Origin of the sequence: Butyricicoccus pullicaecorum (assembly GCF_002160355.1) — a bacterium.
Taxonomy (GTDB): Bacteria; Bacillota; Clostridia; order Oscillospirales; family Butyricicoccaceae; genus Butyricicoccus; species Butyricicoccus pullicaecorum.
In genome coordinates this window covers 230,687-343,226 of sequence record NZ_NFKK01000001.1, presented here as the reverse complement: position 1 = coordinate 343,226, position 112,540 = coordinate 230,687, and the positions used below count along the sequence as shown (strand labels likewise).

Sequence of the window (112,540 nt, the reverse complement as noted above, 5' to 3'; positions counted from 1 at the left end):
TTCCCAAAGTCAACAGGTTTCGACGATTTTTTGTAAGAAAAAGTCCCGACGCGCTGCGCCGGGACTCTCCCTTTATGTCTGCGTTTCCTTGAGGTGTTTGTAGCAATAATCAAAGATCTTCTTTCGTGTCACGATGCCAATGAACATATTTCGGTCATCGGTCACCGGCACAAAATTCTGGTTGGCTGCACGAGACAGCAAATCAAAGATCGTCGCGTTTGCATCGACCGCCTTATTATCACAGCGCCGCGGCAAATCACGCATTTGCAGCGACATAGTCTTCTTCTTGCCAATCAACTCACCGCACGAACAGATCATCCAGAGAAAATCACCTTCCGTTACCGTTCCAATGTATTCTCCATCTCGCGAGATCAGCGGAATCGCATGATAACCACTCGCCTGCAACTTGTCCAAGCCTTCCTTAATTCCCATATCCTCATATAAATAGGTCACTTCGCTCTTATGGGTCAAGAAAAACATAATATTCATGAAAGCACATCCTTAAAAACATCACAGTACAATTATGTTTACTTTATTTTACCAAATGGTATGATATCATTCAAGGCATGTGCTGGACAGTTTGCACAATGTTTACAATTAGGAATGATCTGTTTCTGTAGATTTATTCAGTTCTCGTAAAATTCGCGTAATCAGGCTCACGCGCTGGAACGGCGTGATGAAATACCAGCCCGCAGTGTACGGTTCCATGCGCTGTGCCAGCTGTACCGAAAGGTCGACCGCGAGATCTTCAGCCGCCTCGCGATCTAATCCCTCATAGCGGTTGATGACACCCTGCGAAATCTCAATGCCTGCGACCTCATTGTTCATATAGAGTGCATTGCGATGGCTGACAATCGGGATAACGCCGCCCAAAATATCGGCGTCCAATTCCTCATGTGCATGAATCAGGTTCTCAAATGCGCGGGATGTGAAGACCGGCTGGGTCAGGAAGCCAGCAACGCCTTGCTCTACCTTGCGCTTGGCCTTGCGCAGCTCGACCTCAAAATTAGCCGCATTGACATTGAGCGCACCAAATACACGGAACGGTGCCGTCACGCCCTGTTCACCGAGTTCCCGAATATAGCCTGCAAGCACAGCAGAATTGAACGAAAAGACACCCTTGACCTCATCGCGTTCGGCAGACGGAATGGGGTCGCCCGTCACAACCAGCACGTTGCGCACTTCCTCAGCCGACAAGCCGAGCAGCAGCGCCTTGGTCGCATTGATGTTGCGGTCACGGCAAGTCATGTGCGGGATGGGGTCGATATCCAATTCCCGGCGCAGCTTGGCAGCCAGCAGCGAACTATCCGCACGGGCACGGGCAATCGGACAGTCTGCAATCGTGACCGCGTCCACGCCTGCTTCCTTGAGTGCTTTGGCACCTGCCATAAACTTTTCCAGATTATCATCCGCCGGCGGGTCCAACTCGACTGCAATGACGCGCTTCTTGGCTGCAAACTTATCTGCCAGACGGTTTTTCACCTTGCGCGGCTTGACCTCAACCTGAGCCGCTGCCGGTTCGGGCTTGATCTCCTCCTCGTTGAGTGCTTCAGCCGTCAGGCGAATATGCTCGGGTGTGGTACCACAGCAGCCGCCGATAATCTTCGCGCCCGCCGCGACGATCTCAACCATACGCGATGCAAAGTATCCCGCACGGTTTTCAAAGAAGGTGCGTCCGTCCACAATGGTCGGATAACCGGCGTTTGGCATCACGCTGAGCATCGCCGGGTCGGCTGCCGGACGTTCCTTGCCAAACAAGTCGGCATTGGCGCGCGCCTGTGCGAGCAGATGATTGGGACCGGACACGCAGTTGAAGCCAGCCGCGTCGATCACCGGGCAGTTCGTCACACGCTCCAAAACTGCACGGGCAGACAGTCCTTGACGGGTAAAGCCATCGGGCGAGACCGCAAACGAAGCGATCAGAAAGGCATCCGGACATCTTGCCTTGATGTATGCCGCCAGTGCGTACAGGTCATCGTCGTCCGACCAGGTCTCAAACAGGAAATTCTTGGCACCCAGCGCCAGAAACTCATCTACAATCTGCTCATATTCGCCGTTCGGGTCGGTGATCGGTCCGATATCGGCAAAGACGAACGCACGGTAAGGCTCGGCAACCTTGGTTGCAATCTTCCAGCCCTGTCGGATGACCGTGCGCACCTCGTCAAATTTACATTCCAATGCGTGCGTATTAGCCGCAAAGGTATTGGTCTTGATTGCGCGTGCGCCCGACTCCAGATAGTTTTTATGTACCTCTGCCACCTTAGCCGGTGCATTACAGTTGGCGAGCTCACATTTTCCCGGATACTCGGGATGCACCGACCGAAAATAAGTGCCCATCGCACCATCAAACAGCAATGTTTTATGCTTCAGATATTCTCTCAGTTCCATGCTTTATCCCAGTACCTCCCTGCAAATATCCACCGATTCGCGCGCATCGCGTGCGTAGTAATCCGCGCCCATCTTGTGCGCATACTCCGGCGTCAGCACTGCGCCGCCGACCCAAATCTTACACGGATGACCGCTCGCACGCAGCGCCTTGATGGTCTCATCCATGTTGGCCAGCGTCGTAGTCATGAGTGCCGACAGACCGATCAGGTGCACATCCTCGCGGATGGCGGTCTCGACCACGGTCTCGATGGGTACGTCACGTCCCAGATCGATGACGCGATAGCCGTAGTTTTCTACAATGGTCTTGACGATATTCTTACCGATATCGTGAATATCTCCCTTTACCGTCGCAACGATGACCTTGCCCTTGGAAACCGTTCCGGTTCCCTTCTTGGCCATCTCGGTGCGGATGATCTCGAAGGCTTCCTGTGCTGCGCCTGCCGAGTTGATGAGCTGCGGCAGGAAGATTTCTCCGCGCTCAAAGCGTCCGCCGACCACGTCCAATGCCGGGATGAGCAGTTCATTGACAATATCCAGTTCCGACTTGCCCGACGCGAGCAGATTGACAGTCAGGCGGCGTGCTTCGTCCTTGAGTCCCTTCTCAACCGCACGCGGCAGCGTAGTCTGCTCCTCTTGGGAAGCGGTCGGCTGCACCGGTGCTGCCGGCTGACCGGAATATGCTGCAATGTATGCTTCGGCGTTCTTATCTCTGTTATACAGGACATTGAATGCACGGATGGTATCCATAATCGCCGGGGTATTGGGATTTACGATGGGCAGATCCAGACCATACGACAGCGCAAGCGTCAGGAAACTGGTGGTAATCAAGCTGCGATTTGGCAGACCAAACGAAATATTGGACACACCCAGTGTGCAGTGCAGACCCAGACGGTCACGTACCATCTGCATAGCTCTCAGGGTCTCGACCGCCTTGTCCTGCTCAGCCGATACGGTGAGCGTCAGGCAGTCGATGAACACGTCTTCCTTGGGAATGCCGTAGGACAGCGCTGCGTTTAAAATGCGTTCGGCAATGGCAAATCGCTCCTCAGCCGTTGCCGGGATGCCGTTCTGGTCCATTGCCAGACCGATGACTGCCGCACCGTACTTCTTGACGATGGGCAGTACACGTGCGAGTACTTCGGGTTCACCGTTGACCGAGTTGACAATCGCCTTACCGTTGACCACGCGCAGACCGGCTTCCAGCGCGTCCTGATTGGACGAGTCGATCTGAAGCGGCAGATCGGTGACCGACTGGATGGCCTTGACCACCTTAACCATCATGGACGGCTCATCCACACTCGGAAGACCGACGTTGACGTCCAGAATGTGTGCGCCTGCGTCGGCCTGCTCGACCGCCTGACCCAGAACATAGTCCATATCACCGTCGCGCAGTGCCTGCTGGAAACGCTTCTTGCCGGTCGGGTTGATGCGCTCACCGATGACACACACACCGTCTACGACCACGGTCTCGGTCGGAGTACATACCACCGTGCGGCGTACGACTTCCCGCTCGGCTGCGGTCTGTCCGTGGGTTGCCTGCACCAGCTCACGGATGCAATCGGGCGACGTACCGCAGCAACCACCCAGATACTGAACACCCAGCGCCGGGAATTTCGCCATCTCACGGGCAAAATCATCGGGCGTAATGCTGTACGCACCGGTTTCCGGGTCGGGCAGGCCTGCATTGGCCTTGACGATGAGAGGCAGAGCGGTCAAACGGCTCATTTCCTCCACGATGGGATAGAGCTCTACCGGACCAAGCGAACAGTTCACGCCCAGCGCATCCACGCCCAGGCCATCCAGCACAGCGCACATCGCGTCAACCGAACAGCCGGTGAAGGTGCGATGGTTAGGCTCGAAGGTCATGGTGACAAAGACCGGCTTGTCGCTGTTTTCCTTGGCTGCCAGCACACCGGCCTTGACCTCATACAGGTCGGTCATGGTCTCAAAGATGATGAGGTCGGCATCCTGTCCGGCTTCGATGATCTCACGGAAAATATCGTATGCTTCCTCAAAGGGCAGCGTGCCGTAAGGCTCGAGCAGACGACCAATCGGGCCGATATCGAGCGCGACGCGAGGACGATCTACGTCCGGGTGATCTGCACAGAAAGTATCCACTGCACGGCGAGCGCAGGCAACGCCTGCGCGAATGGCCTCGGTCGTATCCACGCCCTCGCGCGCCAGCTTTTCTCGATTCGCGCCAAAGGTGTTGGCATAAATAATCTGCGCACCTGCTTCGAGGTACGCCAGATGGGTACGGACAATGAGGTCGGGATTTTCCAGATTGAGCGTCTCAGGGGCGCGTCCGGTTTCCAGTCCGGCCTGCTGCAGCATGGTGCCCATTGCACCGTCCAAATAACAGAGTGTTCTTTGCATGTTCTTTATTCTCTCCCACAGGTTTTTCCAGCCTTGCGAAAGGCACAGGTCTCAAACATCGAGCAATACGCGCAGCCGCGGAATCGCTTGGTCTGCGGCTTGTTCGCCAGTCCAATGATCGCGGTCACCGACTTGCGTGGTGTCAATATATGTGTACTCGTCACGGTCAGTCCGATGCGGCGCGGCGCGTCCACCAGCCGGACGAAATCATCTTGCAATAAAATAGGCAGGTCGCCATAACCCGGACTGAAACGGTCGGTCAGGTAAACACCCTCACCAACCGCACTCTGGATTTCCCGCTCAGCTGCATCACAGACCGCCTCGATCGCCGCCGAACCACAGCAGTCCAGCACGACCGCGCGTGACATGTCACGCACCTGCGCTCTGCGAATGGCAAGTTCCAAGCCACCACCCAGCGTTGCGGCAAGCAGCACCACACGATCACTGTCAGCCAGCATATTCGGAATGTCCTGGCCGACAAAGGCCAGTTCAGGCGTGTGCGCCTCCCAGTCAATCGGCAGAATCCGATAGGTAAAGCGCGGCTCGGACACGCGCAGGGTCTCTGCCATACAGTCATCGATCAGCGCGTCGACCTCGGGCGGAATCTCACTGCCCGTCCAGCGCAGGTATTGCAAAACTTCTTTTCGATTAAAGGTCTCAAGATTCAGATTCATGTTTCTTCCGTTCCCTATGCTGTAATTTCCAGGTGATATGGCCAACGAGCAGGCCAAGCCCAATCATAATTGCGATGCCAGCCAGCCATAAAACCCAAACATGCGCACTGAGCCATTGCGAGATCTGGCTATCATAATACTTGTAAAAGTCCCAGTAAGTCGACTGCGCGGTCAGTGCGTGAACCTCTACAAACTGATCGGTTGCATGTTTTACCAACGTTTCCCCCAAACGCAAATCCTCTAAAACATAATTGGCCAATTCATAAAGAGCGTACGTTGGAAGAACAGAAAGCGTGGTCAACCACGTTGCACAAAATACCTTACGCTGACGCAGGGTTTCCCGTCCGGGTATCCAGATATTGACTGCGATATACCCACTGATAGACAGCGCCATCGCCAGCAAATATGGTGTACTGACCCAAAATCCATAAACACCACTTAACCAATATGGTACTACAACGATCAAAACGACCTCCGACAGCATGACCGCAATTTTATATTGTTTGCGTTTTCGCTCTTCGAGATACTTCCGGGTCTGCTCCCCGATTTCCGGGGTCTTGGGTCTGCGCTCGCCTGCCAGCAGCTCATCCACGGTCACACCGAGGTTTTCTGCAAGTGCAGGCAAGATCGTGATATCCGGCAGACCGTCACCAGTCTCCCACTTGGACACTGCCTTGTTGGTCAGTCCCAAGCGATCGGCCAATGCCTGTTGAGTCAGTCCGCTTTCCTTTCGTCTCTCTGCAATGAATGCACCGATTTTCCGGTTTTCCATAATGCTCCCTCCTTTGTGCTTTCAGCATAGCGTGCCGGGTGTCCACCGACAACCCACCGCCTGCTGTAATTCACTCCACGCAGCGTGGAATCTGCTGGAAGGTGTCAAAAATGTACTATTTTCTGCTATTCTCAGTCATTGCAGGTCAATCTTTACTTACAATCTTTGGATTCTTTTTGTGCTGTACTTTCCAGCTCAAAAAGGCTAGCAACATACCGAGCAGCACGGTCAAAATCCAAGCAACAACCAAAAGCAGTCGATAATACGTCGTAATCCAGTCCATGATCTGTGTCGTGCGCTGGTTAATCTCCCCCAATTCAAACGACCTTCCCGTCCATTCATACCAGTCTATTACAAGATCTTTGATAACCGCTTTCGGCGTGCTTCCGTCCGCAATCTGTCCGCGCATCCAGGAGGTATACAGCGCCACAAACGGCAGCCCTTTCATTCCAGCACCCCAAAGCGCACCAAACAGTACGCGTCGGCGCAGAGATTCTTTTCCGGGAAAATATACATGCACGCCGATGTATCCCGCAATCGAGACAATCAGCATCACCCAGTACAGCCATTCCGAAGTGCGCAAAAGGCCACCGCCTACACCAATGACTGCCACAGCCAAAAGTCCAACGATCTGCCGACGATGTGCACGGTCTTCGAGATACTTCCGGGTCTGCTCCCCGATTCCCGGGGTCTTGGGTCTGCGCTCACCTGCCAGCAGCTCATCGACGGTCACACCGAGGTTTTCTGCGAGTGCAGGCAAGATCGTGATATCCGGCAGACCGTCACCGGTCTCCCACTTGGACACTGCCTTGTTGGTCAGTCCCAATCGATCAGCCAATGCCTGTTGGGTCAGTCCGCTTTCCTTTCGCCTCTCTGCAATGAATGCACCGATTTTCCGGTTCTCCATAACGATCCCTCCTTTGTGCTTTCAGCATAGCGTGTCAGGTGTCCACGGACAACCCACCGTCTGCTGAAATTCACTCCACGCAGCGTGGAGCAGGCAGGATTGGAAACAAAAACGTCATTTCTGTCTGCGTTTTCGGAATTTTTTGTTTTGGTCAAGTGTGTTTGCACGTCCGGTATTTTGGTACAAAAGACCCGCGCTTACGCTACTTGACGTTACAAGTATATCATAAGCGCGGGCTGATTGACAGTTATTTCCTTATATTTTTCGCACACAGACCGGCGTCCTCACCGGGAAAACCAAGCCTTCATACAGTCCAGCACGGTGACGAGCTGATCTTCCGAGATGACATAGGGCACCATAGCGTACAGATAATTCAGAAACGGACGGCTGAACACGCCCCGTTCGCAGGCAAACTGCTGATATCCGCGCAGCGTCTCGGAATCATAAACTTCAATGCACACACATCCGCCCATAATGCGAATTTCACGGATACGCGGGTCAGAAAAGCCATCTAGTTCCCGTCTGGTAATGGCCTCAATACGTGCAATCTTGTCCATATAGTGCTCGGACTCAAACAGCTCGATAGACTTGAGCGCCACGCTGCACGCCAGTGCATTGCCCATAAAAGTCGGGCCGTGCATGAGGGCATGCGCGGGGTCATCGTCGTAAAACCCATCGTAAACCTTATGATTTGCGACCGTAACCGCATGGCCGATATAGCCGCCGGTCAGCGCCTTGCCCAACACCAGAATGTCCGGCAGTACCAGATCGGCAACAAAGCGATTGCCCGTGCGTCCAAAGCCGGTTGCAACCTCGTCGAAGATGAGCAGCACACCGTACTGATCGCACAGCGCACGGGCACGCTGCAAAAACGAGACATCATACATTCGCATGCCGCCTGCACCCTGCAAGAGCGGTTCGACGAGCACACAGTTGAGCTTATCATGATACTGCGCAAATGCCTGCTCCAGTGCCGCAATCTCGGTCGGGATATGCACGACATACGGACTTTTTCCGTAGGCATTCAGCACGAAGTGATAGTCCTCGTCATCACCTGCCTCCATGGTCTTGAAGGTGTCTCCATGGTAAGCATGCTCAAGTGCCAAAATCATCGTGCGCTGCTGCTCACCGCGATTGACGTAATATTGCAGCGCCATTTTGAGCGCGACCTCGACGGCTACGCTGCCCGAGTCCGAAAAAAAGCAGTAATCCAGATCTCCCGGCAAAAAGGACTGCAATTTATCCGACAGTTTGCGCACCGGCTCATGTGTCAAACCGCCCAGCATGACATGGGAGAACTTGCCCACCTGTTCTATGATGGCTTCATTCAGCGCCGGGTGTTTGTAGCCATGAATGACGCTCCACCACGAGGATACCGAGTCGATCATTTTGTGCTCTTTGGTATACAGATACACGCCCTCGGCATCCACGATTTCAAACGGTGCCGGCATGGTTTTCATCTGCTGATAGGGATACCAGATCATACGTCCGCCTCCTTGTACAGTGCTTCGAGCGTCTCTGCGTCCAGGTCGAGGTCGGTATCTCCCTGCCGGACGCAGGCCACGACCGGCACACCGGTGAGAAGTTCGCACATAGTTTTATTGTCCTTGTGCATGAGATTCCCCGGCTCAAACCGGTTGAACACGATGCCGCGCAGTGCAATTCCCTGTTCTTTCAGGTAGGCCGCAGTCAGTCCCACGGCGTTGATCGTACCCAGACCAGCATCTGCAACCAGCAGACAGTCCATCTTGCACGCATGAATCAGTTCGGGAAGCAGCAGGTGCTGGGTCTGATCAAAACGAATGGGACACAGAATACCGCCCGCACCTTCCATAGTCACAAAATCGTACGCCGTGCACAGGCTGTGTAAATCTTGGGTGACGCGCGACAACTCGACCGGGTTTCCCTCGATCTGTGCAGCCAGATGCGGAGAGACTGCATGCTCGTACACATAAGGACACATGGTCGTGAGCGGCTGCTCGATACCCGATATGGTCTTGACGTGCAGCGCATCACCCGGTATCAGATTGCCCTGCGCATCCCGCTCGTTTCCGCTCATTGCCGCCTTAAAATAAGCCGCTTTCCTGCCGTGTTCGCGCAATTTTTTGACGATCAGGCCGGTCACATAGGTCTTTCCGACGTCCGTACCGGTTCCGATGACAAACAACGTCTTAGCCATGACAGCGCTTCACCTCGTATCCAAGCTCCTGCAGCATACGGCGGTCGGTCTCGACCGTAATTCCCGCTGTGGTCAGCATGTCGCCCGAAATGGCCGCGTTTGCACCAGACAGGAAGCATGCTCTGCCCTTGTCGGGCAGTAGGCCACGTCCACCGGCTAGCCGGATGGAGGCGTCGGGCAACAGAAAGCGATAAACCGCCACAATGCGACGCACCTCGTCCTCGGTCAGCGGCGTGCAGTGCTCAAGCGGCGTGCCCGAGATGGGATTGAGTACATTGATCGGCACGCTGTGAATGTCTAGCTCCCGCAGGGTCAGCGCCATATCAATGCGATCTTCTACGGTCTCGCCCAGTCCCATGATGCCGCCGCTGCACACAGTCAGACCGGCAGCCTGCGCCGCACGGATGGCCGCAATCTTGTCGTCATAGGTGTGCGTAGTGCAGATGTTGGGAAAATTCCGACGCGAGGTTTCCAGATTGTTGTGCACACGGGTCACGCCTGCGTCCCGCAGTCTCTCGTACTGCTTCTGATCGAGCAGACCGAACGACACGCAGACCGAAATGCCGGTCTCCGCGCGAATCTGCCGTACTGCTTCGCACATCGCCTCGACTTCATCATCGCTTAGCCGTTTGCCTGACGTGACGATGGAATAACGCAGCACGCCCTGCGCGTCATTTTTCTTGGCTTCGGCTGTGATTTCCTCCGCCGAAAGCAGCGGATACACGGCAGCTCCCGTATGATTGTGCGCCGACTGCGCGCAGAATTTGCAGTTTTCCGAACACTTTCCGCTCTTCCCGTTGATGATCGTGCATAGGTCAAAGGCGTCCTGACAAAATGCGCGACGGATACGGTCGGCAGCTGCGCACAGCGGCTCGAGCGGCTGGTGATACAGTTCCAGTGCCTGCTCACGGGTGATTTTTTCCCCACTGAGCACGCGCTCGCACAGGTTTTCTATCTCTGTCATGTCTCGCTTACTCCCTTTCTATGCCAATCCACGGCCGCAGTCTCTTTGCCAGAATTGCCCCTAGGATACACAGGACGATATCACCGGGCACGACCAGCAAAAAGCAGTACAGAAACAGCGGCCACAAACCAATCGGTGTGCCAAGATAAAAATTACTGATGAGGCCGTAATAGACCATGCCGAACAGATACACAATCGCAAGTCCGGCAAAATTCGCAGCCAACAGGCGTTTATAACTCGGATGATCGCTCTTGCCTGCAATAACTCCGGTCACGTATGCACCGACCGCAAAGCCAATGAGGTAGCCAAAACTGGGCTGGAAAATGTAGCCCGGGCCGCCGCCGCTCGCGAAGATGGGCAGTCCCATAAGTCCCAGAATGATATAAATGCACACCGCCGTGCAGCCGCGCTTGGCACCGAGCAGCAGTCCGGCTAGCATGGTAAACAGCGTTTGCAGGGTGAACGGTATCACCGGAACCGGAATCTTAATGAATGCACCGGCGGCGATGAGTGCGACAAACAGTGCGCACAGGGTTAAATCTTTGGTCTTTGTCACAGTCACGGGTTAAACTCCTTCCGATCGCACGCGGATGCTGATTTCACCCGAGGTCAGGCAGTCGATACGGCCATCCGCGTACTGAACATGCAGACGACACTCTCTGTCCACGTCCAGCACATGCGCCGGGTATGCCTGTCCGCCCTGCATGACCCAGATGTCCCGTCCGATGACCAGACTGCGGGCACGATAGCGCGCGGCATAGTCGCTCACGTCACGATTTTTATAATCTGCCATGAAATGATTCAAAAATGCGGCTGCAATGCGGTTTTTTCCATCGTTCTGCGCGGTCTCAAACACCGAACCGGCAATTTTTTGCAGTTCCTCCGGAAATCCGTCCTTGGGTGCATAGACGTTGATGCCTACACCGAGTACCGCATAATCCAGACAGCCATCTTCCAGTCCTAAAGCAGCCTCGGTTAGGATGCCGCACACCTTTTTGTCCCCGATAAAGATATCGTTGACCCATTTGATCTGCGCCTGTTCGCTAGATACTTCCTCAATCGCCTCGCATACGGCGACTGCCGCCATGGTGGTCAGCTTGACCGCCTCCTGTGGCTGACAGTGCGGCGGACGCAGCAGCAGGCTGAGATAAACGCCGGTCTGTGAGGGAGAAAAGAACGTCCTCCCAATGCGTCCGCGTCCCTGTGTCTGACAGGCGGACACCACGGTCACACCCTCGGGCGCACCGGCTGCCGCCCGCTCGCGCACAGCTGTGTTGGTGGAATCGACCTCGGGCAAGACGGTCAGCTGGATTTCGGCACAGTCATCGGTCAAATATTTTGCAATGCCCTGAGCAGACAGCACATCGGTTGTCTGCGACAGGCAATATCCCCGATTGCGCACGGCATCAATCGGATAACCCTCAGCACGCAAGCTGTTGACTGCCTTCCACACCGCTGCACGCGAGATCGACAGCCGCTCTGCGATATCTTCCCCGGAAAAATAAGTACCCTGATTGCTCTCAAACAGGGCGATCAGTTGTTCTCTGGTTGCCACAGCATGCACCTCCTAACTGCTTCATCATACCATGCCGCTCTTTCATTGTAAACCTTTAATTTTTAATAGGTTTACAATTGTCCGATAAAAATTCCCCAAGTCCGATAGGGCTTGGGGAAAGTCAATCAGTCAATGCCAAAAAATCGCTTGCCGTTTTCCAGCGTCACACGTGCCGCTTCCTCGAGTGTAATTCCCTTGATCTCGGCGATGGTCTCAGCCATCCGGTGCACATAGAGCGACGAATTGCGCTTGCCGCGATAGGGTTCGGGTGCCATATAGGGCGCGTCGGTCTCGATCATCAGACGCTCCATCGGAATCACTTCGATGGCTTCGCGTGCCTTCTTGGAGTTTTTGAAGGTAATCACGCCGGTAAATGAGATCATGCAGCCCAGTGCCAGCAGTTGTTTGGCAAATTCTGCCGAACCGGAATAGCAATGAAAGACGCTCCGAACATTGGGATACTGCTCCACAATGGTCAGGCTGTCCAGATGTGCCTCACGGTCGTGAATGATGACCGGCAGATCGCAGCGTCCGGCCATGCGCATCTGTGCGCGGAAGACTTCCTGCTGACGGCGGCGCTCACCCGGGTCTTTGCACCAGTAGTAATCCAGGCCGATCTCACCGATGGCCTTGACCTTGGGATGCTTTGCCATCTCCTCGATCTCTTTGAGACCGCCCGCGATCTGTTCGTCAGATACGCCCTCAATATTTTCCGGGTGATAACCGACTGCCGCGTACACGAACGGATAGCGCTCGGCGTAGGCAATCGCCTTGCGGCTGGTTTCCGGGTCACAGCCGGGATTGAGAATCAGCTGTACGCCGTTTTCGGGCATGGACGCGAGCAGCGCGTCGCGATCCTCGTCAAACCGACCGTCGTCATAGTGTGCGTGTGTATCAAATACCTGTAACATCATACCTCCCGCTCAAATACGAGGTCAATCTCCTTGATACCGCCGTTGCTGGTAAACTTGCTGGGTACAAATCCGACAAACCGCCATCCTTTCGCCGCGTAAGATGCAATAATTTTCCGGTGTTCCTGACTGCTGTTATCCATAAAAAATCCACCGCCGGTATAAATCGTCTCATAAGCATATTCGTACAAGTGTATGACCTCCTTTTGTCTGCAAAAATAACACAAGAGCGCAGAGTCTCCCCCGCGCCCTTGCCACAATCATTTCAAAATCAGCACAGCTTTGCGCCAGCTGGTACAGCGTCATCCAGCATCACCAGATGCAGCTCTTCCGTGCCGTCTTCCTTCTCACGGACAGCCGACAGGATCATACCGTTCGAAGCCTGACCCATCATCTTGCGCGGCGGCAGATTGGTGCAGGCAACCAGGGTCTTGCCCACGAGGTCTTCTGCCTTGTAGTACTTTGCAATACCGGACAGAATCTGGCGGGTCTCACCGCTGCCGTCGTTCAGCTGGAACTTGAGCAGCTTCTCGCTCTTGGGCACGTTCTCGCACGCGAGTACCTTGCAGACGGTCATCTCAACCTTTGCAAACTCGTCGATGGTGATGCAGCCCTCGGGCACTTCGACCTTCTTGCTCTTCTTCTCTTCCTTCTTGGAAGCCTTGTCCTGCTTCTTATCAGCCTTCTTGTCGGCAGAAGCGTCCTCGCCGACGATCTCTGCCAGTTTCTTTGCGATGTCGATACGACCGAACAGAATCTCAGCCTTGCCAACGCTCTGACCAACCGGCATACCGCCAAAGGCAGACAGCGACTCGATGCCCTTGTCCTCAACGTTCAGCTGCGCAAAGATCTTGTCCGCAGTCTCAGGCAGGTAAGGACGCAGCATAGTTGCAGCGAAGCGGATGGACTCGAGCAGGTTGTACAGAACAGTACCCAGACGTGCCTGCTTGGTCTCGTCCTTGGCCAGAGCCCAGGGCATGGTCTCGTCGATATACTTGTTGGAGCGGCGCAGCAGCGCAAAGATCTCGTCAATGGCGTCTGCGACGTGCAGATCCTTCATTCTGGCTTCTACCTTAGCCGACAGTTCCAGAGCCATTGCCTTGAGTTCCTCGTCGACCGGCTCAGCCGCACACGGCTCCATGATCTTGCCGTCAAAGTACTTCTGATCCATCGCAATGGTGCGGTTGACCAGATTGCCCAGAACGTTTGCCAGATCGGAGTTGATGCGCTCCATCATCATCTCATAGGTCAGCACGCCGTCGTTTGCAAACGGAATCTCATGCAGAACGTAGTAGCGCACAGCGTCTACGCCGAAATACTTGACCAGATCATCAGCATAGATGACGTTGCCTGCGGACTTGGACATCTTGCCGTCGCCGACCAGCAGCCACGGATGACCAAAGACCTGCTTGGGCAGCTCTTCCCCCAGTGCCATCAGGAAGATCGGCCAGTAAATGGTATGGAAACGGATGATGTCCTTACCGATGAGGTGTACATCAGCCGGCCAGAACTTCTTGTAGTGCTCGTCGTGGTTTCCGTCAGGGTCCCAGCCGCAGAAGGTGATATAGTTGGTCAGTGCGTCCAGCCAAACGTAAACAACGTGCTTGTCGTCAAAGGTAACCGGTACGCCCCAGTTGAAGGAGGTACGGGAAACGCACAGATCCTGCAAACCGGGCTTTAAGAAGTTGTTGACCATCTCGTTCTTACGCGACTCGGGCTGGATAAAGTCAGGATGGGTCTCGATATACTCCATCAGGCGGTCAGCGTACTTGCTCATACGGAAGAAGTATGCTTCCTCCTCTGCGTCGACGACCGGGCGGCCGCAGTCCGGGCACTTGCCGTCAACTAGCTGGCTCTCGGTCCAGAACGACTCGCAGGGCGTGCAGTACTTGCCCTTGTACGAACCCTTATAGATATCACCCTGATCGTACAGCTTCTTGAAGATCTTCTGTACCTTCTCGACGTGCATCGGATCGGTGGTACGCACGAAGCGATCATAGGTGGTGTTCATCAGATCCCAGATTTCCTTGATCTGACCTGCCACGTTGTCGACGTACTGCTGAGGCGTAATGCCTGCAGCCTCGGCCTTTTCCTGAATCTTCTGGCCATGCTCATCGGTACCGGTCTGGAAGTAAACGTCGTAACCGGTCATGCGCTTGTAGCGCGCAATGGCATCGGCCAGGACGATCTCATAGGTGTTGCCGATATGCGGCTTGGCAGACGTATAGGCAATGGCGGTCGAGATATAGTAAGGTTTCTTTTCCATTCTCTCTCATTCCTCCTAAATTCATTCAGTCTATCTTATATCATACCGGAATTTACCGCTGCAATCAATAGAATGGGCGCAAATTCCTCAAAAATACAGGCAGAAAAACCGCCGCTCGCAGTGCACAGAAGCGCAGAGCAAGCGACGGTCGCGGTTTATTCTTGTTTTTGTTCCGGAATGCTCTCGGACTGCTGGTTTTCACCGCCGTCCGGGTGCTCCAGATACCAGAAATACATGAGCAGGGCGCTGAGCAGATAGCCCCAGTAAAACAGGGTGCCGATGCCCATGGTCCACATGCCCACCAGCTGCCAGCCGAAGAAGCTGACGACCAGTACGATCAGATGCAGGTTATGTCCCTTGAACGCACGCGCCGCCTGACGGGTGGCCTGCCATGCACCCAGCGATCGGTCACGCATGATCATCGGATAGGCGATAAAGTAGCGCAGAATGCGTGCCAGGAACGGGATCATAATGACCAGATACAGGCCGCTCATCTGCAAAATCAGCTGGTACAGCTTTTCAGCGTTCTCCAAAATCGCCGGGTCGCGCAGCAGCATGAAATAGCAGTATCCAGCGGTTGCCGCAATCGGAATAATCATCCAGAGCACAATATGGACAAAGATGCACAGTCCCAGTTTGACGCTGCGCAGATAGTTTTCTACACCGGCCAGACCGTCAAATACGCACAGGAGCGGCGGACGCTCGCCAGTCAGCACGCGCATGAGAAAGCCCATAAGACCGTACACAAGCGGCATGATGAGCAAGACCACAGCGGCGACAAACAGCACAATGGGAAACAGCAGCTGTCCGGTCGAATAGATATAGGTCTGAATCGGGCCGGCAATCAGGATAATCGGCAGAACACAGATCAGAACGGCTTCCATGACCGGCAGCAGACAGCGCATGACACGCTGTTTTGCCACGATCTTGGCACGGCGCCGGATACTGACCCGGTTTGTGTGGGGTTGTTTTTGCTGCAAATTGAATTTCTTCCTTTCTGATGATCAGCTTTCCGGATCGGACGTACTCGAGGACGAACCGCTGCTGCTGGACGAAGATCCAGACGAGGAACTGCTCGAGCTGTCGGACGACGAAGAAGAATTCGTTGTGCTGGAGCTGCTGGCGGGTTCGCTTGTCGCCTCCGGGCCGACCAGGACAATCTTATCGCGCTTGCGATAGCTCGAACGGTTTGCAACTTCCTTGGTCGTCTCACCGTTCACCGTCACGTACTTATAGGTGATGGTCTTATAGCCGGTTACCGCACTCTGCTGCACTTCGGTCTCGCCCGGTTTGAGCGAAGAATCGGTCTTTTTGATGGTTTCCGGGGTCAGAGTCTCCAAAATCTCGGTTTCCAGACGGACGGTCTTGTCATCCACCTTGGTACCCATGATCGTGACCTTCATCTGACTGCCCTCACGCACGGTAATGAGCTTGATGGGATAATCGGTATTGTTTTTGAACTTAAAGTCCAGACTGCCGTAGCTGACCGTTGCATCCTCTCCAAGTGGTGTGTAAGAAACGGTCATCGAGTGGTTGGTGCGCTCGGTTACTTCCAGATCGGCGCGCAGCACGGCCATATACAGGGTCGAAGACGGCTGACATACACCGCCGCCGACCTCGTCGATCAACTGGCCGTTGGAATATGCGCCTGCTGCCTTGAATCCGCGCTCAGGAGTACGCTGACCAACGACTCCGTTGTAAGAAAACTCCTCGCCGGGATTCAAAATCGTGCCGTTCATATACTTAGCCGCCAGCGTGACGTTGTTGGTACGATCGACATTGCTGGTATTCAGGCTGGTAGAAGCCGACGCAAGTACGTCACGGAACAGCACACGGTCGAGCACTTCCTTGGTGACCTTAGCCGGCGTGACCGTGACCGGAATGGTATAGGTCGCCTCGGTGCCATCTCCAATGATCTCGCGTGCCTTATCAGCATCCATCTCGATGCCGTTCTTCTCCGGGATGATGGTCTTGCCGTCGCTCTTATCTACGATCGCGTTGGTCGGCTCGCAGTCGACCTGCGTCTTGAGTTCATCCACATCCAGCGGTTCAGGATCGGTCAGCTGGGTCTCTACCTCGTAAGGCGTGAAATCCATGGTCTCAATCTTGGTCTTGACCTCATCGCGCACCTTGTCGCGGTCAAAGCTAACCCCCGGCTTGGGCATGGTCAAAATCAGATTGGTGCCGGAAAGCTCCCAAGTTGCACCGGTCGGTTCGGTCAGCGCTTCGGATGCAATCTCATCCAGTCGCTGGTCAAGCGCGGCATCATCGACCGTAATCACCAGCTCGGCCGTCTTGCCGCCGAACAGTGCGCCGAATGCACCTGCAACGCGCTCACCCACACCGCCGGTATGACCGATATCGTACGCCGCCTGCGCGCTCGCTGCGGCATCCAGTCCGGTCGTGACGTCCTGAATGGCGATGGGATACTCGGTGTCATAGATCTTGACCTGAATGCTGCCGGTTTCAACCACCGGTCCAACCTCGGTCTGAATCTTATTCTGTGCCTCGGCCACGCTCAGTCCCCCAACTTCAACCGTGCCCGCTGTGACACCGCGGAAAACCGTATCTGTGGCGTATGTATAGCCCAGAGCCGTTCCCGCACCTGCGACCAGCAGCAGCAAAATAACAAGCGCTGCCGCTCTGCCGTGTCTCTTTTTCTTCTTTTTCGGTTTACGTCCGGCATTGTCCCGCGCGTCATAGTCCTCGGGTACATGATGACCGTACACGCGCGGCTGTTCTTCCCGATTCGGTGTTATCGTGCGCGAAGCGCTGCCGCCCTTACGGCTCTTGCCAGTCTTTGCCGGTTTGTGCTTTTTCTTGGAACGACTGTACCGCTCACTTTTTCCCCCGTGTGCAGTATTTTGTCGTACCTCGATCTTCTGTGTCTCCTGCGGCATTGCCGGCTGATGCGCCGGACGCCAAACCTGGTCGCCGTCCGCCTCAACAGTCGTCTGCGGACGTACGGGCGCGGGCTGATCGTCCATAGCTGCATACTCCCGCAGGATATCATCGACAGAGATATTCTTATTTTGTTCGCCCATCGTGGTCTCCTCTCCCCTGTCTGCCTCGGTTACTTCTCAATACAACAGACAATTTTATTCTATGCCAAATCCATGCCGATTACAATAACCAATCGGTCATCATTTCGACAAAAAGCAAGGGGACGCGCAGCGCCCCCTGTAAACTCATTCACAAAAAACGTGTCTTTCCCCTTCGGAAGTCCGGCGCTCGAAACCCCAGCCGATGCTTCCTCTTTTTTTACACGTTGAATCGGAACAGAACGACGTCGCCGTCCTGCATGACGTACTCCTTACCCTCCGAGCGTACCAGGCCCTTTTCACGAGCCGCAGCCAGCGAGCCGCATGCCATCAGGTCATCGTAAGATACAACCTCGGCACGAATGAAGCCGCGCTCAAAGTCGGTATGAATCTTACCGGCTGCCTGCGGTGCCTTGGTGCCCTTGGTGATCGTCCATGCGCGAACTTCCTGCTCGCCTGCGGTCAGATAGCTCATCAGACCCAGCAGATCGTAGCAGACACGGATCAGACGATCCAGACCGGACTCGGTCAGACCCAGATCGGACAGGAACATTTCCTTTTCTTCGGGCTCGAGGCTGGTGATATCCTCTTCGAGCTTGGCACAGATGGGCAGTACCATTGCGCCTTCCTCTTCTGCAATCTTCTGTACGGCTGCCAGACGGGCGTTCTCGGTCTGGTCGCCGGTGAAGCCGCCCTCGTCCATGTTGGCCGCATAGATGACCTTCTTTGCGGTCAGCAGGTCGGACTCTGCCATCACGCGCTGTACATCCTCGTCATCTGCAAGGCCGGGGAAGGTGCGGGCGGTCTTGCCCTCTTCCAAATGTGCCTTGAGCTTTTCCAAAATGTCAACATCAACCAGCAGCTTCTTATCTGCCTTGGCAGACTTGCGCACGCGCTCCAGGCGGCGGTCAATGTGCTCCATGTCGGACAGAATCAGCTCAAGGTTAATGGTCTCGATATCACGTGCCGGATCAACCGAACCGTCTACGTGCACAATGTTGTCGTTGTCAAAGCAGCGTACGACATGGACAATCGCGTCTACCTCACGGATGTGAGACAGGAACTTATTGCCCAGGCCCTCGCCCTTGGACGCGCCGCGCACCAGACCGGCAATGTCCACGAACTCAACAACCGCCGGGGTGGTCTTCTTGGCGTGGTACAGATCGGTCAGCGGCTGGAGACGGTAGTCGGGTACGGCAACCATGCCCACGTTGGGGTCGATGGTGCAGAACGGATAGTTCGCGCTCTCCGCGCCTGCGTTGGTGATGGCGTTGAACAGGGTCGATTTGCCGACGTTCGGCAGGCCCACGATGCCTAACTTCATAAATATCTTCCTCCGAAAACGGTTTTTTCTCTAAATGAGATTATAACAGGCCGGACGGCAAAATGCAACGCCGTTCGCCCCAGTATATCCGGTTTTTAACCGCCGAATGCTGCACTGATCTGCGGCGAAAGCATGGTATAACCGGTTTTGACGATCATCAGACCGAGCACGACGAAGATCAGGCCGCGCACGACCTTACCGCCGCCCTTGAGCGCCATATTAGCACCCACCTGATAACCGCAGATGGCGCAGATCAGCGCCGGGATGCCCACGGCGAAGAGCACCTGTCCGTGAATGAGGTAGACGACGAGCGCGGCAATGTTGGACGCGAAGTTTACCACCTTGGCGCTGCCCGACGAGGACAGGAGCGGGATACCGAGCACCGCGGTAAAGGCCAAAATCAGGAAGGTGCCGGTGCCCGGACCGACCAGTCCGTCGTATCCGCCGATAAGCAGGCCGATGAGGAAGGACTGCACCGCAATCTTTCCGCTGAACGGTGCAAGTTCTGTCTGATTGTCCGCACCCAAATCCCGTCGGAAGACCATGAACACGGCAACACACGGCAGGATAATGAGCATCATCTTGTTGAGCAGGTCGTCCGAAATGAACATCTGAATCTGGGTGCCGATGGGCGAGCCGATCAGTGCACCGATTGCCGCAATCAGGCTGATTTTCAGATGCACCTGACCGGACTTCAAAAATCGAAGCAGCGAAGACAGCGTGCCGAAGCTGGCTGCAAATTTATTGGTCGCTGCCGCGACGTGCGGCGGCAGTACCATCATATAGGCAGGCAGGGTGATGAGTCCGCCGCCGCCCGCGACCGAGTCCACAATCGCCCCCAAAAAGACCAGCGGCAATGCCACCAGCCAGATATGGGCATATTGTGCGATAAATTCTGTCATATTCTATCTTTTCCCCTACTTTGTTTTGATTACAGCAGACGCGCACAGGTCGGTGTCCATCCCTGTGCGGTCAAATTCCCTTTCAGTTCCCACAGCATCTGTTCGGGCAGGTCTTCCCGTCCGCGGATGAGCTGTCCGCCGCTTGCGACGTAGTGCACCGCCTGTGCACTCAATGTCACGGTCAGCGCACCGGTCTCCCGCTCGTATGCGCTCACCACTGCTTCATGCACAGTTGGACGCTCAAAGCGTTCGCGCTGTCCCTTTTGAGTCTGCTTTGCAATTTCATCGGCAAGCTGCGCGCTGAGTGCCTTGGCCTCTCCCGTGAGCTTTGCCGCGTCCCGACTGTTGACCGCCTGCATCCAAGCCGTCAGCACGGCGCAGGCCTGCGCGGTAATGACCGCCGTGTCAGCCTCCAGTTCAACCGCTGGCGGCAGCGTTTTGTGTGTGCATGAAGCCTCGATTTCCTCGGGTGTCGGTTCGGGCGGTGCGGCAAAGACCGTGCGGGCGCAGCCGCGCACCACCTGACGCACGACCAGTGCAATCACCAGAATCGTGACCACGCCTGCGGCAAGCAATGTGGTTTCCATGCGCCTCTCCCCTTTCCTTGACTTGGAAAAAAACGCGCGGCACTTACGCCGCGCGTTTGCTCAAAATCCGATTATCCGCGGTACAGCTGCTTGCGGATGGGCAGGACTTCCCAGCCCATGCCTTCCATCACTGCTGCAACTTCCTTGGTTGCCTCACCGCTCCAGCCGTAGGAACCGTAAGCCAGACCAACACGGTTCTTGGGCTTGAGACCCTTGAGGTAGGTCAGGAATGCTGCGACCGTGGGCATCATGGTGTTGTTGAGGGTAGACGCACCGATGCAGATGGTCTTTGCCTCGACAATGTCTCCCATAACAGCCGAATAGTGCTCATCGGCCAGGCAGTGTACATGTACCTGCTTGCCTTCTGCCTCGAACTCGGCGCAGATCTTACGAGTCATCTCAGCGGTCGAACCCCACATGGAGTCGTAAACCATAACCACCTTGTTCGGGTCGGTCTCGTTCTTCGCCCACTTTGCATAGCTCTCAACCATCTTGCCGATGTAAGTACGCAGCATGACACCGTGCGACGGGCAAACCAGCTCGATATCCAGCGCGGACGCTGCCTTGAGCAGATTGGTAACCTGCATACCGAAGGGCAGAACAATATTGCCGTAGTAATCCACAGCGCGCTCCATCAGGCGCTCCTCGCCCAGCTCGTCGTCATAGTTGACCGGCGGGCAGATGTGCTGACCGAATGCATCGTTCGAGAACAGAATCTTCTCCTCTGCCAGGTAGGTCAGCATGGAATCCGGCCAGTGTACCATCGGCGCCGGGATGAAGTGGAAGGTGTAAGAGCCGGTATTCAGGGTCTCGCCCATCTTCACGACATGGCAGGCGCCTTCCCAACCGTAGTATGCCTTGAGGCCCTTCTGTGCACCGGCGGTGCAGTAAACCTCAAGATTCGGGCAGCGCTCCAGGAGTGCCGGGAAGGAGCCCGAATGATCGGGCTCGATATGGTTCTGGATCAGAATATCCAGCGACTCTACCGGACAAATCTCCTCGATATTACGGAAGAATTCCTCGGTGAACGCAGCCTTTACATTGTCCACCAGGATCTTCTTATCGCCGTCCAGAATCAGATAGCAGTTATAGGTCGCGCCAAACGGGGTTGCATAACCGTGGAAAATACGCACCTCCGGGTCACGCGCACCTACCGCGTAAATATTGTCACGGATCTTAATCGCAGACATGTTTTTCGCTCCTTCTTTATTCTATCTTATCTGACAGACAGCTTAGCACAAAGTTCTCACTCTGTCTGTTGGATTTCTAATAAAAGTCAAGAACTTTTCTTATTCTTCGTTCTTACCACAGCACTTCTTGTACTTCAGACCGCTGCCGCACGGGCAGGGATCGTTGCGGCCAACCTTGGCCTCTGCGCGGTGCGGAGTCGGCTTGACTTCGCTGCCGTCATCTGCACCCTGTGCGCTGGTCTCGTGTGCAACCTGCTCGCGCTTGGGCTCTTCCTGACGGCGAATCTGTGCCAGGAAGATCATGCGGACGGTATCCTCACGGATGGCATCGATCATGGCATCGAACATATCGAATCCCTCGCGCTTGTACTCGATAACCGGGTCATGCTGACCGTAAGCACGCAGGCCGATACCGTTACGCAGTTCGGTCATCGCGTCGATGTGCTCCATCCACTTGGAGTCTACATTGCGCAGCAGAATGACGCGCTCGAGCTCACGCATGATGGCAGAACCGACGTTCTCTTCCTTCTCCTTGTATGCCTTGTGCGCCAGATCCTTGAGCTCGTTGACCAGACCCTCTGCATGCAGATCGTCCAGCTCTTCGTCGGTGTAGGTGAAGTCCTCGGGACCGATGAAGATGCCCTGGAAGCGGTGACGCAGGGTATCGATCATCTCCTGGGTGATGACCTGATGCTCACCAACGGCTGCATGGACAGCGTTCTCGATGGTGGTATCGATCATGGACAGGATATTGCCGCTGACATCCTCACCCGACAGTACCTTCAGGCGCTGCGAGTAGATGGTTTCACGCTGGGTGTTCATAACGTCGTCGTACTCGAGGACGTGCTTACGGATGGAGAAGTTACGACCCTCGATCTTCTTCTGTGCGTTCTCAATCGCACCGGACAGGATCTTCTGGTCGATGGGCTCGTCGTCTGCGATGCCCAGATTTTCCATCATTTTCTGGATGCGCTCGGAACCGAACAGACGCATCAGGTCGTCTTCCATCGAGATATAGAACGAAGACTCACCCGGGTCGCCTTGACGACCGGCACGACCGCGCAGCTGGTTGTCGATTCGACGGGACTCGTGGCGCTCGGTGCCCAGGATATACAGACCGCCGGCAGCGCGAACGATCTCTGCATCCTTCTTGACCTGTACGCCGTACTCTTCCAGCAGCTCATTGTAGCGAGCACGTGCTGCCAGGATCTCCTCGTCATCGGTATCCGCGTAGCCGGTTGCCTCGACGAGCAGCTCCTCAGAGTAACCTTCCTTCTTCATGGTTGCGACAGCCATCTGCTCATCGTTGCCGCCCAGCTTAATATCGGTACCACGGCCAGCCATGTTGGTTGCGATGGTAACCGCATAGGGCTTACCAGCCTGCGCAACGATCTCTGCCTCCTGCTCGTGGTACTTCGCGTTCAGGACGGTGTGCTTGATGCCGCGCTTCTTGAGCATGGACGAGAGCATCTCGGACTTCTCGATGGAAACCGTACCAACCAGAATCGGCTGACCCTTGGCATGGCACTCCTCAATGCGGCGAATGGTCGCCAGCATCTTGCCGCGCTCGTTCTTGTAAACCGCATCCGGGTTGTCCTTACGGATAACCGGACGGTTGGTCGGAACTTCGATAACGTCCAGCTTGTAGATGGAGCGGAACTCCTCTTCCTCGGTCAGCGCAGTACCGGTCATACCGGACAGCTTGCCGTACAGACGGAAGAAGTTCTGGAAGGTGATGGTTGCCAGAGTCTTGGACTCGTTCTGAACCTTTACGCCTTCCTTTGCCTCGATGGCCTGATGCAGACCCTCGTTATAGCGGCGGCCGAACATCAGACGGCCGGTGAACTCGTCGACAATGATGATCTGACCGTCACGAACAACGTAGTCGACATCGCGCTGCATAACACCACGCGCCTTGATGGCCTGATTGATGTGGTGCATGAGGGTGGTATTCTCGGGATCGGACAGGTTGTCGATGTGGAAGTACTGCTCTGCGCGCTGCTGGCCCTTCGGGGTCAGAGTTGCGGTGCGTGCCTTCTCATCGATGATGTAGTCTGCATCGATATCGTCCTGCTCTTCCTTTGCGTCGACTTCCTTGACGCGCAGAGCGGACAGGGTCTGTGCGAAGCGGTCAGCCAGCTGGTACATCGCGGTCGACTCCTCGCCCTGACCGGAAATAATCAGCGGGGTACGCGCCTCATCGATCAGAATGGAGTCCACCTCATCGACGATGGCGAATGCATGGCCGCGCTGTACGCGCTGGTTCATATAAATGGCCATGTTGTCGCGCAGGTAGTCGAAACCAAACTCGTTGTTGGTACCGTAGGTGATGTCAGCCTCGTACATCGCCTTACGATCCTGCGGTGCAACCGCATGGATAACCAGACCGGTCGACAGACCGAGGTAACGGTATACCTTGCCCATCCACTCGGAGTCACGCTTTGCCAGATAGTCGTTGACCGTGACGATGTGTACGCCCTTGCCGGTCAGCGCGTTGAGGTATGCCGGGAGGGTTGCCATCAGGGTCTTACCTTCACCGGTCTTCATCTCCGCGATACGACCCTGATGCAGCACGATGCCGCCGATGACCTGTACGCGGTAGTGACGCATGCCCAGTACGCGGTCGGATGCCTCGCGCATGGTTGCGAATGCTTCGGGCAGCAGCTTGTCCAGGTCTTCGCCGTTCTGATAGCGCTCCTTGAACTCCGCGGTCTTGCCGCGCAGCTGCTCGTCTGTCAGCTTACGATACTCATCCTCGAGCGCCATGACCTTATCCGCGATCGGATAGATCTTCTTCAGCTCATGGCTCGAGTGGGTACCGAAAATCTTTTCAAGTAATCCTGCCATATAATAAAGCCTTCCTTTATTCCACGCCGCGATCGAAACCGCAGCGTAATAGTTGTTCCATTAGAATACGCCATTTTGTATTATACCACAGATATTCCCGAACTGAAAAGGTGTAAACGTCCAATTTTATACCGTTCAGAAAAAAAGAATGTGGTATAACAACCTAAACGCAGTTATTATACCACATAAAAACCTAGATTAAAAAGAACTTTTTGTAAATTTGGCGGTAATTTTCATCCCATTCAGCGCACGATGAGATATCCGGTGTAAGCGATATAAATCATGACCATGGTGATGCCGGCTGCGCGGGGCAGTGTGCCGCGGCGGGCGATAAACCAGAAGACCAGAGACACGACCGTGAGCAGCGCTGCGTCAAAGACTGCGGTCGGTGCAACGGTGATCGGGTTGAGAAGCGCCGAGATACCCAGAATGCCCAGAATGTTAAACAGGTTGGAGCCGATGACGTTGCCCATTGCGATTTCGTTTTCCCCGCGGCGTGCTGCAACGATCGAAGTGACCAGCTCAGGCAGAGACGTACCGATCGCCACGATGGTCAGACCGATCAGACTCTCACTCCAGCCGAATGCGCGTGCCAGTTCGGTTGCACCGTTGACCGACAGCTGACCACCGATGACGATGCATGCGATACCGCCCACAATGCCTACGGCAAGCAGCCAGCCCGGACGGTGTTCCTCTGCATTGTTCTCGGTCGGTACACTCGTTCCGCGGATCTGCCATACCAGCATACCTGCAAACAAAACAAGCAGGATGATCGACTCAAAACGGGTGATATTGTTGCCGAACATCAGCATAACCGTCAAAATAATGGCTGCAAGCGCCGAGCACGGCCAGTCACGCCGCAGCAGTGTGCGGTCTGCAGCCAGCGGACACAAAATCGCGCTTACACCTGCAACGACCAGCAGGTTAAAGATGTTCGATCCGACGACGTTGCCGACGGCAATTTCGTTTGCGCCGTCCAGCGCTGCGGTCACACTGACTGCAAGTTCGGGGGCTGACGTGCCGAAGGCCACGATGGTCAGGCCGATAATCAGCGGTGACACGCCCAGACGGCGTGCCAGACCGGACGCGCCCGAGACGAACCAGTCTGCACCCTTGACGAGCAGAGCGAAACCAGCGACGAGACAGATGACAGCTAAGATTGGTGACATAAATTACGACTCCTTTCCGGCGTGTGCAACAAAAAAAGACTTTCATTGCACACCAAAAACACATGCAATAAAAGTCTTGCTGCTTACGGGACGATACGGATCGCGCTGTGCGATCGTACTGACGACATCGTTCCACGCCATGCGTGAGCTACTCCCTTTTATGTAATGTTTATAATAAACCCTTTGAAAGACCTTGTCAAGTGTATGCAGAAAAATTCTTTACAGCGCGCCCTCCGGTATATTATAATAACAGATAAGTGAAAAGATATTATATCGTAAAGGAGCACGAAAGATGCTGCAATTTGAAGAATACAAGGTAAAACTGCACAACCTTGAACCGGCGATCGAGGAACTGCGCGGCAACCTGGGTCTCGAGCAGGCGGCGCGCGAGGTAGACGAGCTGGAAATGAAGTCGGCGCAGCCCGGTTTCTGGGATGACCCGGAGGCTTCGCAGAAGGTCGTCTCCCGTATGGGTTCGCTCAAGGAAAAGATCGAGACCTTCAACCGCATGTACGCACAGTGGGAAGACCTCATCACCCTGTGTGAGCTGGCCATCGAGTCCGAAGACGAGTCCATGCTCGAGGAGCTTGAGACCGGTTTTGCCGAGCTCGAAGAGAGCATCAGCCGTCAGAAGCTGCAGACCCTGCTGACCGGCGAGTACGACAAGAACAACGCACTGGTATCCTTCCACGCAGGTGCAGGCGGCACCGAGGCGCAGGACTGGTGCTCCATGCTCTATCGTATGTACACCCGCTGGGCAGAGCGTCACGGCTTTACCTACAAGATCATGGACTATCAGGACGGTGAAGAAGCCGGCCTCAAGTCCGCCGATATCCTCATCGAGGGCGAGAACGCTTACGGCTACCTCAAGGGTGAGTCCGGTGTTCATCGTCTGGTTCGTATCTCCCCGTTCGATTCCTCCGGCCGCCGTCACACTTCGTTCTCGGCTGTCGAGGTCATCCCGGAGATCGCAGACGACTCGCAGGACGTCGAGATCAACCCCGCCGACATCGAGATGCAGGTATTCCGTTCGTCCGGTGCAGGCGGTCAGCACATCAACAAGACCTCGTCTGCGGTTCGACTCATCCATAAGCCGACCGGCATCGTTGTTGCCTGCCAGACCGAGCGTTCGCAGTTCCAGAACAAGGACAACTGTATGAAGATGCTGCGTTCCAAGCTGGTCGAGATCAAGGAGCGCGAGCACCTGGACAAGATCTCGGACATCAAGGGCGACCAGAAGAAAATCGAATGGGGCAGCCAGATTCGTTCCTACGTCTTCATGCCCTACACCCTCGCCAAGGACACCCGTACCGCGTTCGAGTCCTCCAACATCAACGCAGTGATGGACGGCGACATCGACGGCTTTATCAACGCTTACCTGACCGCTGCCGCAACCGGCAACTGGGCAAGCAAGGTATAATCTGTATATTCTGCATCCCTCTGTGCACACTAGCGCACGGAGGGATTTTTTATGTCCAAAAAATACCGATTTCTATGTACCGGTGCGCTGGCCGGTCTGGCCAACGGTCTGTTTGGCGCAGGCGGCGGTCTGTTTCTCGTTCCCCTGCTCACCCGCTGGTGCGGACTGCCCGAGCGCAGCTCCTTTGCGACCTCGGTCGCCGTCATCTTCCCCCTGTCCATCCTGTCGGTCATCGTCTATTATCTGAACGGCGCACTTCCCGTCACCGACGCACTTCCCTATCTGGTCGGCGGTGCAGCCGGTGGTCTGATTGCCGGTCGAATTTTCAAAAACGTCCGCATGGTCTGGCTGCGCCGCGCCTTCGGTGCACTCATCCTGTACGGCGGCATTCGTGCGGTGCTGCTGTTATGACAAACATCCTGTTTGCCGTCGCGATTGGCCTTGCGACCGGTATTCTATCCGGCTTCGGTATCGGCGGCGGCTCTTTACTCATGCTATGGCTGACCTGTGTGATGGGTGTCAGCCAGCGCGATGCAGCAGGCATGAATCTGCTGTACTTTTTGGCCTGCGCGCCGCCCGCGCTCATCAGTCACTGGAAAAACCGACTGATTGACAAAAAAGCCGCTCTGTTTTGCATTCTATCCGGCATTCCTCTGTCTATTTTGGGCTGTGTTCTGGCCGCACAGCTCGACCTGTCCCTAATCCGCCGTGGGTTCGGTGTTCTGCTCCTATGGATTGGTGTACGTGAGCTGTTTACCAAGAGCGACAAAACAACCAAAGAGCGCAAAAAAAGATCCTGAAACCGTTGGTTTCAGGATCTCTGTATTTCTGATTACTCCAGAATTGCACCCTTGTCTGCCGAGGAGACCATACGCGAATAGCGGTACAGCCAACCAGACTTGATGTTGGGCTCTCTGGGAATCCACTTAGCACGGCGTGCAGCCAGCTCCTCATCGGAAACAGCCAGATGAACACGGCTGTTCGGGATATCGATCTCAACCGTATCGCCTTCCTGGATGAGTGCGATGTTGCCGCCAGCAGCAGCCTCGGGCGAAACGTGGCCGATGGATGCACCGCGCGACGCACCAGAGAAACGACCGTCGGTGATGAGTGCAACATCCTTGTCCAGCTTCATGCCAGCCAGTGCCGAGGTCGGGTTGAGCATCTCACGCATACCCGGGCCGCCCTTGGGGCCTTCGTAGCGGATGATGACAACGTCACCCTTGTTGATCTTGCCTGCATAGATGGATGCGATGGCATCGTCCTCGGAATCAAATACGCGAGCCGGGCCGGAATGCACCATCATTTCAGGTGCAACTGCCGAACGCTTGACAACGCAGCCATTTTCTGCGATGTTGCCCCACAGAACGGCAATACCGCCGGTCTCGGAGTACGGGTTATCAATCGGACGGATGACCTCAGGATTCTTATTGGTCACGCCTTCCAGATTCTCGCCAACCGTCTTGCCGGTCGCAGTCAGCAGCGACAGGTCGAGCAGATCGCGACGGGTCAGCTCGTGCATAACAGCCGGGATGCCGCCTGCCATGTACAGCTCTTCGATGTGGTGCGGGCCTGCCGGTGCCAGATGGCACAGGTTGGGCACCTTGGACGACAGCTCGTTGAGCAGTTCCAGATTGACGTCAACGCCAGCTTCGTGCGCGATTGCCAGCAGGTGCAGAACGGTATTGGTCGAGCAGCCGAGCGCCATCTCACAGGTCAGCGCGTTGCGGAATGCCTTCGGGGTCAGGATATCGCGGGGCTTGATGTCCTTTTCAAGCAGCTCCATGATCTTCATACCGGCATGCTTTGCCAGATGGATACGTGCTGCATGGACAGCCGGAATGGTGCCGTTGCCCGGCAGTGCCATACCGATGGCCTCGGACAGGCAGTTCATCGAGTTTGCGGTGTACATACCCGAGCAAGAACCGCAGCCCGGGCACGAGCCGCACTCGCACTCCATGAGCTGTTCCTCAGTAACCAGACCGGCCTTGTATGCGCCGACGGTCTCGAAGGTCTTGGACAGCGAGATCTCCTCACCGCCGAAATGACCTGCCAGCATGGGGCCGCCCGATACCAGAATGGACGGGATATTCAGACGAGCCGCTGCCATGAGCATGCCGGGCACGATCTTGTCACAGTTGGGGATGAGCACCAGTGCGTCCATCTGGTGTGCCTGTGCCAGCGTCTCAACCGAGTCCGCGATCAGTTCACGGGACGGCAGCGAGTACTTCATGCCGATGTGACCCATTGCAATGCCGTCGCATACGCCGATCGCCGGAACGACAACCGGCGTGCCGCCTGCCATGGATACGCCAGCCTTGACAGCGTCTGCAATCTTATCGAGGTTAATATGGCCGGGGATGATCTCGGAATAAGCCGAGACAACGCCGATGATCGGGCGGTTCATCTCCTCATCGGTCATACCGCAGGCACGCAGCAGCGAGCGGTTAGGCATACGCGCAGCGCCCGCGGTGATATTATCACTTCTCTTAGACAAAGGGATTCCCTCCTTTAAGTTTATACGGAAAAGGGGGACGGGCGGCACAGCCGTCCGTCCCCCGGTGCACGATCTATGAAAATTACTTCTTCATCCAGCTCATCATGCCGCGCAGCTTCTTGCCGGTCTCCTCGAGCAGGGTCTCTGCCTCGAGCTGACGGGTTGCCAGGAACTTCGCACGGCCGCCGGCCTTGTTCTCCTGAATCCACTCGGAAGCAAAGGTACCATCCTGGATCTCGCGCAGGATCTTCTTCATCTCCTTGCGGGTCTCCTCGGTGATGATGCGCTTACCGGTGCGGTAATCGCCGTACTCAGCGGTATCGGAGATCGAGTAACGCATCTTAGCGAAGCCGCCCTCGTTGATCAGGTCAACGATCAGCTTCATCTCGTGGATGCACTCGAAGTATGCGTTCTCCGGAGCGTAACCAGCCTCAACCAGGGTCTCGAAGCCAGCCTTCATCAGCTCGCATACGCCGCCGCACAGAACAGCCTGCTCACCGAACAGGTCGGTCTCGGTCTCGGTGCGGAAGGTAGACTCCAGGATGCCGGCACGGCCGCCGCCGATTGCTGCCGCATAAGCCAGAGCGATATCCATTGCCTTGCCGGTTGCGTCCTGATGTACACATACCAGATCCGGAATACCCTTACCCTCAACGTAGGTACGGCGTACGGTGTGACCCGGAGCCTTGGGTGCGATCATGATAACGTCAACGTCCGCCGGCGGGATGATCTGCTTGAAGTGGATGTTGAAGCCATGTGCAAATGCCAGTGCGTTGCCCGGCTTGAGGTTGGGCTCTACAACTTCCTTGTAGATGTCAGCCTGCTTCTCATCGGGAACCAGCATCATGATGATATCGCCCTCGGCAGCTGCCTCTGCGGGGGTCTTAACGGTCAGACCAGCAGCCTCAGCCTTAGCGATGTGCTTGGAGCCCGGACGCAGACCAACAACGACCTTAACGCCAGAGTCGTTCAGGTTCATTGCATGTGCATGACCCTGAGAACCGAAGCCCAGAATGGCAACGGTCTTGCCGTCGAGTACGGACAGATTGCAGTCTGCATCATAATACATCTTTACCATGGTTGTTTCCTCCTAAAGTCCATTTATAGGTGAATAAATTGATTGCGTTATCGGATCATCGCGGTGACGCCCGAACGGCACATCTCGATGACATCAAAATTGGAAATGACGTCCAGAAAGGCGTCAATGCGGCTGGGCACTTCGGTCAGCTCGACGATCATCGCGTTGCCGACTGCCTCAACGACATTTGCGTTATAGACCTCAGCCACTTCGCGAATGGCATCACGGCTCAGGCCGTCCGGCGTGGACAGCTTGACGAAGACCAGCTCCTTACAGTAGCTGTCTTCTTCCCAGAGCTGCTCGACCCAGAGTACCTCATAGAGCTTGGACACCTGCTTCATGACCTGCTCGAGGATCTTCTCGTCGCCTGCGACGATGATCGACATACGCGAGATCGACGGGTCGGTCGTCGCGGATACAGTCAGCGAATCGATGTTGAAGGCACGGCGGCCAAACAGGCTGGCGACACGCGCCAGAACGCCCGCATGGTTCTTTACCAGAACCGAAACGATATATTTCTGCATGTTCTCGCCTCCTTAGTCCGCCACGATATTGCGAATGTCATCGCCTGCCGCGATCATGGGCAGGACGCGCTCGTCACGGTCGATGACACAGTCGATGATGGTCGGGCCGTTGTGCGCGAGTGCCTTGGTCAGTGCCTCATGCAGCTCGGCCGGTGTCGTGCATCGGAAGCCCTGTGCACCAAACGCCTCGGCCAGCTTGACGTAATCGGTCTTGCGCTCGAGCGTGGTTGACGAGTAGCGCTTCTCGTAGAACATGGTCTGCCACTGGCGTACCATGCCGAGTACCTGATTGTTCATAATTACCGTGACAACGGGCAGATTATAGGTAACCGTTGTGCACAGCTCGTTGAGGTTCATGTGGAAGGAGCCGTCGCCCGTGATGTGGATGACCGGCTTATCCGGGCAAGCGATCTTTGCGCCGATTGCCGCGCCATAGCCAAAGCCCATGGTGCCCAAACCACCGGACGAGATGAACTGGCGGGAGTGACGGCGGCCGCAGTACTGCGCTGCCCACATCTGATGCTGACCGACGTCGGTTGCGATGATGAGATCGTCACCGCCCAGCTCTGCACACATCTTAACGATCTGGTGCGGATGCAGGCAATCGTCGGCATCCTTGGGCTTGTAATCCAGATTCTTGACCCAGTCGGCAATCTGTGCGCGCCATGCGTCGTGCTTGGTCTCCTTGACGTAGGGCAGAACGCCCGACAGGAAGGTACGTGCATCGGTGACCAGATAATCGTCTGCCGGCATGTTCTTGTTAATCTCCGCCGCATCGATGTCGATGTGGATGATGCGTGCATCGGGTGCAAAGCGGTTGGTGTTGGTTGCAACGCGATCGGAGAAGCGTGCGCCGATGGACAGCAGCAGGTCTGCGCGGTCAACTGCCCAGCCGGCCGATACCTTACCGTGCATACCGATCATGCCCAGATAAAGCGGATCGTCCGCCGGTACACAGCCCATGCTCATCATGGTGCCGGTTGCCGGGATGTCTGCCTTGTGCATCAGAGCGACCAGCTCCTCGCATGCGTGCGAGGATACGATGCCGCCGCCATAGTAGATGACCGGGCACTGTGCCGCGTTGATCTCTTCTGCGATGCGCTTGAAGTCTTCCTCGGACACGTCGTAAGTCTCCTCGATGTCCTGCACCGGCTTGTTCTCAAACTCGCACATAGCCGCCGTGACATCCTTGGGAATATCGATCAGAACCGGACCGGGACGACCGCTTTGCGCAATGCGGAAGGCTTCGCGCACGGTGTCTGCCAGATCTTCGACGTGGTTGACCACGAAGTTATGCTTTGTGATGGGCATGGTAATGCCGGCAATATAAACTTCCTGGAAGGAGTCTTTGCCGATGAGCGGTACGCCGACGTTGCCGGTGATCGCGACCATGGGCACAGAATCCATGTAAGCAGTTGCAATGCCGGTGACCAGATTGGTTGCACCCGGGCCCGAAGTTGCCAGGACGACACCGGTCTTGCCCGTTGCGCGGGCATATCCATCGGCCGCATGCGACGCGCCCTGTTCGTGCGCGGTCAGCACATGGCGAATGCGGTCACTATATTGGTAGAGCGCGTCGTAAATATTCAGGACAGCGCCTCCCGGATAGCCGAAAATCGTGTCAACACCCTGTTCGATCAGGGTCTCGCACAAAATCTGTGATCCATTCAGTCTCATTTGCCGTCTTACCTTTCTTTTGGATATAAAAACAGGGTCTTTGCCTCTTTTGCAAGAGACAAAGACCCAAAACTTGGCTCTCTGCGGTACCACTCTGCTTGCCGTCCAAAGTGGGACGACCTCTCGTTGCATACGGCAAGGTACGCCGTATACAGAGCCGGTTAACGGTGGCCTGCCGTCTCAAATTACTACCCGAAATTGGGATTCACCGGAGCCGCTCGCGGGCGAGTGTTCGCGCACCTTCCCTCTGTCGCCTTGCACCGACCGGCGACTCTCTGAAAGAGATCGGGGGTTACTGTCCCGTTCATTGCGTTTGTCTGTTTGTGTTCCGTTGTACCCATTATAGAATTCTTTCACACTTTTGTCAACGAAAATCTTCCGACAATATGCATAATTTTCTGATACACTGGACACAATAAATCAGAAAATGCAGACAAAAAAAGGAGGCATTCCCTGCCATGACTGTTTCTCTCGTGCGCACACTTATCCTTTACGTCGCGGTCATCTGCGCCATGCGGCTGATGGGAAAACGGCAGATCGGAGAGCTGGAGCCGTCCGATTTGGTGATCACGATTTTGATATCCGAACTTGCTGCCATTCCCATGCAGGATCTGGGCGTCCCCTTAACCGCCGGACTGGTGCCCATCGTCACCCTGATTTCCATTGAAATCATCGTCTCCTTTCTGTGCCTCAAAAGCCGTCGTCTGCGCCGTCTGGTCAATGGCCGTGCAGCCGTGCTCATCTATAACGGCAAGGTGGACGAGCGCAAGCTGCACGATCTGCGCATCACCACCGACGAGATCGTGGAAGCGCTGCGGCAGAACAATATCCAGACAGTCGCCGACGTCAAGTACGGCATTTTAGAGCCCAATGGTCAGCTGTCCTACGTGCTCAAACCGTCCGCCCAGCCGGTCACCGCAGAGCTGCTCGGCCTGTCTCCCAGCGAAACCGGTGCACCTTTTCTGGTCATCACCGACGGCAAACCGGTACTCGGCAATCTGCGCCGCTTAAACGTCAGTCTGTCCGAACTGGAGCACCGGGTCAAAAAATCAGGTGCCAAGCGCATGGAAGATATCTTCCTGATGACTTTGGATGACTGCGGAAACCAATACATTCAGCGCAAGGAGGGCTTATGAAACGTCTGATTGCTGCATGCACCCTGCTTTTTTTGCTCAGCGTGAGCTGTTTTGCCGAATACCAGGCGGTCGCCCGTACCACCGACACACTGGCCGCCGCAGTCGATGGACAGACCGATCCCGCGGTGCTGACCGAATGCTTTGACGCATGGGCCGATCACAAACCGCTGCTCGCCTCACTCATCCGTCACAACGAGATCGACCAGATTGAAAACCTTTACCGCCGTGCCATTCAGGCGGCAAACAACAGAGACCTCAATGAGACCCGTTTGCAGGTTGCAGAACTGACCGGCATGCTGCGCCATCTGCCCGAACTCGAGTACCCTTCCCTGCACAACGTCTTTTAACGATTTTGGAAGAATGGTACAATTTTCTCTTCCATATTTTGTTGCATCCGCCGTTTCCTTTTGATTCCGAATGTGGTATACTCTTTTTAAAGGATATTCATTCTCATTTATTATATAGGAGGTGCATCCATGGATCGCGCAATTCTCGATCAATTCGATTACGGTCTCTACCTGGCTTCAGCCGCTGCTGACGGCAAGTTTTATGGCTGTATTGTCAACTCTTTGTCACAAATCACCTCGTCTACCCCGGAAAAGTTCTCTCTTTCCCTGAGTCAGTCCAGCGCAACCAAGAAGGCCATCGACAAGGCCGGTGTGCTCTCTATCACGCTGGTCGGTGCTTCTTGCCCGGACAATATTCTCAACGAATTCGGTTACAAATCCGGTCGTGCAATCGATAAGTTTTCTAAATTCGATACGCTGACCGATGCACAGGGTTCCCCCTACCTCAAGGAAGGCATGGTTGCACGGATTTCCTTCCGTGTCCTCGACCAGCTGGATGCCGGCTCGCACACGCTGTACATGCTGGAAGTCATCGACGCCGAAGCGTTCTCGACCGATCCTGTTATGACGGTACGTGCATGGAATGCACGCGGCAACGAAGCGCCGGCAACCGCTCCGGTCTTCCGCACGCTGGACAAGAAGATCGGTTGGAAGTGCACGGTTTGCGGCTACATCTATCCCAAGGAAGAGCTGCCCGCAGACTACCACTGCCCGATTTGCCGTGCTCCGGCAAGCAAGTTCGAAAAACTTTGATCTGCTCAGCGCATCGCGCTTCCTCCCTCTCGCGATGCGCTAAATTTTCCTTCCTCCTGAAAGCACCGCTGTTCCATTGCAGCGGTGTTTTTTCATATCCGTCTATAACAAGAAAAAGCACCCGGAAAACCGGGTGCTTTTCATTACTTCTGTGCAATGCGGATGCGGTTGATCGCCTTTTTGAGCTTGATCTGTGCCACATCCATCTCCTTGGCACTGGCCTGCGTGTGCAGGCTGGCCTCGGCTTGCCTGCGTGCCTCCTCGGCGCGGTTCAGATCGATCTCATCCGCCCACTCGCAAGTGCGCGCGATGATGGTCATCTGATTGTCACCGACCTCCAGGAAGCCATGTGCGACCGCCGCGAGGCGCGGCTTGCCATCCTGATAGATGGTCAGGCCGCCGATGCCCAGCGGTGCCAGGTACGGGGTATGGTTTGGCAGGATGCCGACGTCGCCGGTGGCCGTGCGCACGATGCAGCGATCGACCTCGCCCTCAAAAAAGGACTTCTCGGCGGTCAAAACCCGCAGATGAAAGGTAGCCATAACTTATGCTCCCTTCCTTGCCTTCTCCACTGCCTCCTCGATGGTACCGACGAACAGGAATGCCGACTCGGGCAGATCGTCGTGTTTGCCCTCCAGGATCTCCTTGAAGCCGCGGATGGTCTCCTTGACCGGTACATACTTACCGGCCATACCGGTAAACTGCTCCGCAACATGGAACGGCTGGGACAGGAAATTCTGAATCTTACGTGCACGAGCAACCGTCATCTTATCCTCATCAGACAGCTCGTCCATACCCAGAATTGCGATGATGTCCTGCAATTCCTTGTAGCGCTGGAGGATGGACTGTACGGCGCGTGCAACCTCATAGTGCTCCTTGCCTACGATGTCAGCCGTCAGGATACGCGAGGTGGAATCCAGCGGGTCAACCGCAGGATAGATACCGAGCGACGCGATCTGACGGGACAGAACGGTCTTCGCATCCAGATGGGCGAACGTGGTCGCCGGAGCCGGGTCGGTCAGGTCGTCGGCAGGCACGTATACGGCCTGAACCGAGGTGATCGAGCCCTTCTTGGTCGAGGTGATACGCTCCTGGAGCGCACCCATCTCGGTTGCCAGGGTCGGCTGATAACCTACCGCGGACGGCATACGACCCAGCAGTGCCGATACCTCGGAACCCGCCTGGGTGAAACGGAAAATGTTGTCGATAAACAGCAGTACGTCCTGACCTTCCACGTCACGGAAGTACTCCGCCATGGTCAGACCGGACAGACCGACGCGCATACGTGCTCCGGGCGGCTCGTTCATCTGACCGTAAACCAGAACGGTCTTGTCGATAACGCCGGACTCCTGCATCTCGTTGTACAGGTCGTTACCCTCACGGGTACGCTCGCCAACACCGGTGAATACCGAGATACCGCCATGCTGCTTGGCGATGTTGTTGATGAGCTCCATGATGATGACCGTCTTGCCGACGCCTGCGCCGCCGAACAGACCGATCTTACCGCCCTTTGCGTAGGGCGCGATCAGGTCGACGACCTTGATACCGGTCTCCAGGATCTCGGTCTGCGGCTGCTGATCCTCGTAAGCCGGAGCCGGACGATGGATCGGCCAGCGCTCGCTGGTGTCAACCGCCGGCTTGTTGTCAACCGGCTCGCCGAGCAGGTTGAAGATACGGCCCAGGTTCTCACGACCAACCGGTACGGAGATGGGCGCGCCGGTGTCGACAGCGTCCATACCGCGCACCAGGCCGTCGGTGGACTGCATTGCGATGCAGCGGACGGTGTCCTGGCCGATGTGCTGCGCGACCTCTACGGTCACGACATGGCCGTCGGGCGCAGTGATCGTGATTGCGTTCAGCAGTTTAGGCAGGGCGTCCGCGGGAAATTTGATATCCAGTACCGGTCCAATGATCTGGACCAGGGTACCAATATTCTGCTCACTCATTGGCAAAACTCCCTAATTTCTGTGACTTTATTTAGCTGCCCACGGCGCCGGAACCCGCGACAATCTCGGTGATCTCCTGCGTGATCGCCGCCTGACGGGCACGGTTGTAGGACAGGTTGAGATCTTCGATCATCTCGTTTGCGTTATCCGATGCCGACTCCATCGCCATACGGCGAGCCGACTGCTCGGACGCATAAGACTCGACGACCGCGCCGTACAGCGTGCCGCAGAGGTACTCGGGAATGATCGCGTTCAGTACCACCTCGGGCGAGGGGTCGCACTCGGCCATTGCGCGCTTTTCGCCCTTGCCGCCCTCTTCGAGTGCAACGGGCAGCAGGCGCACCATGCGCGGCTCCTGCGTCATGGGAGATACGAACGCCGTGTAGCACAGGCAGATCTCGTCGATCTCGCCCGCACGATAGCGTGCGAGCAGATCCTCGGTAATCGGGTGGGTATCCGCGATGGTCATGTGCTCGGCAACGCCCGGGTAATCGGCCAGAACGGTGTAATCGCGCTTGCCGAAATACTCCTGTGCCTTCTTGCCGATGGTGATAACCACCGCATCCTTGCCCTCCATCTCAGCGGCTGCCAGCTTGAGCACGCCGGAGTTATAGCCGCCTGCGAGGCCGCGGTCGCCCGCGATAACAAGGAACAGACTCTTTTTCACCGTCCGTCCGCCGGTGTATGCACTCGACAGACGATTCTCACGCAGAATGCGTGCGACGGTCTCCTGGAGCGCGTAGAAATACGGTCTAGCCTGCTCTACGCGTTCCTTGGCACGGCGCAGCTTGCTCGATGCGACCAGCTCCATCGCCTTGGTGATCTGCATGGTCGATTCGACGCTTCGGATACGCCGCTTGATATCTTTCATGTTGCCGGAAGCCATTTAAGAACGCCTCCTTTATCAGTGCTCGCTGAGGAACTTCGTCTTAAATGCCTCGATGGCCTTCGGGAGGGTGTCCTTGACGCCGTCGATGGTCTTGGTCTCCCGGATGGAATCCAGAATATCGCCGTGGTTGCCGTCCATATACGCGAACAGTTCGCGCTCGAACTCGGCAATCAGCTCAACCGGTACATCGATGAGGTACTTGTTAACAACGGCAAAGATGATAACAACCTGCTTCTCAACCGGTACCGGGCTGTTCTGCGGCTGCTTGAGCACTTCGACGATGCGTTCGCCCTGTGCCAGACGCGCCTTGGTGTCGGCGTCCAGATCGGAACCGAACTGCGAGAACGCCTGCAGCTCACGGTACTGCGAATACGCCAGCTTGAGCGTACCAGATACCTTCTTCATCGCCTTGATCTGTGCGTTACCACCAACACGGGATACTGAGATACCGGGGTTAACCGCCGGACGGACACCCATGTTAAACAGCTCGGTCTCGAGGAAGATCTGACCATCGGTGATCGAGATGACGTTGGTCGGGATATAAGCCGAAACGTCGCCCGCCTGGGTCTCGATAATGGGCAGAGCGGTCAGAGAACCGCCATCCTTGAGGTTTGCTGCGCGCTCGAGCAGACGAGAGTGCAGATAGAATACATCGCCGGGATATGCCTCACGTCCGGGCGGACGATGGAGCAGCAGCGAGAGTGCACGATAAGCGACTGCATGCTTGGACAGATCGTCGTAAATGACCAGAACGTCACGACCCTTGTGCATGAAGTATTCACCGATCGAGCAGCCCGCATAGGGTGCGATATACTGGAGCGGCGCGGACTCGGACGCGGTTGCAGCGACGATGATGGTATAATCCATCGCGCCGTTTGCGGCCAGGGTCTCTGCGACCTGTGCAACGGTCGAACGCTTCTGTCCGATCGCAACATAGATACAGATAACGCCGGTTCCCTTCTGGTTAATGATGGTGTCCAGGCCAATCGCGGTCTTACCGGTCTGGCGGTCACCGATGATCAGCTCGCGCTGTCCGCGGCCGATCGGGATCATGGAGTCGATTGCCTTGATACCGGTCTGAAGCGGTACGTTAACCGGCGTACGCTCGATGATGCCGGGAGCGGGGCACTCAATCGGACGGTGTTCTTCCGCCGAGATCGGGCCCTTGCCGTCGATGGGCGCGCCCAGTGCGTCTACGACGCGGCCGAGCATGCTCTCGCCAACCGGTACGTCAACGATACGACCGGTACGCTTGACGGTATCGCCCTCACGGATATCCTGGTCAGAGCCGAGCAGTACGGCACCGACAAGGTCTTCCTCCAGGTTCTGCGCCATACCGTATACGCCGCCCTCGAACTCCAGCATCTCGCCTGCCATACAGTCTTCCAGACCGTGGATATGGCAGATACCGTCACCAACCGATACGACCGTACCGACGTTCTGCAGCTTGATCTGCGACTGGTAGCTGGTAATCTGCTGTTTGATTATTGTACTGATTTCATCAGGGCGTAAATCCATGAAGTCACCTTCTTCCTTACGCAATTATTTGACCCAGACGTGTGGTCAGCTCGTTCAGGCGGTTTTTGATCGTGTCGTCGATCTGCTTGTTCTCGACGCGCACGAGCACACCACCCAGAACGCTCGGATCGACCTGATTTTTCAGGACGATCTGCTTTCCGGTCACGCCGGCCATCTTATTTTTGAGTTTTTCCATCTGTGCCTCATCGAGCGGAATCGCCGTGACAGCGGTCACCGCACAAATGCCGGCTTCCAGATAGTAGAGATCCCGATAGGCTTCTGCCATCTCGTGAATCAGCCCAATGCGGCGCTTCTCGGTCAGAAGCAGCAGGAAATTGAGCAGATACGGATGCACACGGCCTTCAAACACCGTGCGAACGGTTTTCTGCTTGTCCGGCAGACCGATCGACGGCGTGGTCAGCACCTTGAGATAATCGGGATAGGTTACAAAGAGATCGGAGACCGTTTGCAGGGCCTCATACATCTCGGGGGCGATATTCTCCGCCTTCGCCACCTCATAGAGGGACAGCGCATAGCGCTCACTGACAACCGTTGCCACGCGCTCACCCTACCTTATCGATGAAATCCTCGATCAGACGCTTGTGATCGTCCGCCTTAACCTCGCGCTCGACCACCTTGGAGGCGATCATAACGGACAGGTCTGCGATTTCATCCTTCATCTGGTTCATCGCCTTCTTGCGCTCGAGCTCAATGCTCTCCTCTGCACGCTGCTTTGCGACAGCAGCCTCACGGTTTGCCTGCTCAAGGATCTGCTCGGCATGGCGCTCCGCGCGCTTCTGCGCATTGGAAACGATGTCAGCCGCTTCCTGCTTGGCATTGGAGATCGATACCGTGTAGTCGCGCTTCATAGCCTCGGCCTCGCGGCGATCGGTCTCTGCGTGTGCATACAGATCCCGTACCTCCTGCTCGCGTGCTGCGAGCATCTTGCGCAGCGGCTTAAACAGGAAGTGCTTGACGATCAGGAACGTAATGAGCGTATTGCAGATGGTGACAAACAGCGACCACAGGTTCAGGTCAACAAATGCCCTTGTCAATACTTCCACTGGTTTTCCTCCTTCCGTGATGGAAGTTGCTGCTGACGATCTTAGTCAAACTTGCTGACGAGCGGGTTTGCGAAGATCAGGATCAGCGCGATAACCAGTGCGTAAATACCGGTGGACTCGGCCATTGCGATACCCATAATCATCGTACGGGTAACGTCGGACTGTGCCTCGGGCTGACGAGCGATTGCAGAACATGCCTGACCTGCAACGTAACCCTCACCAATACCAGGGCCAAGACCTGCGATCATTGCCATGCCAGCACCCAGAGCGGACATACCTGCTACAAATGCTTTCGGATCCATAAATTTCTTTCCTCCTACGAAAAATAATTTTCTTTTGTTGCGCGGGAATCATCCCGCATACATGCGAATGTGTTGATCTGCCTATGCTTCACGCGCCGAGCCGACGTAAGCCATGGTCAGCATACTGAAGATAAACGCCTGAATGCATCCCGAGAACAGATCGAAGTACAGGGACAGAACGCCCGGAATACCAATCTGTAAAAGCGGGATCGGCAGATGCAGGGCAGTGGACAGTGCGCTGAGCGCACCCATCAGCAGGGTCGTGATGACCATACCGCCGGCGATGTTGCCGAAGTGACGGAAGCTCATGGAAACCGGGGTCGCGATTTCGCTCAGAATGTTGAGCGGCAGCATGACCGGAATGGGTTCCAGGAATCCCTTGAGATATCCGCCCAGGCCCTTATACCGAATGTTCGCGTAGATAATCATGCAGAATGTCATGATTGCCCAGCCGAGCGTGGTATTGAGGTCTGCTGTAACCGAGCGCAGGCCGATCAGCGAGACGAGCGACCCCAGAACCGAAGAGAGTAGCAGCGTCACGATATACGGCGCGTAGCTCTGGCAGCCCTTGCCCATGTTCTGCTCGATCAGTCCGTCCACCATCTCAATGGCCTTTTCGATCAGCGCCTGTTTTCCCTTCGGAATCTTTTGCAGATTGTGGGTGAAGAACAGACACAGTCCCAGGATGATCAGCATGACCACCCAGGCATTGACCATGGTTTCGGTGATGGAAATATGCCCGAACAGCGGAAGCGTGAAGTCGGATTCCCAATAGACTCGAGCGCCAGTGATTTCCGCATTCACTTATGGTTTTCCTCCTTTCTTCCAATAATGTGAAATCATCAAGGTGATTTTCGGAGAAAACAGCGGCAAAACCGCCGCAGGTACGCTGATGCGGCCAGTCCAGATGACCGCCAAGAGAAACAAAGCGGTCAGGACATAGCGCATCGCGTATGACCGGGTCACGATTTTACTGGCGCGTCCCGGGTTGGTCTGGCAAGCTGCACGCACGGCGCTGCGCCCCATGAGGTAAAAATTCCAGAGCGCAAACAGGGTACCGGCCAGAACACCCAGTGCAACCTGCCCGAGTGGCTGCCCAAGCAGCACGAGCAGGCCAAAGATGACCAGCGCGACCGGTATGACCCGCACGGTCAGCCGACGCAGTTCATCGGTAACGATGGCATAATCAGGCATCCTCATCCTCCTGTCTCCGCGCAGCCCGTTGGGCCAGACGCATTACTTTGAGAAAGGACACCGCCGCGCCGCCCAATCCGAGGAAAATCCCCAGAATGACCGGAACCCCGCCCAGTCCGAACCGTTCAGACAGCCAATAGGCCGCAGCCGTACAAACGACAATCGGGGTGATGAGCGCAAACCCCAGCTGACCGACCAGCGCCAAAAAGCGCCAGACCGTGTGCGTGTTCCGTTTTTGCATACGCGTTCCGCACCGCCTTTCCCAGTTATTTCGATGCACAAAACACTCAGTCCCACACATCTGTTATTCATTATACCGAATTTTACGAGAAAACAAAAGTCCTTTTGAATAAAAGCACAAAAAGTTTTCTAGATTTATTCACAAGTAATCCGAAATGTACAAAAAAATTGACGTAATCTTGTAGATTACGTCAATTCTTGTAGGTTCAATTTAGTTTCATACGCTAGCATTTCGTTGGAAATGCCATGAAAAAAGATACTTTTTTACCGTATGTATCCAAATAGAATGTTTGCACTGCGCACCGCTTATCGCAGGGGCTGCAACACAAATTAGAGATACTTCTTCATCACGTCGGTAGCCGGGATGGACTCCTCGCTCAGTGCGATGACGAAATCAACGCTGTGCTTTGCGGAGAATGCATCCAGATCGAGCAGGAACTTCTCTGCGTCGCTGGCATCCTTGGAATCAACGATCTTGTAAAGCGCATCTACATATACCTTAGAGATATCGTAGTTGCCTGCGTGCAGGCCGGCAACGAAACCGAGCAGAGTCGGGTAGCTGTCAATTGCGTAATCCTTGACGTTAATCAGACGAGCGTCATGAGAGATATCAAACTTGAGCTTATCGCCCTTTGCGATGCAGACAACGCTGCCCTTCTCTTCCTTGACCGCAGCATTTACCAGATCAATAATCGTCTTGGTCTTGCCGGTGCCGGCAGCGCCCATAATGAGTTTTACCATTGTAACTTCCTCCTAGCCTAGTTCAAATTCGTACACAGGATAGCCTGTGTTCCGAACCCAATGAGGTTGTATTTATGTTACCATACCCTGTACAAAAAAACAACCGCTTCGCGCTGTTTTTTTAGCAAATTGCAAAAGTTTTTTTGGTGTCCTTTGTTCATCCGCCCCAGCTCGCCGCGCGGCACAGTGCGCCGAGCACATCCAAAAAGCTCTGCTTTTCGACGTCCTCTGCCGCCCGCAGAGCCACCTCGCGCACCACAGCGCCGTTGCTGTCGATGACCTTGGCTGTTCCGATCTGCTCGCCCTTTGTGACCGGTGCGTCGAGAGATTCCGGTCGGTCATAGGACACGGTCAGCCCGCTGACCTGGTCTTTCTGCACGGTCATGCTGCCGGGGTCGTCACACATCACACCAACGCTGTCCGCCTTGCCCAGCACGACCGGCAGGTCACCGCAGGCTGCCGACAGATCGGGCGTGTAAGCGGCGTAATTGGCAAAGCCGTAGTTGAGCAGCTGGCTGGCATCGGCGGTGCGAGTATCCTTGTCAGGCGCTGCCATGACCACCGCAATCAGCGTCAGTCCATCCCGCTCGGCCGCTGCTGAGATACAAAATCCAGCTTCCGAGATGTAGCCGGTCTTGAGTCCGATCATACCATCATACTTGCGCAGCATTTTATTGGTATTGGCTAGTGTAAATGCGCCATCGCGAATGGTATCCATCCAAATACTGGTGTAATCAATAATGCCCGGATGCCGCAGCAATTCCACCGAGATGAGCGCCAGATCGTGTGCAGTGGTCAGCGTCTTTTGATCTCCCGTGTCCAGTCCGTTGGCGTTGACAAAGGTCGTGCCCGTGCAGCCCAGCTCCTTAGCGCGTGCGTTCATCTGCTCGACGAATGCCTGCTCACTGCCTGCCAGATGCTCGGCCACCGCGACCGCGCAGTCGTTGGCCGAGCCGACCGCGATTGCCTTGAGCATCTCGTCGAGTGTCAGCTGCTCGCCTTCCTTGAGCCAGATCTGTGTGCCGCCCATCGATGCCGCGTAGGCCGAACCGGTCACCATGTCGCTCAGACTGACCTTTCCGCTGTCCACCGCCTCCATCGCGAGCAGCATGGTCATAATCTTGGTCACCGACGCGGGCTGCAATTTCTCATCGGCGTGGTAACTATATAATTCGGTACCGTCCGCGGCATACAGCGCTGCCGCTTTGGACTGAATCTCCCCTACCTCAGCCAGAGCTGCCGCCTGCGTCAGCAGCATACCACCGCACACAAATCCACACAGCATTCGTTTGATCCACATTCTGTTCCGGCCTCCTCTCCTTGCGCTATCCTATGTGCATTTCTTCCCCGATATGCCTTTTCCATGCGCCCCATTGACACCCGATGACCGGCGTATTATCATAAAAGTAATGCATTTTTGATCTCCGAGGAGGATTTCCCAACATGTCCATACTGGAAAACAGTATCATTGTCTTGCATCAGATTCTTATTATGTTCCTGCTGATGGTGGTCGGCTATATTCTGTTCAAAACCGGAATTTTTGACAATCACACCACCACGCATCTGTCCACCCTGCTCAACACCATCGTCATTCCCTGCTGTGTGCTGGCCTCCTTCAACCGGGATTTTGACCCAGCACTTGCCGGGACACTCGGTTTGACCATGCTCAGTGCCTGTGGGGTTTTCGTGGTATCCATTGCGCTCTCTAACGCACTCTACCGCAAGGGACACCCGGAAAACTATCGTGACTGCCGCATGTGTGCGGTCTTTTCCAACAACGGTTTTATGTCGCTGCCGCTTTTAAGTGCGATGTTCGGTGAGACCGGCGTGTTTCTGGGCTCGGCACACATCGTCGTGATGGCCGTCGTCCTCTGGACGTACGGCGTCATGCAGGTCAACCGTGATTACCGCTTTTCTCCGATGCGCATTCTGCTCAACCCCGGTATTATCGCAGCTGTCCTCGGCATGCTGCTCTTCCTCTCGCCCGTCAACCTGCCGACCGATGTCGCCAGCGCACTGACCCACATCACAAACCTCAACACCCCGCTCGCTATGCTGGTTCTGGGCGGCTATCTGGCACAGACCAACCTCGCGTCCTGCTTTACCGAAGCGCGTATCTGGCGTGTCGGTGCGGTTCGTCTGCTGATCATCCCGGCACTGACCATGGCGCTTCTCTACTTCATGCCGCTCGACAACACGGCGAAGCTGACTCTTCTGGTCGGCACCTCGGCACCGACCGCCATCGCCTCGGCGATGTTCGCCCAGATGTACGGCTCGGACTACCTCTATTCGACCAAGGTTGTGGCGCTGACCACCATCTTATCTCTGTTCACCCTGCCCGCTGTCATCGCCGCCATGAGCCTCCTGCTCGCCTGAGGCAGCGCTTTTGCTTTGCCGCTTTGTCCATGCTATAATAAAGTCATTCTATCTCAACGCAAACGGAGGGAACCGCAATGAAAAAAATTCTGCTGATCCACGGCCCCAACCTCAACCTGCTCGGTGAGCGCGAACCGGGTATTTATGGCCGTGATTCCATGGCTTCGATCAACGCCGAAGTCGTCGACAAGTGCCAGAAAAATGGAATGGAGTGCGTGGTCTTCCAGTCCAACTCCGAGGGTGCCATCATTGACCGCATCCACGCAGCACGCGAGGACTGCGACGCCATCATCTTAAACGCCGGTGCTTACACCCACTATTCCATCGCTATCCGCGACGCGATTGCCGCTGTTCGTCTGCCGGTCGTCGAGGTACATCTGTCCAACGTCCACGCTCGCGAAGAGTTCCGCCATGTGTCGGTCATCGGCCCGGTCTGCGCCGGTGTCATCGCAGGCTTTGGCAAAAACAGCTATTTGCTGGCTGTTGACGCGGTAAAGGGGCTGCTCGCATGAAGATTCAAGCCATCCGTGAGGCACTCACCGCACGAAACCTGGACGCCATCGTCTTGACCGACGAGAAGAATCGCCGCTACGCGACCGGCTTTCACTCGACTGCCGGTGCGCTCTATGTCTCGCACAAGCAGGCAGTGTTCTACACCGATTTTCGATATATTGAAGCGGCAAAGGCACAAATTACCGATGCCGAAGTGCGCGAGATCGGCCCCGGCCGCTCGTATGCCGGCGTTGTCAACACGCTGCTTCGAGAGGACGGTGCCAAGAAGGTCGCACTGGAGGACGATTGTCTGACCCATGCCGACTATCTGCGCTGGTCGGATAGTTTGTGTGCCGAGGCCGTCGCACAAGGTGATTTGATGAACACGCTGCGCACGGTGAAAACACAGGACGAGCTGGACAAGATCGTCCGCGCACAGCGCATCGCTGAACGTGCCTTTGAGGAAATCCTGTCCGAGATTAAGCCCGGTGTGTCCGAGCGCGAGATCGCTGCCCGTCTGACCTACTTAATGCTGCACTATGGTGCGGAAAATATGTCCTTCGACCCGATTGTCGTGTCGGGTGCCAACTCGTCCAAGCCGCACGGCGTACCATCGGACAAGCTAATCGAATCCGGTGATTTCGTGACCATGGACTTCGGCTGCATCTACGACGGCTACTGCTCGGACATGACTCGCACGGTTGCGGTCGGTTCGGTCACCGACGAGATGCGCCGGGTCTACCAGACCGTTCTGGACGCGCAGCTTGCCGGTATCCAGACCGCACGCGCCGGTGTGACCGGTCAGGCGGTGGACGGCGCTGCCCGTCAGATCATCACCGATGCCGGATACGGTGACTGCTTCGGTCACGGGTTTGGTCATGGTGTGGGACTGTTCATCCACGAAGCACCGAATGCATCCACCCGCAGCGAACAGCCGCTGCCCGCCGGTGCTGTGCTGACCGCCGAGCCTGGAATCTATCTGCCCGGCCGGTTCGGTGTCCGCATTGAGGACATGCTGTTCCTGACCGAGGATGGCAACCGCAACCTCACCCTTGCCCCCAAGGAACTGATCATACTCTAAGGCAGAAAAAAAACCGCCCAAATTGGGCGGTTTTCTTGTTTACAGCTTTTGATATCCCATTGCGTTGAGCGTCAGCTCAATGCGCAGCGGTGTAATCTGCGTATCTTCCCAGTCCACGATCACACCCGCGTTCTGCGAATCGATCGCCATGGCGGTCACACCATGCAGCATGGATATCTGCTCGCGCAGCATCCCGTAATCGGGCGTGCCCGTGCATCGAAACCGTGCTTCACGAATGGCCATTGCCGTTCACCTCTTTTTGTCGCCGCACTGCGCGATGCATGTCCGCTTCGCACTGTGCTGCCAGCAGATCGGCATAGGCGCAGCCGATGGCCTGCAATGCCCGACCGCTTTCAGCCTGCGCGGCAGCACGCAGCCAGTGCGCTGCCTGCTTACTTTGCGCGTCTGGGCGGCTCATGGGGTACATTGTAGACATCAGTGTAGGTCTCTACCTCGTCGAGCCCGGTCGGGTCCATGCGATCGGGTCGGTGGCAGCTCTCCAAGCGGCCGTAATCATCGTATTCGCACGTCGTCTCTTCGCGGTCTCCTCTGCGTTTTGGGTAGATATGTGCCATAGGAAAAACCTCCTCGTCCGGTGGATTTTCCTCTAGTTTGTCCCAAATTCCGCGAAATCATACGTGCAAATTCTTTAATACTCGTTTCTGTCCCGCGCACCCATGCCGCACGCGCCGAGAATCATCACCGTCAGGCTCAGTCCGGTCATCAAAAGCCCCAGAATAAATACACCGATCGACAAACCCTTATTCATACCATATTCACCTCTCATTTTGATGAAAAAGCATACGCAAGACGCTTTTCTCTATTATACCACACCCGAAACCGCTTTTAAAACCCGAACTTCTCGAAAACTGGCATCTTTTCCACAATTCGTCGGTCTGTTAGCCGTTCTTCTTGAAAATTTCGTGATTTCATCTCTTTTCGCAGCTCGTAAATCGTGATATAATACCATTTTAGGAGATGATACAGCATGGAAAAAACCAATGTAATGCGTATTCTCGAACAGCACGGGATATCCTATACGCCGCACAGCTATCCGCACGGCAAAGAAGCCGTGGACGGTGTTTCGGTTGCGGAAATGTTGGGACAGGACCCCGAATGTGTCTATAAAACACTGGTTGCACGCGGCAAAAGCGGCGGCTATTTTGTGTTTGATATTCCGGTGAATGCCGAACTGGATTTGAAGAAAGCGGCTAAGGCCGTCGGAGAAAAGGCCATCGAACTGGTGCACGTCAAGGAACTGCTGGGTCTGACCGGCTATGTTCGCGGCGGCTGTTCGCCGGTCGGTATGAAAAAGCAGTTCCCCACCGTTTTTCACGAGATCGCAGAAATTTTACCCACGATTATGGTGTCCGCCGGTAAGATCGGCTGGCAGATTGAGTGCGCCCCGGATGACCTCATCGCTCTGGTCGGCGCCAAGACCGCTGACCTCGTCAAGGACTGATCAGCGATTTGACATCAGGATAGCGCGCAAAAAACGGATGCACGCCCAAATCGGTCAGGCATCTGCACTTTTCCCGCATGGTATCCGAGTCGTCGAACAGGACAAAGTGCCCGTTCTCGGCCTCGTCCATGTAGGTAAAGTAACGTGCGCACAGTTCGCGCGAGAAAAATGTCTGCGCACCCGTGCGCATGCGCAGGGCTTCCCGCTCGGAAGCATGCAGCACCGTGCCGTCACTGTTTGGCGACGGCAGCGTGAAATCGCAGGACACTGGCCGCAAGTCGGCTGCGATGCGTCCGGGATAGCGCTGCACGAGTTCCTGAAACCGGTCGAGCAAACTGCCGCCCGAAATCGCAGTATCTGCAATCAGATGAGCGGTCTGTACGCAGTCTGCCTGCACAAGCGGAACATAAAGCGGCAGATGACGGTCTGCACACTGTGCATCCAGTGCGGACAAAAATGCCTGCACCGGCTCGGTCTCACGCTCGCAGTCAGCCACCAGACCAATCGCGCCCATGCGCTCGGCCTCACTGATGAGCTGCTCGCAGACCGCCGGAGAAAACCGTTCCATCCCTCGGTCACACACGCCCAGATAACAGCCCGCCATCCGCGCGGGCAGGGTCAGGCGCTCCAATCCTCCGTTTGGCCGCAGTCCCAAACACAGGTGCAAGAGCGGTAATCCGCTCGCTTTCGCCGGCCGTTCATCGGCTCCGGCACATACCAAAACCAGCTCGTGCTCCATACCCTGATCGCTTCCCTTCCCGTTTTTTTGTGCGTCGCTGTTTTGACGCTTCTATTTGTATGCATCCGTTTTGAATTTTACGACAGGAGAAATCCCATGAGACATTTGTTGACCCCTCGTTATGTATTTGACGCGGCGACCGACATCACGCCCGCGTTTTTGCTGGAACACGGCATCCGCGGCTGTCTGATCGATCTGGACGGTACGCTGGTGTCCCGTCATCAGCCCACCGGAAACGATCACCTCGTTCAGTGGCTGGACAGCCTGCGCGCCGCCGGTATCCGTCCCATGCTGCTGTCCAACAACAACGGCAACCGGGTACGCATTTTCGCCGAGTCCATCGGTGTCGAGTGGCAGGGCCGTGCCCTCAAACCCCTTGCACGCGGATTCCGTCAGGGTGCGGCACGTTTGGGTCTGCCGTTCTCGCAGATCGCGGTCATTGGCGACCAGATCTATACTGACACGCTGGGCGGCAACCGTCTGGGCGCTCTGACCTGTTACGTCGAGACCATCGACCGCGGTGATTTCTGGATTGGCGCACGCTATCACCTGCTCGAAAGTGCCTTCATTCGCCGCGCCAGAAGGAGAAATGAACATGGAAATTAAATTCGGCCCCGCCGGCAACGCGCAGTCGTTCGCCGATGCAGGGTTTAAAGCCACCGTGGACGCACCGCGCTGGCTGCACGAAATGGGACTCAATGCCTACGAGTACCAGTGCGGCCGCGGCGTGAACATCGGTGAGGAAACCGCACGCAAGATCGCGGCGCAGGCCGCCCTGCATGACATTGCTATGTCACTGCACGCGCCGTATTATATCAATCTGTCCAACCGCGACGAAGAGCGTGTGCAGAAAAACATCGGCTATGTGCTGGCTTCCTGTCAGGCTGCAACCTGGCTGGGGGCCGACCGTATTGTTGTGCATACCGGCGGCGTGGGCAAACAATCCCGCACCAAGGCGTTTGAAAATACCAAGGAAAATGTACGGGATATTCTGAACGCTGTGGAGCAGGCCGGATATACGACCACCATCTGCCTGGAAACCATGGGTAAACAGAGCGTCATCGGCTCAGCTGAGGAGATTTTTGAACTGGTCGCACTGGACGATCGTCTGCTGCCCTGTATCGATTTCGGTCACCTCAACGCCCGCACCTGCGGCAAGTGCTCGACCGAAGAGGAGTTTGCACAGGTGCTGGATTTGATGGAAAATACCATTGGAACCGAGCGTGCCCGAGTATTTCATAGCCACTTTTCGCATATTGAATACGGCCCCAAGGGTGAAGTACGACATCTGACATTTGCAGATGAACAGTACGGCCCGGACTTTTCTCCCCTTGCAAAGTTGATCGCACAGCGCGGCTGGACGCCAAGGTTCATCTGTGAATCGGCAGGAACACAGGCGGAAGATGCCAAGCAGATGATGGACATGTATCTTGCAGCGCAGAATTCGTAACGGATTCCCGCCCAAAGCCCGTAGGTCACTATCTTTATTCTCGCGCCGAGCGCGAATGAAACGAGTGGGCAAAATGAAGTTTTCGGTCAAGCCTTTTTCAAAAGGCTTGCGGAGTCTTGAGGCAGAGCCTCAAGTCGCCATCCGCAGATGGCGAAACTCCCCTTTTGAAACCCGGTGTCCGTCCCGGGTTTCAATTCAAACATACAAAAAAGAAAGACCAACCCTTCGGTTGGTCTTTCCTGAGAGTTTGCGCATCCTGCGGGATGCGCTTTTATTTTTGTTTTGGTTGATTCCGGTCATTGACCGGAATCAAAAGGGGATTTCGCCCGTTGCGACGGGCGACTCAGGGCTCTGCCCTGAGAACCCGCGGCCTTTTGAAAAAGGCCGGCGAAAACTTTATTTAGAGGCGACTGCGGCGAGCAGCTTGGCTGCGTTCTCCACATCAGCTTCGCTGCACATCTCACTCGGCGAATGGATATAACGGGTCGGAATGGATACCGCACCAGCCAGCGCACCCATACGGGTCTTTTGCAGCATCGCGGTATCAGTACCGCCAAACTTCAAGATCTCATGCTGGGTCGGAATATCCAGTGCCTTTGCGGTATCGTCCAGCAGCTTGACAACCTCCGGACTGCAAATAACCGACGAGTCCATGATCTTGACTGCCGGGCCCTTGCCCATCTCGCACGCCATCGGATATTTCTGCTCGGGCAGATCACCGGTGTCGGTCACATCGACTGCGATTGCAAGATCAGGCTGAATCGCGTAGGCTGCCGGGCCTGCGCCACGCAGGCCGACTTCTTCCTGTGCGGTAAAGACAAAATACACGTCGTTCGGCACGGTCTCGGGCAGCTGCTCCATTGCCAGAAGCAGCGTTACGCAGCCAATGCGGTTGTCCAGATACGGGCCGCACAGCACGCCGTTCTGGGTGAAGGGCTGCGCCTCAAAGACGGCAAAATCACCCACGCGCACCATACGCTCGGCGTCTTCCTTATCCTTCGCACCGATATCAATAAACAGATTGCCCTGGGTCATCTCTCTCCACGGGGTCTTCTCCTCGAACGAGATCACACCGCGCGTGCCGTTTGCAAAACGAATCTGAATGTTGATCAGATCCGACCACGACAGACCTCCGACCTGCGAAAAGCGGATAAAACCCTTCTCGTCGATGAACGTCGCAACCACGCCGATCGAGTCCATGTGCGCGGCAAACATGATCTTCTTCTTGTCTTCCGCAGTGCCCTTCTTGCGGCAGATCAGATTGCCCAGTGCGTCGGTCTGGATATCGTCGCACAAATCGCCCGCCATCGCGCCGATGACCTCGCGCACATCGTCTTCCCGTCCGGACGGGCCGAACGCGCCGCCGACCTGCTTAAAATATTCAAAAACCTTAGACATCCTGGTCTCCTCCGATTTCCTCTAAAAATGCCTTTGCTGCGCGGTAGACCGCGATGATATCGCTCTCTGCTGCAACCGACGAGGGCGAATGAATATAGCGCAGCGGTGCCGCCACGCCCACGGTGCGCACACCCTGCACGCTCTTATGGATGCGTCCGGCATCCGTGCCGCCTGCGACCATGTGCTTGGTCTGCCATGCGATACCGCGTGCCTCACAGGCATCGCGCATCATTTCAAACAGCTCTGCGTCGTAGATCGTGCCGCGATCCATAAACGGCAGCACCGCACCCTTGCGCAGTGCGCAGACCTGCTTGTGCGGCGGTACATCGGCCAGATCAGCCGCTGTCGTGCCCTCGACCACCAGGCAGAACGCCGGCTGGATGGCAAATGCAGTCGTAGCTGCACCGCGCAGGCCGACTTCCTCCTGCACGTGGAAGCAGAACCAGGTATCGACCGCAGGCTGTTCGCGCATGAGCAGCAGCAGAACCGCGCAGCCCAGACGGTCATCGAGCGCCTTGGCCTTGAGCATACCGTCGCCAAATGACACGATCTCAGGCGCAAACATGCCGCAATCGCCCAGCGACAGCTTGGCCTCGGCCTGTTTCTTACTCGTGCAGCCGATATCGATATACAAATCACGGGTTTTGGGTGCGTGCTGGCGCTCGCTGGCCGTGGTCAGATGCACGGCCTTGATGCCGATAATGCCCTCGACCGTGTCGCCCTCCTCGGTGTGGAACTGGATGCGTCGTCCGATGACCACACGCGGGTCGACACCGCCGACAAAGCCAAACTTGACCATACCGTCCTCGGTGAACGACTTGACGATCACACCGACCTCGTCCATGTGTGCGCACAGCATGATCGGCTGCTCAGTCAGATTGCGTCCCTTGCGGAACACCATGAGGTTGCCCATCGGGTCGGTCTCAATGCGGTCAGCATAAGGCATCGCCGCTTGCAGAATATACTCGCGCACCTCGTCTTCCCAGCCCGACGGGCCGAATTTTGCACACAGGGTGCGCGTCAATGTCAAAAGCTCTTCATATTCCCGCTCCATTACAGGCGCACCTCCCCGTCAAACTGGCGTAAAAAGTGGTACATCAAATCACCGACCGACTCAGCATCGGACAGCTTGATGGTCTCGATGGGCGTGTGCATATAGCGCAGCGGGATGGACAGGATAGCCTGCGCCGTACCCGTGCCGATAATCTGCATCTCCCAGGCGTTCGTGCCCGTATTACCCTCCATGACCTCGATCTGATAATCCATATCTTCAGCCTTGGCCGTACGGATGAGCGCACGGGTCAGGGCGCGGTTCATGTTCGGGCCCATACCGATCATCACACCGCCGCCGTACTCAAACTGATCGGATGCGTCCGGGGTCTTGGCGTGGCTGACATCGACCGCAATGGCGTAATCCGGTCGAATGTGGAAGGTGCCGAGCGTTGCACCCAGCGAGGTGACTTCCTCCTGCACCGACAGCAGCACAGCAACATCGACCGACAGGTCGACCTTGCGCAGCTTTTGCAGGGCGTATGCGATGGCAGCCGCACCTGCGCGGTCGTCCAGGCTGGGACCGGTGATGGAATCCTTGGACAGCTTGGGCATGTGCGCCTTGTCTGCCGGGAACCAGATGGGCGTGCCGACCGGAATTCTGGACTTTGCGTCCAGCAAACCGGTATCGATAACCATCTCGTGAATCGGAACGGCCTTGTCCGACTCGTTGGCCGCCAGCAGATGCGGCGGCTTGCAGGCAACAATACCGTACAGTTTCCCCTCCGGTGCGCCGATCGTGACCTCTGCACCCAGTAGCATACGCGGGTCGACACCGCCGACCGACTGAAATCTCAAAAATCCATGATCGAGCGTCTCGGTGACAACAAAGCCGATCTGGTCGAGGTGCGCATCCAGCAGGACGGTCTTTGCGTCCGGTTTTCCCGAGCGAATGCGGCCGATGACGTTGCCAAAGCGGTCGACCTCGATCTCGTCGCACAGCGGTGCGAACAGCTCGCGCACGCGCTCGGACTGCGCACGCTCAAAGCCGCAGACCATCGGAATGGCGGTCAGCTGCTCGATCCAGGTGCGCATCGATGCCTCAGGCATCGCTTGTTCTATCTCGTGCAAGGCAAATTCTCCTTTAGTGGTAAAATTTCTATCCTTATTATAGTCGTTTTGTGCTTGCGATACAATTAGAAATCTTGTAAGATGTATAGATATGGAAAGAATCGTATTTTATGAATGCAGCCAAAGCTGCGCAGGCACGACGGTCGAGCGATTTCTGCGCCGGCAGGGCGTGTCCCACCGGGTTCTGGTCGACCTCAAAAACACGCCGAACGGCCTGACACTGAACGGAAAACCGGTGCGCACGATCGACCGCCTGCCGCCGGAAGGCAAACTGCGTCTGTGTCTGCCCGAGACCGACCGCAGTGACACCATCCCACAGGCAGACATTGCGCTCGACATCGTTTATGAGGACGACGACCTGTTTGTCGTCAACAAACCGGCCGGTCTGGCCGTCCATCCCTCCCCGCAAAATCGGGAAAACACGGTCGCAAACGGTCTGGCCGCGCTGTACACCACACGCAAAGAGCCCTTTGTCTTTCGCGCCATCGGCAGACTGGACAAAAACACTTCCGGGCTGATCGTTCTGGCTAAAAATGCGCTGTCTGCCGGTCTTTTGACCACCCAAGCCGCGCAAAAGGTCATGCACCATGACTATCTGGCGGTGTGCACCGGCATGCTGCCCGACGAGGGCACGATCGACGCGCCGATTGGCCGTGCAGATGGCTCGGTTATTCGCCGCGAGGTGCGACCGGACGGCGATCATGCGGTCACGCACTTCGTGCGCCTCGCCTATCGGGACGGGTACTCGCTGGCGCGGGTATGGCTGGACACCGGACGCACCCATCAGATTCGCGTACACTTCGCCCATCTGGGCTATCCTTTGCCCGGTGACTTTCTCTATCATCCGGATTTTTCGCGCATCCAGCGCCACGCCCTGCACGCCGGTGCGCTCTGGCTGCGTCAGCCGGTGACCGGTCAGCCGCTGCACTTCACCGCTCCACTGCCGGACGACATGCGCATCTTTTTCCCCGATGCATGAACAAAAAGCTCCCTCGGATGATCTCCGAGAGAGCTTTTTCTCTTATACGAGTCCCAAGTCACGCATCGCCGGGAAACCGCACATGCCGTGCGCCGCGCGCACCGCGCGTCCGACTGCCTTACCCATGACGTAAGAAGCCAGCGTGCCCACGACATCAATGTTTGCCTCTACCATGCCGAGCGACAGCGCATAGATCGAGTCGCCATCGTTCGAGGTGTGTACCGGGCGAATGGTACGCGCAAAACCGTTGTGCGCCATGGCTGCGATCTTGCCCATCTTGGACTTGTCAAACGCCGCATTGGTCACAATTGCGCCGATGGTCGTGTTGGCTGCATAGCCGGCTGCCTTCTGCGCCTCCATCGCGTAAATGAATTCCTCGCTCGAGCGCAGACCGGTTCCATCTTCGCCGCGCAGACCGGCAAGCTGCTTTCCAGTGTCGATATCGTAGATATCGCCCATCGCATTGACCGCGACAATCGCGCCCACGCACAAATCACCGTTGCGTACCGCATAGGTACCCAGACCGCTCTTCATCGCAAAGTCCGCGCCGCCGCACTTGCCCACCGTGCAGCCCGTACCAGCTCCCACGCAGCCTTCCTCAACCGTGTCACGCCGTGCATTTAAACATGCCTGATAGGCCATTGCAGCGTCCGGGCGCACGTCCTTGCGTCCAATCGCCAGATCGAACACGCACGACTGGCAAACCAGCGGGACACGGGTCACGCCCACGTCAAAACCAATGTCTCGCTCTTCCAAATAGCGCATGACACCGCCTGCCGCGTCCAGTGCGAACGCCGAACCACCCGAGAGCACCAGTGCATGAATGCCGGTCGATGCCGCACGCGGATCGAGCAGCGGTGTCTCACGCGAAGCCGGGCCGCCGCCGCGGATATCCACGCCGGTCGGTGCGCAGGTGTCGCACAGCAGTACGGTGATGCCGGTCGCTGCCTCCATATCCTGCGCCTGTCCAATCTGAAATCCGCCTACTTCCAGAATGCCGATCTCTTCCATCTGTCAAGCCTCCTTATTTTCTTGTCATAAAGCAACTGGCCGGCGCTTGCCGACCAGTTTTTTCTATTCCATGTTGTTATGCGCGGCTTGCCTGTCTGCCAACAGCCAGAACTGCCTTGCTGACAGCGGCAGTCAGAACGGCTGCAATGATTGCCTCGGGCACACCGTTGAGTCCGACAACGCCCATGATGACGCCGAGCAGCAGGCTCGGATCGGTGCCGCCGGCTGCGGCATACTGCTCGCCGAAGAGCAGATAAATCAGACCCATAACGCCAATGGTGTTGACCATCGATCCGACAAAGCCGGATACTGCCAGCGAAATGGTCTCGTTATGAATGAGCTTTTTCAGTGCCATGAATACCAGGCCAGCGCACACACCGATCAGGATACGCGGTACGATCGCAACGATCAGGCTGGTCCAGCTGCCGTGGAATTCCGGGCTGAAGCTATAAAACGGGGTAAAAACGAAAGAAGTCAGGTTGGGCGAGATCGTCGCACGCACAACACTTGTGATACCGAACAGGCCGCCCAGCACGCCGCCCATCTTGGGGCCAAGCAGGCACGCACCGATGATGACCGGGATGTGCATGGTCGTCGCATTCATAAAGGGCAGCGGGATATAACCCAGCGGCGTGAATGCCATGACCAGCATGAGCGCGGTCAGCAGCGCCATTTGCGTCAGCAGACGCACGTTCGTTTTCTTTTGCATGATGATAAAACCTCCTGCTGCCGTCCCGTTTTCGGGTACAGCGCAAATTTTTTACTTGGCTTCCCTGCCGTGATTTCGCCGCCAGATGTCGGCCAATCCCCAGAGTGCAAGCGTGGGCGCATGAATGGTGGGAATGCGCAGATAAGGACGCACCACCTCGGCCATACCGCCGGTCAGCACCACGGTCGGCGTACCGCCCAGTGCTGCCGCGTATCGCTCGGTCATGCCCTCGATCATCGCCGCTGTTCCGTACACCGCACCGATGCACAGTGCCTCGGCGGTGTTCCGTCCGAGCACGTTCTGCGGTACGTCGTCCAGTCCCACGGTTGGCAGCTGCGCGGTGTGCTCATTGAGCGCAGTCAGTGACAGCTGCACACCCGGCGCGATGGCCGAGCCTACCAGTGCTCCGGTGTGGTCGAGTGCGGTGAACGTCGTCGCCGTTCCCAGATCCACCACCACGCACGGCATGGGATAGGTATGACTTGCATGTACGGCGGTTGCCACGCGGTCGGTGCCCAGAGAGCGCGGTTCCGCGATCTTGAGATTGAGTCCGGTTTTGACGCCGGTGCCGACGACCAGTACCGGTCCGTCGGTCAGAAAGCGCAATGCACGCGCCATGGTATGCGCCATGCCGGGTACAACCGAGCAGATAGCCGCACCTGTGACAGGCAGGCTGTCCGCGTGATGGAGCGCCAGCACATTTTTGAGCGTACAGGCGTACTCCTCTCCGGTCTGTTTGCGGTCGGTTGCGATCGAGGCGACAAAACGGATGTCGTCCCCGTCAAAACCACCGATGGTGACATGGTTATTTCCAATATCCAGCGCGATGAGCATAATCTTCCTCTCTCCCTGGCAGGATGCCTTTTCCATTATACTGCCGAAGGGTGCTGTTTGCAAGAAAAATGATTAGCTTTTATCCTGCATTCCGGGCTGATGCCCGCTCTTTCCCAGATCGTTTGCGATATCGCGCAGCAGCGGATTCGAGGGCGGGCCGGATACTTCCTCGGGCTGCTCCTCATCATTGAGCCGCTCGACAATCCAGCCAATTCCGGCCATCAGCGGAAACGGCGCATAGAGTACTTCAAATACCAATTGCGCAGCCAAAACACCCGTGCTGACCGGCTGTGCCGCAGCGATCATAAGGCCGATGACCGCATTCGGAATGCCCACGACGATCAGCATACACAGCAGATTGCCGACCTGACCAGACATACGGGAAAAGGAATCCCGAATCGCCTCTGTCGCGCTCATAGCCTCTTCGCTGACAAACAGAACTTCGCACATATAGACGCGCAGAAGCAGCCAGGCAATGACGACAAAACCGATCACCATCACCAACACGATCAGACCGCTATAAAATAATACGATCGTCAGCGACATGGACATGAGCAGCGGAATCAAAAGAGGCAGAATGATCATGGCGCCCTGAATGAGGTAAAGTACGATCGCACCGCCCCATCCTTCCAGCGACCGGTAAAACGCTGTCAAATCCGCATAATTGGGCTTGGTCTCGGTTCTCCACAGATGGGTCAGGCACAGCACCGCGCCCAGCGTCAGCGGCGACAGCAGCAGCCAAGCCACCAGAACAAACAATCCTTGATTCCATCCCAAGACCTGTTCCCAGACAAATTGGATGATACTTTGCAGGGTTGTGTAACCCAGCGCGAGAATCAACAGTCCCACCACATTCTCACGATACAGCCGCCATGCCTTACACCGAATTTCATGGTTACTCATATTCTTACGCCTCCTTCCCGAAAAAACAGCAAGGCGGGAACGCCTCTTGCGCTCCCGCCTGATTTCCGTGCCTTACAGTCTAGCTTCCAGAGCTTCCTTTTCCTTCTCAAATCCGGGCTTACCGAGCAGCGCGAACATATTCTTCTTGTATGCCTCAACGCCCGGCTGATCGAACGGATTGATGCCCAGCAGGTAACCGGACAGACCACATGCCTTCTCGAAGAAGTAGATCAGGTAGCCGAGGTGGTACTCATCGTTGCGATCGATCTCGAGCACGATGTTGGGGGTGCCGCCGTCGCAGTGTGCCAGCAGCGTGCCAGCGTATGCCTTGGAGTTAACAAACTGCATGCTCTTGCCAGCCAGGTAGTTCAGACCGTCCAGATCGTCCGGATCAGCCTCGATGAACAGATCTTCCTTCTGCTCACGTACCCATACAACGGTCTCGAACAGATTGCGGGTACCGTCCTGAATGAACTGACCGATCGAGTGCAGGTCGGTGGAGAAGTTTGCCGATACCGGGAAAATACCCTTGTGGTCCTTACCCTCAGACTCTGCAAACAGCTGCTTGAACCACTCGCCCAGCATAACCAGAGAGGGTTCGTAGTTAACCAGAATCTCGGTCTGCTTGCCCTTGCGGTACAGGATGTTGCGCAGAGCTGCGTACTTTGCACAAATGTTGTCCTTCTTCTTGAAGTCAGCCAGTGCGTCCTGTGCACCCTTCATAACAGCTTCCAGATCCAGACCAGCAACAGCCATCGGCAGCAGGCCAACAGCGGTCAGGACAGAGAAACGGCCGCCGACATCATCCGGTACCACGAAGGACTCATAGCCCTCAGCGTCTGCCAGACCCTTGAGCGCACCCTTTGCCTTATCGGTGGTTGCATAGATGCGATCCTTTGCGCCTTCCTTGCCGTACTTATCTTCTACCAGCTTCTTGAAGATGCGGAATGCGATTGCAGGCTCGGTGGTCTTACCGGACTTGGAAATTACATTGACCGAGAAGTCACGGTCGCCGATGATCTTAATGATGTTGGACAGATAGCTCGACGAAATGTTGTTGCCCACGAAGTAGATTTCCGGGATACCTTCCGGACGAACGCCGTTGTACTGCTGGCCGTTGATGAACTCAATGGCAGCGCGTGCGCCGAGGTAGGAACCGCCGATACCGATAACGACCAGAACCTCGCTCGACTGCTGAATCTTCTTGGCAGCCTTCTGGATGCGGGCAAACTCTTCCTTGTCGTAATCGTTGGGCAGATCGACCCATCCGAGGAAATCATTACCGGCTGCGGTCTTGCTCTCGAGCATTTCCGTGCAGGTATCCATCAGCGGTGCCAGGCACTCGACTTCCCACGGACGAACAAATGCGTCAATACCAGTCAGTTTCAATTCCATAGACATTTCAAACACCTCAATATTTATACTTTCTCATACCACGACAGTCCTGGGACTGCCTTTAGTCATAGTTTACTACCATATCCGAACCTGCGCAATACCTTTTGTCTAAAACACCAATACTTCCCCATTTTTTACACGATTGTGCCAAAAACAACAAATTTTCCACCATATCCCAGGGCATCCTTCGCTGTACCATGGTGTTTCTCTCCTCCGGTTTCAAACCATATGGTTACATTTTGACACAAAAAGAGTCCCTATCCGCACTTTGGACAGGGACTCTTTGTATTTCAGCAAAACTTATGCACCGTAGATCGGGAACTGTGCAACCATCTCACAAACGCTGCGGCGGATCTCGTCAGCCTTTGCGTCAAAATCGGTTGCTGCCTGCCAGATAAACTGTGCAATGCGTACCATTTCGGGCTCGCCAAAGCCGCGCGTGGTAACAGCCGGAGTACCAACACGCATACCGGAGGTAACAAACGGACCTTCGGGATCGTTCGGAATGGCATTCTTGTTGGCGGTGATATAGACTTCATCCAGACGGCGCTGGAGCTCCTTACCGGTCACGCCTGCCTTGCGCAGATCGATCAGTGCAAGGTGGTTGTCGGTGCCGCCCGATACCAGATCAAAGCCCTGCTTCTGCAGCGCCTCAGCCAGTGCACGCGCATTGTTTACGACGCGGGTCTGGTATGCCTTGAACTCGGGCTTGAGTGCCTCACCGAAGCAGACAGCCTTTGCTGCGATGATGTGCATGAGCGGGCCGCCCTGGGTGCCCGGGAAGATTGCCTTGTTGATCTTCTTTGCGATCTCCTCGTTGTTGGTGAGGATAACGCCGCCGCGCGGACCGCGCAGAGTCTTGTGCGTCGTGGTGGTGACGACATCGGCGTACGGTACCGGATTCTGGTGCAGACCAGCAGCAACCAGACCAGCGATATGTGCCATATCGACAAAGAGGTAAGCGCCGACGCTGTGTGCGATCTCAGCGAACTTCTCGAAATCGATAGCACGCGGATATGCAGAAGCGCCTGCGATAATCATGCGGGGCTTGTGCTCCTCAGCCAGCTTGCGCACGCCCTCGTAATCGATGCGGCCGTCGTCATCAACGCCGTAAGGAATGATGTTGTAGAGAATACCGGACTGATTGACCGGAGAACCGTGGGTCAGGTGACCGCCGTTGTCCAGGCTCATGCCCAGAACGACATCGCCCGGCTTGCACAGTGCCTGATAGACTGCCATATTTGCCTGTGCACCAGAATGCGGCTGTACATTGGCAAACTGTGCCCCAAACAGCTTGCATACACGTGCGATCGCCAGGTTTTCTACCTCATCAACGCACTCACAGCCACCGTAGTAGCGCTTTGCCGGATAACCCTCTGCGTACTTATTGGTCAGAACCGAACCCATTGCAGCCAGAACTGCTTCGCTGACGATATTTTCCGAAGCGATGAGCTCAATATTACGCACCTGACGGTCGTACTCTTTTCGAATCATCGCACCTACTTCAGGATCGAATTTGCCGACCAAGTTCATTGCGTCCTGCATCACCATACAACTTCCTCCTCAAAACAGCTAAGAATAGTAGAAATCGGCGACATGCCGACCGAATTCAACTCATATAATGATTATTGCATATTTCCTAGAAAATGCAACTATGATTCGTGTTATTCGGTTATTTTTGTCACTTTATACGTTTCCCAACCATACAGCTGCATTATTTTTGGGAATTTCCCCGATTCCATTTTCTCGTTTCTTCTGTACATATACAAGGCATCGGTGTGTCCGCGAAATACTATACCATATATTGTGCATCTCACACGGACATTAGACGACTTCCTCCGCGTATATTCGACCATGTTTTTCGCTCGATTTCATGCATTCCCGCTTACTTTTCCGCCAATCAAAAAGCACAGCCATGCGGCTGTGCTTTTCTCGATGTTTTTTTACTTGATCTCAATGCGCTCAGAGGACTCGTTGAGGTCTGAGATGCGGGCGATGATGACCTGCAGGACATCGTAAATCTCTTCCAGCTTCTGCGGATCGGTATTGTGCGTCAGGAACAGGCGCTCGATCTGACGGGATACCTCGCTGCCCGCCTGGAACGTCTTAACGAATGCCGGGAAGTTCGAACTCTTAACCGCGTTGCGGAACATCGCGATGTCCTTGCGGATGAAGTCTACAATTTCGTCCGCGGTGCCAAACTTGCCGTGTACGATCGCATAGGGACGCATACGCTGCAAGAAGAACTTGTCACCCTTGGTAATGTTGAACACGTACGACACCTTGGTACCGTCATCCAGTTCAAAGTCCACAAAGTACATGTTGCTGCGAATCATTCGGATATCCTTGGTCTGGAGCTGACGCAGCTTCAGCGCAATAATATCACCAGTCACCGTGTTCTCATTCATACATTTTCCTCCTTCTCAGATGGCCGCAGCCATACTTATGCAAAACGGAGCAGCAGATACACCATGGAAATGGCAACCGACAGAATCATCATCGGGAAGCCAACCTTCAGATAGCTCATGAAGGTGATGGGGTATCCATTCTTGTTGGAAATACCAGACAGAACGACGTTTGCGGAGGCGCCGATGAGCGTACCGTTGCCGCCGAGGCATGCGCCAAGCGACAGAGCCCACCAAAGCGGAGTCACATCCATGCCGCTCTCGGCCTGGATTGCTAAAATCATAGGAATAAGGGTTGCAACGAACGGAATGTTGTCCAGGAAGGACGATACGATCGCGGAAACCCACAGGATAATGAGCATGGTCAGCACCATATTGCCGCCCGTCATACCAATCAGCAGCGTTGCCAGCTGATCAATAACGCCGGTTTCTTCCATACCGCCGACGACAACAAACAGACCGATGAAAAACAGGATGGTCGACCACTCGACACCCATGATGACGTCTTCAACGTCCTGCTTGCCAACGATCATCATGATCACTGCGGCCAGCAGTGCAATGGTGCACGATTCCATACCCAGCGAGGAGTGGAACATAAAGCCGATGACAACCAGACCGATCATGACAACGCTCTTGATGAGCAGCGATTTGTCCTTGATGGCACGGTTTTCATCCAGCTCCATAACCGCCTGCATGGCGTCATCCGACACCTTGAGCTTGCGGCCAAACATCAGGTAGAAGCACAGCAACGAAGCTGCCATGATGATGACAACGGCCGGAGCCGTGTTCAGAATAAAATCGGCAAAGCCCAGACCTGCTTCCGAACCGATCATAATGTTCGGAGGGTCACCGATGAGGGTCGCCGTACCGCCCATGTTGCTGGCTAAGATCTGGGTCAGCAGGAAGGGCACCGGGTTGACTTTCAAAATCGAGGTAATTGCCAACGTCATCGGGCCGACCAGAAGAACGGTGGTAACGTTATCCAGGAAGGCCGACAGCACAGCCGTAATGATGGTGAATACTGCCATGATCGCCCACGGCTTACCGTGGGTCAGCTTGGCAGACTTGATCGCAATGTATTCAAACAATCCTGAGTTCTTGACGACGGCTACAAAGAGCATCATACCGACCAGCACACCGATGGTGTTGACGTCCACGTGCTCAATCGCACTGTCAACCGTCAATACGTGGGTGACCAGTAGGATGACTGCGCCCGCAAGCGATGCCGCCGCGCGATGAACCTTCTCCGAAACAATCGCGACCATGACCAAAAGGAAGATCACAATGGAAATAATTTCATTGGGGCTCATTTTCATTTCTCCTATCTGTCAAAGACTTTTTTTCTACCTCGTACATCTTAGCACTTGAATTTGAAAAAGTCAAAGTAAGAGATCACAAAAGTAACCCGTATTTTACAATAAATTTCCATCAATATCACAATATAGTTGAAGATTCATCTATTTTACACTGGATGTTCCATCGCTTGCGCTTTGGTCAATCTGCTCAAAATAATTTTCTGAAACTTGTATACAGGAACCAAAAGCCCAGCATGCGCCGGGCTTTGTGTATCAAAAAGTATCTTTTGCGAAAAAACGATCAGCCCTCTTCGGTCGCTTCTACCGCACCGTTCTCCGCGATCCGACGGTTTTTGAAGACCTCGCGGTTGTTCTCATAGATGCGGCGCAGACCATCCATAGTCAGATTGGGGTCAACGTCGTCGATCAGGCCGCAGTGCTCAGCCATCATGCGACCCATACCGCCGGTTGCAACCACGCGTGCGTCTCCCTCGAGTTCCTTCTGCATGTCCAGAATGATACCGGTCAGCGCACCCACATAGCCACGTACCGCACCCGACTGCATGGACTGCACGGTCGTGCGGCCGATGGCCTTCTCGGTGCGTGCGATATCGACGCGCGGCAGCTTGGATGCCTTCATAAACAGCGCTTCCATCGCGATCTTGATACCCGGGAAGATGGCACCGCCCAGATATGCGCCGTCCTTGTCGATGCAGTCAAAGGTAATCGCCGTGCCGATGTCCACGATGATCAGCGGCGTTCCGTACTTCTCGATAGCAGACACCGCATTGACCAGTCGATCCACACCGACTTCACGCGGGTTGGCGTAATGGTTTACGATACCCGTGGGCACATCGGTGCCGACGATCATGGGCTTGAGCGAAAAATACTTGCGAATCGCATTGGTCAGCGAGTACATCACCGGCGGCACAACCGACGCGATGATGACCGCGGTGGTGTCCTCGGGCTTATAGCCCTTAAAGTGATAATATTGCAGAATCATCATACCAATCTCGTCCGAAGTAGACGAGGCATTGGTCGAAATACGGAAGGAACCGCGCAGTTCCTCTCCCTCAAATAGGCCGAACACCATATTGGTATTGCCTACGTCAATGGCTAACAGCATGTTTTAGAACCATCCCCACTTTTTTTGCTTCTTTTTTTCCGGATCCCAAAGACCACCCTGGGTGTCATGCAGCGTAATACAGTCCACACGACCCTCGTTCAGCGTCAGCACCGCATACGAGGCAACCCCGCGGCGCGGCAGGCTGATCGAGCCAGGATTGAGCACCTCAACCGTTCCGTGCTTCGCATGGTAAACGATATGGGTATGACCAAACAGGGCCAGCTGACAATCCTGCTCGGCAGCGTGCGCCGGTACATTGCCCGGAGACGAGAAGCAGGCGCCATCGCGATGGCCATGGGTCAGATAAATTCGCACACCTTCCAAGGTAACAACCGACTGCAGCGGTACATCTGCGCCCCAGTCATTATTGCCCAGCACGGCATAGACCGGCAAATCGGGATAGCTGTGCCGCAGTTCACAGGCATCCTCGTAACAATCTCCCAAATGGATGACCGCGTCCGGGCACTCGCGCTCAGCCGCGTCGTACACGTCCAGCATTCGTCCGTGAGAATCGGAAATCACCACTATTTTCACTGCGCACCGCCTCCTGTCTGTCGGAAAAAATCCCCTTGGAATCTACGCTACACTATACACGAATTTTTTGTCTCTGTAAAGTACCCCGTGCACATTTTGCCTCACAGGCGCATAGACTGAAGCAAAGAATTTGCGCAGGGAGGCACATGACATGAACAATCTGGAACAGATCTTAAATCAGCTCAATTTACAGGCAAACGACCCGCGTTTGGCCGCTTTGACCCAGTTTTTGCAGACCGAACAGGGCAAATCGCTCGCGCAGAGCGTCAGCCCGCAGACCGCCGGACGCATCACCCAGGCGGCACAGGCGGCAGGACGCGGCGATCAGGCCGCTGCACGGCAGGCCATACAGGAAGTCCTGCGCTCACCCGAGGGCGCCGCACTCGCCAATCGCCTGCGTTCCATGCTCGGGCAGTAACCAAAAGGAGGTTTCGCAATGGCCGAAAGTGACATGCTATCCGCTCTGCTGAACGATCCGCACGCGCTCGAGCAGGCCTTATCGGCCGCGAGTGCTCTGCTGGGCGGTTCCGATCCGCCCGCCATGCCGCCGATGTCCGAACCGTCCGGGATGCCCTCCGCTTCCCCGTCGATGTCGGCCTCGGCAAACGATGCCTATGACCCGTCCGCCGATCTTATGCGCCGCGCCATGCCCGTCCTCGGACGCATCGCCCAGCGCGGTCAGACCGCGGTCACACCGCAGAAGCGTGCGCTGCTCAACGCGGTCAAACCCTTCGTCGGCGCGCCCATCCGTTCGCAGATCGACCGCGGCATGCGTCTGGTCTCGCTGGCCTACATGGCAACCGCCGTCTTAGGCTCGCCCGATGAGGACACGCGCCATGTATAATGAATATTTGCAGCAGGCCGCGCCCGATGAGTTCTCCGAACCCATGCGGGAACAAACAACACCCGCCTCCGGTCTGTCTTCCGGCGGCGGGCTCATGCAGCTGCTGACCGATCGGCTGGGCGGTGCCAAACTGGACGCCGACACCCTGGTCGCCATCGCGGTCATCTGGTTTCTGTTGTCTGACGGCAAAGCGCTGGACACCGACCTGCTCATTATCATCGGTGTCCTGCTCCTGCTCGGGATTTAGCACATACCCTTGGCACGCATGAGTGCACAGGCTGCGCTGGTCAGACGGGCGTAGTCCTCGAGCGACAGACGCTCGCCGCGTACACGCGCATCCAGTCCGCAATAGGTCACCATCTCGGTCAGCTGTTCCTTGTCAAACTTACCGCCGAATACCGTACCCATCGCGTTGACCAGCGTCTTGCGGCGCTGACCAAAGGCCGCACGCACCAAATCAAAAAACAGTTTCTCGTTTTCCACCTGTACGGCAGGCTGAGCCAGCGGCGTCAGGCGAATGACTGCCGAGTCTACCTTGGGCTGCGGAACAAAGCAGTCGCGCGGCACGTCAAAAAGGTACTCTGCGCGCGCGTGGTACTGAATGTAGATGGAAAACGCCGAGGAATCCCCGGTTCCTGCCGGTGCACAGATGCGCTCGGCCACTTCCTTCTGTACCATGACCGTGATTCCGGCAAACGCGCCGCTGTCGAGCAGCGCCGAGATGGCCGGACTGGTGATATAATACGGCAGGTTTGCGCAGGCATAGACGGTCTTTCCCGGGAACTTCTCCTCGCACAGTGCCTTGAGGTCGGTCTTGAGCACGTCGCCCTGTACCACCTCGACGTTATCACAGTCCGCGAGCGTCTCCCCGAGTACCGGGAACAGCGCGCGGTCAATTTCAATCGCCGCGACCTTCTCAGCACGCTTAGACAGCTCGACGGTCAGGCAGCCCATACCCGGGCCGACTTCCACCGCACAGCTGTTTTCATCCACACCGCACTCAGCCGCGATGCGCTCGGGTACCCACTGCTCGGTCAGGAAGTTCTGTCCGAGCGATTTGGAAAAGCGAAAGCCGTGACGGGCTAAAATCGTTTTGATGTCCTGTATATCACAAAGTCCCATGCATATCTCCTATCTTTGTTCTGATCTCATCTATTTTTCTGTTGTTCTATTATATCACAAAGGTTCCGGTTGCTTGTACTGACTTCTGTCACAAATTTCAGCGCACCGGCGCGTATGCTTTGGGCATAAGGCGGAAATACTGGATGACAGAGGTGATGGTTCTATGCGAATTGGATACGGAGCACTGGGCAGTGACCTGGGACGGTACTTCCGCAGCCTGCCCAAAAACGTGCAGGAAAACATCATGCAGTCCGGTGTCGTCTTTCACACCGAACAGGATATGCGCAGATGTGTCGAGTACCTGATGGAAAGTAAAAACTGACGAAAAACGCGGCCGTGAGGCCGCGTTTTCTCATGTACTCAGTGGGAACCGTAGGTACTGGTCGTGGTGTAGTTGACCTTACCGTTTACCGTACGGGTCAGGGTGTAGACACCGTTTTTCTCTGTGACCTTGATGGTCGGCTTTGCGATCTTGGCGTCTGCCGGTCCCAGAATGGACATAGTCAGCTTACCGCTCTTATCGTAGTATGTACCGATCATGACCGGGTAATCATAGGGGTTCTTGAACTTGAACTCGGGGCCGCCCCAAGAGACCGTCGCATCGCGTCCGCGCGGCAGATAGCTGACCGGCAGGCTGTGTGCACGACGGGCAACAATGGTCATGTTAGACTCGAGCGCTGCGTTAAACAGGGTCGACGATACCTGGCAGATACCGCCGCCAACACCAGTATCGGTCTGGCCGTTGACGTAAACACCGGCCTCCTTGTAACCGCGTGCCTTGGTACGCTGTCCGACAACCGTGTTAAACGAGAAGGTCGCACCGGGCTGAATGACGTAACCGTTGCAGGCCTTGGTCGCCAGCTGGATGTTGGTGTTTCGATTGGTATTGCTGCGGGCAAACTTGGTGGTGCAGGTGCCCAGCGTCTGGCCGTACGGGTTGACCCACGGCTTGGTCTCGGTGGGTTTCTGCGGCTGGGTCGGCTTTTCTTCCTTGGGCGGTTCGGGATCGGGCTCCACAACCGGCGGTACATAGGGGACAAACTCCTGGGTAAACTGCTGCGCCTGCTCCACGATCGCGGTCTGAGAATCGACCGGAGGTGCAGGTGCCGCATTGGTGCCGACGCTCAGTGCCAGCAGTAAAGCTGCGGTTTCCAGCATAATACTTCTCTCCTTTTATTTCTAATTCGATAATACGATATAAAATCGGTGAATCCAGAAAAAGATCGGGCGAACGGAAAATACTTCCGTTCGCCCGTTATTATAGCACGCTTTAAATCACCTTACAAGTAACAAGGGGATGACAAACAACGCCTTTAATCGCCTTCAATCAGGCCATAACCGCCGTTTGCGCGCTTATACAGCACCGCATAGCCGCCGCCCTCGTCTGCATTCTTAAAGAAGAAGAACTGGTGATCGAGCAGGTTCATCTGCAGGATCGCCTCTTCTACGCTCATTGCCTCGACATCAAAGTGCTTGCGGCGAACGACCTCAAACGGCTCTTCCATCTCAGCTGCATGTGCCGCAGCCTTTTCAAAAGCGCCCTGACGCAGTCTCTTTTCCAGACGCGTTTTATTTTTGCGGATCTGACGCTCGATGCGATTGATCGCGCCGTCCACCGACGCAAACATGTCGGTCGTGGTCTCCTCAGCACGGACGACCAGAGCGCCCTGTTTTACGGTCAGCTCAACGGTCTGGCGACCCTTCAGCTCGGAAAAAGTCAATACCGAAGAAGAATCCGTGCTGAAATAGCGATCGAGCTTCTCGACCTTTTTCATCGCATAATTGCGCAGATCATCGGAAATTTTCGTTTTCCTTTCGACGATGGTGAACTTCATAACATCATCTCCTATCAGGGCTGTGATGCCCCAAATTCTTGTGCAATCTCAAGGGGAATTGCTTGTACATATTATACTGCGCCCCCTATCGAATTACAAGAGTTTTTAGGAAGTTTATATAAAATTCATATTTCCGTCATCAGAAGGACACCGTTGTTTCAGATACGTCCTGCCGCGTGTCGGGTGATGTGGCAGCCGATGGAAATGGCGCACGGCAGGCTTGCGATGTGGGTCGGATAGGGCTCGATGGCGCAGGCCAGCGCGGTGACCGTTCCGCCCAATCCCTGCGGGCCGACACCCGACTTGTTAACGCGCTCCAGAATGTCGCGCTCCATCTCTGCGTAAAATTCGTCCGCGCTGTGCACGTCGACCGGGCGCAGCAGTGCCTTTTTTGCCAGCTCGCTGGCCTTGTCTGCCGTACCGCCCAGGCCAACGCCAATGATGACCGGTGGGCAGGGATTGGAACCGGCTGCGATGACGGTATCCGCGATGTAAGCGACGATCTGGTCACGGGTTGCAGCCGGCGTGAACATCTTGAGTGCGCTCATGTTCTCGCTTCCGCCGCCCTTGGGTGCGACAATGATCTCGATTTCCTCGCCCGGTACCAGACGGGTATGCAGCACAGCCGGGGTGTTGTCGTTGGTATTGACGCGGCGCAGCGGGTCGGACACGATGGACTTGCGCAGGTAGCCGTCGGTGTAGCCCTGGCGCACGCCTTCGTTGACTGCGTCCTCAAATGCACCGCCCACGAGGTGCACGTCCTGACCGACCGAGGCGAAGATCACCGCGGTTCCGGTGTCCTGACAGATCGGGACTTCCTGATCGCAGGCCAGACGGCAGTTTCGGATCATCTCGTCAAAGATGGTCTTGCCGAGCGGCGACTGCTCGGCCTCCTTGCCGCGGACAAACGACTGCTGGATATCCTCCGGCAGATGGTAATTGGCCTCCATGCACAGGCGGCGTACCAGCGCCGTCACCTCAGAAACATGCACTTCTCTCATTTCGATATTCCTCCCTGTGAAAATAGTTACCGCTCAGCCTCAAAGACAATGTTGCCGCCGCATACGGTCAGCACCGTGTGTGAGCGGAATGCAAACGGGTGATCGGAAAAGAGCGCCAGATCGGCGTCCAATCCCACTTTGAGCGCACCAATGCGATCGGACAGACCGAGAATCTCAGCCGGATAGCAGGTGATGGCGCGCAGCGCTTCGGTCTCATCCATGCCCTGCTCGGCTGCCACTGCCGCGCAGCGGCGCAGGTACTTGACCGGAGTTTCGGGGTGGTCGGTCGTGATGGCGACCTTGACCCCGGCTGCCGACAGCAGACCGGGCGAACGCTCGGTCAGGTCACGCAGTTCGGGCTTAGAACGGTCGGTCAGGAACGGGCCGCTCAGCACGGGTACACCCAGTTCGGCCAGATCTTCGGCAATCTTGTGACCCTCGGTACCGTGCACGATGACCGGACGGATGCCAAACTCTTTGCAGATGCGCAGACCGGTGAAAATGTCGTCGGCGCGGTGCGCATGGATGTGCGCCGGAATCTCACCGTGCAGCAGCGGCAGCAGTGCGTCGTACTTGATTTCGTAATCGGGTGCGTCCTCGTCGGGGTCTTCCTGCGCACGGCGGCAGCGCTCGTCGTATTCCTGCGCTTTTTTGAGTGTCTCGCGCAGGATGGCTGCGGTCGCCATGCGCGTGACCGGGGTCTCGTCCTTATCGTGATAGACCGCCTTGGGATTCTCGCCCAGTGCGCACTTGATCGCCGCGGGCTGCTGGACGATCATGCGATCGATCCAGTGACCGCTGGTCTTGATGACCGCGATCTGACCGCCCATGGGATTTGCCGATCCAGGACTGACCGCACAGCAGGTCACACCAGCCGCTCTGGCCTCCTCAAACGAGCGCTCCATCGGGTTGATGCCGTCGATGACACGCATCTGCGGGGTTGCCGGGTCGGTGTCCTCGTTGCCGTCCGCACCCTCAAAGCCCAGACCGTCCTCGTACAGACCGAGGTGGGTGTGGGCATCAATCAGACCGGGCATGAGATAGCCGCCTGCCGCGTCCACGCAGACATCAAAGCCGTCCTGCGCCGGGCAGTCGGACATCTCGCCGAGAGACGCGATCTTGCCGTCCTCTGCGGCAAGAAAACCGCAGGCGATTGCAGCGTCGGTCATGGGCATCAGGTGTGCGTTATAAATTAAAACTTTTTTCATGCAAAACCTTTCATAAATCGACTTTTTTCATTGTTGACAAGACTTTTTGACGGTGTTATCATAATATCGGTGATCGGAAAGATCACCGTGCACCGTTCATATCTTTATCCCCACAATCCTAAACATGTGCGTCCTCTGTCGGAGGGCGCAATTTTTTTGCCATTTTGGGGATCAATTAAAAAATGCCAGGGCACGGCAGCCCTGGCACACAAAAAACAGGGGGTTCGCGGTCATTTACGTCGGCGCGAACCGCTCTTGCGGTCGGTATTATGACGAATATCCGCCATGCGGCTCTCGCTGTCAGCCATGAACATCTTGAGCTTATCCTCAAAAGTCAGGCTTGCCGGGTCACGCGGCTGCTTGCCCTGCTGGGGGCGGCCGCCCTGGAACTGACCCTGACGCGGACGGGGCGCACGGCGCTCAAAACCGCCGGAGCGCGGTGCAGACTGCTGCTCACGCTGCGCCGGATTTTCCTGCGCACGCTTGATGGACAGGTTAATACGACCCGCATCGTCAATACCAATCACCTTGACGCGAACGGTATCGCCTTCCTTGATGAATTCCTTAATGTCGCTGACAAAAGAATTCGCCACCTCCGAAATGTGTACCATTCCGGACTTTCCTTCCGGCAGGGAAACAAATGCACCGAAGCCGGTAATGCCGGTGACTTTTCCTTCCAGAACTGCTCCTACGACCAAACCCATACCCTCTTGTCTTGTCCTCCGTGTTAAAAATTACGCAATATCCTGCGTTTGGATTACACCATTATTTGCTGGAAGAATCGGCAAACACGCGTTCCGAAGGCATGATGTAGCCCTGTTCGCGAGCCATCGCCGCGATCTGCTCATCGGTCAGACCTTCTTCCACCTGTTTGCGCAAAGCATCGTTTTCTTCCTGCTGCTGCGCAATGCGCGTTTCCATCTGTGCGACCTCATCCTGTTTTGCCCGGATGCGGCCCTGCATCTGTACGATGGAGATGACGCCATAGAATGCCAGACAGACCAGTGCGATGCGCCAAATGACGCGGTTGCGCTTTTTTGCCTGCTCTTCCGAAGGCGGTTTCCGTCTGCTCTTTTTTTGCTGCACGGTACTCCCCTCCTCGGACTCGATACACACAAACAACGATATACGTTGTAATTATAGCTTCTTTTTGTCAGAAATGGAAGTCTTTTTTGCGATTTTTTCTAAGTTTTTTTGTACCAATCGTCCGAGTGAGCAGACAGGACGGATGAAAATCCGTATGAGACGGACGATGCCGCGGGCAAGACGGCGCAGGAGGGTGCATACCATGCGGGTGACTGTACGCACGATGCCTCCGAGCAGAACATGTGCGCCGACGGCGCCAGCTAACATACCAATCAGGACAAAGCCGCGCACCTGTCCCCCGCTCAGTGTGACGGTGAACACGAAATATGCACCCAGCGTAATCAGCCAGAATAGTGCGTCGCGCAAGGCGGTTTGCCAGATCGGGCAGGTTTCCGCCGTGTGCAGCAGGTCATACACCAGTCCCAGAACTGCGCCCAGCAGTACCGCCTGAAAGAAACACAAAGTGAGGCTGCTGAGCGGCTGATAGAGCGCGATCATCCGAACAGGCGGCTCAGCAGTCCGCCGCGAGCTGCGGGTGTATCGTCATAGTCAAGTGACTGGATTTCTCCGGTCAGGGTCAATTCTCCGCGGTCGAGCGACAGCTTTTCCACATGCAGGTGCTCACCGCGCACGGTCAGGGTGCCCTGACTGGTTTCCATCGCGATTTCGGCCTCGTCAAAGGCTGACACGTCGGTCACCCCGGTCACCGACAGTGCCTGCCGTCCGGTCAGGGTCAAGCCGTGGGATAAATTGCGTTCTTCGTTCGGCATTCCGGCATTCCTCCTTTTGTTTTCACTCTATGCGGGTGGGGCTTGGGGTATGTCACAAAACAAAAAGCCATACCGGTAAGCGGTATGGCTTTGGGGGTGTAAGTTTTGGTGGATTCCCGGGGCGGACACCGGGAATCCATGGGGAATTTCGCATCCTGCGGGATGCGACGCAGGGCTCTGCCCTACGAACCCGCAGCCTTTGAAAAGGCTGGCGAAACTTTCAATATTGGGTGCGGTGGTGGATTAAAGAATCTCGCGGTACAGGGCTGCCGCGTCGTCCTTACGGACGTGTTCGGCAACATCGAGCACCTCAACCTTCATGGTACGCTGACCGAAGGCGATCTCGATGACGTCCCCGACCTTGACCTGATACGAGGCCTTGGCCTGACGGCCATTGACTACGATGCGCTCACCGTCACAGGCATCATTTGCCACGGTGCGGCGCTTAATCAGGCGAGAAACCTTTAAAAATTTGTCTAAACGCATTGGTCTACTCTCTCCTTGAGTGTCTTTGCAGGTTTAAACACCGGCACTCTGGCCTCTGCGACCTCGATCGGTGCGCCGGTGTGGATATTGCGGCAGGTGCGCGGCGGACGGATGCGTGTCTCAAAGGCACCGAAGCCGGGCAGATTCAGCTTGTCCCCGGTTTCGAGCACCGAAGCGATGGTTTCAAACACCGCATCGGCTGCCTTTTCCGCGTCTTTCTTGGTCATTCCGCTGCGCTGTGCGACCTGCGCGATAAATTCTGCTTTGTTCATTCGTGCTCCTTCTGCTTGGCAGCGTTCCAGAGCGCGTCCATTTCGGCAAGGCTCATCTCGGACAGGCTGCGGCCTGCATCCTTGGCTGCCTGCTCGACCTGCGCAAACCGACGGATAAACTTATCGGTCGTGCGGTTGATGGCATCCTCGGGATCGGTCTTGAGGAAGCGTGCGACGTTGACCACCGCGAACAGCAGGTCACCCAGCTCCTCGGACGGGTCGCCGTCTCCATCGATGGCACGTGCGACCTCTGCGGTCTCCTCGCGCACCTTGTCCAGTGCACCCGAAACCTCGTCCCAGTCAAATCCGACCTTTGCCGCCTTGTGCTGTACCTTCTCGGCGCGAATCAGGCCGGGCAGGCTGCGTGCGACGCTCTCCAGCGTCTCGGTGGTGGATTTCTGGTGTTTCTCCTTCTGCTTGAGAGCATCCCAGTTGGTCAGAACTTCGTCCGAGTTCTTAACCTCGACCGAGCCGAACACATGCGGATGACGATAGATCATCTTTTTGCAAATGCCGTCGGCCACATCGTCCATGGTGAACCGTCCAGCCTCGGCCTCGATCTGCGCATGGAACACAACTTGCAGCAGCACGTCGCCCAGTTCCTCCTGAAGCAGTACCGGGTCATCGTTGTCGATGGCTTCGACTGCCTCGTAGGTCTCCTCGATGAAGCTGCGCCGAATGGACTTGTGATCCTGCTCACGATCCCAGACACAGCCCTCCGGGCAGCGCAGAATGCGCATGATCTCCAGCAGATCTTCATACGTATATTTTTCTTTGAATGTAAAATCTACCATGATTGTTTTCCTTCTTTTCCGGGCAAAGACCGGTAATTTTTACTTCAGGCGCAGCAGCTTCACCAGCTTGTCGCCCTTGGGCATCATCATGATGTCATCTCTCTCGAGCGCATGCAGCGCCAGCAGCAGCACGACGTAAATCGCAGCCGCCACGCAGATGGCCAGAACAACGCCGACCGCGTTGCCGAGCACGCTGGACACCAGACGATAAGTAATGTATGCGCCTGCACCCATGCCCAGGCATGCCGCCATCGGACGCACGAACAGCTTGCCGATACCGGGCAGGCGGACATACTTGCGCAGAATGACCAGGTTTACGATGGTGATAAAGGTGTAGCATACGACCGTACCGAACGGTGCACCGTAGATGTTGATCTGCGGCATACCAACCAGCGTATAGTTGACTACGACCTTGATCACACCGCCGAGCAGCATGGAGATGACCGGCACACGGACACGGCCTGCGGCCTGCAAGACTGCGTTGGTCAGGCTGACCAGTGCGACAAAGGGAATCGCGAAGCACAGCACACGCAGACAAGCCGCACCAACCTCCGGTTCACCCTTGAACAGCATCCGGATGATCGGTTCAGACAGGACAAAGTAGCCCGTAGCGGCAGGCAGCGCGATCAGCATAGAAATACGCATCGCAGAGCCCAGATTCTTCGAGGTCAGTTCCTTATCATGCTTTGCCATCGCGCTGGCGATTGCCGGAACGATGGAGATCGCAAGCGCCGCAATCAGCGTCTGCGGCAGATTGTACATGGTAAAGGCCTTGGTATTGTACATACCAAACAGCTCATTGGACTCGGACAAGCTGTATCCGATCGATTGCAGACGGGATACGACCATAGTGGTATCGACCAGCGTGGTCAGGCTGGTGACCGAGTTTGTCAGCGTGATCGGGATGACCAGCCACAGCAGGCCATGCACCAGCTGACCGGTCGAGCGGCATTCCCGGCTGGTCGAACGCGCATGACGCGCCGGGTCACGCATGTAATAGACCCAGATACCGACCGCAGCCACGGCCTCACCGATGGTGATACCCAGAATGGCCAGTGCCGTGCACACCTCGACCGGCAGATTGCGGAACATGCCGACGGCGGCAAAGCCCAGACCCAGGAACAGCTTGCCCAGCGCCTCGACCAGCTGGCTCATCGCAGTGGGCAGCATGTTGGACTTGCCCTGATAGTAGCCGCGCACGACCGAGATGCAGGCGACAAAGAATACCGACGGTGCGACCGCCTTCATAGACAGAACGGCAGCCGGGTTTTTGATGAGGTCACCCAGCCACGACGCACCGAAGAACAGGAACGCCGAACACAGCGCACCCAGCGTGATAAAGACCAGTCCGGCGATACGAACGACCGAACGAATCTCGCGATTGCGTCCGAGGGTATAGGACTCGGAAATCATCTTGGACAGCGCGACCGGTACGCCGGCTGTCGAGATAACGAACATCGCGGTGTAGAACTGATAGGCGACGTTGAAAACGCCCATGCCCTCGTCCAACAGCAGATGCTGTAAGGGGATCTTAAACAGCGCACCGATCACCTTGACCAGCATGTTGGCCACGATCAGGATAATGGCACCCTGTAAAAATGTTTGCTTTTTATTGTTTTGCTGCGGCAATGTTGCACGCCCTTTCTGTTACGATTTTCTGGTTTCCGGGCTTACAGCGGACTGCCGCAGCCTGCGCAGTAAGCATCGTCCCGGCTGCACTGACGGCCGCAGCGCGCGCAGGTACATACGGTCTTGAGCGCACCGAGCTCGTCGCGCAGCTCACCGATCTCAGTCTGAAGCACATCGAGCTGTGCCAGCTTGCGCTCGATCACGTCCTCGTCGGTCTCTGCACCCTGATGGATATCATAGATGACCTTGCCGATCTCCTTGTACAGCACTTCACACTCGGTCGTGCGGTCAAAGATCTGCAAATTCAGGCGGGTTGCCTGTGCCATCTCTCCCGCTTTCTTGCCTGCACGATCGGCAGCCTTAACTGCACCCGTGCGTGTCTGTTCGGCGACAACCTTGATTTTTTCAAGCAGCATCGAAACGTTATGATCCATTTTTGACTTCTCCTTTCGCAGGGCCCTTTCGGCCCGTCTCAGGCCATGGCACCCCATCGGGATACCCGTTTGATTTATCCGATAAACTCGTGCAGCACCGATGCCTCCGGGATGTACGGCAGGTAATCGATCGGTTCAAACAGCGTTGCCGCGCGGTATGCTTCGCGCAGGTCGGCCTTTTCCAATGCATCGAGATGTTCGGTCAAGGTCTCCCGCAGTGCAGGATACAGGATATTGCTCTCATAGGGCAGATAAGTGTCGATGGTGAACTCGGCATGATGGCGGTAAGGTGCGATATACAGCCGCTCGCCGCGACGGATGGACAGCCACTGTCTGATGGTCTCGACCACCGATGCACTGCGGAAATGTGCGTCGCGCAGCGCACGGCGTGCAAAGCGCAGCACCTCGGGCGTAAACCGTCCGCCCTGTCCGTCCTGCACCTGTGCTTCAATCGACAGGTACACGCAGCTCGACTGCTCTTCCAGACCGCCCGTAATAACATCATTGAGCGAATGAATGCCCTCAATGATGACGATTTCGTCCTTGGAAAGGCGCATGGGCGTTACGTTCAATGTCTGCCGTCCGGTTACAAAGTCAAATGCCGGGACGAGGATTTCCTCACCCTTGGCCAGTCGGTGCAGATGATCGCTCAGAAGCTGCAAATCCATGCACAGCGGCGATTCCAGGTCAACCACGTCGTTTTCCTCGTCGTAGGGCATGGAATAGCTGTCACGGCTGAGGTAATAATCGTCCATGGAAATGCGCTGGCTGCGAATGCCCCGGCGCTCAATCGCACGGCACAGACGGTCAGCGGTCGTAGTCTTGCCAGCCGACGACGGGCCGTTGAGCAGCAAAATGGGACGATCGGCCAGCCGTTCCCCGAGCAGCTCGGCGGTGTCGTCGATCTGCTTTAAGTACGCGGCTTCGCTCTCCTCGATGAATCCCTTGGGGTCGTTCTTTGCGCGGGCATTCAGCGTCGCGAGGTCGTAGGTTTTCAGCATGTGTTAGTCCTCACTTTCGCGGAGTAACCGGCGTTTTCCGGCTTGGATGCGCTCACCGGCTTCCAGATATTCCCGCGGATACTTGGGCGGTGTAAATCGTGTGATGCGTCCGGTGTCCCGGTCTACGCGCTTGGATACCCCGCCTGCGCCGCAGGACAGGATGGTCTGGATTTCTTCCATCATCGCAATGTTGTAAAAGCTCTCGGTGTCCGGCTTGCACCAGCCCACGTTCTCAAATCCACCAGCCGAAAACTTTTGGCGGTAGAGGTAGTACGGGCCGTATCCTGCACGCGGCAGGTGCTCCATGGCAAAGTCCAGCATCTGGCGCACTGCGTCATGCTGTGCGGCATTGCCTGCCCGGTCGGACAGGTCTGCGCCGCGCTTGATTGCCAAAGTATGCACAGTGATGTTCTCCGGGTCGAGCGCGATCAGTTTGGTGATGGTCTCAGCAAAGCTCTCGGGTGTGTCGCCGTCCAGTCCGGCAATCGTATCCATATTGATGACCCGGAAACCAGCACTTCTCGCCTGCTCATAGGCGCGCACCACATCGTCCGCCGAGTGTCTGCGGCCAATGCGTGCAAGCACTTCGTCGTTCATGGTCTGGGGATTGATGGACACGCGATCTGCACCGCCTGCACGGATGGCGTGCAGCTTTTCCGGGGTGATGGTATCCGGACGTCCTGCTTCCACAGTATATTCACGCAGCGCGGAAAAATCCATTGCTTTTGCTGTCACGTCCATCAGACGCGCCAGCTGGTCGGCCGACAGCGTGGTGGGCGTGCCGCCGCCAATATAAATCGAGGTGACCTTCTTGCCCATCTCACGCAGCAGCGCACCGGTGCCCTGTACGTCGGCGCACAGCGCATCGACATAGGGTTCGATCAGTCCGGCAGACTTTTCGATCGAGCTGGACACGAACGAGCAATAGGCACAGCGCGACGGACAGAACGGAATGCCCAGATAGAGCGAGACCTCGTCCTCTCCCAGTCCGTCCAGCGCCTGTTCGGCATACGCGGCACAGCGTACCGCCAGTGCAGTACGCGCAGGCGAGACAAAATAGCGGTCACGGAACTGCTCTGCGACCTGTCCGCGGGTCATGCCGCGGTGCAGCAGCGAGCGCACCAGCTTAGCCGGTCGTACACCGGTCAATGCGCCCCAGTCGGGCGGTGTCTGCAAGCCGGGTGCGACCGTGTCGTAAATGCCCAGCTTGACGATCTCGGACAGCGCACGCTTACGCGCCATCTCGTCCAAGCCAGTGCTCTCAGCCGTGCGCGTGCTCGTGCGCGTCACGCCTGCCAGCCGGGTCTCTGTCTGCACGGTCATCACGCCGTCCCGCTCGGTCAGCGCCGAGCAGCAGAAATCGTCCGTGCCGTCATCCTCCTGACGGCGTAACAGCGCCGCCGGGAGCAGCTGAAAAAGCATCTCCTCAGCGGCGTGTATGAGGTCATGTCCGATCAGCGTGTAATTCATTTGCCGACCGCCTGACGCATATACGGGTTCATGCGGCGTTCTTCTTCCAGCGTGGAAGCGCCCTCGTGTCCGGGCAGCACATGCATGTCACCGGGCAGGTCATGCAGACGCTTGAGCGACTTGAGCATGAGCGAAAAGTCACCGCCCTCAAGGTCACAGCGTCCGCACTCGTGGCGGAACAGGGTGTCGCCGGTAAACAGCACGTCACCGACGCGCAGGCAGCTGGAACCTGGGGTATGACCGGGCGTGTGCAGCCAGGTGACGGTCAGGCCGCCCACCTGAATCTGGGTGCCCTCCTTGGCTAAGATGTCCGGTTTGATTCCCTCGTATGCAGTGCTGGGCAGGCCAAAGCGGCGCAGCGAGGCGGACAGCGCCTCCGGGGTGAGCATCCACAGGTCATCCTCATGGATGGCAAGCTTAGCGCCGGTCTCACGCAGAACGTCCTTAACGCCCAGAATATGGTCAAAATGACCGTGGGTGAGCAGCACCCAGGTGATCTTGACCCCATGTTCCTTGGCAGCGTTCACGATGGCCGGGCCGTTATCGCCCGGATCGACGACCGCACCCTCCATGGTGTTTTCATCGTAAAAAATATAGCAATTTGTGCCGACCATGCCGACACACAGTTGTAAAATCTTCATGTTTTCCTCCAGCTCGCGGGGTGTTCGATCAGCCGCGCATTTCAGCGGTATCCATCCAGATAGTGACCGGGCCGTCATTGATCAGGCTGACCTTCATATCTGCGCCGAACTCGCCGGTCTCGACCGGCAGCCCGCTCGCGCGGCAGCGCTCCAGAAAGCGCTCATAGAGCGGAATCGCGGTCTCCGGACGGGCTGCACGCATAAAGTTCGGGCGCTTGCCCTTGCGGCAGTCGCCGTACAGGGTAAACTGGGATACGACCAACAGTCCGCCGCCGACATTGGCACAGGAAAGGTTCATTTTATCGTTTTCATCGGTAAAGATACGCAGTCCGACACACTTGTCAGCCAGATAATCGGCCTCGGCCTCGGTGTCGCCCTCGCACACGCCCAGCAAAATCAGCAGGCCGTGCGAAATACTGCCGTGCACTGCGCCGTCAATCGTGACCGACGCGTCTTTTGCACGCTGAATGAGTGCTCGCATGGTATTTGGTTTCCTCCTCAGCGTCCGGTATCGCTCGCAATACGTGCGACATCAACGACGCCCTTTGTGTTCTTGATACGGGTCATAATGTGCTTGAGCTGACGCACGCCGCTGACGTCGATGACCGCATTGATCACGCCGTAGCCATCTTCCAGATCGCGTGCGTTGAGGTCACGTACATTGACCTTGGCCTGTGCCAGCAGCACGGCAATGTCAGCCAGCACGCCGGTGCGGCTGCGGGTAGAAATTTGCAGCGCGGTCGAGAACTTGTTGTTGCGCTCGAGCAAATCCTCATCCCACCAACAGTTGACCCAGCGGCTGCGGTCCTTGTCTTCCTCGTTGATGCGCACGTTGACGCAGTCACGGCGGTGAATGGACACGCCGTAGCCGCGCGTGATAAAGCCGATGATGTCATCGCCCGGAATCGGGGTACAGCAGCGAGCAAACTTAATCAGGCAGTTGTCAATGCCCTCAACGATAACGCCCGAATCGCTGTGCTTATTCTTCTTCTGCGGCTGCTGTTGGGTCTGGTTTGCCATCTGCTCGGCCTTCTCCAGACGTTCGGCGGCGCGGCGTACCCGTCCGACCTCATCCTTGACCTTATTGAGCACCTTGGTCAGCGTGATACCGCCGTAGCCCAGCGCTGCATACATCTCGTCGATGGTCTGATAGCTGAACTTATTCAGGGTATTCTGAATGACTTCCTCATTCTCATAAAAACCGTTATACAGCAGGTTTGCGCGCAGTTCGCGGTCCAGGTCTTCCTTGCCCTTGATGATATTTTCCTCACGGCATTCCTTTTTGAACCACTGTTTAATCTTGTTACGTGCCTCGGTCGTGCGGACGATCTTGAGCCAGTCACGGCTGGGGCCGTGCGCTTCCTTGCTGGTCAGAATCTCGACGATATCGCCATTTTTAAGCTGGCTGTCGATAGGTGCAATGCGTCCGTTGACCTTGGCACCGGTCATACGATTGCCGACTGCCGAGTGGATGGCGTACGCCAGATCGATCGGGGTTGCACCGGCAGGCATGTTGACGACGTCACCCTTGGGCGTAAAGACGAATACCTCGTCAGCGAACAAATCGACCTTGATGGCCTTGATGAAGTCCTCTGCCTCGGTGTCCTGCTGGGCTTCGAGCAGCTGGCGAATCCACGAGAACGCCTGCTCGTTGCCTACCTTATCCAATCCCTGCTTGTACTTCCAGTGCGCCGCGACACCGTACTCTGCCATCTTGTGCATTTCCTCGGTGCGAATCTGGATTTCAAACGGGATACCATCGCGGCCAATAACCGTGGTGTGCAGCGACTGGTAGCCGTTGGGCTTGGGTGTGGAAATATAGTCCTTAAATCGTCCCGGAATGGGCTTATACAGGTCATGCACATAGCCCAGGACGTTATAGCAGTCGGCCACGGTATCTACGATGACGCGCACGGCGCAGATGTCGTAGATTTCGTTCATGGTCTTGTGCTGGGAGTACATCTTGCGATAAATCGAGTAGATATGCTTAACGCGCGCCGAGATATCATGACGGATACCAGCCTCGTTGAGCTTGAGCGAGATGCTCTCCTTGATGTGATCGAGGAAATCCTCGTATCGCTCGGACTGCTGTTCCAGTCCGTCCACAATTTCCTGATAGCCAATCGGGTCAAGGATACGCAGACACAGGTCTTCCAGCTCCCACTTGATGCGGCTCATGCCCAGTCGGTGCGCGATGGGCGCGTAGATCTCCATGGTTTCGAGTGCCTTGTCGCGCTGCTTGCGCTCGGGCAGATACTGGAAAGTGCGTGCATTGTGCAGGCGGTCGGCCAGCTTGATGAGGATGACGCGGATGTCCTTGGCCATCGCCATGAACATTTTGCGCAGATCTTCAAACTGCTCCTGCTCCTTGGAATAGCGCAGCATACCCAGTCGGGTAACGCCGTCTACCAACTCGGCAACCGAAGTGCCGAACTTATTCTCAATTTCACGATAGCCGAACTCGGTGTCCTCGATGCAGTCGTGCAGCAGGCCGGCACAGATCGAGTCGGTATCCAGTCCCATCTCCACGATGATCTCAGCCACCGCGACCGGATGGATGATGTAGGGTTCGCCGTTGCGGCGCTTCTGACCTTCATGCGCCTGTGCCGCGCACTCGTAGGCGGCACGGATCTTCTTGACATTGGCCGAGGGGTTCTGCTTTTCCACCCGCTCGATCAGAAAATCAATCCTGTTTTTCATCGGAGCGCTCATAACTTTGACACTTCCTTTATTCTCAAATCACACTGCCCTGCATCGTATTGCAGTCCTTGCTCATGGATTGCAGGGTCTTGAGGACAACCGACTTGGAAATATCGGCCTTGCCCTCGATATGTTTTAGCACAATATTCAGCTGTCCTTCCCGGAAGTGATAGCTGAGCAGACGGCTCTCGCTGAACACGTCCAGGCAGACCAGCAGCTTGCCGATGTTGATCTCGCGGCGGCTCTCCCACGATACCCGGCGCGACAGTGCACCGTCGGGCACCGACAGCCAGCCATCTTCGCTGCGGCTCAAAATATGTCTCCAGACCGCGACCAGATCACGACGCTCAGGCAGCAGCACGCGGGCTTCGCGTGCGGTCAGCGCACCGTCAGACATGAACCGATTGTACAGGTTCAAAATCTTCTGGTCGGCCATGACCTCGCAGGTGCTCAGCTGAATATCACGGATGACCAGCTGCACGCTGCACCGTCCGCGGTACTCATTGATCTCCAGACAGAATGCCGCGTCTACATAGTTGCCCTGTGCAAATCCGCATCCGCCCTGTCCGGTACCGAACAGCATGGCCGTGTAGGTCTGGCCATCCTTGGACAGCGTCAGCCGCACATGGCGGTCGGACGAAATGGGCGTAATCTCCTCGACCAGCAGATCGCACATGGAAAAGACCGGCTGCGGGTTGCCCATGCCAAACGGCTCGAGTACATCCAGCCCACGGGTGGCCTCGGTCGAGATAAACTCGGGTGCAATCGGGCAGTCAATGTGCAAAATGGGCATGAGCTCCTGCGGGTTGACATGCTCCCGCGCCCAAGCCTCCATATTTTCATGGAACTGCTGAATATTTTCCTCGCGGATGGTCAGTCCGGCGGCCAGTTCGTGTCCGCCGAAGCGTTCAAGCAGCGGTGCGCTGTCGCACAGCGCTTCATACAGGTTAAAGCCCTTGACCGACCGTCCCGAACCCTTGCCGATGCCGTCTTCCAGTGCAATCAGCACGGTCGGGCAGGCGTAGCGGTCGCAGATGCGCGACGAGACAATACCAATCACGCCGTGGTGCCAGTCCTCTCCGGCCAGCACGATGACCTGATCTTCCAGCGGGTCATACTCCCGGCGCAGCTTCTGCAAGGCCTGTTCCAAAATCTGGTTCTCGGTCGCCTGCCGCTGCTTGTTCTGTTCGCACAGCGCCATGGCCAAGGTCTGTGCACGGCGCGGATCGTCGGTCAGAAACAGTTCTGCGGCCATGTCCGCATGACCCAGACGGCCTGCGGCATTGATGCGCGGCGCTAAAATAAAGCTAATGGTCGAAGCGGTCAGGCGCTTTCCCTGCTGTCCGGACTCGTGCAGCAGCATGGACAGACCGACGTTTTGCGTCTCTGCCATGCGGCGCAGACCTGCTGCGACAATAATACGATTTTCCCCGACCAGAAGCATGACATCAGCCACCGTGCCCAGTGCGACCAGGTCGGCGTACTGTTCGAGTACGGCGCGCTGCTGGCCGTCTCCCGCCAGTGCGCACGCCAGCTTGAACGCCACACCGACGCCTGCCAGCTCGGCAAACGGGTAGGTGCTGTCGGCACGCTTGGGATTGACAACCGCGTTGGCATCGGGCAGTTCTTCCCGACATTCGTGGTGATCGGTCACGACCACTTCCATGCCGAGTTCGCGTGCACGAGCAATCTCCTCGAACGCCGAAACGCCCGAATCCACCGTGACAATCAGCCCGATACCGTCCTGCGCCAGTCGATCCATCGCGCCCATGCTCAGGCCGTAGCCCTCGCTCAGGCGGTCGGGAATGTAATGGCGCACATCAGCACCCAGACTGCGCAGCACACGCGTCATCACACAGGTGGAAGTCACGCCGTCCACGTCGTAGTCGCCGAATACTGCGATCTTCTTTCCCTGTTCGATCGCTCGGCGAATGGTGTCCCGCGCTTTGGTCATATCAGGCAGCAGCATTGGATCATGCAGCTTTGCGGGATCGGTTTCCAGAAAGGCGCGGGCAGCCTCAGGGGTGTCAATCCCGCGCGCGCATAAAGCGGCGGCAGCAAGCGGCGTAAAACCACAGCTGCGTGCCAGTGACCGCACGGTTTCCAGGTTGGGTTTGGCGGTCACCCATCGTTTCATTTTCATGGTTATCCCTCGAAGTATTCTTATTCAGACTTATCATAGCAGAAAACACATGAAATCTCAACATATTTTGCCGTCCTTTCTTGCCCTGTATCCATGAAACGCAGAAAAGGCGTCTTAAAGTTTGTCTTTATATGCTGTAAGCACGAACACGCAGTCCGCATGCGTTCCCGTAAACTGCACACATTTTTTGGAGTTTTGAGCCCCCAAAGAAAAAGACCGCTTCAAAAAGCGGTCTTTGACATAGAACTGATATTTTATTCGGCTTCGCGGCGTTTGCGGTCGCGTTCGAGCATCTTTTTGAGGTATTTTCCGGTGTAAGACTTTTCGCACGCGGCAACGCCCTCCGGTGTTCCGGCAACAACCACCTCACCGCCGCCGTCACCGCCCTCGGGACCGAGGTCGATGATATAGTCGGCGGTCTTGATGACATCCAGATTGTGCTCGATGACTACGACCGTGTTTCCGGTATCGACCAGCTTTTGCAGCACGTCTACCAGACGGTGCACATCGGCAATGTGCAGGCCGGTGGTCGGCTCGTCCAGAATGTAGATGGTCTTGCCGGTCGCACGCTTGGACAGCTCGGTCGCCAGCTTGGCACGCTGTGCCTCACCGCCCGACAGCGTGGTCGACGACTGGCCGAGCTTGATGTAGCCCAGACCAACGTCCTGCATGGTTTGCAGCCGCCGTGCGATCTTGGGCACATTCTCGAAAAAGATCAGCGCCTCGTCTACGGTCATATCCAGCACTTCATAGATGTTTTTGCCCTTGTAGCGCACTTCAAGGGTCTCCTTGTTGTATCGCTTGCCCTTGCACACGTCACAAGGCACATAGATATCGGGTAAAAAGTGCATCTCGATCTTGAGCAGACCGTCACCTGTGCACGCCTCGCATCGGCCGCCCTTGACGTTAAACGAGAATCGTCCGGGGCCGTAGCCGCGCATCTTGGCATCCTGTGTCGAGGCAAACAGGTCACGAATATCGTTGAACACGCCGGTATAAGTTGCCGGGTTGGAACGCGGCGTACGTCCGATGGGCGACTGGTCGATATCGATGACCTTGTCCAGATTTTCCATGCCCTCGATGGAGTCGAACGCACCCGGTCGGGTTTTTGCACCGTTCAAATCAGCAGCCAGCTTCTTGTACAGAATCTCGTTGATGAACGACGACTTGCCCGAACCGGACACACCGGTCACACAGGTCAGCGTGCCGAGCGGGATGGAAAAATCGGTGTGCTTTAAGTTGTTGACCGCCGCACCGCGCACGGTCAGCCACTTGCCGCTTCCCTTTCTGCGCACCTCGGGCACCGGAATGAACCGTCTGCCCGACAGATATGCGCCGGTGATGGACTTTTCATCCTGAAGCATCTCGTCGACCGTACCCTGGAACACGACCTCACCGCCGTGCACGCCTGCACCCGGGCCGATATCCACGATATGGTCGGCAGCGTACATGGTGTCCTCATCGTGCTCGACCACGATCAGCGTGTTGCCCAGATCGCGCAGACGTTTGAGCGTATCGAGCAGTTTGTCATTGTCACGCTGGTGCAGACCGATGGACGGCTCGTCCAGAATATACAGCACGCCCATGAGCGACGAACCGATCTGGGTCGCCAGACGGATGCGCTGGCTCTCACCGCCCGACAGCGTACCCGAAGCACGCGACAGGGTCAGGTACTCCAGTCCGACCGACTGCAAAAATCCCAGACGGTCCAAGATTTCCTTGATGACACGATCACCGATCTTGTGCTGCATCTCGGTCAGTTCCAAATTATGCATGAAATCCAACGCCTTGGTGACCGACAATTCACAGTACTGGGCAATGTTCAGACCGCCTACCGTAACCGCAAGAATCTCTTTTTTGAGGCGATGGCCGTGACAATCCGGGCAGAGAATCTCACTCATGCAGTCCTCAATCTCGGCACGCATGTAATCGCTGTTCGTCTCATGGTAGCGGCGTTCCAGATTGTTGATGATGCCCTCAAACGGCTGGCTCATCGTGCTGCCCGAAAAGCGCTTGACCGACAGTTCCAGCGGTTCGCCGCGCGTGCCGTACAGCAGCGCGTCCAGCGCATCCTCGGAGAAGTCGCACAGCGGGGTGTCCATGGTAAACCCAAAGCGCTTGCCCAGCGCATCATAGTACATGCGTGAGATCGAGCCAGGTTCGGCGTTCGACCAACCTGATGCCCGGATGGCACCCTCGGCAATGGACAGCTTGCGGTTGGGAATGATGCGGTCGGGGTCAATCTTCATCTGGATGCCCAGACCGGTACAGGTCGGGCAGGCACCATAGGGATTGTTAAACGAGAACATACGCGGTGTCAACTCTTCGATCGAGATACCGCAGTCCTCACAGGCATAATTCTGGGAGAAAGTCAGCGTTTCCCCGCCGATGACATCGGCCAGCACCAGACCGCCCGACAGTGCGGACGCGGTCTCGACCGAGTCGGTGATACGCGAGCGTGCGTCCGGGCGCACGACCACGCGGTCGACCACAACTTCGATCGAGTGCTTTTTATTCTTCTCCAGCTTGATCTCCTCAGACAGATCGTACAGATTGCCGTCCACCCGCACGCGGACATAGCCCGACTTGCGGGCGTCATTGAGCACCTTGACGTGTTCGCCCTTGCGCTGGCGCACGACCGGTGCCAGAATCTGCATTTTGGTACCCTCAGGCAGGCTCATCAGCTGGTCAATGATCTGGTCAATGGTCTGCTGGTGAATCTCCTTGCCGCACTTGGGACAGTGCGGTGTGCCGATTCGCGCCCAGAGCAGACGCAGGTAATCGTAAATCTCGGTGACCGTGCCCACCGTCGAGCGCGGGTTCTTGGAGGTGGTTTTCTGGTCAATCGAGATTGCCGGGGACAGGCCGTCGATATAGTCTACATCGGGCTTCTCCATCTGTCCGAGGAACTGACGCGCATAGGAGGACAGCGACTCGACATAGCGGCGCTGACCCTCGGCGTAAATGGTATCGAACGCCAGCGAGGATTTACCCGAACCAGACAGGCCGGTGAAAACCACCAGCTTATCACGCGGGATGGCGATATCCACATTTTTAAGGTTGTGTTCTCGCGCTCCCTTGATATAAATTTGCTCTTGCATAGATCTTCCTTTCGTACCGATATCCGCTCACACAAAGGTGGCGTTGTCCGCTCTGCGGGCATAGCCAAGTTCCAGCTCTTCCTTGTGGTACAGATATCCGGGATCGTCGTAATATTTCGCGCCGGTGGGACATTTTTTCACACAGGCGCAGCACTTGATACAGACACCGGGAACCAGCGACGGGTTGCTCTTGTCAATCGAGCCCATTGGGCAAGCGTTCACACAGATGCCGCAGCCGTCGCACTTATCCGGGTCGGTTCTGGGTTTCACTTTCAAAATGTTGATGGGATTTCCCGCACGGTCACGGGGTGTATAGTAAGGACGGACAGGATCTTGACCACCAACCTGTGCCGGCGTGACATAGGTTCCTGCGGTCAGTTTCTCCCAGACCGCGTCGGCAAATGCACGCGCCTCGGCAAGGTCATCCGCGTCCGGTCGTCCAGCTGCGAGGGTGCGCGAAAAAGCGTGTTCTCCGACAAAGGCCGCACCCGCGATGGTATGAAATCCATCTTCTTCTAAAATGTTGCGCAGTTCCATCAAACCGTCGTCGTAATTGCGGTTGCCGAACAGCACGACCGGCACGGCCAGCGCACCGCCGCCCACAACCGTATGTAAATACTTGACCAGCAGATTGGGTACACGTCCGGCGTAGACCGGTGTACCAAAGACGACCAGATCATCCGGGCCAAAGGTCTTGACCGTCTCGCGGGACGCGGGCAGGGTAAAATCGAAAACTTGGTAATCGGTTCCGGCGTGCTGCGCCAAAGTCTGCGCAATCGTGCACACGACCGTCTTGGTCGTATCGGTCGCGCTCCAATACATCGCGTGAATGGTTCTCATCTGTCTCTCCCCTCTCGTCATAGGTCGACCTGACTGCCTGCGGGCAGATATCCGATCTGATCGCCCAGCATATCGTGCAGTACCGCGTAAGCATGCTCACCGGTACAGTGTCCGGTCAGGTAGCGTGCGCCGGTTTTGCCAAGCCGCTCGCCCACCGCACGAATCAGTTCGTCCGGTTCGCTCTTCTTCTGGCTGGGACTATACAGGTGCATGCCGCCCACCACGACATCGGGCATCCGTCCGGCGTGCTCAGCCGCACGCTGCACCAGATTGACCACACCGCAATGCGCACAACCGGTAAACAGGATGCACTTGCCCTTGTCGTACACGATCAGGCTCTGTTCATGGGCAAAAGCATCAGGTACGTAGGCATCACCCACCCGCTCGAGCAGGTTTTTGCCGCCTTCGGACTGGCATTCGGTGCCGGTCACGTCGGAAAACAGCAGCAGATTGGGGCTGACCTCGTACACGTCCCCGGTGAGAACCAGACGCGGATGATGTTCCAGTTCAGGGTCCAAGCCGATTGGCCGCACACCCTCGGGTTTGCGCGAAAAGTGCGGCTCAAACGCCCGGGAATGGACGTAGACCGGCGCGTGATCGTTCTCTCTCAGAAAGGCGGACAGTCCACCGCCGTGGTCATAGTGTCCATGGGACAAAAACGCGCGGTCAACACGGGCAATGTCCAGCCCCAGCGCATGCGCGTTGCGCAAAAACAGTTCACTCTGTCCGAGGTCGAACAACAGGTGCTCGCGCTCGGTCTCAAGATAAAAACTCAATTCATGCTCACAGCCGAATATTGGGTCGGCTGCATGCTCCTCGACCAGCGTATACAAGCGCATGTCTGCGCCTCCTCTCTCTATTTCCCGCTCTCGAGTGCCTTGATCTGGTCGCGCAGCTCGGCTGCCAACTCGAACTCGAGCAGCTTTGCCGCCTCCTTCATCTGGCGGGTCAGACGGGCGATCTCGGCCGTGCGCTCGGTCTTGCTCATGCGCTTTTTGCCGGGCGTCTTGCTCTCGGACGAAATCTCAATGATCTCGTGGACGTTCTTCTGGATGGTCTTGGGCACGATGCCGTGCGCCTCGTTAAACGCCATCTGCTTTTCTCTGCGGCGTGCGGTCTCGTCGATGGCGCGGCGCATAGAATTTGTGATGGTATCCGCGTACATGACGACACGACCCTCGGCATTTCGCGCCGCACGGCCAATGGTCTGGATGAGCGAGGTTTCCGAACGCAGGAAGCCCTCCTTGTCCGCGTCCAGAATGGCCACCAGCGAAACTTCGGGCAGGTCCAGGCCCTCACGCAGCAGGTTGATGCCGACCAGCACGTCGTACAGACCCAGACGCAGATCGCGAATCAGCTCCATGCGCTCGATGGTCTTGACATCGTGGTGCAGATAGCGCACGCGCACACCGGCGTTTTCCAGATAGTCGGTCAGGTCTTCGGCCATCTTTTTGGTCAGCGTCGTGACCAGAACGCGCTCCTTGCGCGCGGTGACCGCGTGAATCTCGCCCAGCAGGTCGTCAATCTGTCCCTCGACTGGGCGCACCTCAATGATGGGGTCAAGCAGACCGGTCGGCCTGATGACCTGCTCGACGATCTGACCCGAGCGCTCGCGCTCGTAGTCGCCCGGTGTTGCCGAGACGTAAATGACCTGATTGATGCGGTCGTTAAATTCCTCGAAGTTCAAAGGACGGTTGTCAAAAGCCGACGGCAGACGGAAACCGTTGTCAATCAGGCTCTTTTTGCGTGCGTAGTCGCCGTGATACATGGCGCGCACCTGCGGCAGCGTTACATGACTCTCGTCGACGATGAGCAGGAAGTCCTTGGGGAAATAGTCGATAAGGGTAAAGGGCGCCGAACCGGGTTCACGCCCAGAAATCACGCGGGAATAGTTCTCGATACCGCTGCAAAAGCCGATTTCCTGCATCATTTCGATATCATAACGGGTACGCTGGGCGATGCGCTGCGCTTCGACCAGCTTGCCATTCTCCTCGAACCACTTGACCCGCTCGTCCAGTTCACGTTCCAATTCCTCGACCGCGCGTGCCATCTTCTCTTTGGTCGTGACGTAGTGGCTTGCCGGGTAGATGGCGACATGCTGCACGTCGCGGGTGGCCGCACCGGTCAGCGGGTTGATCTCGCACAGGCGGTCGATCTCGTCTCCGAAGAACTCGACGCGGAACGCCATATTCTCCGCGTATGCCGGCCAAATCTCGACCACATCACCGCGCACACGGAAGCGGTTACGCTCGAATGCGATGTCGTTGCGCTCGTACTGAATCTCAATGAGCTTGCGCAGCAGCTCATCGCGGTCGCGCGTCATGCCCGGGCGCAGAGAAATGACCATGTTCTTGTAATCGATCGGGTCACCGAGCGAGTAGATACACGAGACCGAGGCCACGATGATGACGTCTTCCCGCTCGAACAGGGCACTCGTCGCCGAGTGGCGCAGGCGGTCGATCTCCTCGTTGATGGCTGAATCCTTCTCGATATAGGTATCAGTCGAGGCAATATAGGCCTCAGGCTGGTAGTAATCGTAGTAAGAAACGAAAAATTCCACCGCATTATGCGGGAAAAACTCGCGCAGCTCGGAACAAAGCTGCGCTGCAAGGGTCTTATTGTGAGCAAGCACCAACGTCGGGCGCTGGGTGCGCTCGATGATGTTTGCCATGGTGAAGGTCTTACCCGAACCGGTAACGCCGAGCAGCGTCTGCTCGGTCAAACCGTTTTCCACACCGGCAGACAGGGCTGCAACCGCCGTGGGCTGATCGCCCGCCATCTGGTACGGGCTGACTACCTGAAATTTTGGCATAGGGGATGTTCCTCCTAGTATTTTGCAAAAAATCCGCACTCGGACAGGGAGACAAAATCGTGTTCTCCGAAAATCAGGTGCTCGATCAGATCGATGCCGACACCACGCAGCAAGGCCCAAAGCTGTTCGGTCGTGCGGATATCGGCCTGTGACGGACGCGCCGGACCGCGTGGATGATTGTGCGCGAGCACAACGCTGTCGGCCTTATGGCGCATGGCCAGTTCGTTGATGGCCTGCACACTGACTTCGCTTGCGCTGACCGCACCGTGACACAGCAAATCACAGCTGATGGGACGGCGTGCCGCATCCAGACAAAGTAAAACCGCGATCTCCTGCCGCAGTCCCTTGAACTGCGGACGCAGGTAATCGGCCATGCGCTCGACCGTATCCAGCTGCGCACGGGAGTTTTGCTGAATGGTGCGACTGCGGTCGCAGCGGCGCTCATGTGCACCCAGGGTATACAGATAGAGTGCAACCTGATCGCCCACACCATCCACCTTTTTGAGTTCCTCGATCGATGCCTCAAACACGCGATGATAGCCGCCAAAGGTGCGAATCAGACGATGCGCCAAAGGGTTTACGTCGCGTCTGGGCACGGCATAGTACAGCAAGACTTCGAGCGCCTCATGCGGCTGCAAACTGTCAAAGCCCTGCTGTACCAGACGCTCACGCATGCGCGTACGGTGGTCAGTGTGCACGGGCACATCTTTCTTCTTTTCCTGTTTTGTGCTTTTCTTCGGTTTCTCCGCCGATGACTTGGGCATCGCGGTCTCACCTCCTGCCTGTTACGCCTGCATTACGCGCCGTGTACGCGGACGGTCTCGTCTAAGCGCACCGTTTTCGCTTGTGCCTCCAGCACGGCTTTGGTCTGCGCTTCGTCCCGAATCTCCGGGAAAGGCACGGTCGGCACCGGTGCCATCTCATGCGGACGCAGGCTCTTGGCCATCCAGAGCACATCGCGCCACTGTCCAAACTTGTACATGCTGTTCTGATATGCACCCGAGATGGTAAATCCCATCGCGGTATGGAACTTGATGCTGCGCTCATTGGGCGAAGTGATACCGACAAAGATATTGTAATAGCCCTGACGGACGAGCAGCGAAAAGAGCGCGCGATAGAGTGCTGCCGCGACACCCTGACGGTGAAAATCAGGGGCAACATAGATCGAAGTCTCGACCGACCACTGATACCCTGCACGGGAGCGATGGGGCGAGGCGTAGCCATACCCAGCGATCCGTCCATCGATCCGGCAGACCAGCCAGGGCAGGGTCTTGGTATAGGTTTCGATGCGTCGGCAGAATTCCTCATGAGAAGGTGCTTCATACTCGCTGGAAACCGTGGTATTGGTCACATACGGGCCATAAATTGCAAGCATTTCGTCAGCGTCTGCCAGTGTGGCAGGCTGAATGGTGACTTGGGACATATCGTTTTCTTCCCCTTTGCGCGCAGATGCGCTAGATGTTCTTTTTCACCCTATATCATAGCACAAACGAACGTCTGTTTGCAACCGTTTTTTCCCCGTCTCTTTTTGTCATTCTGCCCGTTCCCCTGTCCGATAAAACGTGGTATACTGTATTTGACTATGAGCGCAAGGAGGACACGCCATGGCCCGCTATGGTTTTATCAAAACAAAAGAGGACGTCAAGTTCCTTATTCTATATTCGATGTGTTATCTGCCCGATCCCGCAACTTTCGAGATCATGCTCGACGTATGCACCTGGTGTGATGACGGCTTTACCTGGTTTGACTTCAAAGAGGCGTTCGATGAGCTGGTTGCGACCGGTCACATCACAGTCGCCGATCCCTGTGCCGACACCACCTACCAGATCAGCGAAAAAGGCCGGGAAGCGCTGGCAGCGTTCGAGAACCGCCTTCCCTACACCGTCCGCGAGGCAGCACAGCGTTCTGCGCTGCGTGTCGTACGGCAGGCGCACCGCGATGCGGTCATCTCGACCCACAGCGAAGCCGTGCAGGAAAACGATTATCTGGTGCGCATGGGCATCGACGAGGTATTTGCACTGGAAATGCACGCAGCAAACGCCGAACAGGCATCCCTGCTGGAAAAGACCTTCCGCGCACACGCCGAGGAGATCTATCAGACGCTGCTGCACGCCATGACCCGCGACTACGAAACCAAAGAATAAACAGAAAAGACCACCCTTTCGGGTGGTCTTTTTGTATTGCGCGATTTTACTTGACTGCGACGCACTCAACTTCCAGCTTTGCGCCCATCGGCAGCGCTGCAACCTGAAAGCAGGAACGAGCCGGTGCACCTTCGGGGAAGTACTTGCCGTAAACCTCGTTGAATGCTGCGAAATCAGCCAGATCAGCCAGGAAGCAGGTGGTCTTGACGATGCGATCCATGCCGACACCGCCCTCAGCCAGAACAGCCTTCAGGTTCTGCATAACCTGCTCAGCCTGCTCCTCAATGGTGGTACCCTCGATCTTGCCGGTCTTGGGGTTCAGCGGAATCTGACCAGAAGTAAAGATAAACTGCTCGGTCTCGATGGCCTGAGAGTAGGGGCCGATCGCAGCCGGTGCGTGCGCAGACGAAATAACATTCTTTTTCATAATGAACAAGTTCCTTTCCTGGACCATTTGACTGGCAAATGGTCGGATTTATTTGCTCTTATGATGATACCGGAAATGTGCTCATTTTTCAAGCTTAATCTGCGCACAATTTAACCAAAATTTATCCTCAGCTATGCAGCTTTTTCATACGCAGCTGATTCGAAAGGATCTTTTTGCGGATGCGGAGGTTGTTCGGGGTAACTTCGAGCAGCTCGTCCTCGCCCAGGAACTCCAGTGCGGCCTCGATGGACATCTGGCGCGGCGGAATCAGACGCAGTGCGTCATCCGAACCGGATGCACGGGTGTTGGTCAGCTGCTTCTTCTTGCAGACGTTGACCGAAATGTCCTCGCTCTTGGGAGTGCAGCCGATAACCATGCCCTCGTAAACCGGGGTGCCGGCACCGATGAACAGCGTACCACGCTCCTGTGCGTTGTACAGACCGTAGGTAATTGCCTCACCGGTCTCGAATGCGATCAGGCTGCCCATGCTGCGCTTCTGAATCTCGCCCTTGTACGGCTGGTAGGAGTGGAATACCGAAGACAGAACGCCCTCGCCCTTGGTATCGGTCAGGAACTCGTTGCGGTAGCCGAACAGGCCGCGTGCGGGAACGAGGAACTCAACGCGCATGCGGTCGCCCTGCGGATTCATGGTGACCAGCTCACCCTTACGTGCGCCCATCTTCTCCATGACAGAGCCCAGTGCATCCTGCGGAACGTCTGCAACCATGCGCTCGATCGGCTCGCACTTGACGCCGTCAATCTCCTTCATCAGCGCCTTGGGTGCGCCGACCTGGAACTCGTAGCCTTCGCGGCGCAGATTCTCGATCAGAATGGACAGGTGCATCTCACCACGGCCGGAAACGCGGAATGCATCGGTGGTCTCGGTCTCGCTGACGCGCAGCGAAACGTCCTTCAGCAGCTCGCGGAACAGACGCTCACGCAGATGGCGCGAGGTGACGAACTTACCGTCCTTGCCTGCAAACGGGCTGTCGTTGACCATAAAGTACATCTCAACGGTCGGCTCGGAAATCTTAACGAAGGGCAGCGCTTCCACGCAGTCCTGTGCACACAGGGTCTCACCGATGGTGATGTTTTCAATACCAGAGAAGCAAACAATGTCGCCCGCGGTGCAGGTATCAACCGGCTTACGTGCCAGACCCTCGATGGTGTACAGCGAAACGATACGGCCGTTATAGGGCTTGACGCGCTCGTGGTAGTCAGTTACGGTAACCGGCTGGTTTACCTTGATGCTGCCGCGCTCGATACGGCCGATACCGATACGGCCAACGTACTCGTTGTAGTCGATGGACGATACCAGCATCTGCATCGGGCCTTCGGTGTCTACTTCGGGTGCCGGGATGTGCTCGAGAATCTGGTCAAACAGCGGAACCAGATCGGTGCCCGGTACGGTCGGGGACATGGAAGCCGTGCCGTCACGACCCGAGCAGTAAATGATCGGGCTGTCCAGCTGCTCGTCGTTTGCGTCCAGGTTGAGCAGCAGCTCGAGAACCTCATCGCCAACCTCGTTCAGACGTGCATCCGGACGGTCGATCTTGTTGATGACAATGATGATCTTGTGACCGAACTCGAGTGCCTTCTGTAGCACGAAACGGGTCTGGGGCATGGGGCCTTCTGCCGCGTCGACCAGCAGAATAACGCCGTCTACCATCTTCAGGATACGCTCGACCTCACCAGAGAAGTCAGCATGGCCCGGGGTATCGACAATATTGATCTTGGTGTCCTTATAATGTACCGAAGTGTTCTTTGCCAGAATGGTGATGCCGCGCTCGCGCTCGATGGCGTTGGAGTCCATGACGCGCTCCTCTACGACCTGATTCTCGCGGAAGGTGCCCGCCTGCTTGAGCATCTGATCGACCAGGGTGGTCTTACCGTGGTCAACGTGTGCGATGATGGCAATATTTCTTAAATCGTTTCTAACCATAATGCCTCCTGAAGATAGGAACAATCAAAAATTTTTCAACAGCTACTATTATATCCACTCTGCGGCCAGATTTCCAGCCTTGAAATGGTCAAAATTTGTAAGTATGTGCGACTTTTTTTGGTGGAAAATAGAAAGACCACTGATTTCTCAGTGGTCTTTAGTGGCAGCCGGACAAGGATTCGAACCCAGACAAACAGAGTCAGAGTCTGTCGTGCTACCATTACACAATCCGGCTGTACAGGTTGTCTGCCGTAGCTGACGATGATTATTATACCGAGTACAGCCGGAAAAGTCAAGCATAAATTTCAAAATCCTGCAAAATTTTTATACCGCAGTTTTTCAGGCCTCGTACAGGCCAGCGCGGTCGCCCACGACCAGCACCTTGAGGGTGTCCTCGCTCAGGTTGAGCACGCCGTCCCCCTCGCCTTTGAGGTATCCTTTGTCCATCAGTTTCTTGACGGTCGGCTGTGCCCAATCGGGCATGTCGTCATAGTACTTATAGCGCATATCGTCTTCCTCCTCTTGTTCGGTTTGGGTCAGTTTGGCACGAAATGCCGTCCACAATGCCGGGTCATCGACCATCGGCCCCGGGCAGTGCTTGCCGGTCACGTCATAATGACGCAGTACACGTTCGACCGGGATGTCGTACTTGGCCATGAGCGCACGCACGAGCAGCACGGCACGGTCAATGCTCGCCTGACGCACCTTGCCCTGCTTGTCGTTCATGCAGATTTCCACACCCAGCGCGTTGCTGTTGCGACACTCAGGATGCCGGTAGCTCTTGGCGCCACAGTGCCAGGCTACGCAGGCTTCGGGTACGCTCGACCAGGTTTCCTTTTCATCGACGAAAAAATGCGCGCTCGCGCCCACATTTTCCCGCGCGAAGTAATCAACATTATTCTTGGCCGTATCGCCCCGGTTGGATGTGTAATGTACGACAATATACCGGGTTGCAGCGCGTGTACCGCCGTAATTGACACGATTGCATTGCTTTGTCTGAATGGTCACTTATCGTTGTCATCCTTTCTGGTGAAATAATAGGTTACGATCGCCGTCACGATGGATGCGACATATTCAGACGGCATATCCACATTCCGGCGAATGGCCTGAATGCACACAACCGCAATCAGCGCAAATGTGACAAGCGACTTCACATCCAGCAGTCTCATCAGTCTCTCTTTCACATCGTTCCCTCCTTTCGTTCAGCTTTTTGTTCCAGATCGGCAATCCTGTGGTTTGCAACCCGAATCTGCTCTTCCACCACAGGCATACGCCGTGCAAAATTGTTGTGTTCACGTACTTCGCGTTCCAGCTGTTCCAGACGGAAGTTGGTCAGACGCTGGGAGACCAAAATGCCTCCCAGTGTGCCCACCAGCGTACCGATCAGGCTGAGCAGACTGACTAGAATATTCTGTTCCATCAAATCATCTTCTCCCGAAAACGGTCGCCATCCTGTACGCCGCGATAGAACACATAGTCGCCAGACTCCAGCGCGGCCCAGTTGATATACTCTGCCGTCTCCGCATTGGTCTGCTCAACATCATAAGCTGTGTTAAAAACCGCGACCATGTCAAGCGGCGGAAAGCCCTGATAGATCGGTACCGACTGCGTTTGACCGAACGTGTCCTCCAGCGTGCACGTGCCGACCACGGTCTGTGCCCCGCTTCCGCCGCCGCCGGATAAAATCGGATTCAAGATCATAACGTCTGCACCTCCACCTGATAATTGAGATCGCTGGACGGTTTTTCCAGATAGGCCGTAAACGTCAGGGTATCCGCTCCCTGTGCGGTTGCCAGTACCCGACAATCGGCTACCGCTGCAATCTGGTCGGCATCCGCCCAGTTGGGACATGCGGTGAGGATGGTCTTGGACGTATCCGCCGTTGCACCCGCACAGGCAACCGTCTGGGTGTACGGTGCCTGCTCGCCAGTCCACCCCGATGCGGGAAGGCTGACCGAAACCAGCGTCGGACGGCTCAGTTTATTTCCTACCGCTGCAAGTGCTGTGTTAAATGCCTGCTCGGTGTCCGAAAAACCGGCCGACTGTGCCGCCTGATAAGCGCTCACACCGTCTTTTCCGGTCGCCCCCGGGTCTCCCGGGTCGCCTTTATCGCCCTTGGCACCCGGCTCTCCCGGATCACCCTTTTCTCCCTGTGCACCGGGATCACCTTTATCACCTTTGGCGCCCTGTTCACCCGGATCGCCTTTTTCGCCCTGTGGTCCCTGCGGACCGGTTGGACCGGGATCGCCCTGTGGGCCTTTGAGCTGTCCGAGATCCTGCCACGAGGCAAATTCATCCGACCAGTTATAGATGGTGTTGTTTTCGGCTGTGCCCACCGCATAGGCTTCACCGGCTGTACCGGTTGGGTGCGCTTGCAGCAAGGTTTCGAGGGTATCGTATCGCGCACGGATAGTGAACGAAGCACCGTCTGCACCATCCTTACCGTTGGTACCGTTGATGCCGTCCTTGCCATCCCGACCATCTGCACCCGGTTCACCCGGATCACCTTTGTCACCTTTCTCGCCTTTTTCTCCCTTCTCACCCGGCGCACCATCCGCACCCTGCGGGCCTTGTGCCTGCACGCCGCTGTCTTTGTAGACACCGGAAACACCATCGAACACCCACCAGGTTCCATTCTGAATCTTGGGCGGATTGACCGCTACCTGCTGTGCCAGCGTTGCGGCCTGCTCGGCCTGTCCCGCAGATGCGGCAGCCTGATCTGCTGACGCACCGGCCTGCGTCGCGGCATTCTGCGCGGTTGCGGCATGTGCGGTCAGCGTCTGTTCCATCTGCGCGAACTCGTCGGGCTTGAGCGGCTCAAACTCATCCAGCGCATTGATGCTGGGGCCGATGTCCAGATAAAAAATATTGCTTCTGCACTCCCGTTCTCCGTCCAGACCGCGTACCTGCGCGCGGCACAGTCCGCTGACTGCCAAATGCGCGCGTGTCAGTTCGACCGAGAGCACGTCTTCCTGTTTTTCCAGCGCAAGCACATTTGCCTTGCCCTCTTGGTTGCACAAATCCAGCTTATACTGCCAGTTTCCCGGCACGTCGACCAAAATCTTAAGCGTACGCGACAGATTTTCGCCCTGATAACCGATCCGTGCATCCTGCGGGTTCTGCATCTGCACCTGCCAATTCTTCATTGTGATCATTGCATTCCTCCATTTCTAAACGACCGTTTACTCCATGATATGCACATTCCACCGGCCTTTCCACCCGGCGTATGTCATATTGACATGTCCATTTCTTTTTTTTGCCGCTTTTTTGTAAAGCACCCTTGACATTTATGTAAAGCACGCTATACTATAAGTAAAGCAAGCTTTACTTTGAAAGGAGGACTGTCCCCCGTGAAAAACCGCATTCAAGAACTGCGAGCGCTGCGGCGCATCACCCAGCAGGAACTGGCCGACGCGGTATCGGTCACCCGTCAGACCATTATTTCCCTGGAAAACGGGCGCTACAATGCATCGCTCCTGCTCGCGCACAAGATTGCACGATATTTTGATACCACCATTGAAGATATTTTTTTATTCGAGGAGGAATGATCTATGAAGACTCTGACATACGCTGCACGCAAGCGTTTTACCATGTATTTTGGTCTGATCGAAAGCCTTGTCGCTTTGTGCATCCTGATTGCCGGCATCATCTGCCGCAATGCTGCAAATATCCTGCAAAATTCCGATACCTTCAGCGCCTTTATCGGCATTTCCGTCGGTATGTTCGGCGCAGGTCTGGCAACCTTCCTGCGCACCCGCAGCCTGCTGCACGATGAAAAACGCCTCAAGGCCAGCGAAGTGTGTGAAATGGACGAGCGCAACCAGTACATTGCCGGACAGTCGGCACGGCTGGCGTTCTGGACGACCATGGTTCTGACCTACATCACCGCCTTTTTCGCACTGTTTTTCAGCACCGCCTTGTACTTTTTCCTGTGCTTCCAGATTTTGGTGATGATAGTGATCTATCTGGTCTTCGCTCGAATCATCGGTAGAAAATTTTGCTGAGTTGCAAGGAGGTCATATCTGATGTTTGCCGCACTCTCTCTTCTGGCAGCCGGTCTGCTCGCACTATCCCCAAGCGCTTATCTGCCGCCAGTCACGCAAGCCTCACCCGCTGCCACGGGCACAGTCGAAGCCCTCACCATTCCCTCTTTTGACGCATATCCGCTTGAAGGCCGACTATATCTTCCGTCCGACCAGTCGCCGCGTGCTCTGGTCATCTATGTCAACGGCTCCGGCCCCAACACCAACCAAAATACCCGCCAACTTTCAGCCGATACGACATTCTCCTACTTTGATCTGGTCGCAAGCGGCTTCAACGAAGTCGGCGCTGCCTTTTTCAGTTACAGTACCCGCGGCGTGACTGCCAGTGACACACCGCCCTTTTATCATACGATTGACCCGCAAGCATACCAGACTTATCTTCCCGAACATTCCGTGCAGGACGTCGCCGCGATCGTCCGTACGCTGCGCACAGACTCCCGTCTGCATGACTGTCCGATTTATCTGCTCGGCTGGTCGGAAGGTACCATGATCGCCCCCAAGGTTGCTCAGCTCGTCCCGGTCGATGGTCTGTTGCTGGCCGGATATGTCAACGGCACCATGCAGCAGGTACTCGACTGGCAGCAAACCGGTGGCAGCAGCATGGTAACTTACTGCCTGTATTTTGATGCCGACGGTGACGGAAGGGTCTCGCAAGCCGAGTATGAAAACGATCGGTACGGCGTGCGTCCTGCGTTGGGACTGGAGCAGGTTGCATTCCCAGAACTAGATGCAGACGGAGACGGCCAGCTGACCGCCTCGGACTTTGCCGCCCTGCTCGCACCTTCGCGGCAGGCGCTCTATGATGCCATCGCCCGCAGCGACGACGCATGGCTCACAGAAAACTACCCGGTTCGTCTGACAAGTGCCTGGTTCCAGGCCCACGCACACTTTACACCCAATCGAGATATGCTGACCGAGTTAGACCTTCCCATCGTCATTTTTCAGGGGCAAGCGGATGCCAACGTTCCCGTACAGGATACACTAGACATACAGGCACAGTTTGTTGCGTTGGGAAAGGATAATCTGACCGTCCACCTCTATCCCAATGCCGACCATGATCTCAACTTTGCGTCTTACCTTTCGACTGGTGTCTGGCCGCAGGCATGGTGTGATCTATTTGCCGCAGTTGCGCCAAAATAGTATAAAAAAACCGCCCTTTCGGGCGGTTTTCTATTTACTTCTGAAGGAAATCGGCGGGCAGCGCGTCCGGACGATTGCAAGTGGTGGTCATGCGCACCCACTTTTCTTCCTGTGCAGCATTGACCAGACCTTCCAGCACTTCCAGCACATGCAGCGCCATCTGACCGTTGGCACGCGCCTGGCGGCCTTCCTGAATGGCCAGCACCTGATCGACCAGACCGATACCGCGGCTGTTGCGGTCATGGCCGGTTTCATTGAACGGACGGTCGCACGGAACGGTCTCAAACGGGATATCGTTCACGCCTTCCGGACGCGGCATCTTGCCCCAACGGAAATCCTGCTTGCGGCGCAGCCAGAGGTCGCCGCCGAAGATATTCGGACCGCCGTTGGAATCGGGTTCTGCCATGATGAACACACCGTCGGTGCCGTACAGCTCCATACGCGGACGAATGGAATCCCACACGTCAAAGCTAAAGGTTGCGGTGACGATCGCACCCGATGCAAAGCGCATGACACCGGTGACATGGGTGTCGATCTCGACCGGTACGGTCTTGTCCATGAGCGGCAGGTAGCGCGTCTCGGTCGAGCGTCCGGACATTGCCGTGACCGCTTCCACCGGGCCGAGCAGCGATACCAGTGCGGTCAGGTAGTACGGGCCCATGTCCAGAGTCGGGCCGCCGCCCGGACGATAGTAGAACGCAACATTAGGATGCACAAATTCCCAGCCATGACACAGCATGGACACCTCGCCGCCGGTAATCCGTCCGATGGTTCCTGCGTCAATCTGCTCGCGCATGGTCTGGAGGCGGCTGCCGAAGAAGGTATCGGGTGCACAGCACACCGTCAGCCCCTTTTCTGCTGCCAAATCCATGATCTGCTTGCCCTCGGCGAAGGTTGCCGCGAGCGGTTTTTCGGTGTAAACGTGCTTGCCTGCGCGCAGGGCTGCCAGATTGTACTTGGCATGCACTTCGGGAACGGTCAGATTGAGCACAACCTCGACTTCCGGGTCGGCCAGCAGCGCATCGACCGATTCATAAACATGGTCAATGCCCAGTTCCTGCGCACGCTTGACCGTTTTCTCGTAGTCGCGTGCAGCGCATCCCACGATCTCAACGATCTTGGGGTACTGTTTCAGGTTATCGACATATTTGTTACTGATATCGCCGACACCGATCAATGCAACTTTCATTTTTTTCATACAGCCGTTTCCTTTCTTTTACACGGGGATCCTGTTATATATAAAACGGTGATTGACACAAAAAAGTCAGGTAAAAACCTGACTTTTTGTTTGTTCCGGTTTAGAATACGCAGTACTGCGCCATATAGGACTCCATCAGCGGCAGGATCTCCTCGTAGGTGCCCTGCTCCTTGAGGTACTCGTAGATATCCTGAACGGTAATCAGCGCGTGTACCTTGATGCCGAACTCCTCGCCAACTTCCATAACAGCGGTCTTGCCGGGGGTCTGGCCAACTTCGCAGCGGTTTACCGAGATGAACATATCGGTTACCTTGACATCAGCGCAGCCCTGCAGTACGGGCATGGTCTCACGGATTGCGGTACCAGCGGTGATAACGTCCTCGATGATGATGATGCGGTCGCCGTCCTTGGGCTTGTAGCCGACGATGTTGCCGCCCTCGCCGTGATCCTTGGCTTCCTTACGGTTGAAGAAGAAGGGCTTATCGATGCCGTAGTTGCGAGCCAGTGCACCGGAAACCGAGGTTGCCAGCGGGATGCCCTTGTAAGCGGGACCGAACATTGCGTCGAAGTCCTCGCCAACGGTCTCCTTGACCAGAGCCGCATAGAACTCGCCGAGCTTGGAGTTCTGCAGGCCGGTCTTGTAGTTACCGGTGTTGACGAAATACGGGGTATTTCGACCGCTCTTGGTTACAAAATTGCCGAAGCGCAGCACATCTGCTGCCATCATAAATTCGATAAATTCCTTTTTTGCCGGAGTCAGCATAATAAAATCTCCCTTTCCTGTTTCTTTGCTATTATTTTATCATATCCGGCATAGCGGGGCAAGAGTCAATCCCCTGCCTGACCGATGAAATGCGAAAAATGCGGGATGAGAGATAAAAAAAGAGACAGGCATAAAGCCTGTCTCTTGAAGGACACAAGTATAGATTACTTCAGGGTAACCTTTGCGCCAGCCTCTTCCAGCTGAGCCTTGATGGACTCTGCATCTTCCTTAGAAGCAGCTTCCTTGATGATTGCCGGAGCGCCGTCAACCTTCTCCTTAGCCTCCTTCAGGCCCAGGCCGGTGATAGCACGAACAACCTTGATAACGTTGATCTTGGAAGAACCAGCGTCGGTCAGCTCAACGTCGAACTCGGTCTTCTCTTCAGCAGCCGGAGCAGCAGCGCCGCCAGCAGCACCTGCAACAGCAACGGGCATAGCGGATACGCCGAACTCTTCCTCCAGAGCCTTAACCAGCTCAGCCAGCTCCAGGACCTTCAGGCCCTTTACAGCTTCCATAATCTCTGCAACAGTCATGGTATAAACCTCCAATTACAAATTTAAGTTAGAAAAAATTGAAATTTATGCTGAATTACTCAGCAGCAGCCTCTTCCTTGGGTGCAACCAGGGTAGAAACCAGAGCTTCGCCATCCTCGGTCTTCTTAGCGATATTGTCAAGCGCAATAACCAGCTGAGTGATCGGGAAATTGAAGCCATACAGAACCTGAGCGATGAGGCCTTCCTTGGACGGCATCTCTGCCAGCTTCATGACCTCGGCAACCGGGATTGCCTCGCCTTCCAGGTAACCAGCCTTAATCTTGAAGTTGTCATGCTTCTTAGCATACTCGTTCAGAATCTTAGCGGGTGCAACGACATCGTCGGTGGTGCTGATCGCCAGAGCGGTCGTACCATTCAGGTGCTCCTCAAAAGCGTCGAAGCCCAGCTCCTTTGCAGCGAAACGGAGCATGGTATTCTTTACAACAGCGTACTCAACGCCGGCAGCGCGCAGCTCGCGGCGCAGCTTGGTATCGTCCTCAACGGTGATACCCTTGTAATCGACCAGAACGCCAGCGGGGCTGTTCTTGATCTTCTCGACCAGAGAAGCGACCAGAGCCTTCTTTTCTTCCAGAACCTTTGCGTTAGGCATCTTGTTTCACCTCCATCAAAAATAAAGTACCCTCTTGTGCAAAGACACAAGAGGGTACACAAAACATCAATCTGTTCGTGCTGACCTCGGCGGGCGGCGACGGAACGCCTTTCAAGCCTTGCGGCTGCCTGCTGTCTTTGACCAAGCTATTAAATTATAGCATGGAAAACATGCCTTGTCAACACGTTTTTTAAGTTTCGAGTAAAAATTTACTCAGAAACCTTAGCCGCGTTGATCTTAACGCCGGGGCCCATGGTGGACGCAACGACGCAGGAGCGGACGTACTGACCCTTTGCAGCAGCCGGCTTAGCCTTGATGATAGCGCCCATCAGTGCGTTGAAGTTGTCCTGCAGCTTCTCAACACCGAAGGAAGCCTTGCCGATCGGGCAGTGGATAATGTTGGTCTTGTCCAGACGGTACTCGATCTTACCAGCCTTAGACTCCTTAACAGCCTTAGCAACGTCCATCGAAACGGTACCAGCCTTCGGGTTCGGCATCAGACCCTTGGGGCCCAGGACCTTACCCAGACGGCCAACAACGCCCATCATGTCAGGGGTTGCGATGACAACGTCGTAATCGAAGAAGTTCTCGTTCTGGATCTTAGCAACCATATCCTCAGCGCCAACGTACTCTGCACCAGCAGCAACAGCCTCGTCAGCCTTGGGGCCCTTTGCGAATACCAGGACGCGAACATCCTTACCAGTACCGTGCGGCAGAACGATCGCGCCGCGAACCTGCTGGTCAGCGTGACGGGAGTCAACGCCCAGCTTTACATGCAGCTCAACGGTCTCGTCGAACTTAGCCTTAGCGGTAGAAACAACGGTTGCAAGCGCCTCAGCGGGATCGTACAGCTTGGTACGGTCTACCAGCTTTGCGCTCTCTACATACTTTTTACCTTTGCGCACAATAATATCCTCCTTTAGTGGTACTGCGGGAATTTCCCTCCCACTTAGACGGCCGTGTCCGCCGTCAAAAAACGTGAAACTTCAGCTTATGAAAAATTACTCTTCTACGGTGATGCCCATAGAGCGGCAGGTGCCTGCGATCATGCTCATAGCAGCCTCTACGGAAGCAGCATTGAGGTCAGGCATCTTCATCTCTGCGATCTTCTGAACGTCAGCCTTGGAGATCTTAGCGACCTTGGTCTTGTTCGGAACAGCAGAGCCAGACTCGATCTTGCAAGCCTTCTTGATCAGAACAGCTGCCGGGGGAGTCTTGGTGATGAAGCTGAAGGAACGGTCTGCATAAACCGTGATGACTACGGGGATGATGAGACCCGCGTCATTCTTGGTGCGCTCGTTGAATTCCTTGGTGAAAGCCATGATGTTGACACCATGCTGACCCAGAGCCGGGCCAACCGGGGGCGCAGGGGTTGCCTTGCCCGCAGGAATCTGGAGCTTGATATAGCCTACTACTTTCTGTGCCATGTTGAGGTATCCTCCTTAAAAAATGTGGTGGCTGGCGAGTCGGACGACTCTCCCACTTGCCATGAAACGCATCCTCTGCGTCTCGTTGACTGCCTGTCCGGTATTACTGACCGTCCAGGGATCAGTCGCCCAGCGTCTCGACCTGATCCAGTTCGAGTTCGACGGGCGTCTCTCTGCCGAACATCGATACGACAACGCGTACCTTGTTCTTTTCGGGCTCGAGTTCATCGACAACGCCGATGAAGCCTGCCAGCGGGCCGTCGATGACGCGCACGCTGTCGCCCAGCTGATAATTGATTTCGATTTCTCGCTTCTCCACGCCCATTTTCAGCACTTCCTCATCGGAAAGCGGGAGCGGCTTGTTGGAGTTCGGGCCGACGAATCCTGTGCAGCCGCGCGTATTGCGCACGAGGTACCAGCTTTCATCGGTCAGGATCATCTTGACCAGTACATAGCCCGGGAAGAGCTTGCGCTCGATCTCGCGGGTCTTGCCGTCCTTTACTTCGGTCACGCGCTCAACAGGAATGTTGACAGCGGTGATGAGGTCGTGGAGCTTACGATTTTCCACCGCTTTTTCGATGGACGAGGCTACTTTATTCTCGTAGCCCGAGTATGTGTGAACCACATACCATTTTGCTGCATCTGACATAGTATCCGGCCCCTCTCAAAATCAAGCGGCGAAGAAGCCGACGAGTGTCTGGAAACCGAAGCCGAAAATTGCGTCCAGTACCCAGATGAACACACCGAGCACCAGGCAGCAGGCCAGAACAACGAGCGTGTTGTTGACGGTCTGCTTACGGGTCGGCCAAACGATCTTCTTGATCTCAGCCTTGAGCTCGTGGAACCAGTTACCGATTCGCGCGAAGAACGAAGGCTTCTTGGCCTTTGCCGGCTTGTCAGTCTGCTTCTTTACAGCGGGAGTGGATTTTTCCTGCTCTGCCATGAAGCGTACTTCCTTTCTCGTCGATTACTTAGTCTCGCGATGCAAAGTATGCTTTTTGCAGAAGCGGCAGTACTTGTTCATCTCAAGACGGTCGGGATCGTTCTTCTTGTTCTTCATCGTATCGTAGTTTCTTTGCTTGCACTCAGTGCAGGCCAGCGTTACCTTAACGCGCATAACGGCACCTCCTTGAATTGTGTTTATGTCCGTCGGGTGTTCCGGCAGACTTGATTGCCTCCCTTTGCAGGCTCAGCCTCAAAAAAACAGGCATAAAAAAAGAACCTACATAGGTGTAATTATTGTATCACGTCCCCCCTGTGCAAGTCAAGCATCATTTTTTGAGTTTTATGTACAAATTCCGCCGTTCTATGTTATAATGATTGCACACAAACGATAACCGACCCAAACAGGAGGCGAATACAGCGTGAAGATTTTAGGCGTAGATTACGGCGACGCACGCACCGGCCTTTCGGTTTCCGACCCAACCGGTCTGCTGGCCGGTTCCCCGTCGGTCATTTCCGAATGGAACCGGGACAAGCTGCTCGAAAAGCTCGTCGCATACATTAAAGACAACAAGATTGAGACGGTTGTACTGGGTTATCCCAAGAATATGGACGGTTCGGTCGGACCGCGTGCGGAAAAGTGCGCCCAGCTGGCCGAGGATATTCGGGAGCAGACCGGTGTGCCGGTGGTATTATGGGATGAGCGTCGGACGACGGTTGAGGCGCACCAGATTTTGCATCAGGCGGGCAAAAAGGCCAAGCAGCATCGTAAAAATGTAGATGCGGTCGCGGCGACGCTCATTTTGCAGGGCTATTTGGATGCGCAGAGGATGAGATAACAACCTCATAAAAGCAAAAAAAAGCGTTCCAGGGATGGAACGCTTTTTATTTTTGGGGAATGGCGCGTCTGCGGACGCGCTTGAGTTTTTATTTTTAGTTGATTTTCGCAAGGCGAAAATCAAGAAGGGGATTTCGCTCTCTGCGGAGAGCGACTCAGGGCGCTGCCCTGAGAACCTGCAAACCTTTGAAAAGGTTTGATCCAAACTTCAGTTATGGGTGCGGTGATTGTTTAGCCTTCCCAGATGAAGTCCTCGGATTCCTCTGCGACCGATTCGACCTTGATCTTCTTGACCATTTTATCGTGCAGGCCTTCGGGTTTCATCACTTCGCCCTGATTATGGAATCCGTATTTGTCATAAAATCCGTGCGCACGTGCATTATTTTTTGCGACATAAGCGCATAAGTAGTCCTTACCGAGTGCGCGATAAACCGAAATGGCCTGACCGAGAATCTGACCGCTCAGGCCGGTACCGCGATAATCCTCGCTAATGACAAACGAGCCGACCTTGCCAATCTCCGGTTCACTTTCGTCACATACATTCATGCGCACCAACGCGACCGGCTGATCTTCGACCATGCCAATGGTAACCGCGCGATCATGCTTTGCAGCCATTGCATCGGTGTCAGCCATCCAAGCATCCTCGTCCAGCATGTCGGTCGAGCCGTAAGCATTGCGGTAGAACTCACGTGCAAACCCAATGAGCAGCGCACGATCTTCCGCACTTTCCGGGTTATACGGTCGGAACCATGCCTGTACCGACATCGGCACGCCCCTGCTGTTCGTCCAGCCGATTTTCGCGAAGGTAGACAGATCTTCGGGCAGATGGGACGCATCGTTCCAGTAAATCGGGCGAATGGTATCGCCGTCAAACTCGAACTTTGCCACACAGGTGTTGTCGCCCCAGCCGACTTGACCAATCTGTTCAGGTTCGTAGCCGAGTACACGGCACAGAATGCCGCGAATGGCCGAACCATGACTGACCACCGCGATGGACTTGCCATCCCATTCGCGTGCAAGCTGACGCAGACCGCCTAACACACGGTCGCCGGTATCCAGAACACGCTCACCGCCGGGAACTTCACATTCCCACGGACGTGTCTGCCACTTGGCGTACTGCTCGGGAGCTTCTCTGGGCAGGATTGCCCAAGTCTTGTCCTCCCACTCACCCATCGCAATTTCACGCAGCACCGGGCGCACATGCACCTTCATACCCTTGCGGTCTGCGATTGCTTTGGCTGTGTGACGTGCGCGATAGAGGTCGGACGCATAGATGGCATCCAGCGGTACATCTTCAAAGCGGTCAGCCAGATAGGGCAGCTGCTGGTATGCCCGCTCGGTGAGCAGACTGTCGTACTGTCCGTGACAGCGGCGATATACATTGCCCTCTGCCTCGGCGTGACGAATCAGATAGACCGTTGTCATACCTCTACCGCCCCGGTCAGGTCGGTGACCTTCTCGATGCCGTGCTGAATCATATATTCCTTGAGCTCATTGAGCGCCTTGACAGGAGCCATCGGGTCGGCAAACATAGCAGTACCGATTGCAATTGCGTCCGCACCTGCGAGCATCATTTCTGCAATGTCACGGCCGGTACGAATACCGCCCATACCGATAATCGGCACATCAACTGCCTTGCGTACCTGATAAACCATGCGTACAGCAATCGGGAATACTGCCGGACCGGACATACCGCCCATGATGTTGGACAGAATGGGGCGACGGGTATCGACATTGATGCGCATGCCGAGCAGCGTGTTGATGAGGCTCAGTGCGTCAGCACCCGAAGCAACTGCTGCGCGTGCAATCTCAGTAATGTCGGTGACATTGGGGCTGAGCTTGACAATCAGCGGCTTCTTTGCGTACTTCTTGGCCGCAGATACAACTTCCTCGACCATCTTGGGCTGAGTACCGAAAGCCATACCGCCGCACTTGACGTTCGGACAGGAAATGTTCATCTCGATCAGGTCAACGTCTGCGTCAGAGATCTTCTCGATCATGCCGCAGTATTCCTCAACCGTGTTGCCCGATACGTTCGCAATAATCTTGGTGTCGTACTGGCGCAGGAACGGAATCTGCTCCTCGATGAAGCGATCAATGCCGGGATTCTGCAGGCCGACGCAGTTGAGAATACCCATCGGAGTCTCTGCGATACGAGGTGCGGGATTGCCCAGACGTTCGGTCGGGGTCAGCCCCTTAACACCGACACCGCCCAGCTCGGACAGATCAAAGAACTCGCCGTACTCGTGACCGAAGCCAAAGGTACCCGACGCGGTCGTGATGGGGTTTTTGAGCTCTACCCCGCAAATATTTACGCGCAGATCCATTACCAAACGACCTCCTTGCTGTCAAATACCGGGCCATCCTTGCAGACATGGCCGTATCTTACGCCTTCCTGTCCGTCCTTGAGCTTGAGCTCGCAGGCGCAGACCAGACATGCACCGATGCCGCAGCCCATGCGCTCCTCCATGGAGACCTGACACGGGATGCCCTGTGCCTCTGCGATCTCCGCGATGGCGCGCAGCATGGGCTTGGGACCGCAGGCGCAAATCGCGGTTGCTTCCTGTACGTGCAGCTTGAGCACATCGGTGACAAAACCGTGCACACCGTAGCTGCCGTCGTCGGTGCAGACGTGGGTCTCACCCAGTCTGCGGAACGCATCTTCCAAAATAACCGCATTCTGATTGCGGAAGCCCAGAATTGCCTCGGGCTTTGCACCGTTTTCCTTAGCTGCACGCATGGTCATGAGCATGGGCGGAACGCCGATGCCGCCGCCGATGAAGATGGGATGGTCACCCAGCTCTTCCATGCGGAAGCCGTGACCGAGCGTACCCAGTACATCGAGTACATCGCCCTCGCGACGCTTGGACAGCCACGCGGTACCATCACCCTTGACCTGGAAAACAACGATCATCTGACCGTCCTGTACATTGCAAATCGAGATGGGACGACGCAGCAGATTGCCCTCTCCGCAGGTGATATGAACGAACTGACCGGGCTGTGCCTGCATACACAGTACCGGTGCTTCCATCGTCAGCTCAAACAGACCGATGCCAATCTCCCGGTTGCCGACGACACGACACATTTCCTGAGTCGCCATATTAAATCCTCCTGTAAACACAGATTTCCTGTTTTTTATTGTACTGGAAAACAACCCAAAACGCAAGACGGGAAATCCCGTACCGCTCCCCTGTCCACTTGTTCACCGCTGTCCGATATGTTACAATACAAAAAGATTTCAAAACAGTTATAAACAGGATTTGTTTCCCATGAAGCCGATGAAATTACGCCTGTCGGCGCTGAGCATGCTCACCGCTGCCGCTCTGGCGTTCTCTCCCATGATACCACAGGCCGTACCCAATGCCCCGGCTGCTTCCACGTCCTCTTCCTTCCAGTCGCAGGATGAAGCCATCACGCCCGCGCAATATCAGAGCATGCCCGGACACGGTATGGATGTGGACTGGTCCAAGACCAGCGAGGGCCGCGCCAGCTACCAGACCCAGACGGTCATCGATTTTGCAGAAGCCGGTATCAAGCATGTGCGCATCCGTGTCAAAGATGACCTGACTCCGGATGTACTGGCCAGCCTTGACCGCCAGATCGATGATTGCCTGTCCCACGGACTCATTCCCGTGCTCGCCTATCAGGCAGACGCCTTCAAAAATGACCCGTCCGAGCGCAATCTCGAGCATGTCGTCGCGTGGTGGAGCACCATTGCCGCACGATATCAGGACAAGTCGCATGCGCTGTCATTTGACCTGCTCATCGAGTGCACCGACGCGCTCAACCAGCAGCCTGACCGGCTCAATGAAATGATTGAGCGCGTGACCGCAGCCATTCGCCAGACCAATCCCGACCGCATCATTATGATGTCCCCGCGTCTGCGCTCCAATCCGGCTTATCTGTCCGAGCTTCGGGTACCCTCGCAGGCCAACGGCTATCTGATGGCAGAGTGGCATTTCTATGCAGCCGGTCCAAGCAAAACCAACGAGAAAAAGCTGTGGACGACCGGAACGGCAGCCGAAAAGCAGCTGGTTCTCGATCAAATCCAGCTTGCACTCGACTGGCAGGCGCAAACCGGCATTCCCACCTGGGTCGGTGCCTGGATGCCCGGCAATTACAACGACGGAGACGACTACACCCTGTCCGAGCAGATGACCTTTGCCGCCTTTCTCTGTGACAGTCTGGATGCGGCAGGTATCCCCTTCGCCGTAAACTCGGATACCAAGTTCTACGACCGGCAGTCCGGCCAATGGGTCACCGAGATGGAGCCGCTGCGCGACCTGATTTTCTCTTCTTCCGCAAACTGACCGATGCAAAAATCCCGCGTCTATTAAGACGCGGGATTTCTTTTTTAGATATCGTTAATGTCGACCATCTTGCAATTTTTGATTTCCATACCGCTTTCCATGCACTCCAGCAGTGCGTTTGCGGTGTCGATCGCGGTCAGGCACGGAATCGCGTGCTCGGTTGCCGCGCGGCGAATCTTAACGCTTGCAAGCTCGGGATGACGACCCTTGACCGAGGTGGAGATGACGTAATCGACCTCACCGTTCTCGATCATATCCAAAATGTTGGGATGCATTTCGGCCTCGAATGCATTGTAAACCACGTTGGCTGCGACCATCGCGTTGTTGAGCGTGTTGGCCGTGCCGC

Annotated in this window: 125 protein-coding genes, 1 tRNA gene and 2 other annotated features (1 of these 128 only partly in view); of the genes, 24 read left to right on the top strand and 102 right to left on the bottom strand. The window is 55.9% G+C overall.

Annotated elements, in window-relative coordinates; all coding sequences use genetic code 11:
* Positions 1-72: 72 nt before the first annotated feature.
* The 22 genes from B5F17_RS01705 to B5F17_RS01600 form a co-directional block, all read right to left on the bottom strand.
* Positions 73-489, bottom strand: a complete 417-nt coding sequence (locus B5F17_RS01705) for a CBS domain-containing protein (protein ID WP_016147986.1) — start codon at positions 487-489, stop codon at positions 73-75.
* 108 nt (positions 490-597) lie between these two features.
* Positions 598-2,388 (bottom strand): bifunctional homocysteine S-methyltransferase/methylenetetrahydrofolate reductase, encoded by a 1,791-nt coding sequence (locus tag B5F17_RS01700; RefSeq protein WP_087370124.1) that lies wholly within the window; start codon positions 2,386-2,388, stop codon positions 598-600.
* Positions 2,389-2,391: 3 nt separating this feature from the next.
* Positions 2,392-4,764: a homocysteine S-methyltransferase family protein gene (locus tag B5F17_RS01695; RefSeq protein ID WP_087370122.1), complete on the bottom strand. Its 2,373-nt coding sequence runs from the start codon at positions 4,762-4,764 to the stop codon at positions 2,392-2,394.
* A gap of 5 nt (positions 4,765-4,769) precedes the next feature.
* Positions 4,770-5,438, bottom strand: coding sequence for a hypothetical protein (locus B5F17_RS01690; protein ID WP_087370120.1), 669 nt, complete (start codon positions 5,436-5,438; stop codon positions 4,770-4,772).
* Positions 5,422-6,210 (bottom strand): type II toxin-antitoxin system RelB family anti-toxin, encoded by a 789-nt coding sequence (locus B5F17_RS01685; protein WP_087370118.1) that lies wholly within the window; start codon positions 6,208-6,210, stop codon positions 5,422-5,424. Before B5F17_RS01685 ends, B5F17_RS01690 begins: the two co-directional genes overlap by 17 nt.
* Before the next feature lie 145 nt (positions 6,211-6,355).
* Positions 6,356-7,117, bottom strand: coding sequence for a type II toxin-antitoxin system RelB family anti-toxin (locus tag B5F17_RS01680; protein ID WP_087370116.1), 762 nt, complete (start codon positions 7,115-7,117; stop codon positions 6,356-6,358).
* 284 nt (positions 7,118-7,401) lie between these two features.
* Positions 7,402-8,601, bottom strand: a complete 1,200-nt coding sequence (bioA, locus tag B5F17_RS01675; RefSeq protein WP_087370114.1) for an adenosylmethionine--8-amino-7-oxononanoate transaminase — start codon at positions 8,599-8,601, stop codon at positions 7,402-7,404.
* Positions 8,598-9,296, bottom strand: coding sequence for a dethiobiotin synthase (gene bioD, locus B5F17_RS01670; RefSeq protein ID WP_087370112.1), 699 nt, complete (start codon positions 9,294-9,296; stop codon positions 8,598-8,600). The genes bioA and bioD overlap by 4 nt, the downstream gene beginning before the upstream one ends.
* The gene (bioB, locus tag B5F17_RS01665; protein ID WP_087370110.1) at positions 9,289-10,260 is read right to left on the bottom strand and encodes a biotin synthase BioB; all 972 of its coding nucleotides are present in this window, start codon (positions 10,258-10,260) and stop codon (positions 9,289-9,291) included. Before bioB ends, bioD begins: the two co-directional genes overlap by 8 nt.
* Positions 10,261-10,267: 7 nt before the next feature.
* Positions 10,268-10,822 (bottom strand): biotin transporter BioY, encoded by a 555-nt coding sequence (locus B5F17_RS01660; RefSeq protein ID WP_087370108.1) that lies wholly within the window; start codon positions 10,820-10,822, stop codon positions 10,268-10,270.
* A 3-nt stretch (positions 10,823-10,825) separates the two neighbouring features.
* Entirely contained in the window at positions 10,826-11,815 is a 990-nt protein-coding gene (locus tag B5F17_RS01655; RefSeq protein WP_087370106.1) for a biotin--[acetyl-CoA-carboxylase] ligase, read from the bottom strand.
* 125 nt (positions 11,816-11,940) lie between these two features.
* Complete coding sequence (locus B5F17_RS01650; protein WP_087370104.1) at positions 11,941-12,729, bottom strand: TatD family hydrolase; 789 nt, start codon at positions 12,727-12,729, stop codon at positions 11,941-11,943.
* Positions 12,726-12,917 carry a DUF4177 domain-containing protein gene (locus B5F17_RS01645; protein ID WP_087370102.1) on the bottom strand — a complete coding sequence of 64 codons (192 nt, stop codon included), beginning with the start codon at positions 12,915-12,917 and terminating at the stop codon, positions 12,726-12,728. Before B5F17_RS01645 ends, B5F17_RS01650 begins: the two co-directional genes overlap by 4 nt.
* Positions 12,918-12,997: 80 nt before the next feature.
* On the bottom strand, positions 12,998-14,992 hold the full coding sequence (gene metG / locus B5F17_RS01640; protein WP_087370100.1) for a methionine--tRNA ligase: 1,995 nt from the start codon (positions 14,990-14,992) through the stop codon (positions 12,998-13,000).
* A 155-nt stretch (positions 14,993-15,147) separates the two neighbouring features.
* On the bottom strand, positions 15,148-15,972 hold the full coding sequence (locus B5F17_RS01635) for a DUF975 family protein (RefSeq protein WP_087370098.1): 825 nt from the start codon (positions 15,970-15,972) through the stop codon (positions 15,148-15,150).
* Between the two features lie 24 nt (positions 15,973-15,996).
* Positions 15,997-18,036 carry a VanW family protein gene (locus B5F17_RS01630; protein ID WP_087370096.1) on the bottom strand — a complete coding sequence of 680 codons (2,040 nt, stop codon included), beginning with the start codon at positions 18,034-18,036 and terminating at the stop codon, positions 15,997-15,999.
* 217 nt (positions 18,037-18,253) lie between these two features.
* Positions 18,254-19,357, bottom strand: a complete 1,104-nt coding sequence (gene ychF, locus B5F17_RS01625) for a redox-regulated ATPase YchF (RefSeq protein WP_087370094.1) — start codon at positions 19,355-19,357, stop codon at positions 18,254-18,256.
* A 95-nt stretch (positions 19,358-19,452) separates the two neighbouring features.
* A complete protein-coding gene (locus tag B5F17_RS01620) occupies positions 19,453-20,259 on the bottom strand; it encodes a sulfite exporter TauE/SafE family protein (protein ID WP_087370092.1) in 807 nt (268 codons plus the stop codon).
* Positions 20,260-20,288: 29 nt separating this feature from the next.
* Complete coding sequence (locus B5F17_RS01615; RefSeq protein ID WP_087370090.1) at positions 20,289-20,846, bottom strand: hypothetical protein; 558 nt, start codon at positions 20,844-20,846, stop codon at positions 20,289-20,291.
* A gap of 71 nt (positions 20,847-20,917) precedes the next feature.
* Positions 20,918-22,036: an FprA family A-type flavoprotein gene (locus B5F17_RS01610; protein WP_016148075.1), complete on the bottom strand. Its 1,119-nt coding sequence runs from the start codon at positions 22,034-22,036 to the stop codon at positions 20,918-20,920.
* A gap of 99 nt (positions 22,037-22,135) precedes the next feature.
* Positions 22,136-24,883 carry a preprotein translocase subunit SecA gene (gene secA, locus B5F17_RS01605; protein ID WP_087370088.1) on the bottom strand — a complete coding sequence of 916 codons (2,748 nt, stop codon included), beginning with the start codon at positions 24,881-24,883 and terminating at the stop codon, positions 22,136-22,138.
* Between the two features lie 242 nt (positions 24,884-25,125).
* Positions 25,126-26,052 carry a calcium/sodium antiporter gene (locus tag B5F17_RS01600; protein ID WP_016148077.1) on the bottom strand — a complete coding sequence of 309 codons (927 nt, stop codon included), beginning with the start codon at positions 26,050-26,052 and terminating at the stop codon, positions 25,126-25,128.
* A 292-nt stretch (positions 26,053-26,344) separates the two neighbouring features.
* On the opposite strand from B5F17_RS01600, the gene prfB reads away from it, so the two are divergent.
* Genes prfB through B5F17_RS01585 form a run of 3 tightly spaced genes read left to right on the top strand, consistent with a single transcriptional unit; the run spans position 26,345 to position 28,272 of the window.
* Positions 26,345-27,472 carry a peptide chain release factor 2 gene (prfB, locus tag B5F17_RS01595; protein WP_016148079.1) on the top strand — a complete coding sequence of 376 codons (1,128 nt, stop codon included), beginning with the start codon at positions 26,345-26,347 and terminating at the stop codon, positions 27,470-27,472.
* Between the two features lie 51 nt (positions 27,473-27,523).
* Positions 27,524-27,883 (top strand): TSUP family transporter, encoded by a 360-nt coding sequence (locus tag B5F17_RS01590; RefSeq protein WP_016148080.1) that lies wholly within the window; start codon positions 27,524-27,526, stop codon positions 27,881-27,883.
* A complete protein-coding gene (locus B5F17_RS01585) occupies positions 27,880-28,272 on the top strand; it encodes a sulfite exporter TauE/SafE family protein (protein ID WP_087370086.1) in 393 nt (130 codons plus the stop codon). Before B5F17_RS01590 ends, B5F17_RS01585 begins: the two co-directional genes overlap by 4 nt.
* Before the next feature lie 32 nt (positions 28,273-28,304).
* Here B5F17_RS01585 and ilvD read toward each other — a convergent pair whose 3' ends face one another.
* The 4 genes from ilvD to ilvB all read right to left on the bottom strand — a co-directional run bounded on the left by ilvD (position 28,305) and on the right by ilvB (position 33,248).
* On the bottom strand, positions 28,305-29,969 hold the full coding sequence (gene ilvD / locus B5F17_RS01580) for a dihydroxy-acid dehydratase (protein WP_087370084.1): 1,665 nt from the start codon (positions 29,967-29,969) through the stop codon (positions 28,305-28,307).
* 82 nt (positions 29,970-30,051) lie between these two features.
* Positions 30,052-31,047: a ketol-acid reductoisomerase gene (gene ilvC / locus B5F17_RS01575; protein ID WP_087370081.1), complete on the bottom strand. Its 996-nt coding sequence runs from the start codon at positions 31,045-31,047 to the stop codon at positions 30,052-30,054.
* A 47-nt stretch (positions 31,048-31,094) separates the two neighbouring features.
* Complete coding sequence (ilvN, locus tag B5F17_RS01570) at positions 31,095-31,571, bottom strand: acetolactate synthase small subunit (RefSeq protein WP_016148084.1); 477 nt, start codon at positions 31,569-31,571, stop codon at positions 31,095-31,097.
* A 12-nt stretch (positions 31,572-31,583) separates the two neighbouring features.
* Positions 31,584-33,248: a biosynthetic-type acetolactate synthase large subunit gene (gene ilvB / locus B5F17_RS01565; RefSeq protein ID WP_087370079.1), complete on the bottom strand. Its 1,665-nt coding sequence runs from the start codon at positions 33,246-33,248 to the stop codon at positions 31,584-31,586.
* Positions 33,249-33,299: 51 nt separating this feature from the next.
* Positions 33,300-33,565: a binding site (T-box leader), on the bottom strand.
* Between the two features lie 141 nt (positions 33,566-33,706).
* Here ilvB and B5F17_RS01560 point away from each other — a divergent pair.
* From B5F17_RS01560 to B5F17_RS01550, 3 genes are all read left to right on the top strand, one after another.
* Positions 33,707-34,384, top strand: coding sequence for a DUF421 domain-containing protein (locus tag B5F17_RS01560; protein ID WP_016148086.1), 678 nt, complete (start codon positions 33,707-33,709; stop codon positions 34,382-34,384).
* Positions 34,381-34,731 (top strand): DUF4363 family protein, encoded by a 351-nt coding sequence (locus B5F17_RS01555; RefSeq protein ID WP_087370077.1) that lies wholly within the window; start codon positions 34,381-34,383, stop codon positions 34,729-34,731. The genes B5F17_RS01560 and B5F17_RS01555 overlap by 4 nt, the downstream gene beginning before the upstream one ends.
* 129 nt (positions 34,732-34,860) lie before the next feature.
* Positions 34,861-35,484, top strand: coding sequence for a flavin reductase (locus B5F17_RS01550; protein WP_087370075.1), 624 nt, complete (start codon positions 34,861-34,863; stop codon positions 35,482-35,484).
* Between the two features lie 143 nt (positions 35,485-35,627).
* Here B5F17_RS01550 and atpC read toward each other — a convergent pair whose 3' ends face one another.
* From atpC to B5F17_RS01490, 12 genes are all read right to left on the bottom strand, one after another.
* Positions 35,628-36,026, bottom strand: coding sequence for an ATP synthase F1 subunit epsilon (atpC, locus tag B5F17_RS01545; protein ID WP_087370073.1), 399 nt, complete (start codon positions 36,024-36,026; stop codon positions 35,628-35,630).
* 3 nt (positions 36,027-36,029) lie between these two features.
* The gene (atpD, locus tag B5F17_RS01540; protein WP_016148090.1) at positions 36,030-37,430 is read right to left on the bottom strand and encodes a F0F1 ATP synthase subunit beta; all 1,401 of its coding nucleotides are present in this window, start codon (positions 37,428-37,430) and stop codon (positions 36,030-36,032) included.
* Positions 37,431-37,461: 31 nt separating this feature from the next.
* Complete coding sequence (gene atpG, locus B5F17_RS01535) at positions 37,462-38,316, bottom strand: ATP synthase F1 subunit gamma (RefSeq protein ID WP_087370071.1); 855 nt, start codon at positions 38,314-38,316, stop codon at positions 37,462-37,464.
* 18 nt (positions 38,317-38,334) lie between these two features.
* Positions 38,335-39,837 (bottom strand): F0F1 ATP synthase subunit alpha, encoded by a 1,503-nt coding sequence (gene atpA / locus B5F17_RS01530; RefSeq protein ID WP_016148092.1) that lies wholly within the window; start codon positions 39,835-39,837, stop codon positions 38,335-38,337.
* Positions 39,838-39,853: 16 nt separating this feature from the next.
* Entirely contained in the window at positions 39,854-40,396 is a 543-nt protein-coding gene (gene atpH / locus B5F17_RS01525) for an ATP synthase F1 subunit delta (protein ID WP_087370069.1), read from the bottom strand.
* A gap of 4 nt (positions 40,397-40,400) precedes the next feature.
* Positions 40,401-40,901, bottom strand: a complete 501-nt coding sequence (gene atpF / locus B5F17_RS01520; RefSeq protein WP_162608044.1) for a F0F1 ATP synthase subunit B — start codon at positions 40,899-40,901, stop codon at positions 40,401-40,403.
* Between the two features lie 41 nt (positions 40,902-40,942).
* Positions 40,943-41,203 (bottom strand): ATP synthase F0 subunit C, encoded by a 261-nt coding sequence (gene atpE / locus B5F17_RS01515; protein ID WP_016148095.1) that lies wholly within the window; start codon positions 41,201-41,203, stop codon positions 40,943-40,945.
* A gap of 81 nt (positions 41,204-41,284) precedes the next feature.
* A complete protein-coding gene (gene atpB, locus B5F17_RS01510) occupies positions 41,285-42,007 on the bottom strand; it encodes a F0F1 ATP synthase subunit A (RefSeq protein WP_016148096.1) in 723 nt (240 codons plus the stop codon).
* A complete protein-coding gene (locus B5F17_RS01505; RefSeq protein ID WP_162608043.1) occupies positions 42,008-42,397 on the bottom strand; it encodes an ATP synthase subunit I in 390 nt (129 codons plus the stop codon).
* On the bottom strand, positions 42,390-42,638 hold the full coding sequence (locus B5F17_RS01500) for an AtpZ/AtpI family protein (protein WP_016148098.1): 249 nt from the start codon (positions 42,636-42,638) through the stop codon (positions 42,390-42,392). The genes B5F17_RS01505 and B5F17_RS01500 overlap by 8 nt, the downstream gene beginning before the upstream one ends.
* Before the next feature lie 329 nt (positions 42,639-42,967).
* On the bottom strand, positions 42,968-43,378 hold the full coding sequence (locus tag B5F17_RS01495; RefSeq protein WP_016148099.1) for a hypothetical protein: 411 nt from the start codon (positions 43,376-43,378) through the stop codon (positions 42,968-42,970).
* A gap of 157 nt (positions 43,379-43,535) precedes the next feature.
* The gene (locus B5F17_RS01490; RefSeq protein ID WP_162608042.1) at positions 43,536-44,678 is read right to left on the bottom strand and encodes a D-alanyl-D-alanine carboxypeptidase family protein; all 1,143 of its coding nucleotides are present in this window, start codon (positions 44,676-44,678) and stop codon (positions 43,536-43,538) included.
* 143 nt (positions 44,679-44,821) lie between these two features.
* Between B5F17_RS01490 and B5F17_RS01485 the strand changes: the two genes are divergently transcribed.
* The 3 genes from B5F17_RS01485 (at position 44,822) to B5F17_RS01475 (ending at position 47,327) form a co-directional block, all read left to right on the top strand.
* Positions 44,822-45,754 carry an AEC family transporter gene (locus tag B5F17_RS01485; protein ID WP_087370062.1) on the top strand — a complete coding sequence of 311 codons (933 nt, stop codon included), beginning with the start codon at positions 44,822-44,824 and terminating at the stop codon, positions 45,752-45,754.
* 77 nt (positions 45,755-45,831) lie between these two features.
* Positions 45,832-46,266 carry a type II 3-dehydroquinate dehydratase gene (gene aroQ, locus B5F17_RS01480; protein WP_087370060.1) on the top strand — a complete coding sequence of 145 codons (435 nt, stop codon included), beginning with the start codon at positions 45,832-45,834 and terminating at the stop codon, positions 46,264-46,266.
* Positions 46,263-47,327, top strand: a complete 1,065-nt coding sequence (locus B5F17_RS01475) for an aminopeptidase P family protein (protein ID WP_087370058.1) — start codon at positions 46,263-46,265, stop codon at positions 47,325-47,327. Before aroQ ends, B5F17_RS01475 begins: the two co-directional genes overlap by 4 nt.
* A 39-nt stretch (positions 47,328-47,366) precedes the next feature.
* Here B5F17_RS01475 and B5F17_RS01470 read toward each other — a convergent pair whose 3' ends face one another.
* Genes B5F17_RS01470 through B5F17_RS01460 form a run of 3 tightly spaced genes read right to left on the bottom strand, consistent with a single transcriptional unit; the run spans position 47,367 to position 47,902 of the window.
* Positions 47,367-47,570 carry a hypothetical protein gene (locus tag B5F17_RS01470; protein WP_087370056.1) on the bottom strand — a complete coding sequence of 68 codons (204 nt, stop codon included), beginning with the start codon at positions 47,568-47,570 and terminating at the stop codon, positions 47,367-47,369.
* On the bottom strand, positions 47,557-47,763 hold the full coding sequence (locus tag B5F17_RS01465) for a hypothetical protein (RefSeq protein WP_143287647.1): 207 nt from the start codon (positions 47,761-47,763) through the stop codon (positions 47,557-47,559). Before B5F17_RS01465 ends, B5F17_RS01470 begins: the two co-directional genes overlap by 14 nt.
* Complete coding sequence (locus B5F17_RS01460; protein WP_087370052.1) at positions 47,720-47,902, bottom strand: hypothetical protein; 183 nt, start codon at positions 47,900-47,902, stop codon at positions 47,720-47,722. The genes B5F17_RS01465 and B5F17_RS01460 overlap by 44 nt, the downstream gene beginning before the upstream one ends.
* Before the next feature lie 413 nt (positions 47,903-48,315).
* Here B5F17_RS01460 and ybaK point away from each other — a divergent pair, with 413 nt between their 5' ends.
* Positions 48,316-48,789: a Cys-tRNA(Pro) deacylase gene (gene ybaK, locus B5F17_RS01455; protein WP_016148107.1), complete on the top strand. Its 474-nt coding sequence runs from the start codon at positions 48,316-48,318 to the stop codon at positions 48,787-48,789.
* Here ybaK and B5F17_RS01450 read toward each other — a convergent pair.
* The gene (locus tag B5F17_RS01450) at positions 48,779-49,528 is read right to left on the bottom strand and encodes a hypothetical protein (protein ID WP_087370050.1); all 750 of its coding nucleotides are present in this window, start codon (positions 49,526-49,528) and stop codon (positions 48,779-48,781) included. The two genes, ybaK and B5F17_RS01450, sit on opposite strands and share 11 nt — an antisense overlap.
* Before the next feature lie 96 nt (positions 49,529-49,624).
* Here B5F17_RS01450 and B5F17_RS01445 point away from each other — a divergent pair, with 96 nt between their 5' ends.
* Both B5F17_RS01445 and B5F17_RS01440 read left to right on the top strand, forming a co-directional pair.
* The gene (locus B5F17_RS01445) at positions 49,625-50,134 is read left to right on the top strand and encodes a YqeG family HAD IIIA-type phosphatase (RefSeq protein WP_016148109.1); all 510 of its coding nucleotides are present in this window, start codon (positions 49,625-49,627) and stop codon (positions 50,132-50,134) included.
* The gene (locus B5F17_RS01440; RefSeq protein WP_087370047.1) at positions 50,124-50,978 is read left to right on the top strand and encodes a TIM barrel protein; all 855 of its coding nucleotides are present in this window, start codon (positions 50,124-50,126) and stop codon (positions 50,976-50,978) included. Before B5F17_RS01445 ends, B5F17_RS01440 begins: the two co-directional genes overlap by 11 nt.
* 396 nt (positions 50,979-51,374) lie before the next feature.
* Here the strand turns inward: B5F17_RS01440 and B5F17_RS01435 are convergent, their stop codons facing one another.
* Genes B5F17_RS01435 through B5F17_RS01425 form a run of 3 tightly spaced genes read right to left on the bottom strand, consistent with a single transcriptional unit; the run spans position 51,375 to position 54,497 of the window.
* The gene (locus tag B5F17_RS01435; RefSeq protein ID WP_087370045.1) at positions 51,375-52,376 is read right to left on the bottom strand and encodes a M42 family metallopeptidase; all 1,002 of its coding nucleotides are present in this window, start codon (positions 52,374-52,376) and stop codon (positions 51,375-51,377) included.
* Positions 52,369-53,430: a M42 family metallopeptidase gene (locus B5F17_RS01430; RefSeq protein ID WP_087370042.1), complete on the bottom strand. Its 1,062-nt coding sequence runs from the start codon at positions 53,428-53,430 to the stop codon at positions 52,369-52,371. Before B5F17_RS01430 ends, B5F17_RS01435 begins: the two co-directional genes overlap by 8 nt.
* The gene (locus B5F17_RS01425) at positions 53,430-54,497 is read right to left on the bottom strand and encodes a zinc-binding metallopeptidase family protein (protein WP_143287646.1); all 1,068 of its coding nucleotides are present in this window, start codon (positions 54,495-54,497) and stop codon (positions 53,430-53,432) included. Before B5F17_RS01425 ends, B5F17_RS01430 begins: the two co-directional genes overlap by 1 nt.
* A 91-nt stretch (positions 54,498-54,588) precedes the next feature.
* Here B5F17_RS01425 and B5F17_RS01420 point away from each other — a divergent pair, with 91 nt between their 5' ends.
* Complete coding sequence (locus B5F17_RS01420) at positions 54,589-55,476, top strand: RluA family pseudouridine synthase (protein ID WP_087370038.1); 888 nt, start codon at positions 54,589-54,591, stop codon at positions 55,474-55,476.
* Between the two features lie 42 nt (positions 55,477-55,518).
* Here the strand turns inward: B5F17_RS01420 and B5F17_RS01415 are convergent, their stop codons facing one another.
* The 10 genes from B5F17_RS01415 to B5F17_RS01370 all read right to left on the bottom strand — a co-directional run bounded on the left by B5F17_RS01415 (position 55,519) and on the right by B5F17_RS01370 (position 65,688).
* Positions 55,519-56,487, bottom strand: coding sequence for a P1 family peptidase (locus B5F17_RS01415; RefSeq protein ID WP_087370036.1), 969 nt, complete (start codon positions 56,485-56,487; stop codon positions 55,519-55,521).
* A 76-nt stretch (positions 56,488-56,563) separates the two neighbouring features.
* Positions 56,564-57,196 (bottom strand): ECF transporter S component, encoded by a 633-nt coding sequence (locus B5F17_RS01410; protein WP_016148116.1) that lies wholly within the window; start codon positions 57,194-57,196, stop codon positions 56,564-56,566.
* A 51-nt stretch (positions 57,197-57,247) separates the two neighbouring features.
* Positions 57,248-58,030: a type III pantothenate kinase gene (locus B5F17_RS01405; RefSeq protein ID WP_162608041.1), complete on the bottom strand. Its 783-nt coding sequence runs from the start codon at positions 58,028-58,030 to the stop codon at positions 57,248-57,250.
* 72 nt (positions 58,031-58,102) lie between these two features.
* Positions 58,103-58,933 (bottom strand): hypothetical protein, encoded by an 831-nt coding sequence (locus tag B5F17_RS01400; RefSeq protein ID WP_087370032.1) that lies wholly within the window; start codon positions 58,931-58,933, stop codon positions 58,103-58,105.
* A 72-nt stretch (positions 58,934-59,005) separates the two neighbouring features.
* Positions 59,006-60,334 (bottom strand): glucose-6-phosphate isomerase, encoded by a 1,329-nt coding sequence (locus tag B5F17_RS01395; protein ID WP_016148119.1) that lies wholly within the window; start codon positions 60,332-60,334, stop codon positions 59,006-59,008.
* Positions 60,335-60,628: 294 nt separating this feature from the next.
* Positions 60,629-61,879: a serine hydroxymethyltransferase gene (gene glyA, locus B5F17_RS01390; RefSeq protein ID WP_087370030.1), complete on the bottom strand. Its 1,251-nt coding sequence runs from the start codon at positions 61,877-61,879 to the stop codon at positions 60,629-60,631.
* A 392-nt stretch (positions 61,880-62,271) separates the two neighbouring features.
* Positions 62,272-62,736, bottom strand: a complete 465-nt coding sequence (locus B5F17_RS01385; RefSeq protein ID WP_087370028.1) for a hypothetical protein — start codon at positions 62,734-62,736, stop codon at positions 62,272-62,274.
* Positions 62,737-62,771: 35 nt separating this feature from the next.
* Positions 62,772-64,043: an ArsB/NhaD family transporter gene (locus tag B5F17_RS01380; RefSeq protein ID WP_087370026.1), complete on the bottom strand. Its 1,272-nt coding sequence runs from the start codon at positions 64,041-64,043 to the stop codon at positions 62,772-62,774.
* Between the two features lie 286 nt (positions 64,044-64,329).
* Positions 64,330-65,154, bottom strand: coding sequence for a type III pantothenate kinase (locus tag B5F17_RS01375; protein ID WP_087370024.1), 825 nt, complete (start codon positions 65,152-65,154; stop codon positions 64,330-64,332).
* A 3-nt stretch (positions 65,155-65,157) separates the two neighbouring features.
* Positions 65,158-65,688, bottom strand: coding sequence for a metallophosphoesterase family protein (locus tag B5F17_RS01370; RefSeq protein WP_143287645.1), 531 nt, complete (start codon positions 65,686-65,688; stop codon positions 65,158-65,160).
* 151 nt (positions 65,689-65,839) lie between these two features.
* Between B5F17_RS01370 and B5F17_RS01365 the strand changes: the two genes are divergently transcribed.
* From B5F17_RS01365 to B5F17_RS01355, 3 genes are read left to right on the top strand one after another with little or no spacing between them, the layout of a single operon-like run.
* Entirely contained in the window at positions 65,840-66,106 is a 267-nt protein-coding gene (locus tag B5F17_RS01365) for a hypothetical protein (protein ID WP_087370020.1), read from the top strand.
* Positions 66,107-66,124: 18 nt separating this feature from the next.
* The gene (locus B5F17_RS01360; RefSeq protein WP_087370018.1) at positions 66,125-66,532 is read left to right on the top strand and encodes a hypothetical protein; all 408 of its coding nucleotides are present in this window, start codon (positions 66,125-66,127) and stop codon (positions 66,530-66,532) included.
* Entirely contained in the window at positions 66,525-66,779 is a 255-nt protein-coding gene (locus tag B5F17_RS01355) for a hypothetical protein (protein WP_087370016.1), read from the top strand. The genes B5F17_RS01360 and B5F17_RS01355 overlap by 8 nt, the downstream gene beginning before the upstream one ends.
* Here the strand turns inward: B5F17_RS01355 and rsmA are convergent.
* Positions 66,776-67,654, bottom strand: coding sequence for a 16S rRNA (adenine(1518)-N(6)/adenine(1519)-N(6))-dimethyltransferase RsmA (rsmA, locus tag B5F17_RS01350; RefSeq protein ID WP_087370014.1), 879 nt, complete (start codon positions 67,652-67,654; stop codon positions 66,776-66,778). The two genes, B5F17_RS01355 and rsmA, sit on opposite strands and share 4 nt — an antisense overlap.
* A 163-nt stretch (positions 67,655-67,817) precedes the next feature.
* On the opposite strand from rsmA, the gene B5F17_RS14955 reads away from it, so the two are divergent.
* Positions 67,818-67,976: a hypothetical protein gene (locus B5F17_RS14955; protein ID WP_016148129.1), complete on the top strand. Its 159-nt coding sequence runs from the start codon at positions 67,818-67,820 to the stop codon at positions 67,974-67,976.
* Positions 67,977-68,014: 38 nt separating this feature from the next.
* Here the strand turns inward: B5F17_RS14955 and B5F17_RS01345 are convergent, their stop codons facing one another.
* From B5F17_RS01345 to B5F17_RS01225, 25 genes are all read right to left on the bottom strand, one after another.
* A complete protein-coding gene (locus B5F17_RS01345) occupies positions 68,015-68,812 on the bottom strand; it encodes a VanW family protein (RefSeq protein ID WP_087370012.1) in 798 nt (265 codons plus the stop codon).
* Between the two features lie 155 nt (positions 68,813-68,967).
* A complete protein-coding gene (gene hpf, locus B5F17_RS01340; RefSeq protein ID WP_016148131.1) occupies positions 68,968-69,489 on the bottom strand; it encodes a ribosome hibernation-promoting factor, HPF/YfiA family in 522 nt (173 codons plus the stop codon).
* A gap of 158 nt (positions 69,490-69,647) precedes the next feature.
* Entirely contained in the window at positions 69,648-70,490 is an 843-nt protein-coding gene (locus B5F17_RS01335; RefSeq protein WP_087370010.1) for a fumarate hydratase, read from the bottom strand.
* A 26-nt stretch (positions 70,491-70,516) separates the two neighbouring features.
* Positions 70,517-71,698: an amidohydrolase gene (locus B5F17_RS01330; protein WP_087370008.1), complete on the bottom strand. Its 1,182-nt coding sequence runs from the start codon at positions 71,696-71,698 to the stop codon at positions 70,517-70,519.
* 230 nt (positions 71,699-71,928) lie between these two features.
* Positions 71,929-72,402 (bottom strand): S1 RNA-binding domain-containing protein, encoded by a 474-nt coding sequence (locus B5F17_RS01325; RefSeq protein WP_087370006.1) that lies wholly within the window; start codon positions 72,400-72,402, stop codon positions 71,929-71,931.
* Between the two features lie 61 nt (positions 72,403-72,463).
* Positions 72,464-72,784 carry a septum formation initiator family protein gene (locus tag B5F17_RS01320; protein ID WP_016148135.1) on the bottom strand — a complete coding sequence of 107 codons (321 nt, stop codon included), beginning with the start codon at positions 72,782-72,784 and terminating at the stop codon, positions 72,464-72,466.
* 51 nt (positions 72,785-72,835) lie between these two features.
* A complete protein-coding gene (gene yabQ / locus B5F17_RS01315) occupies positions 72,836-73,282 on the bottom strand; it encodes a spore cortex biosynthesis protein YabQ (protein WP_087370004.1) in 447 nt (148 codons plus the stop codon).
* Positions 73,279-73,554, bottom strand: a complete 276-nt coding sequence (gene yabP, locus B5F17_RS01310; protein WP_087370002.1) for a sporulation protein YabP — start codon at positions 73,552-73,554, stop codon at positions 73,279-73,281. Before yabP ends, yabQ begins: the two co-directional genes overlap by 4 nt.
* 243 nt (positions 73,555-73,797) lie before the next feature.
* On the bottom strand, positions 73,798-74,040 hold the full coding sequence (locus B5F17_RS01305; protein WP_087370000.1) for an RNA-binding S4 domain-containing protein: 243 nt from the start codon (positions 74,038-74,040) through the stop codon (positions 73,798-73,800).
* Complete coding sequence (locus B5F17_RS01300) at positions 74,031-74,312, bottom strand: HU family DNA-binding protein (RefSeq protein ID WP_016148139.1); 282 nt, start codon at positions 74,310-74,312, stop codon at positions 74,031-74,033. The genes B5F17_RS01305 and B5F17_RS01300 overlap by 10 nt, the downstream gene beginning before the upstream one ends.
* Positions 74,309-75,106, bottom strand: coding sequence for a nucleoside triphosphate pyrophosphohydrolase (gene mazG / locus B5F17_RS01295; RefSeq protein ID WP_087369998.1), 798 nt, complete (start codon positions 75,104-75,106; stop codon positions 74,309-74,311). Before mazG ends, B5F17_RS01300 begins: the two co-directional genes overlap by 4 nt.
* A gap of 39 nt (positions 75,107-75,145) precedes the next feature.
* Entirely contained in the window at positions 75,146-76,735 is a 1,590-nt protein-coding gene (locus B5F17_RS01290; protein WP_087369996.1) for a putative polysaccharide biosynthesis protein, read from the bottom strand.
* 41 nt (positions 76,736-76,776) lie between these two features.
* Positions 76,777-77,169, bottom strand: coding sequence for a hypothetical protein (locus B5F17_RS01285; RefSeq protein WP_087369994.1), 393 nt, complete (start codon positions 77,167-77,169; stop codon positions 76,777-76,779).
* Between the two features lie 74 nt (positions 77,170-77,243).
* Positions 77,244-78,170 (bottom strand): uridine kinase family protein, encoded by a 927-nt coding sequence (locus B5F17_RS01280; RefSeq protein WP_016148143.1) that lies wholly within the window; start codon positions 78,168-78,170, stop codon positions 77,244-77,246.
* Between the two features lie 3 nt (positions 78,171-78,173).
* Positions 78,174-79,640 (bottom strand): coproporphyrinogen dehydrogenase HemZ, encoded by a 1,467-nt coding sequence (hemZ, locus tag B5F17_RS01275; RefSeq protein ID WP_016148144.1) that lies wholly within the window; start codon positions 79,638-79,640, stop codon positions 78,174-78,176.
* Positions 79,637-80,281 (bottom strand): MBL fold metallo-hydrolase, encoded by a 645-nt coding sequence (locus B5F17_RS01270; protein ID WP_016148145.1) that lies wholly within the window; start codon positions 80,279-80,281, stop codon positions 79,637-79,639. The genes hemZ and B5F17_RS01270 overlap by 4 nt, the downstream gene beginning before the upstream one ends.
* 28 nt (positions 80,282-80,309) lie before the next feature.
* On the bottom strand, positions 80,310-80,762 hold the full coding sequence (gene dtd / locus B5F17_RS01265; protein ID WP_016148146.1) for a D-aminoacyl-tRNA deacylase: 453 nt from the start codon (positions 80,760-80,762) through the stop codon (positions 80,310-80,312).
* A gap of 17 nt (positions 80,763-80,779) precedes the next feature.
* Positions 80,780-82,981: a RelA/SpoT family protein gene (locus B5F17_RS01260; protein WP_040332911.1), complete on the bottom strand. Its 2,202-nt coding sequence runs from the start codon at positions 82,979-82,981 to the stop codon at positions 80,780-80,782.
* Positions 82,982-83,015: 34 nt separating this feature from the next.
* Positions 83,016-85,124 (bottom strand): single-stranded-DNA-specific exonuclease RecJ, encoded by a 2,109-nt coding sequence (gene recJ, locus B5F17_RS01255; protein WP_087369992.1) that lies wholly within the window; start codon positions 85,122-85,124, stop codon positions 83,016-83,018.
* Positions 85,125-85,378: 254 nt separating this feature from the next.
* Positions 85,379-88,225 (bottom strand): excinuclease ABC subunit UvrA, encoded by a 2,847-nt coding sequence (gene uvrA, locus B5F17_RS01250; protein WP_087369990.1) that lies wholly within the window; start codon positions 88,223-88,225, stop codon positions 85,379-85,381.
* 27 nt (positions 88,226-88,252) lie between these two features.
* On the bottom strand, positions 88,253-89,065 hold the full coding sequence (locus B5F17_RS01245) for a 4Fe-4S binding protein (RefSeq protein ID WP_087369988.1): 813 nt from the start codon (positions 89,063-89,065) through the stop codon (positions 88,253-88,255).
* Between the two features lie 17 nt (positions 89,066-89,082).
* The gene (locus B5F17_RS01240; RefSeq protein WP_087369986.1) at positions 89,083-89,904 is read right to left on the bottom strand and encodes an MBL fold metallo-hydrolase; all 822 of its coding nucleotides are present in this window, start codon (positions 89,902-89,904) and stop codon (positions 89,083-89,085) included.
* Between the two features lie 17 nt (positions 89,905-89,921).
* Positions 89,922-91,877, bottom strand: a complete 1,956-nt coding sequence (gene uvrB / locus B5F17_RS01235) for an excinuclease ABC subunit UvrB (protein ID WP_087369984.1) — start codon at positions 91,875-91,877, stop codon at positions 89,922-89,924.
* A gap of 14 nt (positions 91,878-91,891) precedes the next feature.
* Entirely contained in the window at positions 91,892-92,641 is a 750-nt protein-coding gene (locus tag B5F17_RS01230; RefSeq protein ID WP_087369982.1) for a JAB domain-containing protein, read from the bottom strand.
* Between the two features lie 32 nt (positions 92,642-92,673).
* Positions 92,674-93,300, bottom strand: a complete 627-nt coding sequence (locus B5F17_RS01225; protein ID WP_016148154.1) for a GNAT family N-acetyltransferase — start codon at positions 93,298-93,300, stop codon at positions 92,674-92,676.
* Between the two features lie 181 nt (positions 93,301-93,481).
* Between B5F17_RS01225 and B5F17_RS01220 the strand changes: the two genes are divergently transcribed.
* Complete coding sequence (locus B5F17_RS01220; RefSeq protein WP_016148155.1) at positions 93,482-94,021, top strand: DUF4364 family protein; 540 nt, start codon at positions 93,482-93,484, stop codon at positions 94,019-94,021.
* A 46-nt stretch (positions 94,022-94,067) separates the two neighbouring features.
* Here B5F17_RS01220 and B5F17_RS01215 read toward each other — a convergent pair whose 3' ends face one another.
* From B5F17_RS01215 to B5F17_RS01180, 8 genes are all read right to left on the bottom strand, one after another.
* Entirely contained in the window at positions 94,068-94,448 is a 381-nt protein-coding gene (locus B5F17_RS01215; protein WP_087369980.1) for a RidA family protein, read from the bottom strand.
* A 127-nt stretch (positions 94,449-94,575) separates the two neighbouring features.
* Entirely contained in the window at positions 94,576-96,390 is a 1,815-nt protein-coding gene (gene typA, locus B5F17_RS01210; RefSeq protein WP_016148157.1) for a translational GTPase TypA, read from the bottom strand.
* 161 nt (positions 96,391-96,551) lie between these two features.
* Positions 96,552-96,625: transfer RNA gene (locus B5F17_RS01205), tRNA-Gln, on the bottom strand.
* Positions 96,626-96,729: 104 nt separating this feature from the next.
* Entirely contained in the window at positions 96,730-97,398 is a 669-nt protein-coding gene (locus B5F17_RS01200; protein ID WP_087369978.1) for a peptidoglycan recognition protein family protein, read from the bottom strand.
* Entirely contained in the window at positions 97,395-97,574 is a 180-nt protein-coding gene (locus B5F17_RS01195; RefSeq protein WP_016148159.1) for a hypothetical protein, read from the bottom strand. Before B5F17_RS01195 ends, B5F17_RS01200 begins: the two co-directional genes overlap by 4 nt.
* The gene (locus tag B5F17_RS01190; protein WP_087369976.1) at positions 97,571-97,810 is read right to left on the bottom strand and encodes a hypothetical protein; all 240 of its coding nucleotides are present in this window, start codon (positions 97,808-97,810) and stop codon (positions 97,571-97,573) included. The genes B5F17_RS01195 and B5F17_RS01190 overlap by 4 nt, the downstream gene beginning before the upstream one ends.
* Positions 97,810-98,091 (bottom strand): hypothetical protein, encoded by a 282-nt coding sequence (locus B5F17_RS01185; RefSeq protein ID WP_087369974.1) that lies wholly within the window; start codon positions 98,089-98,091, stop codon positions 97,810-97,812. The genes B5F17_RS01190 and B5F17_RS01185 overlap by 1 nt, the downstream gene beginning before the upstream one ends.
* Positions 98,088-99,545 (bottom strand): collagen-like domain-containing protein, encoded by a 1,458-nt coding sequence (locus tag B5F17_RS01180; protein WP_087369972.1) that lies wholly within the window; start codon positions 99,543-99,545, stop codon positions 98,088-98,090. The genes B5F17_RS01185 and B5F17_RS01180 overlap by 4 nt, the downstream gene beginning before the upstream one ends.
* Positions 99,546-99,740: 195 nt before the next feature.
* Between B5F17_RS01180 and B5F17_RS01175 the strand changes: the two genes are divergently transcribed.
* From B5F17_RS01175 to B5F17_RS01165, 3 genes are read left to right on the top strand one after another with little or no spacing between them, the layout of a single operon-like run.
* Positions 99,741-99,938 (top strand): helix-turn-helix transcriptional regulator, encoded by a 198-nt coding sequence (locus B5F17_RS01175; protein ID WP_087369970.1) that lies wholly within the window; start codon positions 99,741-99,743, stop codon positions 99,936-99,938.
* Positions 99,939-99,941: 3 nt separating this feature from the next.
* Entirely contained in the window at positions 99,942-100,394 is a 453-nt protein-coding gene (locus B5F17_RS01170; RefSeq protein ID WP_087369968.1) for a DUF2178 domain-containing protein, read from the top strand.
* 21 nt (positions 100,395-100,415) lie between these two features.
* Entirely contained in the window at positions 100,416-101,573 is a 1,158-nt protein-coding gene (locus B5F17_RS01165) for an alpha/beta fold hydrolase (protein WP_087369966.1), read from the top strand.
* A gap of 34 nt (positions 101,574-101,607) precedes the next feature.
* Here the strand turns inward: B5F17_RS01165 and B5F17_RS01160 are convergent, their stop codons facing one another.
* From B5F17_RS01160 to rpmG, 9 genes are all read right to left on the bottom strand, one after another.
* Positions 101,608-102,771, bottom strand: coding sequence for a Gfo/Idh/MocA family protein (locus B5F17_RS01160; RefSeq protein ID WP_087369964.1), 1,164 nt, complete (start codon positions 102,769-102,771; stop codon positions 101,608-101,610).
* Positions 102,772-102,871: 100 nt separating this feature from the next.
* Positions 102,872-103,534 carry an orotate phosphoribosyltransferase gene (gene pyrE, locus B5F17_RS01155; RefSeq protein ID WP_016148167.1) on the bottom strand — a complete coding sequence of 221 codons (663 nt, stop codon included), beginning with the start codon at positions 103,532-103,534 and terminating at the stop codon, positions 102,872-102,874.
* 164 nt (positions 103,535-103,698) lie between these two features.
* Complete coding sequence (gene rplL / locus B5F17_RS01150; RefSeq protein ID WP_016148168.1) at positions 103,699-104,067, bottom strand: 50S ribosomal protein L7/L12; 369 nt, start codon at positions 104,065-104,067, stop codon at positions 103,699-103,701.
* Between the two features lie 55 nt (positions 104,068-104,122).
* Positions 104,123-104,677 carry a 50S ribosomal protein L10 gene (rplJ, locus tag B5F17_RS01145; protein WP_016148169.1) on the bottom strand — a complete coding sequence of 185 codons (555 nt, stop codon included), beginning with the start codon at positions 104,675-104,677 and terminating at the stop codon, positions 104,123-104,125.
* A gap of 14 nt (positions 104,678-104,691) precedes the next feature.
* Positions 104,692-104,836, bottom strand: a sequence feature (ribosomal protein L10 leader region).
* 50 nt (positions 104,837-104,886) lie between these two features.
* Positions 104,887-105,582 (bottom strand): 50S ribosomal protein L1, encoded by a 696-nt coding sequence (gene rplA / locus B5F17_RS01140; protein ID WP_016148170.1) that lies wholly within the window; start codon positions 105,580-105,582, stop codon positions 104,887-104,889.
* A 96-nt stretch (positions 105,583-105,678) separates the two neighbouring features.
* Positions 105,679-106,104, bottom strand: coding sequence for a 50S ribosomal protein L11 (rplK, locus tag B5F17_RS01135; RefSeq protein ID WP_016148171.1), 426 nt, complete (start codon positions 106,102-106,104; stop codon positions 105,679-105,681).
* 121 nt (positions 106,105-106,225) lie between these two features.
* A complete protein-coding gene (nusG, locus tag B5F17_RS01130) occupies positions 106,226-106,753 on the bottom strand; it encodes a transcription termination/antitermination protein NusG (RefSeq protein ID WP_016148172.1) in 528 nt (175 codons plus the stop codon).
* Between the two features lie 21 nt (positions 106,754-106,774).
* A complete protein-coding gene (secE, locus tag B5F17_RS01125) occupies positions 106,775-107,047 on the bottom strand; it encodes a preprotein translocase subunit SecE (protein WP_016148173.1) in 273 nt (90 codons plus the stop codon).
* A 24-nt stretch (positions 107,048-107,071) separates the two neighbouring features.
* Positions 107,072-107,221 carry a 50S ribosomal protein L33 gene (gene rpmG, locus B5F17_RS01120; protein WP_016148174.1) on the bottom strand — a complete coding sequence of 50 codons (150 nt, stop codon included), beginning with the start codon at positions 107,219-107,221 and terminating at the stop codon, positions 107,072-107,074.
* A gap of 247 nt (positions 107,222-107,468) precedes the next feature.
* Here rpmG and ruvX point away from each other — a divergent pair, with 247 nt between their 5' ends.
* A complete protein-coding gene (gene ruvX, locus B5F17_RS01115; protein WP_016148175.1) occupies positions 107,469-107,885 on the top strand; it encodes a Holliday junction resolvase RuvX in 417 nt (138 codons plus the stop codon).
* A 34-nt stretch (positions 107,886-107,919) separates the two neighbouring features.
* Positions 107,920-108,084 (top strand): hypothetical protein, encoded by a 165-nt coding sequence (locus tag B5F17_RS14760; RefSeq protein ID WP_162608040.1) that lies wholly within the window; start codon positions 107,920-107,922, stop codon positions 108,082-108,084.
* A 31-nt stretch (positions 108,085-108,115) separates the two neighbouring features.
* Here B5F17_RS14760 and B5F17_RS01110 read toward each other — a convergent pair whose 3' ends face one another.
* Genes B5F17_RS01110 through B5F17_RS01100 form a run of 3 tightly spaced genes read right to left on the bottom strand, consistent with a single transcriptional unit; the run spans position 108,116 to position 110,984 of the window.
* Positions 108,116-109,309 (bottom strand): bifunctional histidine phosphatase family protein/GNAT family N-acetyltransferase, encoded by a 1,194-nt coding sequence (locus B5F17_RS01110; RefSeq protein WP_087369962.1) that lies wholly within the window; start codon positions 109,307-109,309, stop codon positions 108,116-108,118.
* A complete protein-coding gene (locus B5F17_RS01105; RefSeq protein ID WP_016148177.1) occupies positions 109,306-110,211 on the bottom strand; it encodes a dihydroorotate dehydrogenase in 906 nt (301 codons plus the stop codon). The genes B5F17_RS01110 and B5F17_RS01105 overlap by 4 nt, the downstream gene beginning before the upstream one ends.
* Positions 110,211-110,984 (bottom strand): dihydroorotate dehydrogenase electron transfer subunit, encoded by a 774-nt coding sequence (locus tag B5F17_RS01100; RefSeq protein ID WP_087369960.1) that lies wholly within the window; start codon positions 110,982-110,984, stop codon positions 110,211-110,213. Before B5F17_RS01100 ends, B5F17_RS01105 begins: the two co-directional genes overlap by 1 nt.
* A gap of 169 nt (positions 110,985-111,153) precedes the next feature.
* Here B5F17_RS01100 and B5F17_RS01095 point away from each other — a divergent pair, with 169 nt between their 5' ends.
* Positions 111,154-112,194: a glycoside hydrolase family 5 protein gene (locus tag B5F17_RS01095; protein WP_087369958.1), complete on the top strand. Its 1,041-nt coding sequence runs from the start codon at positions 111,154-111,156 to the stop codon at positions 112,192-112,194.
* 44 nt (positions 112,195-112,238) lie between these two features.
* On the opposite strand, the gene carB is transcribed toward B5F17_RS01095, so the two are convergent.
* Positions 112,239-112,540, bottom strand: partial view of a carbamoyl-phosphate synthase large subunit gene (gene carB / locus B5F17_RS01090; protein WP_087369956.1) — the 3' end only. 2,893 nt of this gene lie beyond the right edge of the window; 302 of the gene's 3,195 nt are visible here — the last part of the coding sequence; the start codon falls outside the window, past its right edge — the gene reads right to left on this strand; its stop codon occupies positions 112,239-112,241.

Excerpts from the sequence above, each read along its gene's own strand:
- B5F17_RS01705 (WP_016147986.1), bottom strand. The coding sequence starts at position 489 with ATGAATATTATGTTTTTCTTGACCCATAAGAGCGAAGTGACCTATTTA.
- B5F17_RS01700 (WP_087370124.1), bottom strand. The coding sequence starts at position 2,388 with ATGGAACTGAGAGAATATCTGAAGCATAAAACATTGCTGTTTGATGGT.
- B5F17_RS01695 (WP_087370122.1), bottom strand. The coding sequence starts at position 4,764 with ATGCAAAGAACACTCTGTTATTTGGACGGTGCAATGGGCACCATGCTG.
- B5F17_RS01690 (WP_087370120.1), bottom strand. The coding sequence starts at position 5,438 with ATGAATCTGAATCTTGAGACCTTTAATCGAAAAGAAGTTTTGCAATAC.
- B5F17_RS01685 (WP_087370118.1), bottom strand. The coding sequence starts at position 6,210 with ATGGAAAACCGGAAAATCGGTGCATTCATTGCAGAGAGACGAAAGGAA.
- B5F17_RS01680 (WP_087370116.1), bottom strand. The coding sequence starts at position 7,117 with ATGGAGAACCGGAAAATCGGTGCATTCATTGCAGAGAGGCGAAAGGAA.
- bioA (WP_087370114.1), bottom strand. The coding sequence starts at position 8,601 with ATGATCTGGTATCCCTATCAGCAGATGAAAACCATGCCGGCACCGTTT.
- bioD (WP_087370112.1), bottom strand. The coding sequence starts at position 9,296 with ATGGCTAAGACGTTGTTTGTCATCGGAACCGGTACGGACGTCGGAAAG.
- bioB (WP_087370110.1), bottom strand. The coding sequence starts at position 10,260 with ATGACAGAGATAGAAAACCTGTGCGAGCGCGTGCTCAGTGGGGAAAAA.
- B5F17_RS01650 (WP_087370104.1), bottom strand. The coding sequence starts at position 12,729 with ATGATGTTACAGGTATTTGATACACACGCACACTATGACGACGGTCGG.
- metG (WP_087370100.1), bottom strand. The coding sequence starts at position 14,992 with ATGGAAAAGAAACCTTACTATATCTCGACCGCCATTGCCTATACGTCT.
- B5F17_RS01630 (WP_087370096.1), bottom strand. The coding sequence starts at position 18,036 with ATGGGCGAACAAAATAAGAATATCTCTGTCGATGATATCCTGCGGGAG.
- ychF (WP_087370094.1), bottom strand. The coding sequence starts at position 19,357 with ATGAAGTTAGGCATCGTGGGCCTGCCGAACGTCGGCAAATCGACCCTG.
- B5F17_RS01620 (WP_087370092.1), bottom strand. The coding sequence starts at position 20,259 with ATGACAGAATTTATCGCACAATATGCCCATATCTGGCTGGTGGCATTG.
- B5F17_RS01615 (WP_087370090.1), bottom strand. The coding sequence starts at position 20,846 with ATGGAAACCACATTGCTTGCCGCAGGCGTGGTCACGATTCTGGTGATT.
- B5F17_RS01610 (WP_016148075.1), bottom strand. The coding sequence starts at position 22,036 with ATGTCTGCGATTAAGATCCGTGACAATATTTACGCGGTAGGTGCGCGT.
- secA (WP_087370088.1), bottom strand. The coding sequence starts at position 24,883 with ATGGCAGGATTACTTGAAAAGATTTTCGGTACCCACTCGAGCCATGAG.
- B5F17_RS01600 (WP_016148077.1), bottom strand. The coding sequence starts at position 26,052 with ATGTCACCAATCTTAGCTGTCATCTGTCTCGTCGCTGGTTTCGCTCTG.
- prfB (WP_016148079.1), top strand. The coding sequence starts at position 26,345 with ATGCTGCAATTTGAAGAATACAAGGTAAAACTGCACAACCTTGAACCG.
- B5F17_RS01590 (WP_016148080.1), top strand. The coding sequence starts at position 27,524 with ATGTCCAAAAAATACCGATTTCTATGTACCGGTGCGCTGGCCGGTCTG.
- B5F17_RS01585 (WP_087370086.1), top strand. The coding sequence starts at position 27,880 with ATGACAAACATCCTGTTTGCCGTCGCGATTGGCCTTGCGACCGGTATT.
- ilvC (WP_087370081.1), bottom strand. The coding sequence starts at position 31,047 with ATGGTAAAGATGTATTATGATGCAGACTGCAATCTGTCCGTACTCGAC.
- ilvN (WP_016148084.1), bottom strand. The coding sequence starts at position 31,571 with ATGCAGAAATATATCGTTTCGGTTCTGGTAAAGAACCATGCGGGCGTT.
- ilvB (WP_087370079.1), bottom strand. The coding sequence starts at position 33,248 with ATGAGACTGAATGGATCACAGATTTTGTGCGAGACCCTGATCGAACAG.
- B5F17_RS01560 (WP_016148086.1), top strand. The coding sequence starts at position 33,707 with ATGACTGTTTCTCTCGTGCGCACACTTATCCTTTACGTCGCGGTCATC.
- B5F17_RS01555 (WP_087370077.1), top strand. The coding sequence starts at position 34,381 with ATGAAACGTCTGATTGCTGCATGCACCCTGCTTTTTTTGCTCAGCGTG.
- B5F17_RS01550 (WP_087370075.1), top strand. The coding sequence starts at position 34,861 with ATGGATCGCGCAATTCTCGATCAATTCGATTACGGTCTCTACCTGGCT.
- atpC (WP_087370073.1), bottom strand. The coding sequence starts at position 36,026 with ATGGCTACCTTTCATCTGCGGGTTTTGACCGCCGAGAAGTCCTTTTTT.
- atpD (WP_016148090.1), bottom strand. The coding sequence starts at position 37,430 with ATGAGTGAGCAGAATATTGGTACCCTGGTCCAGATCATTGGACCGGTA.
- atpG (WP_087370071.1), bottom strand. The coding sequence starts at position 38,316 with ATGGCTTCCGGCAACATGAAAGATATCAAGCGGCGTATCCGAAGCGTC.
- atpA (WP_016148092.1), bottom strand. The coding sequence starts at position 39,837 with ATGGATTTACGCCCTGATGAAATCAGTACAATAATCAAACAGCAGATT.
- atpE (WP_016148095.1), bottom strand. The coding sequence starts at position 41,203 with ATGGATCCGAAAGCATTTGTAGCAGGTATGTCCGCTCTGGGTGCTGGC.
- B5F17_RS01505 (WP_162608043.1), bottom strand. The coding sequence starts at position 42,397 with ATGCCTGATTATGCCATCGTTACCGATGAACTGCGTCGGCTGACCGTG.
- B5F17_RS01500 (WP_016148098.1), bottom strand. The coding sequence starts at position 42,638 with ATGCAAAAACGGAACACGCACACGGTCTGGCGCTTTTTGGCGCTGGTC.
- B5F17_RS01495 (WP_016148099.1), bottom strand. The coding sequence starts at position 43,378 with ATGGTAAAACTCATTATGGGCGCTGCCGGCACCGGCAAGACCAAGACG.
- B5F17_RS01490 (WP_162608042.1), bottom strand. The coding sequence starts at position 44,678 with ATGTGGATCAAACGAATGCTGTGTGGATTTGTGTGCGGTGGTATGCTG.
- B5F17_RS01485 (WP_087370062.1), top strand. The coding sequence starts at position 44,822 with ATGTCCATACTGGAAAACAGTATCATTGTCTTGCATCAGATTCTTATT.
- aroQ (WP_087370060.1), top strand. The coding sequence starts at position 45,832 with ATGAAAAAAATTCTGCTGATCCACGGCCCCAACCTCAACCTGCTCGGT.
- B5F17_RS01475 (WP_087370058.1), top strand. The coding sequence starts at position 46,263 with ATGAAGATTCAAGCCATCCGTGAGGCACTCACCGCACGAAACCTGGAC.
- B5F17_RS01470 (WP_087370056.1), bottom strand. The coding sequence starts at position 47,570 with ATGGCCATTCGTGAAGCACGGTTTCGATGCACGGGCACGCCCGATTAC.
- B5F17_RS01465 (WP_143287647.1), bottom strand. The coding sequence starts at position 47,763 with ATGTCTACAATGTACCCCATGAGCCGCCCAGACGCGCAAAGTAAGCAG.
- B5F17_RS01460 (WP_087370052.1), bottom strand. The coding sequence starts at position 47,902 with ATGGCACATATCTACCCAAAACGCAGAGGAGACCGCGAAGAGACGACG.
- ybaK (WP_016148107.1), top strand. The coding sequence starts at position 48,316 with ATGGAAAAAACCAATGTAATGCGTATTCTCGAACAGCACGGGATATCC.
- B5F17_RS01450 (WP_087370050.1), bottom strand. The coding sequence starts at position 49,528 with ATGGAGCACGAGCTGGTTTTGGTATGTGCCGGAGCCGATGAACGGCCG.
- B5F17_RS01445 (WP_016148109.1), top strand. The coding sequence starts at position 49,625 with ATGAGACATTTGTTGACCCCTCGTTATGTATTTGACGCGGCGACCGAC.
- B5F17_RS01440 (WP_087370047.1), top strand. The coding sequence starts at position 50,124 with ATGGAAATTAAATTCGGCCCCGCCGGCAACGCGCAGTCGTTCGCCGAT.
- B5F17_RS01435 (WP_087370045.1), bottom strand. The coding sequence starts at position 52,376 with ATGTCTAAGGTTTTTGAATATTTTAAGCAGGTCGGCGGCGCGTTCGGC.
- B5F17_RS01430 (WP_087370042.1), bottom strand. The coding sequence starts at position 53,430 with ATGGAGCGGGAATATGAAGAGCTTTTGACATTGACGCGCACCCTGTGT.
- B5F17_RS01420 (WP_087370038.1), top strand. The coding sequence starts at position 54,589 with ATGGAAAGAATCGTATTTTATGAATGCAGCCAAAGCTGCGCAGGCACG.
- B5F17_RS01415 (WP_087370036.1), bottom strand. The coding sequence starts at position 56,487 with ATGGAAGAGATCGGCATTCTGGAAGTAGGCGGATTTCAGATTGGACAG.
- B5F17_RS01410 (WP_016148116.1), bottom strand. The coding sequence starts at position 57,196 with ATGCAAAAGAAAACGAACGTGCGTCTGCTGACGCAAATGGCGCTGCTG.
- B5F17_RS01405 (WP_162608041.1), bottom strand. The coding sequence starts at position 58,030 with ATGCTCATCGCGCTGGATATTGGAAATAACCATGTCACCATCGGTGGT.
- B5F17_RS01400 (WP_087370032.1), bottom strand. The coding sequence starts at position 58,933 with ATGAGTAACCATGAAATTCGGTGTAAGGCATGGCGGCTGTATCGTGAG.
- B5F17_RS01395 (WP_016148119.1), bottom strand. The coding sequence starts at position 60,334 with ATGTCTATGGAATTGAAACTGACTGGTATTGACGCATTTGTTCGTCCG.
- glyA (WP_087370030.1), bottom strand. The coding sequence starts at position 61,879 with ATGGTGATGCAGGACGCAATGAACTTGGTCGGCAAATTCGATCCTGAA.
- B5F17_RS01385 (WP_087370028.1), bottom strand. The coding sequence starts at position 62,736 with ATGAATGAGAACACGGTGACTGGTGATATTATTGCGCTGAAGCTGCGT.
- B5F17_RS01380 (WP_087370026.1), bottom strand. The coding sequence starts at position 64,043 with ATGAGCCCCAATGAAATTATTTCCATTGTGATCTTCCTTTTGGTCATG.
- B5F17_RS01375 (WP_087370024.1), bottom strand. The coding sequence starts at position 65,154 with ATGCTGTTAGCCATTGACGTAGGCAATACCAATATGGTGTTCGGCCTA.
- B5F17_RS01365 (WP_087370020.1), top strand. The coding sequence starts at position 65,840 with ATGAACAATCTGGAACAGATCTTAAATCAGCTCAATTTACAGGCAAAC.
- B5F17_RS01360 (WP_087370018.1), top strand. The coding sequence starts at position 66,125 with ATGGCCGAAAGTGACATGCTATCCGCTCTGCTGAACGATCCGCACGCG.
- B5F17_RS01355 (WP_087370016.1), top strand. The coding sequence starts at position 66,525 with ATGTATAATGAATATTTGCAGCAGGCCGCGCCCGATGAGTTCTCCGAA.
- rsmA (WP_087370014.1), bottom strand. The coding sequence starts at position 67,654 with ATGGGACTTTGTGATATACAGGACATCAAAACGATTTTAGCCCGTCAC.
- B5F17_RS14955 (WP_016148129.1), top strand. The coding sequence starts at position 67,818 with ATGCGAATTGGATACGGAGCACTGGGCAGTGACCTGGGACGGTACTTC.
- B5F17_RS01345 (WP_087370012.1), bottom strand. The coding sequence starts at position 68,812 with ATGCTGGAAACCGCAGCTTTACTGCTGGCACTGAGCGTCGGCACCAAT.
- hpf (WP_016148131.1), bottom strand. The coding sequence starts at position 69,489 with ATGAAGTTCACCATCGTCGAAAGGAAAACGAAAATTTCCGATGATCTG.
- B5F17_RS01335 (WP_087370010.1), bottom strand. The coding sequence starts at position 70,490 with ATGAGAGAAGTGCATGTTTCTGAGGTGACGGCGCTGGTACGCCGCCTG.
- B5F17_RS01330 (WP_087370008.1), bottom strand. The coding sequence starts at position 71,698 with ATGAAAAAAGTTTTAATTTATAACGCACACCTGATGCCCATGACCGAC.
- B5F17_RS01325 (WP_087370006.1), bottom strand. The coding sequence starts at position 72,402 with ATGGGTTTGGTCGTAGGAGCAGTTCTGGAAGGAAAAGTCACCGGCATT.
- yabQ (WP_087370004.1), bottom strand. The coding sequence starts at position 73,282 with ATGATCGCGCTCTATCAGCCGCTCAGCAGCCTCACTTTGTGTTTCTTT.
- yabP (WP_087370002.1), bottom strand. The coding sequence starts at position 73,554 with ATGCCGAACGAAGAACGCAATTTATCCCACGGCTTGACCCTGACCGGA.
- B5F17_RS01305 (WP_087370000.1), bottom strand. The coding sequence starts at position 74,040 with ATGCGTTTAGACAAATTTTTAAAGGTTTCTCGCCTGATTAAGCGCCGC.
- B5F17_RS01300 (WP_016148139.1), bottom strand. The coding sequence starts at position 74,312 with ATGAACAAAGCAGAATTTATCGCGCAGGTCGCACAGCGCAGCGGAATG.
- mazG (WP_087369998.1), bottom strand. The coding sequence starts at position 75,106 with ATGGTAGATTTTACATTCAAAGAAAAATATACGTATGAAGATCTGCTG.
- B5F17_RS01285 (WP_087369994.1), bottom strand. The coding sequence starts at position 77,169 with ATGGATCATAACGTTTCGATGCTGCTTGAAAAAATCAAGGTTGTCGCC.
- B5F17_RS01280 (WP_016148143.1), bottom strand. The coding sequence starts at position 78,170 with ATGCTGAAAACCTACGACCTCGCGACGCTGAATGCCCGCGCAAAGAAC.
- hemZ (WP_016148144.1), bottom strand. The coding sequence starts at position 79,640 with ATGAATTACACGCTGATCGGACATGACCTCATACACGCCGCTGAGGAG.
- B5F17_RS01270 (WP_016148145.1), bottom strand. The coding sequence starts at position 80,281 with ATGAAGATTTTACAACTGTGTGTCGGCATGGTCGGCACAAATTGCTAT.
- dtd (WP_016148146.1), bottom strand. The coding sequence starts at position 80,762 with ATGCGAGCACTCATTCAGCGTGCAAAAGACGCGTCGGTCACGATTGAC.
- B5F17_RS01260 (WP_040332911.1), bottom strand. The coding sequence starts at position 82,981 with ATGAAAAACAGGATTGATTTTCTGATCGAGCGGGTGGAAAAGCAGAAC.
- recJ (WP_087369992.1), bottom strand. The coding sequence starts at position 85,124 with ATGAAAATGAAACGATGGGTGACCGCCAAACCCAACCTGGAAACCGTG.
- uvrA (WP_087369990.1), bottom strand. The coding sequence starts at position 88,225 with ATGCAAGAGCAAATTTATATCAAGGGAGCGCGAGAACACAACCTTAAA.
- B5F17_RS01245 (WP_087369988.1), bottom strand. The coding sequence starts at position 89,065 with ATGAGAACCATTCACGCGATGTATTGGAGCGCGACCGATACGACCAAG.
- B5F17_RS01240 (WP_087369986.1), bottom strand. The coding sequence starts at position 89,904 with ATGCGCTTGTATACGCTGGTCGAGGAGCATGCAGCCGACCCAATATTC.
- uvrB (WP_087369984.1), bottom strand. The coding sequence starts at position 91,877 with ATGCCAAAATTTCAGGTAGTCAGCCCGTACCAGATGGCGGGCGATCAG.
- B5F17_RS01230 (WP_087369982.1), bottom strand. The coding sequence starts at position 92,641 with ATGCCCAAGTCATCGGCGGAGAAACCGAAGAAAAGCACAAAACAGGAA.
- B5F17_RS01225 (WP_016148154.1), bottom strand. The coding sequence starts at position 93,300 with ATGTCCCAAGTCACCATTCAGCCTGCCACACTGGCAGACGCTGACGAA.
- B5F17_RS01220 (WP_016148155.1), top strand. The coding sequence starts at position 93,482 with ATGGCCCGCTATGGTTTTATCAAAACAAAAGAGGACGTCAAGTTCCTT.
- B5F17_RS01215 (WP_087369980.1), bottom strand. The coding sequence starts at position 94,448 with ATGAAAAAGAATGTTATTTCGTCTGCGCACGCACCGGCTGCGATCGGC.
- typA (WP_016148157.1), bottom strand. The coding sequence starts at position 96,390 with ATGGTTAGAAACGATTTAAGAAATATTGCCATCATCGCACACGTTGAC.
- B5F17_RS01190 (WP_087369976.1), bottom strand. The coding sequence starts at position 97,810 with ATGGAACAGAATATTCTAGTCAGTCTGCTCAGCCTGATCGGTACGCTG.
- B5F17_RS01185 (WP_087369974.1), bottom strand. The coding sequence starts at position 98,091 with ATGATCTTGAATCCGATTTTATCCGGCGGCGGCGGAAGCGGGGCACAG.
- B5F17_RS01180 (WP_087369972.1), bottom strand. The coding sequence starts at position 99,545 with ATGATCACAATGAAGAATTGGCAGGTGCAGATGCAGAACCCGCAGGAT.
- B5F17_RS01170 (WP_087369968.1), top strand. The coding sequence starts at position 99,942 with ATGAAGACTCTGACATACGCTGCACGCAAGCGTTTTACCATGTATTTT.
- B5F17_RS01165 (WP_087369966.1), top strand. The coding sequence starts at position 100,416 with ATGTTTGCCGCACTCTCTCTTCTGGCAGCCGGTCTGCTCGCACTATCC.
- B5F17_RS01160 (WP_087369964.1), bottom strand. The coding sequence starts at position 102,771 with ATGAAAAAAATGAAAGTTGCATTGATCGGTGTCGGCGATATCAGTAAC.
- pyrE (WP_016148167.1), bottom strand. The coding sequence starts at position 103,534 with ATGCTGACTCCGGCAAAAAAGGAATTTATCGAATTTATGATGGCAGCA.
- rplL (WP_016148168.1), bottom strand. The coding sequence starts at position 104,067 with ATGACTGTTGCAGAGATTATGGAAGCTGTAAAGGGCCTGAAGGTCCTG.
- rplJ (WP_016148169.1), bottom strand. The coding sequence starts at position 104,677 with ATGCCTAACGCAAAGGTTCTGGAAGAAAAGAAGGCTCTGGTCGCTTCT.
- rplK (WP_016148171.1), bottom strand. The coding sequence starts at position 106,104 with ATGGCACAGAAAGTAGTAGGCTATATCAAGCTCCAGATTCCTGCGGGC.
- nusG (WP_016148172.1), bottom strand. The coding sequence starts at position 106,753 with ATGTCAGATGCAGCAAAATGGTATGTGGTTCACACATACTCGGGCTAC.
- secE (WP_016148173.1), bottom strand. The coding sequence starts at position 107,047 with ATGGCAGAGCAGGAAAAATCCACTCCCGCTGTAAAGAAGCAGACTGAC.
- rpmG (WP_016148174.1), bottom strand. The coding sequence starts at position 107,221 with ATGCGCGTTAAGGTAACGCTGGCCTGCACTGAGTGCAAGCAAAGAAAC.
- B5F17_RS14760 (WP_162608040.1), top strand. The coding sequence starts at position 107,920 with ATGGAACGCTTTTTATTTTTGGGGAATGGCGCGTCTGCGGACGCGCTT.
- B5F17_RS01110 (WP_087369962.1), bottom strand. The coding sequence starts at position 109,309 with ATGACAACGGTCTATCTGATTCGTCACGCCGAGGCAGAGGGCAATGTA.
- B5F17_RS01105 (WP_016148177.1), bottom strand. The coding sequence starts at position 110,211 with ATGGATCTGCGCGTAAATATTTGCGGGGTAGAGCTCAAAAACCCCATC.
- B5F17_RS01100 (WP_087369960.1), bottom strand. The coding sequence starts at position 110,984 with ATGGCGACTCAGGAAATGTGTCGTGTCGTCGGCAACCGGGAGATTGGC.
- B5F17_RS01095 (WP_087369958.1), top strand. The coding sequence starts at position 111,154 with ATGAAGCCGATGAAATTACGCCTGTCGGCGCTGAGCATGCTCACCGCT.